Origin of the sequence: Flavobacterium saccharophilum, from assembly GCF_900142735.1 — a bacterium.
GTDB classification, from domain to species: domain Bacteria; phylum Bacteroidota; class Bacteroidia; order Flavobacteriales; family Flavobacteriaceae; genus Flavobacterium; species Flavobacterium saccharophilum.
Window position 1 is genome coordinate 1 of the sequence record NZ_FRBY01000006.1, and the last position, 115,343, is coordinate 115,343.

91 protein-coding genes and 4 tRNA genes (1 of these 95 running past the window's edge) are annotated in these 115,343 nt (G+C 33.8%); 45 read left to right on the forward strand and 50 right to left on the reverse strand.

The window, feature by feature from the left end; genetic code table 11:
• Nucleotides 1–480: 480 nt before the first annotated feature.
• Together BUA98_RS18575 and BUA98_RS18585 are read right to left on the reverse strand one after the other, a co-directional pair.
• Nucleotides 481–945, reverse strand: coding sequence for a hypothetical protein (locus BUA98_RS18575; RefSeq protein WP_139257026.1), 465 nt, complete (start codon nt 943–945; stop codon nt 481–483).
• A 309-nt stretch (nt 946–1,254) separates the two neighbouring features.
• Nucleotides 1,255–2,268 (reverse strand): LLM class flavin-dependent oxidoreductase, encoded by a 1,014-nt coding sequence (locus BUA98_RS18585; RefSeq protein WP_072975021.1) that lies wholly within the window; start codon nt 2,266–2,268, stop codon nt 1,255–1,257.
• 173 nt (nt 2,269–2,441) lie between these two features.
• Between BUA98_RS18585 and BUA98_RS18590 the strand changes: the two genes are divergently transcribed.
• The 4 genes from BUA98_RS18590 (at nt 2,442) to BUA98_RS18605 (ending at nt 7,709) form a co-directional block, all read left to right on the forward strand.
• A complete protein-coding gene (locus tag BUA98_RS18590; protein ID WP_072975023.1) occupies nt 2,442–2,957 on the forward strand; it encodes a DUF2975 domain-containing protein in 516 nt (171 codons plus the stop codon).
• A 2-nt stretch (nt 2,958–2,959) separates the two neighbouring features.
• A complete protein-coding gene (locus BUA98_RS18595) occupies nt 2,960–3,166 on the forward strand; it encodes a helix-turn-helix domain-containing protein (protein WP_072975024.1) in 207 nt (68 codons plus the stop codon).
• A gap of 117 nt (nt 3,167–3,283) precedes the next feature.
• Entirely contained in the window at nt 3,284–4,168 is an 885-nt protein-coding gene (locus BUA98_RS18600) for an ABC transporter ATP-binding protein (RefSeq protein ID WP_072975026.1), read from the forward strand.
• Nucleotides 4,169–4,172: 4 nt separating this feature from the next.
• Entirely contained in the window at nt 4,173–7,709 is a 3,537-nt protein-coding gene (locus BUA98_RS18605; protein WP_072975027.1) for an ABC transporter permease/M1 family aminopeptidase, read from the forward strand.
• 39 nt (nt 7,710–7,748) lie between these two features.
• Here the strand turns inward: BUA98_RS18605 and BUA98_RS18610 are convergent, their stop codons facing one another.
• Complete coding sequence (locus BUA98_RS18610) at nt 7,749–8,984, reverse strand: polysaccharide deacetylase family protein (RefSeq protein ID WP_086065447.1); 1,236 nt, start codon at nt 8,982–8,984, stop codon at nt 7,749–7,751.
• 208 nt (nt 8,985–9,192) lie between these two features.
• Here BUA98_RS18610 and BUA98_RS18615 point away from each other — a divergent pair, with 208 nt between their 5' ends.
• A complete protein-coding gene (locus BUA98_RS18615; protein WP_072975030.1) occupies nt 9,193–9,978 on the forward strand; it encodes an alpha/beta hydrolase in 786 nt (261 codons plus the stop codon).
• On the opposite strand, the gene BUA98_RS18620 is transcribed toward BUA98_RS18615, so the two are convergent.
• Entirely contained in the window at nt 9,975–11,948 is a 1,974-nt protein-coding gene (locus tag BUA98_RS18620; RefSeq protein ID WP_072975032.1) for a sigma 54-interacting response regulator, read from the reverse strand. The two genes, BUA98_RS18615 and BUA98_RS18620, sit on opposite strands and share 4 nt — an antisense overlap.
• A gap of 93 nt (nt 11,949–12,041) precedes the next feature.
• Between BUA98_RS18620 and BUA98_RS18625 the strand changes: the two genes are divergently transcribed.
• From BUA98_RS18625 to BUA98_RS18670, 10 genes are all read left to right on the forward strand, one after another.
• Entirely contained in the window at nt 12,042–14,600 is a 2,559-nt protein-coding gene (locus BUA98_RS18625) for a tetratricopeptide repeat-containing sensor histidine kinase (RefSeq protein ID WP_072975034.1), read from the forward strand.
• Between the two features lie 51 nt (nt 14,601–14,651).
• Complete coding sequence (locus tag BUA98_RS18630; protein ID WP_072975036.1) at nt 14,652–15,995, forward strand: sigma-54-dependent transcriptional regulator; 1,344 nt, start codon at nt 14,652–14,654, stop codon at nt 15,993–15,995.
• Between the two features lie 461 nt (nt 15,996–16,456).
• Complete coding sequence (locus tag BUA98_RS18635) at nt 16,457–16,738, forward strand: DUF7674 family protein (protein ID WP_065448378.1); 282 nt, start codon at nt 16,457–16,459, stop codon at nt 16,736–16,738.
• Between the two features lie 153 nt (nt 16,739–16,891).
• Nucleotides 16,892–16,969, forward strand: a complete 78-nt coding sequence (kdpF, locus tag BUA98_RS18640) for a K(+)-transporting ATPase subunit F (RefSeq protein ID WP_072975519.1) — start codon at nt 16,892–16,894, stop codon at nt 16,967–16,969.
• Between the two features lie 130 nt (nt 16,970–17,099).
• The gene (kdpA, locus tag BUA98_RS18645; RefSeq protein WP_072975037.1) at nt 17,100–18,821 is read left to right on the forward strand and encodes a potassium-transporting ATPase subunit KdpA; all 1,722 of its coding nucleotides are present in this window, start codon (nt 17,100–17,102) and stop codon (nt 18,819–18,821) included.
• Nucleotides 18,822–18,829: 8 nt separating this feature from the next.
• Nucleotides 18,830–20,863: a potassium-transporting ATPase subunit KdpB gene (gene kdpB / locus BUA98_RS18650; protein ID WP_072975039.1), complete on the forward strand. Its 2,034-nt coding sequence runs from the start codon at nt 18,830–18,832 to the stop codon at nt 20,861–20,863.
• A 162-nt stretch (nt 20,864–21,025) separates the two neighbouring features.
• Nucleotides 21,026–21,577 (forward strand): K(+)-transporting ATPase subunit C, encoded by a 552-nt coding sequence (locus BUA98_RS18655; RefSeq protein WP_072975041.1) that lies wholly within the window; start codon nt 21,026–21,028, stop codon nt 21,575–21,577.
• A 420-nt stretch (nt 21,578–21,997) separates the two neighbouring features.
• Nucleotides 21,998–23,074, forward strand: coding sequence for a porin (locus BUA98_RS18660; protein WP_072975043.1), 1,077 nt, complete (start codon nt 21,998–22,000; stop codon nt 23,072–23,074).
• Between the two features lie 275 nt (nt 23,075–23,349).
• Nucleotides 23,350–24,477, forward strand: a complete 1,128-nt coding sequence (locus BUA98_RS18665; RefSeq protein WP_072975045.1) for a histidine kinase — start codon at nt 23,350–23,352, stop codon at nt 24,475–24,477.
• A gap of 240 nt (nt 24,478–24,717) precedes the next feature.
• A complete protein-coding gene (locus BUA98_RS18670; RefSeq protein ID WP_072975046.1) occupies nt 24,718–26,436 on the forward strand; it encodes an ATP-binding protein in 1,719 nt (572 codons plus the stop codon).
• Between the two features lie 284 nt (nt 26,437–26,720).
• On the opposite strand, the gene BUA98_RS18675 is transcribed toward BUA98_RS18670, so the two are convergent.
• Entirely contained in the window at nt 26,721–27,494 is a 774-nt protein-coding gene (locus tag BUA98_RS18675; RefSeq protein WP_072975048.1) for an XRE family transcriptional regulator, read from the reverse strand.
• A gap of 84 nt (nt 27,495–27,578) precedes the next feature.
• Here BUA98_RS18675 and dinB point away from each other — a divergent pair, with 84 nt between their 5' ends.
• From dinB to BUA98_RS18705, 6 genes are all read left to right on the forward strand, one after another.
• The gene (gene dinB / locus BUA98_RS18680) at nt 27,579–28,760 is read left to right on the forward strand and encodes a DNA polymerase IV (RefSeq protein WP_072975050.1); all 1,182 of its coding nucleotides are present in this window, start codon (nt 27,579–27,581) and stop codon (nt 28,758–28,760) included.
• A gap of 2 nt (nt 28,761–28,762) precedes the next feature.
• On the forward strand, nt 28,763–31,822 hold the full coding sequence (locus BUA98_RS18685) for a DNA polymerase III subunit alpha (protein ID WP_072975052.1): 3,060 nt from the start codon (nt 28,763–28,765) through the stop codon (nt 31,820–31,822).
• Nucleotides 31,823–31,873: 51 nt separating this feature from the next.
• A complete protein-coding gene (locus tag BUA98_RS18690) occupies nt 31,874–33,253 on the forward strand; it encodes an exonuclease domain-containing protein (RefSeq protein ID WP_072975521.1) in 1,380 nt (459 codons plus the stop codon).
• Between the two features lie 69 nt (nt 33,254–33,322).
• Nucleotides 33,323–34,099: an exodeoxyribonuclease III gene (gene xth / locus BUA98_RS18695; RefSeq protein ID WP_072975054.1), complete on the forward strand. Its 777-nt coding sequence runs from the start codon at nt 33,323–33,325 to the stop codon at nt 34,097–34,099.
• A gap of 7 nt (nt 34,100–34,106) precedes the next feature.
• Nucleotides 34,107–34,733, forward strand: a complete 627-nt coding sequence (locus BUA98_RS18700; RefSeq protein ID WP_072975522.1) for an alpha-ketoglutarate-dependent dioxygenase AlkB family protein — start codon at nt 34,107–34,109, stop codon at nt 34,731–34,733.
• Between the two features lie 156 nt (nt 34,734–34,889).
• On the forward strand, nt 34,890–35,351 hold the full coding sequence (locus BUA98_RS18705; RefSeq protein ID WP_072975056.1) for a DUF1810 domain-containing protein: 462 nt from the start codon (nt 34,890–34,892) through the stop codon (nt 35,349–35,351).
• A 266-nt stretch (nt 35,352–35,617) separates the two neighbouring features.
• Here the strand turns inward: BUA98_RS18705 and BUA98_RS18710 are convergent, their stop codons facing one another.
• On the reverse strand, nt 35,618–37,036 hold the full coding sequence (locus BUA98_RS18710; RefSeq protein WP_072975524.1) for an APC family permease: 1,419 nt from the start codon (nt 37,034–37,036) through the stop codon (nt 35,618–35,620).
• Nucleotides 37,037–37,578: 542 nt separating this feature from the next.
• Between BUA98_RS18710 and BUA98_RS18715 the strand changes: the two genes are divergently transcribed.
• From BUA98_RS18715 to BUA98_RS18735, 5 genes are all read left to right on the forward strand, one after another.
• Nucleotides 37,579–38,013: a hypothetical protein gene (locus BUA98_RS18715; RefSeq protein WP_072975058.1), complete on the forward strand. Its 435-nt coding sequence runs from the start codon at nt 37,579–37,581 to the stop codon at nt 38,011–38,013.
• Between the two features lie 201 nt (nt 38,014–38,214).
• Nucleotides 38,215–38,553, forward strand: coding sequence for a hypothetical protein (locus BUA98_RS18720; protein ID WP_072975060.1), 339 nt, complete (start codon nt 38,215–38,217; stop codon nt 38,551–38,553).
• Between the two features lie 76 nt (nt 38,554–38,629).
• Entirely contained in the window at nt 38,630–39,160 is a 531-nt protein-coding gene (locus BUA98_RS18725; RefSeq protein WP_072975061.1) for a hypothetical protein, read from the forward strand.
• 607 nt (nt 39,161–39,767) lie between these two features.
• On the forward strand, nt 39,768–41,192 hold the full coding sequence (locus BUA98_RS18730) for a sensor histidine kinase (protein WP_072975063.1): 1,425 nt from the start codon (nt 39,768–39,770) through the stop codon (nt 41,190–41,192).
• Complete coding sequence (locus BUA98_RS18735) at nt 41,182–41,577, forward strand: response regulator (RefSeq protein WP_072975064.1); 396 nt, start codon at nt 41,182–41,184, stop codon at nt 41,575–41,577. Before BUA98_RS18730 ends, BUA98_RS18735 begins: the two co-directional genes overlap by 11 nt.
• Here BUA98_RS18735 and BUA98_RS18740 read toward each other — a convergent pair.
• Nucleotides 41,574–42,716 carry a C40 family peptidase gene (locus BUA98_RS18740; protein WP_072975526.1) on the reverse strand — a complete coding sequence of 381 codons (1,143 nt, stop codon included), beginning with the start codon at nt 42,714–42,716 and terminating at the stop codon, nt 41,574–41,576. The genes BUA98_RS18735 and BUA98_RS18740 overlap by 4 nt on opposite strands.
• Nucleotides 42,717–42,963: 247 nt before the next feature.
• On the opposite strand from BUA98_RS18740, the gene BUA98_RS18745 reads away from it, so the two are divergent.
• Entirely contained in the window at nt 42,964–44,355 is a 1,392-nt protein-coding gene (locus BUA98_RS18745) for a Kelch repeat-containing protein (RefSeq protein ID WP_072975528.1), read from the forward strand.
• A gap of 124 nt (nt 44,356–44,479) precedes the next feature.
• Here the strand turns inward: BUA98_RS18745 and BUA98_RS18750 are convergent, their stop codons facing one another.
• The gene (locus BUA98_RS18750; RefSeq protein ID WP_072975530.1) at nt 44,480–46,744 is read right to left on the reverse strand and encodes an aconitate hydratase; all 2,265 of its coding nucleotides are present in this window, start codon (nt 46,742–46,744) and stop codon (nt 44,480–44,482) included.
• 121 nt (nt 46,745–46,865) lie between these two features.
• On the reverse strand, nt 46,866–49,637 hold the full coding sequence (locus BUA98_RS18755; RefSeq protein WP_072975066.1) for a bifunctional aconitate hydratase 2/2-methylisocitrate dehydratase: 2,772 nt from the start codon (nt 49,635–49,637) through the stop codon (nt 46,866–46,868).
• Between the two features lie 433 nt (nt 49,638–50,070).
• Between BUA98_RS18755 and BUA98_RS18760 the strand changes: the two genes are divergently transcribed.
• Nucleotides 50,071–52,566 carry an XrtN system VIT domain-containing protein gene (locus BUA98_RS18760; RefSeq protein WP_072975068.1) on the forward strand — a complete coding sequence of 832 codons (2,496 nt, stop codon included), beginning with the start codon at nt 50,071–50,073 and terminating at the stop codon, nt 52,564–52,566.
• Entirely contained in the window at nt 52,567–53,796 is a 1,230-nt protein-coding gene (xrtN, locus tag BUA98_RS18765; protein WP_072975069.1) for an exosortase N, read from the forward strand.
• Nucleotides 53,797–53,854: 58 nt separating this feature from the next.
• Here the strand turns inward: xrtN and BUA98_RS18770 are convergent, their stop codons facing one another.
• The gene (locus BUA98_RS18770) at nt 53,855–54,808 is read right to left on the reverse strand and encodes an AAA family ATPase (protein ID WP_072975071.1); all 954 of its coding nucleotides are present in this window, start codon (nt 54,806–54,808) and stop codon (nt 53,855–53,857) included.
• Nucleotides 54,809–54,886: 78 nt separating this feature from the next.
• Entirely contained in the window at nt 54,887–56,317 is a 1,431-nt protein-coding gene (locus BUA98_RS18775; protein WP_072975072.1) for a peptidylprolyl isomerase, read from the reverse strand.
• 492 nt (nt 56,318–56,809) lie between these two features.
• On the opposite strand from BUA98_RS18775, the gene BUA98_RS18780 reads away from it, so the two are divergent.
• Both BUA98_RS18780 and BUA98_RS18785 read left to right on the forward strand, forming a co-directional pair.
• Nucleotides 56,810–58,249 carry an alpha-amylase gene (locus BUA98_RS18780; RefSeq protein ID WP_072975074.1) on the forward strand — a complete coding sequence of 480 codons (1,440 nt, stop codon included), beginning with the start codon at nt 56,810–56,812 and terminating at the stop codon, nt 58,247–58,249.
• Nucleotides 58,250–58,405: 156 nt separating this feature from the next.
• Nucleotides 58,406–59,995: a peptide chain release factor 3 gene (locus tag BUA98_RS18785; RefSeq protein ID WP_056190737.1), complete on the forward strand. Its 1,590-nt coding sequence runs from the start codon at nt 58,406–58,408 to the stop codon at nt 59,993–59,995.
• A gap of 253 nt (nt 59,996–60,248) precedes the next feature.
• On the opposite strand, the gene BUA98_RS18790 is transcribed toward BUA98_RS18785, so the two are convergent.
• The 19 genes from BUA98_RS18790 to BUA98_RS18880 form a co-directional block, all read right to left on the reverse strand.
• Nucleotides 60,249–60,560, reverse strand: a complete 312-nt coding sequence (locus BUA98_RS18790) for a DUF3467 domain-containing protein (protein ID WP_026985797.1) — start codon at nt 60,558–60,560, stop codon at nt 60,249–60,251.
• Nucleotides 60,561–60,570: 10 nt separating this feature from the next.
• Nucleotides 60,571–64,881 carry a DNA-directed RNA polymerase subunit beta' gene (rpoC, locus tag BUA98_RS18795; protein ID WP_072975532.1) on the reverse strand — a complete coding sequence of 1,437 codons (4,311 nt, stop codon included), beginning with the start codon at nt 64,879–64,881 and terminating at the stop codon, nt 60,571–60,573.
• Between the two features lie 302 nt (nt 64,882–65,183).
• The gene (rpoB, locus tag BUA98_RS18800; protein ID WP_056205349.1) at nt 65,184–68,996 is read right to left on the reverse strand and encodes a DNA-directed RNA polymerase subunit beta; all 3,813 of its coding nucleotides are present in this window, start codon (nt 68,994–68,996) and stop codon (nt 65,184–65,186) included.
• Between the two features lie 262 nt (nt 68,997–69,258).
• Nucleotides 69,259–69,630 (reverse strand): 50S ribosomal protein L7/L12, encoded by a 372-nt coding sequence (gene rplL / locus BUA98_RS18805; protein ID WP_007807437.1) that lies wholly within the window; start codon nt 69,628–69,630, stop codon nt 69,259–69,261.
• A gap of 91 nt (nt 69,631–69,721) precedes the next feature.
• Entirely contained in the window at nt 69,722–70,222 is a 501-nt protein-coding gene (gene rplJ, locus BUA98_RS18810; RefSeq protein ID WP_072975075.1) for a 50S ribosomal protein L10, read from the reverse strand.
• Nucleotides 70,223–70,244: 22 nt separating this feature from the next.
• The gene (gene rplA / locus BUA98_RS18815) at nt 70,245–70,934 is read right to left on the reverse strand and encodes a 50S ribosomal protein L1 (protein ID WP_035619180.1); all 690 of its coding nucleotides are present in this window, start codon (nt 70,932–70,934) and stop codon (nt 70,245–70,247) included.
• A gap of 13 nt (nt 70,935–70,947) precedes the next feature.
• Complete coding sequence (gene rplK, locus BUA98_RS18820; RefSeq protein WP_029273445.1) at nt 70,948–71,385, reverse strand: 50S ribosomal protein L11; 438 nt, start codon at nt 71,383–71,385, stop codon at nt 70,948–70,950.
• A 67-nt stretch (nt 71,386–71,452) separates the two neighbouring features.
• A complete protein-coding gene (gene nusG, locus BUA98_RS18825; protein WP_029273444.1) occupies nt 71,453–72,004 on the reverse strand; it encodes a transcription termination/antitermination protein NusG in 552 nt (183 codons plus the stop codon).
• 10 nt (nt 72,005–72,014) lie between these two features.
• Nucleotides 72,015–72,212: a preprotein translocase subunit SecE gene (gene secE, locus BUA98_RS18830; protein WP_008466927.1), complete on the reverse strand. Its 198-nt coding sequence runs from the start codon at nt 72,210–72,212 to the stop codon at nt 72,015–72,017.
• Nucleotides 72,213–72,230: 18 nt separating this feature from the next.
• Nucleotides 72,231–72,301, reverse strand: a tRNA-Trp gene (locus BUA98_RS18835).
• Nucleotides 72,302–72,361: 60 nt separating this feature from the next.
• Entirely contained in the window at nt 72,362–73,549 is a 1,188-nt protein-coding gene (gene tuf, locus BUA98_RS18840; RefSeq protein ID WP_007807448.1) for an elongation factor Tu, read from the reverse strand.
• 55 nt (nt 73,550–73,604) lie between these two features.
• Nucleotides 73,605–73,676, reverse strand: a tRNA-Thr gene (locus BUA98_RS18845).
• A gap of 90 nt (nt 73,677–73,766) precedes the next feature.
• Nucleotides 73,767–73,847 (reverse strand) — tRNA-Tyr (locus tag BUA98_RS18850).
• 54 nt (nt 73,848–73,901) lie between these two features.
• Nucleotides 73,902–73,975, reverse strand: a tRNA-Thr gene (locus BUA98_RS18855).
• A 101-nt stretch (nt 73,976–74,076) separates the two neighbouring features.
• Complete coding sequence (hpf, locus tag BUA98_RS18860) at nt 74,077–74,379, reverse strand: ribosome hibernation-promoting factor, HPF/YfiA family (protein ID WP_068845391.1); 303 nt, start codon at nt 74,377–74,379, stop codon at nt 74,077–74,079.
• Nucleotides 74,380–74,413: 34 nt separating this feature from the next.
• Nucleotides 74,414–75,307 (reverse strand): tyrosine-type recombinase/integrase, encoded by an 894-nt coding sequence (locus BUA98_RS18865; RefSeq protein ID WP_072975077.1) that lies wholly within the window; start codon nt 75,305–75,307, stop codon nt 74,414–74,416.
• Nucleotides 75,308–75,453: 146 nt separating this feature from the next.
• Entirely contained in the window at nt 75,454–75,648 is a 195-nt protein-coding gene (gene rpsU / locus BUA98_RS18870) for a 30S ribosomal protein S21 (protein WP_026985791.1), read from the reverse strand.
• Between the two features lie 201 nt (nt 75,649–75,849).
• Nucleotides 75,850–76,992 carry an acyl-CoA dehydrogenase family protein gene (locus tag BUA98_RS18875; RefSeq protein WP_072975079.1) on the reverse strand — a complete coding sequence of 381 codons (1,143 nt, stop codon included), beginning with the start codon at nt 76,990–76,992 and terminating at the stop codon, nt 75,850–75,852.
• Between the two features lie 16 nt (nt 76,993–77,008).
• Nucleotides 77,009–77,899 carry a ComEA family DNA-binding protein gene (locus BUA98_RS18880; protein ID WP_072975534.1) on the reverse strand — a complete coding sequence of 297 codons (891 nt, stop codon included), beginning with the start codon at nt 77,897–77,899 and terminating at the stop codon, nt 77,009–77,011.
• A gap of 271 nt (nt 77,900–78,170) precedes the next feature.
• Between BUA98_RS18880 and BUA98_RS18885 the strand changes: the two genes are divergently transcribed.
• Complete coding sequence (locus BUA98_RS18885) at nt 78,171–79,622, forward strand: amino acid permease (RefSeq protein ID WP_072975080.1); 1,452 nt, start codon at nt 78,171–78,173, stop codon at nt 79,620–79,622.
• Nucleotides 79,623–79,694: 72 nt separating this feature from the next.
• Here BUA98_RS18885 and BUA98_RS18890 read toward each other — a convergent pair whose 3' ends face one another.
• From BUA98_RS18890 to BUA98_RS18910, 5 genes are all read right to left on the reverse strand, one after another.
• On the reverse strand, nt 79,695–79,922 hold the full coding sequence (locus BUA98_RS18890; RefSeq protein WP_026985787.1) for a PspC family transcriptional regulator: 228 nt from the start codon (nt 79,920–79,922) through the stop codon (nt 79,695–79,697).
• A gap of 68 nt (nt 79,923–79,990) precedes the next feature.
• Entirely contained in the window at nt 79,991–81,262 is a 1,272-nt protein-coding gene (locus BUA98_RS18895) for a DUF2851 family protein (RefSeq protein ID WP_072975082.1), read from the reverse strand.
• Between the two features lie 70 nt (nt 81,263–81,332).
• A complete protein-coding gene (locus BUA98_RS18900) occupies nt 81,333–81,815 on the reverse strand; it encodes a 3'-5' exonuclease (RefSeq protein ID WP_072975083.1) in 483 nt (160 codons plus the stop codon).
• A gap of 85 nt (nt 81,816–81,900) precedes the next feature.
• Nucleotides 81,901–83,262: a pyridoxal-phosphate dependent enzyme gene (locus tag BUA98_RS18905; protein WP_072975085.1), complete on the reverse strand. Its 1,362-nt coding sequence runs from the start codon at nt 83,260–83,262 to the stop codon at nt 81,901–81,903.
• 47 nt (nt 83,263–83,309) lie between these two features.
• On the reverse strand, nt 83,310–85,292 hold the full coding sequence (locus tag BUA98_RS18910) for a putative porin (protein WP_072975087.1): 1,983 nt from the start codon (nt 85,290–85,292) through the stop codon (nt 83,310–83,312).
• A gap of 133 nt (nt 85,293–85,425) precedes the next feature.
• Here BUA98_RS18910 and BUA98_RS18915 point away from each other — a divergent pair, with 133 nt between their 5' ends.
• Entirely contained in the window at nt 85,426–86,094 is a 669-nt protein-coding gene (locus BUA98_RS18915) for a ribonuclease HII (RefSeq protein WP_072975089.1), read from the forward strand.
• A 76-nt stretch (nt 86,095–86,170) separates the two neighbouring features.
• Here the strand turns inward: BUA98_RS18915 and BUA98_RS18920 are convergent, their stop codons facing one another.
• From BUA98_RS18920 to BUA98_RS18935, 4 genes are all read right to left on the reverse strand, one after another.
• Nucleotides 86,171–87,022, reverse strand: coding sequence for a nuclear transport factor 2 family protein (locus BUA98_RS18920; RefSeq protein WP_072975091.1), 852 nt, complete (start codon nt 87,020–87,022; stop codon nt 86,171–86,173).
• Nucleotides 87,023–87,269: 247 nt separating this feature from the next.
• Complete coding sequence (gene lipB, locus BUA98_RS18925; RefSeq protein ID WP_072975092.1) at nt 87,270–87,968, reverse strand: lipoyl(octanoyl) transferase LipB; 699 nt, start codon at nt 87,966–87,968, stop codon at nt 87,270–87,272.
• 5 nt (nt 87,969–87,973) lie between these two features.
• Nucleotides 87,974–88,729 carry a hypothetical protein gene (locus tag BUA98_RS18930; RefSeq protein ID WP_244279230.1) on the reverse strand — a complete coding sequence of 252 codons (756 nt, stop codon included), beginning with the start codon at nt 88,727–88,729 and terminating at the stop codon, nt 87,974–87,976.
• 120 nt (nt 88,730–88,849) lie between these two features.
• A complete protein-coding gene (locus tag BUA98_RS18935; protein WP_072975095.1) occupies nt 88,850–89,575 on the reverse strand; it encodes a hypothetical protein in 726 nt (241 codons plus the stop codon).
• A 308-nt stretch (nt 89,576–89,883) separates the two neighbouring features.
• On the opposite strand from BUA98_RS18935, the gene lysS reads away from it, so the two are divergent.
• The 3 genes from lysS to BUA98_RS18955 all read left to right on the forward strand — a co-directional run bounded on the left by lysS (nt 89,884) and on the right by BUA98_RS18955 (nt 92,212).
• Nucleotides 89,884–91,587, forward strand: a complete 1,704-nt coding sequence (gene lysS / locus BUA98_RS18945; RefSeq protein ID WP_072975098.1) for a lysine--tRNA ligase — start codon at nt 89,884–89,886, stop codon at nt 91,585–91,587.
• A 101-nt stretch (nt 91,588–91,688) separates the two neighbouring features.
• Nucleotides 91,689–91,922 (forward strand): hypothetical protein, encoded by a 234-nt coding sequence (locus BUA98_RS18950; protein WP_072975100.1) that lies wholly within the window; start codon nt 91,689–91,691, stop codon nt 91,920–91,922.
• Nucleotides 91,907–92,212: a type II toxin-antitoxin system RelE/ParE family toxin gene (locus tag BUA98_RS18955; RefSeq protein ID WP_072975101.1), complete on the forward strand. Its 306-nt coding sequence runs from the start codon at nt 91,907–91,909 to the stop codon at nt 92,210–92,212. Before BUA98_RS18950 ends, BUA98_RS18955 begins: the two co-directional genes overlap by 16 nt.
• Before the next feature lie 46 nt (nt 92,213–92,258).
• Here the strand turns inward: BUA98_RS18955 and BUA98_RS18960 are convergent, their stop codons facing one another.
• Nucleotides 92,259–92,861 carry a hypothetical protein gene (locus tag BUA98_RS18960; RefSeq protein ID WP_072975103.1) on the reverse strand — a complete coding sequence of 201 codons (603 nt, stop codon included), beginning with the start codon at nt 92,859–92,861 and terminating at the stop codon, nt 92,259–92,261.
• 30 nt (nt 92,862–92,891) lie between these two features.
• The gene (locus tag BUA98_RS18965) at nt 92,892–93,917 is read right to left on the reverse strand and encodes a 2-hydroxyacid dehydrogenase (RefSeq protein ID WP_072975104.1); all 1,026 of its coding nucleotides are present in this window, start codon (nt 93,915–93,917) and stop codon (nt 92,892–92,894) included.
• A 192-nt stretch (nt 93,918–94,109) separates the two neighbouring features.
• On the opposite strand from BUA98_RS18965, the gene BUA98_RS18970 reads away from it, so the two are divergent.
• Nucleotides 94,110–94,559 carry an SPFH domain-containing protein gene (locus BUA98_RS18970; RefSeq protein WP_072975105.1) on the forward strand — a complete coding sequence of 150 codons (450 nt, stop codon included), beginning with the start codon at nt 94,110–94,112 and terminating at the stop codon, nt 94,557–94,559.
• A gap of 159 nt (nt 94,560–94,718) precedes the next feature.
• Nucleotides 94,719–95,441 carry a hypothetical protein gene (locus BUA98_RS22575; protein ID WP_072975106.1) on the forward strand — a complete coding sequence of 241 codons (723 nt, stop codon included), beginning with the start codon at nt 94,719–94,721 and terminating at the stop codon, nt 95,439–95,441.
• A 50-nt stretch (nt 95,442–95,491) separates the two neighbouring features.
• Here BUA98_RS22575 and BUA98_RS18980 read toward each other — a convergent pair whose 3' ends face one another.
• The 6 genes from BUA98_RS18980 to BUA98_RS19005 all read right to left on the reverse strand — a co-directional run bounded on the left by BUA98_RS18980 (nt 95,492) and on the right by BUA98_RS19005 (nt 101,864).
• Nucleotides 95,492–97,969 carry a zinc-dependent metalloprotease gene (locus tag BUA98_RS18980; RefSeq protein ID WP_072975107.1) on the reverse strand — a complete coding sequence of 826 codons (2,478 nt, stop codon included), beginning with the start codon at nt 97,967–97,969 and terminating at the stop codon, nt 95,492–95,494.
• A 157-nt stretch (nt 97,970–98,126) separates the two neighbouring features.
• Nucleotides 98,127–99,413 carry a glutamate-1-semialdehyde 2,1-aminomutase gene (hemL, locus tag BUA98_RS18985; protein WP_026985772.1) on the reverse strand — a complete coding sequence of 429 codons (1,287 nt, stop codon included), beginning with the start codon at nt 99,411–99,413 and terminating at the stop codon, nt 98,127–98,129.
• 43 nt (nt 99,414–99,456) lie between these two features.
• Entirely contained in the window at nt 99,457–99,708 is a 252-nt protein-coding gene (locus BUA98_RS18990; protein ID WP_072975109.1) for a hypothetical protein, read from the reverse strand.
• Nucleotides 99,709–99,728: 20 nt separating this feature from the next.
• Complete coding sequence (locus BUA98_RS18995) at nt 99,729–100,631, reverse strand: glucosaminidase domain-containing protein (protein WP_072975110.1); 903 nt, start codon at nt 100,629–100,631, stop codon at nt 99,729–99,731.
• A complete protein-coding gene (locus BUA98_RS19000) occupies nt 100,624–101,520 on the reverse strand; it encodes a 1-aminocyclopropane-1-carboxylate deaminase/D-cysteine desulfhydrase (protein WP_244279231.1) in 897 nt (298 codons plus the stop codon). Before BUA98_RS19000 ends, BUA98_RS18995 begins: the two co-directional genes overlap by 8 nt.
• Before the next feature lie 8 nt (nt 101,521–101,528).
• A complete protein-coding gene (locus BUA98_RS19005) occupies nt 101,529–101,864 on the reverse strand; it encodes a hypothetical protein (protein ID WP_072975114.1) in 336 nt (111 codons plus the stop codon).
• 114 nt (nt 101,865–101,978) lie between these two features.
• Here BUA98_RS19005 and BUA98_RS19010 point away from each other — a divergent pair, with 114 nt between their 5' ends.
• From BUA98_RS19010 to BUA98_RS19040, 7 genes are all read left to right on the forward strand, one after another.
• The gene (locus BUA98_RS19010) at nt 101,979–102,164 is read left to right on the forward strand and encodes a C1orf53 family protein (RefSeq protein WP_072975116.1); all 186 of its coding nucleotides are present in this window, start codon (nt 101,979–101,981) and stop codon (nt 102,162–102,164) included.
• A 602-nt stretch (nt 102,165–102,766) separates the two neighbouring features.
• On the forward strand, nt 102,767–104,743 hold the full coding sequence (locus BUA98_RS19015; protein WP_072975118.1) for a urocanate hydratase: 1,977 nt from the start codon (nt 102,767–102,769) through the stop codon (nt 104,741–104,743).
• A gap of 45 nt (nt 104,744–104,788) precedes the next feature.
• Nucleotides 104,789–105,331, forward strand: a complete 543-nt coding sequence (locus BUA98_RS19020; RefSeq protein WP_072975120.1) for a DUF4136 domain-containing protein — start codon at nt 104,789–104,791, stop codon at nt 105,329–105,331.
• Nucleotides 105,332–105,587: 256 nt separating this feature from the next.
• Complete coding sequence (gene ilvA, locus BUA98_RS19025; protein WP_072975536.1) at nt 105,588–106,832, forward strand: threonine ammonia-lyase IlvA; 1,245 nt, start codon at nt 105,588–105,590, stop codon at nt 106,830–106,832.
• A gap of 78 nt (nt 106,833–106,910) precedes the next feature.
• Nucleotides 106,911–107,297, forward strand: coding sequence for a group III truncated hemoglobin (locus BUA98_RS19030; protein ID WP_072975121.1), 387 nt, complete (start codon nt 106,911–106,913; stop codon nt 107,295–107,297).
• Between the two features lie 61 nt (nt 107,298–107,358).
• A complete protein-coding gene (locus BUA98_RS19035; protein WP_072975123.1) occupies nt 107,359–107,799 on the forward strand; it encodes a hypothetical protein in 441 nt (146 codons plus the stop codon).
• Between the two features lie 268 nt (nt 107,800–108,067).
• A complete protein-coding gene (locus tag BUA98_RS19040; protein WP_072975126.1) occupies nt 108,068–109,825 on the forward strand; it encodes an aromatic amino acid hydroxylase in 1,758 nt (585 codons plus the stop codon).
• A gap of 138 nt (nt 109,826–109,963) precedes the next feature.
• On the opposite strand, the gene BUA98_RS19045 is transcribed toward BUA98_RS19040, so the two are convergent.
• The 3 genes from BUA98_RS19045 to BUA98_RS19055 all read right to left on the reverse strand — a co-directional run.
• On the reverse strand, nt 109,964–110,593 hold the full coding sequence (locus tag BUA98_RS19045) for a DUF4230 domain-containing protein (protein WP_072975128.1): 630 nt from the start codon (nt 110,591–110,593) through the stop codon (nt 109,964–109,966).
• 160 nt (nt 110,594–110,753) lie between these two features.
• Nucleotides 110,754–113,072: a translocation and assembly module lipoprotein TamL gene (tamL, locus tag BUA98_RS19050; RefSeq protein WP_072975130.1), complete on the reverse strand. Its 2,319-nt coding sequence runs from the start codon at nt 113,070–113,072 to the stop codon at nt 110,754–110,756.
• A protein-coding gene (locus tag BUA98_RS19055) for a translocation/assembly module TamB domain-containing protein (protein WP_072975132.1) crosses the window boundary here: on the reverse strand, nt 113,056–115,343 show its 3' end. 2,806 nt of this gene lie beyond the right edge of the window; the window shows 2,288 of its 5,094 coding nt (coding positions 2,807–5,094); its start codon lies beyond the right edge, outside the window; the stop codon is at nt 113,056–113,058. The genes tamL and BUA98_RS19055 overlap by 17 nt, the downstream gene beginning before the upstream one ends.

Sequence of the window (115,343 nt, forward strand, 5' to 3'; positions counted from 1 at the left end):
TTCATTTCTTAATCTCTCGATTATCTTACTCTTTATTCTTTTGCTCTAACATCTCTGTTAAAGCGGCTGTCAATTCAATATGTCTACGAACGTATCTTTCAATCTTGTTTCGCTTGTTTCTCAAAGCGGGTGCAAAACTACAACTTCTTTTTTAATTAGCAAGAATTTTTTAAAGTTTTTTTGAAACTTTTTTTTCGTCTCATTTCTTTGTTTTTCTTACCAATCTATCAAGGAACTTTCCGTGTTTTGCGGGGTGCAAATGTAACATCCGTTTTCAAATCTCACAAGCTTTTTGGAATCTTTTTTTGAAAATATTTTTTCAGTTTAAATTCGTGTGCTTGTCAGTATTTCAGTGAACGTCTATCGCTGTTGCGGGTGCAAAAGTACCACCTTTATTTACATTTGCAAGCCTTTTTATTATATAATTTCAATCTTTTTTATAAGTCGCTGGTATGACGGTTTTTATAAGACAAAGTTTTTTTAGCATTTTCTGGGTTTTGACTGGATTTGCCTGTTTTGGGTGGGTTTTGCCACAAAGGCACCAGGACACGAAGTTTTGATTTTTTCCTTTTTATTGGGCTTTACTTGCTTTTGAAAAAGACACAAAGCTGGGTTTTTCTTTGTTTTCAAAGGTTCTCGTAAAGACGCAAAGGCGCAAAGTCTTCTTTTTTCCTCCGGATTTTCTCGCTTTTGGATGGTTTGAATTGTTTTTGGTGATTTTTGCCACAAAGGCACCAGGACACGAAGTTTTGATTTTTCCTTTTTATTGGGCTTTACTTGCTTTTGAAAAAGAAACAAAGCTGGGTTTTTCTTTGTTTTCAAAGGTTCTCGTAAAGACGCAAAGGCGCAAAGTCTTCTTTTTATCTCTTTGAAACGATAATTTTCTTCTGAAAACAGCTCCCCTAGCCCCGATGGGAGGGAAAATCCTTTTGTGGTGGGGTTCACCACAAAAGATTGGAAGGAACAGCGGGATCAGCTCCTTATTAAAAAACAAATTCCAAATCTTGAAATCCAAATTCCAATTGAAATGAGGCTTCCCCTTCGCTCAGCCTCTCACATATATTCTATACTATATATTATAGTAGAATTTCCATATTATGTACAAACAGACCTAACAGGTTTTAGAAACCTGTTAGGAAGGCATGACGCATTTCTACTTATACATATATATGTACAAAAAACAAACCCGACAGTTTTTATTAAACTGTCGGGTCGATCTAAAATGTACCTTATATATAATAGCAGAAAAATGCCTTATATATGGATACTATTTAAACTATCAATAGCCTCTTTGGTAATTTGAATACTTTTTAGCTTTGCCTGATGATCATAGATTGGACTTGTAACCATTAGTTCATCTATTTGAGCGTAGTTAATAAACTTTTTAAGATCGATTTCTAATTGCTCTTTGTTTCCTGTGAAGGTACAAGCTGTCATTTGATTGACATGGAAGCGTTCTTCTTCGCTCATGATATCATCCAATGACGGAACCGGAGGCTGTAGCCCTTTACGATCGTTTCGTATTAGGTTTAAAAACATTTGATACAAACTGGTTGAAAGGAATTCGGCTTCTTCATTTGTGTCTGCAGCAACGATATTGACGCAAGCCATTGTCTTTGGTTTATCTAAAACATCTGAAGTCTGGAAATTTTCGCGATAGAATTCAAATGCCTGTATCATTTGGCGTGGTGCAAAATGTCCGGCAAACGCATACGGCAAACCATAAGCAGCGGCCAAGGCAGCACTTTCCATACTTGAACCTAAAATCCAGATGGGAATATTTTTACCTTCGGCTGGAAAAGCGCGAACTTTTGCTGTCGCATTCTCTACAGAAAAATAATCCTGAAGCTTGGTTACATTTTGAGGAAATCGTTGTGCCTGCTCAAAAAAGTCTTTTCGAATGGCTTCAGCAGTTGGCTGATCTGTTCCCGGAGCTCTTCCTAAACCTAAATCGATTCTGTTTGGATAAAGCGTCTCTAGGGTTCCAAATTGCTCTGCTACTATTAAAGGAGAATGATTCGGTAACATTATACCGCCAGAACCTACACGAATATTTTTAGTATGACCAGCAATATATCCTATTAAAACAACTGTAGCCGTGCTCGCAACATGTGCCATATTGTGATGTTCAGCCAGCCAAAAACGCTTATAACCTAAATTATCGGCTAGCTGTGCTATGTCTTTTGTTTTTTGAAATGTTTCGGTGGCATTGCTATCCTCAGTAATAATAGCGAGTTCTAATATGGAGATTGAAATTGGGTTTTTCATATATATATTTACTTTCTACAAAATTACTTCATTTATACTGATGCCTTTTATTTTGCTATGTTAAGAGAATTATAATATTTTTATCTGTGATAAAAAATACAAAAAATGATAATTAATTATTGTTTTACGATAATTAATTATACATTTGCGATATAATTCTAACTTTCAATTAAATGAAAACCACTCATATCGTTTCTAGAGTTTTATTTTATTTTACCCGTTTTTTGTCTGTTGTATATTTTGGACTGGCAAGCTACTCTCTTCTATCCTTAATTACAGGCTGGAGCCTGACCTTTAAAGACGGTGGAAAATATTTTCAGGTTTGTTATCCGTTTACTACGCATCCAGTAATGCTTGGCGACTATAATCTTCCGTATATACTTTTTGATTTCTTAGCTCCTCTGAGTCTCTATGGACTTTTCTTTTTATTAAGCAGTAATGTTTTTAAGCTTTTTTATCAGCCAAAATTATTCACTCAAAATGGGATCCAGCATTTAAGACGTTTTTATTTATCCAATTTGCTTATACCAAGCATTGTGCTGTTTATTGCTTTCTTCTTTGTGCCGCTAGATAATGAAGTTTCTATTTTTATTGTATTGCACGGAATGCTTGGTGTTTTTGCTTACTTTCTTGCAGCAATTTTTAAACAAGGGCTAAACCTTCAGAACGAACAAGACTTATTTATATAACTATGCCAATAATTGTAAATGTTGATGTGATGCTTGCCAAACGCAAGATGCAAAGTAAAGAATTGGCAGAAAAGCTTGAAATTACCCCTGCTAATTTATCGATACTTAAAACTGGAAAAGCAAAAGGAATCAGATTTGATACTCTGGAAGCCATTTGTAAAATATTGGACTGCCAGCCTGGTGATATTCTAGAGTATGTAAGCGAATAGCGCTCGTTTAAATCTAAATCTTATTGACGTAAAAATCGGCTTTTATAGGCCGAATGGAATTCTATTGCCTATTTTTTTTCAAAATCATCATTATATAATCATCTAAATCAATCAAAAATGAACAGTTTATCAATCAAAAATCTCAGTAAAACTTATGAGAACGGTGTTAAGGCAATTGACAATTTATCTCTTGAAATCGGGAATGGCATGTTTGGCTTGCTGGGTCCAAACGGTGCAGGAAAATCTACTTTGATGCGAACTATTGCTGCTTTGCAGGAACCAACATCTGGAATAATTGAATTTAACGGAATCAATATTCTGGAGAATCCTATGTTTATTCGAGAGAACCTTGGCTATCTCCCACAGGAATTTGGCGTTTTTCCAAAAATTTCCGCCTATCGTCTGCTGGATCACTTAGCCATTCTAAAAGGTATTATCAACAAAAAAGAAAGACACGACCAGATTTTGAATTTATTAAACCAAACCAATTTACTACAGCATAAAGACAAAGCGGTACATTCTTTTTCTGGTGGTATGCGTCAGCGCTTCGGAATTGCTCAGGCTTTGCTTGGAAATCCGAAGATTATTATTGTCGATGAACCAACTGCCGGACTTGATCCTGAAGAAAGAAACCGTTTTAATAACCTTTTAAGTGAAATCGGCGAAAGTATTATTGTGCTTTTATCCACTCATATTGTTGAAGACGTACGTGATTTATGTACCAAAATGGCCATTATCTCTAACGGTAAATTGATTTTAGAAGGAAATCCGAATGATGCAGTCGATTCTTTAAAAGACCAAATTTGGATGAAAGCTATTCATAAAAATGATTTGAAGGATTATAAAAATAACTTCAACATCATTTCATCTCATTTGAACTCTGGAAAACTCAATATTCATGTTTTCTCAGACCAGCGTCCTGATTCTGGTTTCGATTTAATTTCTCCCGATTTAAGCGACGTTTATTTCAACGTTTTATCTCAAAATCAACTTAAAAAATAGTCCTATGTTTTCTAAATTACTTCAATTTGAATGGCATAACAATACCAGAAACTGGACTTTTTATGCTTCTTTTATACTGTATCTGATATTTGGTTTTTTTGTTAGTGCTTTTGCCAATTTCTCTTTTTCTGGTGCTTATAAAAATAGTCCCTTCGTACTGACTTATGCAATAGGCCTGATTTCATTGACTACTATATTTTCGATTACCATACAAGTTGCTCAAAGTTTTTTGAAGGAATACGAAACTAAATTTGATGCCATTATTTTTACAGCTCCAATTTCAAAATTTAATTATTTGGCAAGCAAATTTATCATTGCCTTTGCAATTGCTGCACTTTCCTTTTTGATGTTCATTCTTGGGATGATTTTTGGCCATCAAATGTCATGGCTTTCAAAAGACGAAATTGGTCCTTTTGAACTGATCAACTATTTTTGGCCTTACCTTGTACTTGTTTTACCTAATATTTTTCTATGTCTTTCTATATTAACTGCTCTGGCGTGGACAACGCGAAGCAAACTAATGATCTATGTTGGCGGTTTCTTAATTTACATCTTATATATTGCAGGTTCTCTGTTTTCTAACTCTCCTATTTTTGCAAATGCTTCTCCTTCTTCAGCAGCGCAAATGTCTTTTGCGGCAAAGATAGATCCGTTTGGTTTAGCTGCTTTTTTAGAACAAACAAGGTATTGGACGTCTATCGAAAAGAATAGCACTTTACTTTTATTGACCGGCAATTTTTTAGTCAACCGAATTCTATGGCTGGTTATTTCTTTTCTTTTAGTATTTATTTCTTATAAAGTCTTTTCCTTTAGAAAATCGAAAACCAAAAAAAGCAAATCAAAAAACGTAAAATATGAAAGTATTTCCTTTTCTGCGGAAGCGCCAAAACAAATAGAATTTAGAACTTTCAAGCATAATATAGCTGTTTTAAAAAGCAATATCAAAATGGATATCTTTTTGATTGTAAAAGGAATTCCATTTATCCTGATTCTCCTTTTATTCTCCGGACTCTTATTAATTGAAATTTCAGATGAAATTGATGGCGGAATTCGTTTAGCCGAAAATATAGCCAATACCGCTTTAATGATCAGCACGATTATGGATCGTCTGCCTTTCATTTTACTTCTGATCATTCTTTTTTACAGCAGTGAATTAGTAAACAGGAGCGAGAATTCAAAATTTGATATGCTTGAAAATACGACTCCATATTCACAAATAATGGTTTTGATTGCAAAATTGATTTCACTTTTCTCTATTGCACTAATTATCATTGGCGTTTCTATTGTAATAGGATGCAGTTTTCAAATCATTAATGCAAATGCTCCAATAGAATTTGGGTTGTACTTTTCAATCTTGTACTATCTAGGGCTTCCCATTCTATTGATTTCGATTTTAGTTCTTTTTATTCAAACTCTCATTAAAAACAAATATTTAGGACTTTCAGTTGCAACACTTACGGTTGTTTTAATTAGCTCTGCAATTGGGGATCAATTAGGGATTTCACATCCATTATTGAGATTTGGTGATGCCTTTAAAAGAGATTTTTTTGATTTGAATGGTTTTGGAAAATATACTTTTTCATTTCATATTTCGATTTTATACAATACTGGTTTGGCTTTAATTCTGATAGTATTTACCTCCATTTTATGGAAACGAAATACTTCGGTTTTAAAATCATTTCAGCGAAATTCATTTAATGCAATTCAAAAAGCAATTTTCATTTTAGGAATTCTTCTTTTTATTGGTTTTGGAAGTTATCTTTTTTACAAAACAAATATTGAATATCCCTATATAACCCAAGAAGATCAAAATAATTGGAGCGAACAGTATGAATTAAATTTTAAGAAATATGCTCCTTTAGCACAGCCGACCATCACATCTGTGAAGAGTACAGTAGATTTATTTCCAGAAGAAAATCGTTATGAAGTTTCGGGATCGTATGAATTAATCAATAATTCAGAAAAAGCAATTGATAGTTTACTCCTATATATAGATCGAAATTCGAAACTGACTTCTATTAAAATTCAAAATGCTAAAAAAATAGATGATGTTTCACAATTTAATCATTACTGGTATCGCTTAACAAAGCCTTTGCAACGGCATCAGAAATTAAAAATGAGTTTTTCGTTTCAATCTTCGTGGTCGCCGTTTAAAGGACATACTGCTTTTAATTCTATAATCGAAAATGGTTCTTTTATGAGAATCAGCCGTTATTTTCCAACTTTTGGTTATCAGGTTTCGAATGAAATTGAGAGCAAAAAAGAACGCAAAAAAAGGCATTTACCAGCTCAAACCCCGCTTAAAAAATTAGAAGATAAAACGATAATTCCGAATGTTTTTATTGATTATGATGCTGTTGTTTCAACATCTGAAAATCAAACTGCAATTGGTGTGGGAGATTTAATTGCAAAATGGAAAAAAGGCAATCGCAATTATTTCCATTATAAATCAAATGGAAAAATTCCGTTTCGTTTTGCTTTCGTTTCCGCGGAATATCAAATCAAAAAGACAATTTATAAAGGAATTTCAATAGAAGTTTATTACGACAAAAGACATTCCCGAAATATCGAAAAACTAATAAGCGGTATAAAAAACACCTTAGATTATTGCCAGGTCAATTTTGGAAAATATCCTTATAAAACTATTCGTTATGCCGAAGTCTCCGCTTTCGCCGATGGATTTGCCGCGACTTCTTATCCATCGACGGTTTTTATGAAAGAGAATTTTGGTTTTTACAGCAACCTGAATAATAACAATAAAGAAGATGTTATCAACCAATTAACATCGCACGAATTATCGCACGAATGGTGGGGAAATGCCCAGATTGCTCCGGAACAAAAAGAAGGAAGCTGGATTTTGACTGAAACCCTGGCACAATATACAGAATTGATGTTATATGAAAAAGAACACGGCTTAGAGAAAGCTTTGCAAACCTTAAAAATTCATTTGGATTTATATCTAAGCGCCAGAAGCTACGATCCTGAAACTTCTCTCTATAAAACAAATTATGAAACACCGCATTTGCCGTACGACAAAGGAATGCTTGTTATGCATCAATTACGACTTTTAATTGGAGAAGAAAAAGTGAATCTTGCTTTGAAAAACTTTCTGAATCATTATAAATATCCAAACCAAAGTCCTGATTCTGAAGATTTATTAAAGGAAATTTATGCTGTAACAGATCCTAAACTGCATTGGGAATTAGATGAAATGTTTAAGCAGATTATCACTTATTCTTCAAAAATAGTTTCAGTTGAAAGTCAAAAAAAGAATGGATTTTATGAAGTTTCATTTAAAGTTACTTCCGAAAAATATGCTGAAAATGCAGTTGGAAAACGAAAATTAATTGAAAATGATAAGACAATTGATATTGGTATTTATGATGACAAGGGAAAATTATTTTATTATCCATTTTCACTAAAAAATAATAAAACCGAAGGAAAAATCAAATTCAAAACCAAACCTCAACTAATCGTTGTAGATCCTTATTTAAAAAATATCGACACTTTTATTAAAGACAACGACAAGGAAATTAATTAAAAAAAGGGCTCTAATAATTAGAGCCCTTTTCAATTCTTATTATTTCAAATGAATTGTAATCAATTTATGTTTTGTTTTTCCGTCACTGGAAATTTTAAAATCTGGCGAATTGGATTCGATTTCAAATCTGGAAGAAGTTTCAACTACTAATGAAATATCTTTATAACGAAAGTTTTTCGGAATTTCAGGAAGCTCAATTTTCACAATACCTTCTTTATTATTTTGTTCAAAATTAATTTTAATTCGATCGCGAAGCCAGATATATTCATAAACTTCCTGCCAGGGCGCCATCCAGATTGAATCGTTTCCGTTTGCACCATATTTATTTGCAATCGCTGTCATATAATATTTGAAGTCTGGAAAACGCATACTTAAATTCCACAAATTTGAATTTCCTACTCCATGTGTAAATTCGTTGTACCAAATTGGCCCCGCTAATTTTGCAACTGAATCAAAAGTCGTTAGAAAACGATCCATAGTTTTAAACCCGATTGTATCTTTTGAGCTTTGAATAAAAGTTCGCGCATAGATCATTTTATCTAAATTTACCTTCTTATCAACTTTAATAACTGGTCCGGCACCAACATAAGATGCTACCGAAAAAGAACCATTTGCCAGAGCATCTCGCTCATATTCTAAATGATATCCAGGATCACTTTCTCCGCCAGGCACCACAAAATGCGACATTGTAAATCCTAAATTTTGCTTTATTGAAGTTGTATTCTCTGTCACTTCAGTTAAAAAATTAGTTCCGTGTTTGGTTGCATGATGAAGACCGTGATTTAAAATATCCCAGCCTGCACTGTATAATTCCTTTACTTCTGACCACGAAAGATGGCCGCGATTTGCTGGTAAATCTCCAATTGCTCCTCCATTAATTGCTAAACCTAATTTGAACGGAATTTTATTTCCTAAACCGTCAGAGTAAAAAAGTCCTTTTGAAATTGTTCCGTCTCCACCCTGGTCGTTTTTCCATTCGTTCATCATTGGCGGACTAATTTTTCCTCCATTAAATAGTGGGAAAGCCGTTAAATAAGCGGACCTATAACCATCATCAACTGTAAAACTATACGCTATATGTTTGTTGAATTTTAAATCTGCAGCCTGAATTTTTACTTTCTCTACTGATTTTAGTTTTATTTTGAATGAAATAGTTTTTGTTTTTGAAGAATCTGTTTTGAAATAGGAATTACTTCCAAAACAATAAGATGATGTACTGATTAACAGAACGATCGTGAACAAAAATGCTTTCATTCGTAATTGTGTTATTTTCATTTGAAAGGCCTGATTTAGAGTTTTTAAAGATACAGTTCTTTAGAAAAACTCTGCCTAAAAAATGATATTTCAATAGTTCAAAATTTTATTTAACGATATATAATAATTTTTATCGTACAAAATTCAAACAAATCTTTTATAATCAACACTTTACAAATCAGGCATATGGTTTGCTAATTTTTAGATAGCCAAACTCAAACTATCTATTATGTACCTTTCTAATACAAAAACCATTGTGTTTATTACGGGAGCATTTGTAAGCCATTCTTGTTGGGAAGAATGGATTATATTTTTTGACAGTAAGGGATATAAAACGGTTGCACCACCATGGCCAAATAAAAATGAAGTGCCGGAGATTTTAAGAAAAGAACATCCAAATTCTAAAATTGCTTCTGTGCGTTTATCTACCTTAATAGATTATTATACAGAAATTATAGCAAAACTTCCTGAAAAACCCATTTTGATTGGGCACTCTTATGGAGGATTATTGACTCAATTATTAGTTCAAAGAGAATTAGCTTCAGCTGGAATTTGCATTCATTCAGTACCTCCACAGGGAATATACACTTCTAAATTTTCCTTTTACAAAGCAGTCTGGAAACCTTTGGGATATTTTACTTCCAGAAAAAAAACTTATTTAATGACTTTTAAAGAATGGCAGTTTGCCTTTACAAACGAAATGTCTTTTGAAGAACAAAAAGAATCTTATGAAAAATTAGTTATTCCTGAATCTAAACAAGTCATGCGCGATGCCCTAAGCGATACAGCAAAAATCAACTTTAAAAAAATCCATGTTCCGTTGTTATTTTTGTCTGGTTCAAATGACAATATTATTCCGTCATCTCTCAATTATTCTAATTTTAAAAAATACAAAAACATTCACTCAATTACTTGTTATAAAGAATTCAAAGACAATAATCATTTTGTTTTAGGGCAAATAAATTGGAAAGAAGGAGCCGAATTTATTGCCAATTGGCTGGGAAAAATCAGTTAGTTTAATTCTCTTTTAATTTCTAATTTTTTGATTTTTGAATTTAAAGTAGAAGGATGAATGTCTAAAATTTCGGCTGCACCTCCTGCTCCCGATATTTTTCCATTACATTTTTTAAGGATGTACAAAATATAATCTCTTTCGTTTTCCAAAATTGTTTTTATAGAGAATGATTCACTGGCTTGTTCTGCGTGCATTTTTGAAGTTGTCGAAAGTTCAATTTCTTTGATTGTATTACTGTCAGTCAATAAAATGGCACGCTGTATTACGTGTTCCAATTCTCTAATATTTCCCGGCCAATTGTAATTTATAATCTGCTGTAAAGCAAAATCAGAAAGATTTGGTGCTTTTCGTCCCATTTTCTCGCTGTATACTTTTATAAAATGATTTGCTAAATCCGGGATGTCCTCTTTTCGTTTTTTTAATGACGGGACCATAATTGGAAAAACATGTAAACGGTAATACAAATCCATTCTAAATCTTCCGGCTGCTACTTCTTCTTCAAGATTTTTATTAGTCGCTGCAATAATTCTAACATCAATTTTTAATGGAGATTTTCCGCCAATTCGTTCAATTTCTCTTTCCTGCAAGACGCGTAATAGTTTTACCTGAAGCTCGAGGGGCATCTCTCCTATTTCATCTAAAAAAATTGTTCCGCCATCTGCCAATTCAAACTTACCGATTCGCTTGTCCAATGCGCCTGTAAAAGCACCTCTTTCATGACCAAATAGTAATGATTCGGCCAGGTTTTCTGGAATAGCCCCACAATTAATAATAATTAAAGGCTTGTCTTTTCTTGGTGATAAAGCATGAATACTTTGGGCAATTTTCTCTTTTCCGGTACCACTTTCACCTAAAACCAAAACCGATGTATCTGACGGCGCCACTTTTCTGATATAGTCAAAAACCGTAATCATTTGCGGACTATTACCGATAATACCTTCAAAACCAATCGATTTATCTAAAGGTTTTACTTCTTTAATAATAGCTTCTTTTTGGTCTGTCTCAGAAATTGTTTTTGGATACATTTTAGTAACAAATTGTGCAAATGTATTTTCGAGGTTCGTCAAAAGTTTTAAGGTTTCTGCCGAATAAATATTAAAATTTCTACTATAAAAGTTGAAATAAAATCTTTGTATTGTTGCAATGGAAACTGGAAAAACCAAATATGATTTAATTCCGAAATTATGAGAAATCAGGCTTTTTATAGGTGCTGCCTGAAAGTTATTAATCAACGTTTCTTCACTATATATAACCGGTTCTAAATCTAACTTTGATTTTTTATAGGTTTCATCTAATTCCTTAATAGAAATATCTGCAATTTTTGAGAATTTTTCCGGACTGATGATCTGGTAATCGTCTATATTTCTACGCATGATTCCGAGGTTCGCATAATGCGTTGTATTCGCAAAACCAACTTCAACATAATCAAACGAAATATAATTTTGTATCATTCTTCCGAATGCCAATAATGCATTTTCCCATTTAAGATTTGAATTAAAAATTTCATTCATATCTTTTTGCAATTGCATTTGCTGTATTAATTGCGATTCTAAACTATATTCCTGACGGTAAAAAGCGATTTCGAGAGTAGTTAAAACATCTTGTTCTCTAAAAGGCTTCAAGATAAATCCGTACGGTTGTGTGATTTTCGCCTGATCCAAAATCTTTTTGCTGGAATTAGCTGATATAAATATAAAACCAATATAATTTTCTTTGAGAATTTGGGCCAATTCTATTCCGTTACGATTTCCTTTCAGCATAATATCCAGGAAAACTAAATCCGGTTTTTCGATCTCAATCTGTTCCAAGGCCTGATCAACTGAACGCGCAATTCCGATGACTTCATAATTTGCTTTTTCGAGAATTAACTGCAAATCATGTGCTTCTATAAATTGATCTTCAACGATTAAAATTCGTTTTTTAAATGTGGCTTCAGAGGATTTGAGGTGCTGGTCGAAAACCGTTTCCATAAATGTGGTATTTTTAGTATTATAACAGGCGTAAGATATTGGTATAAAATTAGTTAATTATTGTAATTAAAACAGGAAAAATTCAAAATTTAAATGGAAAAAAATATCTTTTATGTGAATTTTCCTGATATTATTCTAAAGAACCGTACCACTTTATATTTATATTTGTTCATCATAAAAAACATCCAAAAACCTAATTATAAACAAATTATGAAACAAGTTTATGCACTCTGTTTTATCCTTTCAATTGCAGTACAATCTTTAGCACAAACTTCACCTTCTGTTGCCAAATATGACTTAAAGAAAAAAAGGCTTTTGATCCAGGCTTGTTCTATCTATTTATTCAACGCCAATCAAGGTGCCATAGATCCTGACAGCTCTGTAGTTTTAGCCTGTAAAGCATATAAATTGCCCGTTTCATTAGCTTATGACGAAGGTTTTAACGATGGATCATATTTGATTGGAAATGATCTGATTGATAAAGGCAATATCAATTCGGCCAAAAAACTTCTTGCTAAATCTAAAGAGGAAAACCGGATTAAGTTATTGCTTCAGATTACCAATTTTTATCTTTTCAAACCCGGAACGAAACCAGAAGATTTGCAAAATGCATTCTTATATATTAAGGAAGCTGTCGATTTGAGTAAGCAACTTAAAATAAAAAAATGGCAACATCAAAGTTTGTTACTATTAGGTAAATATTATTTTCAGGCTAATAATCAGGTTGAAGGCAAAAAATACTTTGTGCAAGTTATAAGCGAATGCCGAAAAACAAACGACAAACTTGGTCTTGCTGATGCTCTGGATGTGTATGCAACTCTATTACCAAATTTAGATCCGGAGAAAGAAAAAATGCTGCAGGAAGCAGTTTCTCTTTATGCTGGTGTAGGATTAGAAGAAAAAAGAATAGAGTCTTATATGAAAATTACGACTATCTATTTTTGGACCGGAAGAATCAATGAAGCAAAAAAGAGACTGCAGCAAAATTTAGCTGATTTGCGAAAAATTAATTTCACACATCAACAATTCGCAGAAACTACAATAGTTTATATTGACTTGTATCAGCACAATATGAAAAGTGCTATGTATTATGCACTAAAAAGCGTAAAAAGAATGGAGGCCGAAAAAGACTATACTTTTGGGGATATTTTTTATATGCGATTAGGTGATGTTTATAATTTTATAGGCCATAATGAAGAAGCACTAGAACTATATAAAAAAAGCATTGAAATTGGACAGCAAACCTTAGATACCGGTACTTGGTACAAAAGTTTTTATGGTGCTGTTGCTGCTTTATCAATTAAAGGAAAAAATAAAGAGGCTATTGCTTACATAAATTCGCTAACATCAAAATATCCTCCAAAAACTACTTTTGATAAGATGTCTGTGGCTTATATAAAAGCCAATTGTTACGAGGCACTTAAAGATAATGTTCGGGCTGAAAAGTTTTTTAATGAAACAGATTATTATGCCAAACAATTAAATACTCCTGAAACTTTTAGAGAAATTGTCCACCAATATACCATGATGTCTTTATTTTATATTAATATAAATAAAGTTCAGAAAGCTAAATTTTACACAGATAAAATATTTACACTTTTTAAGGTCAATAAAGGGACATATAATTCAGAGGCATTTCAACGTTTATTATACAAAACTGACTCTATTAACGGAAATTACAAAGGTTCATTAGAGCATTTTAAAAATTATAAAAGAATAAGCGATTCAATTATTGGAGTCGATAAAAACAAACAAATTGAAGAATTAAAAATTCAATATGAAACTAAAAATAAAGAACAGAAAATTGCACTTTTAAACGACCAATCGAAACTGCAGGAAAGTGAATTACAAAAATCAAAACTCTTAAATAATTTGGCGATTGGAAGTTTGATTTTGCTTTTATTTACGATTGGTTTGCTTTATAATCGTTATCGTTTAAAACAACGAAATCACGCTAAACTGGAATTAAAAGAAAGAGAAATCAATCAAAAAAACCTCAACCTAAGACATTTATTAGATGAAAAAGAATGGCTATTAAAAGAGATTCATCATCGTGTAAAAAACAATCTTCAGACCGTTATAAGTCTGCTCAATTCGCAATCAGCTTATTTGGATAATGATATGGCTTTGTCGGCTATAAAAAACAGTCAGCACAGAATTCATTCAATGTCATTGATTCATCAAAAATTATATAATTCTGAGAATATTGCGACGATTAATATGCCGAATTACATCAAAGAATTGGTCGAATATTTAAAGGAGTCCTTTTCGCTTGCACAAAGAATTCGTTTTGAAATAAAAGTTGCTCCATTAGAATTGGATGTGGCGCAGGCCGTTCCTCTAGGACTTATTTTGAATGAAGCCATTACGAATTCAATTAAATATGCTTTTCCAAATGATCGAACAGGAATGATTTATGTGACGCTCGAAGCAATAGCAGAAAACCGATATTTATTAACCATTTCAGATAACGGAATTGGAGCTGAAACTGATTTTACAGATACGAAAGCAAACTCATTCGGAATGAGTTTAATAAAGGGTTTAAGCGATGATTTGGAAGCAAAATTTACGATGGAAAATAATAATGGAACGATTTTAAAAATTGAATTTTCGCAAGAATTTCCGATAAATCAAAAAAGACAAATGATTTAAAACCTAAATTTGTACCACGAAAATGAATTTCGCCTTTAGCCTTTCCCTCAAATGACACACAAAATTTTAATTATAGACGACGAAGAAAAACTGAGAAGTCTGCTGGCACGTATTATAAAATCGGAAGGATTTGAAGTTTTTGAAGCTAAAGATTTAAAATCAGGTTTTAAGAAATTAGAACAAACTGAAATTGATGTCGTTCTATGTGATGTAAAATTACCTGACGGAAACGGTGTTGATTTTCTTCAGAATATAAAAAACAGTTTCCCTTTAGTAGAAGTTATTCTATTAACTGCTTTTGGGAATATTCCGGATGGTGTTCAGGCCATGAAAAATGGTGCTTTCGATTATATCGTAAAAGGCGATGATAATGATAAAATTATTCCGCTTCTTTATAAAGCTGTAGAAAAAGTACAGTTACAGAAAAAGGTGCAACAACTCGAAAAACGAATTGGCGATAAATATTCTTTTAATACCATTATTGGAAAATCAAAAGGAATCGAACAAGTTATTGATTTAGCACAAAAAGTTGCCAAAACCGATTCGACTGTTTTATTAACGGGAGAAACCGGAACTGGAAAAGAAGTTTTTGCACAAGCGATACATGAAAACAGTAATCGGGTTGGAAAATCTTTTGTGGCTTTGAACTGCAGTACTTTCAGTAAAGAAATTTTAGAAAGTGAATTGTTTGGTCATAAACAAGGTGCTTTTACCGGAGCTTTAAAAGATAAAAAAGGTTTTATTGAAGAAGCAAACGGCGGAACTTTATTTCTGGATGAAATTGGTGAAATGCCAATCGATCTTCAAGCCAAATTATTACGCGTTTTAGAAACCAGCGAATATATTCCGGTTGGAGACACAACTCCCAAAAAGTCAAATTTCAGATTAATTGCAGCGACAAACCGTGATTTAAAAACAGAAAGTGATGAACACCGTTTTCGTTCTGACTTATATTTTCGATTGAATATTTTCGAAATCAAATTGCCTTCTTTGCGCGAAAGAATTAAAGATGTTTCGGTATTGGCCCATTATTTCGTGAAGCAATTTTCTGAAAAAACAAACAAAAAAACTTTAGATATTGCTGATGATTTTCTACAGAAATTAGAAAATTATTCCTGGCCGGGAAATATTCGGGAACTTAAAAATATTATCGAACGATCAGTTATTTTGAGCAATGGCGATACTTTAACTTCAGATGTCTTGCCTTACGAAATGCAGCATCAGCCTGAAAAAGCAACAAAATCGATGTCGGCTTTTTCTATGCAGAGTATTGAAAAATTGCATATTCAGAAGGTTTTGAATTATACAAAAGGTAATAAAGCCGAGACAGCACGATTGCTTGAAATTGGGATCGCGACGTTGTATAGGAAACTGGAAGAATATAATATTCAATAGTTAAAATAAATTCCAAAAATTAAATTCTAAATTCCAATTTTGAGTTTCGGTTTAAAATTTCAATCGAAAGCTCCATCGGAGCAAAATATTTATAGAAAATGTAATCGGTTTTTAGATCAAAGCTCCAGCGGAGCAAAATGTTTATAGCAAATATAATTAGTTTTGATTGAAGCTCCAGCGGAGCGACATTCTAGCGTTTGTTTCAATCTAAAACATGTCGCCCCAATGCGGCTTTATTATCGAACGTTGTAATTTTCTATAAACATGACGTCCCTCTGGGACTCAAATTCAAAAATCAAATCCTTATCATTTCAATAAAAGCTTATCAAAATGATAGGCTTTTTTTATGCTTAATTTTTGGCACAAAACTACATTCCTTTTATTTACAACACTTTAACCACACCACAACTTTTTCGGAACATATTTTGGCATAAGGAGGAAGAACATAAAAATTCATTCTCATGAAAAATCAAGTAACCTCAATCTACAAACAAGCGGAACGCTTTGCCGAGATAACCAAAAAATCTATTATTTCTGGAAATATAGTACGTGCAAAAAAATGTCTTGCACTTGCTGAGCGCCTATTTATTAGCGGAAGCATTGAAACTAAAAATGCTATTTCTAATGTGTATGTTTTCTCCGTTTCTTCTTTTATGGAAGTACGTCACTGCAACATTTCACATCTTTTTCCACAAACGCTTAAAGCGGAATATATTAAGCAGATTAATGCTTCAGGCGTATAAAAATGTTTAATCGGTTAACTGTTTAATTGGTTAATCGTGAAAAATCTAAAATCTAAAAATAACATTATGATCACTTTTCTTTTACTCGCATTGGCCGTTGTGCTTTTTGCCATTTGTTTTAAATCAGTTGAATTCTTTGAAAAAATCTAAATCATGACTGCACTATTTATTATTTCTATCGCTGTTTTTGGTTATTTGGTTTATGTATTAATCAAACCTGAAAAATTCTAAAAAAATGAAAAAGTCACAGTCAGGAAAAAAGCTACTATTATATGTTTTTGTGGCTTGGACATTAGCCTTTGTAACGCTTATTGCGCTTTTATAAAAGCCCAAATTTTATTTAATTTCTAACAAACAAAATATGAACACAGAGTTATTTGGTGTCATTAGCATTTTTATCATTTCGATAGTTTTAGCCATTCCAATAGGAAAATATATTGCTAAAGTTTATTTAGGAGATAAAACCCTTTTTGACCCGATTTTCAATCCAATTGAAAAATTTATTTTTAAAATTAGTGGTATCAATTCTACTGAAGAGATGAACTGGAAACAACATCTAAAAGCACTTTTGAGTGTAAACATGATTTGGTTCTTTCTTTGCTTTTTTGTCCTATTGTTTCAAGGTTCCTTACCCCTTAACCCGGATAATAATCCATCTATGACGCCTGATTTGGCCTTTAATACGGCTATTTCATTTGTAGTAAACTGTAATTTACAACATTACTCAGGTGAAAGTGGTCTTTCTTATCTTGGACAACTTATGTTAATGTTCCTGCAATTTGTTTCTGCTGGTGTGGGAATGGCCGCCGCAGCAATGATTTTTACTGCAATGAAAGAAAGAACTACAGAAAAACTGGGGAATTTTTATAATTATTTCATCAAAAGTTGTACTCGTATTTTGTTACCACTTTCAGCTATTGTAGCAATTGCGCTATTATTTAGCGGAACTCCTATGACGTTTGAAGGAAAAGATACTATTACCACTTTACAAGGTGATTCAGTACAAGTTTCACGTGGTCCGGCTGCAGCTTTTATTGCTATCAAACATATCGGTACAAACGGTGGTGGATTTTTTGGAGTCAATTCAGCACATCCATTAGAAAATCCAACTTATTTCACAAATGCAGTTGAACTTTGGGCACAATTGATCGTTCCGTTTGCCATGATTTTCGCTTTAGGTTTCTATCTAAAGAAAAAGAAACTAGCTTACGTAATCTTTGGTGTAATGACAGTTGGTTTTTTACTCCTTGTTATTCCTACTATAGCTACAGAGCTTAACGGAAATCCAGCCATAGAAAAAATGGGAATTGCTCAGGCAACCGGAGCTATGGAAGGAAAAGAAGTTCGGTTTGGCCCAGCGATTTCAGGATTCTGGAGTATTGCTACAACCGTAATTTCTACAGGTTCTGTAAACAGTATGCATGATAGTTCGATGCCAATTTCCGGAGCGATGCAATTGCTTGCTATGATGGTAAATGCCTTTTACGGAGGTTGTGGTGTTGGAATCCTGAACTTCTATATTTTCATTATTCTGGCTGTATTTATTTCCGGTTTAATGGTGGGTCGAACTCCTGAATTTTTAGGAAAGAAAATCGAAGCCCGCGAAGTTAAAATTGCTGCTTTTATTGCGATTCTTCATCCTTTATTGATTTTAGCCGGAACAGCAATAGCTTCTTATTTTGCAGCTCATGATACTGCAATGGGTTATTGGTTTAGCGGAAACGCGACAGGCTGGCTAAACAATCCTGGGAACCATGGATTCTCTGAAATGTTATACGAATATACTTCGAGTGCCGCAAACAACGGTTCTGGTTTTGAAGGTTTAGGAGATAATAATCCTTTTTGGAATATCACTACAGGAATTGTATTACTGTTAAGCCGTTTCATTCCGATCATTGGGCCATTGGCAATTGCAGGATTATTAGCGAATAAAAAATACATTCCGGAAAGTGCAGGAACTTTAAAAACGGACACTACGATTTTCGGAATTATGGTTTTCGCCGTAATCGCAATTATTGCTGCTTTATCATTCTTTCCAGCTTTGGCTTTAGGTCCATTGGCAGAATATTTTACATTAAAATAATATAAAAAATGACTAATAATAAATCCAATTCATTGTTTGAAAGTAAGCAGGTTAAAGAAGCCTTATCGCAGTCTTTTGTGAAGCTGAATCCAAAATTGATGATTAAAAATCCGGTAATGTTTACCGTAGAAATAGGAACTGCCATTATGTTTGCTGTTTGTGTTTCCATTTTAATGGGAGCAACTGACCAAGGTAGTTTTACTTATAATTTAATTGTGTTTTTAATATTACTAGCGACACTTTTGTTTGCCAACTTTGCTGAAGCTATTGCTGAAGCCAGAGGAAAAGCACAAGCCGATAGTTTAAGAAAAACACGCGAAGAAACTCCGGCAAGACAAATTTTACCAAACGGAGAAATCAAAAATATCAGTTCGTCTGAATTAAAAAAAGGAGATATTTTCGTTTGTGAATCTGGCGATTTAATTGCTACCGATGGTGAAATTATTGAAGGATTGGCAACCATTGACGAAAGTGCGATTACCGGAGAAAGTGCTCCTGTAATTCGGGAAGCAGGTGGTGATAAATCATCTGTAACCGGCGGGACAAAAGTATTATCTGATAAAATAAAAGTAATCGTAACTTCTGAGCCTGGCGAAAGCTTTTTAGATAAAATGATTGCTTTGGTTGAAGGTGCGAGTCGTCAGAAAACGCCAAACGAAATTGCCTTAACCATTTTATTAGCCGCATTTACCTTAATCTTCGTGATTGTGTGCGTTACGCTAAAACCGTTTGCCGACTATGCAAATGCACCCATCACGATTGCGGCTTTTATTGCTTTGTTTGTATGCTTAATTCCAACGACAATTGGAGGTTTGCTTTCTGCGATTGGGATTGCCGGAATGGACAGAGCATTGCGTGCCAACGTAATTACAAAATCGGGAAAAGCGGTAGAAACTGCTGGAGATATTGACGTATTACTTTTGGATAAAACCGGAACCATCACTATCGGAAACAGAAAAGCAACCAGTTTTTATCCTACAAAAGGAGTTTCAGAAGAAGATTTTATAAAATCTGCTGTGTTAAGTTCATTAGCAGATGACACTCCGGAAGGGAAAAGTATTGTGGAACTGGCAGGAGCCGAAACTGCCAATAAATTATCAATTGAAGGTGCTACTTTAATAAAATTTACCGCAGAAACCAGAACTTCCGGAGTTATTTTAAAAGACGGAACTAATATTAGAAAAGGTGCTCAGGATGCTGCAAAAAATATTGCTGCTCAGGCAGGAAATAGTTTTCCAGAAGATACTGCACAAAAAGTAATCGACATTTCTTCAAACGGAGGAACGCCATTAGTGGTTATTAAAAACAATCAGGTTCAAGGTGTTATCGAATTACAGGATATTATTAAAACCGGAATGAAAGAACGTTTTGACCGATTGAGAAAAATGGGTGTAAAAACGGTAATGGTTACTGGTGATAATCCGCTAACAGCTAAGTTTATTGCCGAAGCTGCCGGAGTCGATGATTTTATTGCCGAAGCGAAACCTGAGGATAAAATGAACTACATCAAAAATGAGCAAAATCTTGGTAAATTGGTTGCCATGATGGGAGACGGAACGAATGATGCTCCTGCTCTTGCGCAAGCAAATGTGGGTGTTGCTATGAACAGTGGTACTCAGGCAGCTAAAGAAGCTGGAAACATGGTCGATCTTGATAATGATCCAACGAAATTAATCGAGATTATCGAAATTGGAAAACAGCTTTTAATGACTCGTGGAACTTTAACTACTTTTTCTATTGCAAATGACGTTGCGAAATATTTTGCTATTGTTCCTGCTCTTTTTATTACTGCGATTCCTGCGCTTCAGGGTTTAAACATTATGCATTTGCATAGTCCGGAAAGTGCGATTTTATCGGCTGTTATTTTTAACGCGATTATCATCCCGATATTGATTCCATTAGCATTGAGAGGTGTTGATTACAAACCAATCGGAGCAAGTGCCATCTTAAAAAGAAATCTTTTGATCTATGGTTTAGGCGGATTGATTGTTCCTTTTATCGGAATTAAATTGATTGATTTACTTGTTGCTTTATTTATGTAAGGTTCTGAGATACTAAGATACTAAGACTCTAAGGTTTTTCTCTTAGAGTCTTAAAATCCAAGAACCATTAAAAAACTAAAATTATAAACATAGACTTTGATTACTAAGCTTCTAAAAAAAACTTAGAACCTTAGCAACTTAGTCTCTTAGAATCTTAAAAAGATGAAAAATATATTTTCACTATTAAAATTGACATTGCTTATCGTAATTCTGTTCGCAGTGATTTATCCTCTTGCAATTTATGGAATTGCACAAATGGCTCCTAATCAAGGAAAAGGAGAAACTCTTTCGGTTAACGGAAAAGTAGTTGGTTACCAAAAAATTGGTCAAAAATTCGATAAGTCGAATTATTTCTGGGGAAGACCTTCGGCTGTTGAATACAACGCTGCAGGAAGTGCCGGAAGCAATAAAGGACCAAGTAACGCCGATTATCTGGCTTTGGTTCAAAAAAGAATTGATACACTTTTACTAGTTCATCCGTACTTGAAAAAATCTGATATTCCATCCGATATGGTTACGGCTTCTGGAAGTGGATTGGATCCGAATATTTCTCCGCAAGGCGCATTGATTCAGGTAAAACGTGTTGCTAAAGAAAGAAAACTGGACGAATCAAAAGTTAAAGCTTTGGTTGAATCTAAAATTAATACGGCTGTTGTTGGTCCTGAAACGGTTAATGTTTTGGAATTGAATGTAGCCCTTGATGCGCTTCGCTAAAACAAGGTTCTGAGTCGCTAAGGTTCTAAGGTTTTTCTCCTAACAGGTTTTAAAAACCTTGTAGGTATGATATCTTATTATAAATTATAATATAGTAACCACACCGTTTGTCATTCCGAGGAACGAGGAATCCCCGCAAGAAACTCCTCAAAGAAACTTTACAATCTGTGTCGAGCCACTTGCGGGGATTCCTCGTTCCTCGCAATGACAAACTAGATAAAAAATTAGAACGAAAAACGTCCTTTTACCCTGAGTGCCCTAGCCCTGATAGAAGCGGTATCCTTTTTAGGCTATTGAAAAGATCTTGTTTACCATAAACGATCTGCCTAAAAAGATATAGCGGATAGCAGGAAACAGCTCCTTAAAAACCTACTAATAAAAATTAAAACGCCTTTTTTACCCCAAATAATAAAAACAAAAATGAAAAAAATAATACTTACTGCTTTAATCGCATTCGGTTTTAGCAATTTACATGCACAAGAAGAATCTAAAAATCCGTTAACGTTTTCAGGATATGTAGACGTTTATTACAGTTATGATTTCGGGAAACCAGACGATCATACACGCCCGGGATTTTTTTACAATTATAACCGAAGCAATGAAGTGAATCTAAATTTAGGTATGGCAAAAGTGAATTATACGAAAGAAAACATTCGCGGAAATTTTGCTTTAATGGCTGGAACTTATGCCCAATACAATATGTCGGCTGAACAGGATTTATTGAAAAATGTATATGAAGCAAATGTTGGTGTAAAGATTTCGCAAAGCCATAATTTGTGGATTGATGCGGGAATTATGCCAGCACATATTGGTTTTGAAAGTGCCATTGGAAAAGATTGCCAAACGCTAACCCGAAGCATTTTGGCGGAGAATTCTCCTTATTATGAAGCTGGAGTAAAAATTGGTTACACCTCTGAATCCGGAGAATGGTACTTGGCCGGAATGTATTTGAATGGCTGGCAGCGTATCCAGAAAGTAGAAGGAAATCATACGCCTGCTTTTGGAACACAAATTACATACAAACCAACGGATAGAGTGGTTTTGAACTGGAGTACATATGTTGGAAATGAACAACCAGATATCGATAAAAAATGGCGTTATTTTAACAACTTTTACGGACAATTTAAAGTAACAGACAAAACAAACATTACGGCTGGTTTTGATGTTGGGTCACAACAAGCTGCTAAAAACAGTAATAAATACGATACTTGGTTTTCGCCTGTTTTGATCCTGCAATACAAACCGACAGATAAAATTCAGTTGGCTGCACGTGGCGAATATTACAGTGACGAAAAAGGTGTTATTATCGCAACTGAAACGCCAAACGGTTTTAAAACTTACGGATTTTCAGCTAACTTTGATTACTTAGTAACTGATAATGTAATGTTTAGAATTGAAGCCAGAAATCTTTCTAGCAAAGATGAAATATTTACAAAAGATAATCTTCCAACGGATACGAATACGTTTGTAACAACATCTTTGGCGATTAGTTTTTAAACATTAAAATTATTTTTTTACCATTAAGATATTAAGAAAGTTAAGCTTTGTCTTAATGAGCTATTTGAGAAAATTAAGCTTGGCCTTTATTAACTTAATATCTTAATGGTTTTAATATTAAACAGTAATTTTTACCATTAAGATATTAAGAAAGTTAAGCATTGCCTTAATGGGCCTTTGCTGAGAAACATTAAGCCTTGACTTTATTAACTTAATATCTTAATGGTTAAATTAAATAAAAACTTTGCGACTTAGTGCCTTCGTGGCAAAACCATATGGAACAGAAAAAAGAAAATAACGCACAGCACTTTCTTGATTTAATTCAGAAATCACGGAAAGGAAAGTTTAAAGTCTACATTGGGATGAGTGCCGGTGTAGGCAAAACTTATCGTATGCTTCAGGAAGCGCATTCGTTGTTGAAGAATGGAATTGATGTAAAAATTGGTTACATCGAAACGCATATGCGAAAGGAAACGCATGAACTTTTAGCTGGTTTGCCTGTGATTCCACGGCGAACCATTTTCTATAAAGGGAAACAGCTGGAAGAACTCGATGTACAGGCGATTATCAACCTAAGACCTGAAGTTGTGATTGTTGATGAATTAGCACACACCAACGTTGAAGGAAGCAAAAACGAAAAACGCTGGCAAGATGTTTTAGAAATTTTAGAAGCGGGAATCAATGTGATTTCGGCAGTGAATATTCAGCATATTGAGAGTCTGAATGAAGATGTAAAACGCATTACCAATATTGATGTTCAGGAGCGAATTCCGGACAATGTTTTGCGTCTGGCTGATGAAGTGGTTAATATCGATTTGACATCGGAAGATTTGATTGCGCGTTTGAAAGAAGGAAAAATTTATACGCCGGATAAAATTCAAACTGCTTTGACGAACTTCTTTAAATCGGAACAAATTCTGCAATTGCGTGAATTAGCTTTAAAGGAAGTGGCGAGTCAGGTGGTTCGAAAAGTCGAAAACGAAGTGCCTCAACTACATGCTTTACGCCACGAGAAACTTTTGGCCTGCATTAGCAGTAATGATAAAACGGCTAAAATTGTGATTAGAAAAGCGGCGCGATTGGCGAGTTATTATAATGGAAGCTGGTATGTTTTGTATGTAGAAACACCAAAAGAAAGCAGTACCAAAATTGCATTAGACAAACAAAGACATTTAATTAATAACTTTAAACTGGCCGTACAATTAGGTGCAGAAGTTATCAAATTAGAAAATAAAAATATTGCCGATGCGATTTTGATTGCGGTTGAAGAAAAACAAATTACAACTGTCTGCATTGGGAAACCGCATTTGAATTTATTTAAAGTAATTTTGTCTACAACGATTTTCAGGCGTTTATTAAATCGCCTGTCATTATCGAATGTGGACCTTGTTATTTTATCGTAGTAAAATTATTTAAACCATATAAGTCATATAAGTTCATTTTAATTAGGACGTTGAATTTTAACCGCAAAGAGCGCTAAGTTTTTACGCAAAGTTCGCTGATTTTTTTTGCTCGCAAAGTCGCAAGGACGCAAAGCTTTTTTAATCTAATCTTTGCGCTCTTTGCGTTAAAAAAAGCAATTCTAATATTTTCTTATATCACTTATATGGTGAAAAAAAAATTAAATGTTTTAAACAAACATCATGAGAATTAAAACCAAATTGAATCTGGGCGTTGGATTGTTATTTTTGATGATCATCATACTTTCGTTAGTGAGTGGCTATTCTGTTTTTTTGATAAAGGCAGACACGGAGAATATTCTGAAAGCGAATTATAACACGCTGGAATATTCGCGAAATATGATTTTGTCTTTGGATGAAATTAAAGAAAGTCCTGATAGTAAAATTCATGTTTTCAAGGAATATCTTGAGAAACAAACGCAAAATGTAACCGAACCCGGTGAAAAAGAAGCGACGGCTAAACTTGAAAATGATTTTTCGTTTTTAGAAAAAAATAGCACCGATGAAAAAATAAAAGCGCAAATCAGACAAGACATTTTTGCCATTATGAAACTGAATCTGGATGCTATAAAACAGAAAAGTGACATTGCCAAACATACTGCTGAAAATGCTAATTTATGGATCGCTATTGTGGGAAGTTTATGCTTTTTGATTGCTTTTAACTTATTGGTTAATCTACCGAATAATATTGCAAACCCTATTAAGGAACTAACGCAAAGTATCAGGGAAATTGCCAATAAAAACTATTCGGAGCGTGTGCATTTTACCAGCCACAGTGAATATGGTGATTTGGCAAAATCATTCAATACGATGGCGCAGAAACTTCAGGAATACAACGACAGTAATTTATATAAATTATTCTTTGAGAAAAAGCGACTCGAAACGCTTATCAATAATATGAACGATCCTATTATTGGTTTGGATAATGAAGGTATTGTTTTATTTATGAATGATGAAGCACTGAAGATTATCGGAATGAAATTAGAAGATGTTATCGGAAAATCGGCTTATAATTTGGCTTTGTCGAATGATTTAATTCGGTCTTTGATTGTAAAAGAAGAAACTGATTCTCCTAAAAAACAACCACTTAAAATTTATGCACACGGAAAGGAAAGTTATTTCGAAAAAGAAATTCTAAATATTACTATAATTCCAACGGGAGAAGAAAAAGAAATTAATATTGGTGATGTTATTATTCTGCGAAATATTACGCTTTTTAAAGAACTTGATTTTGCTAAAACCAATTTTATTGCCACCGTTTCACACGAATTAAAAACCCCAATTGCGTCTATAAAACTAAGTCTTCAATTACTTGAAAACACAAAAACCGGCGACATGAACGACGATCAGAAACAATTGGTCGAAAGTATTAAAGATGACAGTCAGCGTTTACTAAAAATCACAGGCGAACTGCTGAATTTGTCACAATTGGAAACCGGAAATATTCAGTTGAATATCGAAAAAAGCAATCCACACGAAATTGTAAATTATGCTGTGGAAGCCGTAAAAGTTCAGGCCGATCAAAAGCAAATTAAATTAATAATTAATGCTGATGAAAACCTCGAAGACGTAAAAGCCGATAGCGAAAAAACAGGCTGGGTTTTGATTAATTATTTGTCGAATGCCATTCGATATTCTTCAGAAAAGAGTACGATTGTCATTCAATTAAAAAAAGAAAACAATCAAATCGTATTTCAGGTTATCGACACCGGAAAAGGAATTGACGCCAGATATAAAGACAAAGTTTTCGATAAATATTTCCAGGTTCCCGGCAGCCAAAAATCAGGAACCGGATTAGGTTTGGCAATCAGCAAAGAATTTATTGAAGCGCAAAATGGAAATGTTGGCGTAGAAAGTAATTTAGGATTGGGAAGTACATTCTGGTTTTCATTAAAAGTTTAAAAAGAGCCATAGGCTCAAATTATATTGTAGGGCTGGACTTCAGTCCAGTTGAGACAAAGTATGGAATATTTGGGATGAAAATTTTCAAAAAAAGCTCCAGCGGAGCGTAATATTTATAAATAATTAATGATTTCCCTATACAAAGCTCCAGCGGAGCGACATTCATCGTGATAATAAACATGTCACCCCGATGGAGTTTATTAAAATGTGATAATAATTTTCTATAAACATATCGTCCCGCTGGGACTCACTTTATATTGCAATTGAAATTTGAAATTGAAAAATTACGTATTCGAAGTATTATTCTTAATCTCCATCACTTCCCTTTTAACTTCCAAAAGCAAATCTTTCATACTTTGCGATTCTGTCTGTTCATGACGTCTATCGCTTCGCCCTATGTTGCATTCGTATTCCCAGATTTCTAAAATATCTGAGGCTTTCACTTCATAATTCGGATAAAAACGATTGTCTGATTCCAGAACCAAAGCATTCTTTTTGTTCTTATTGAGACGTTTATAGACCATACCTTCATTTTTGGTAATCAGGATATAAGTTTTACCATCCATAACCTCGCCCAGCCTTTCGACATAACGCCCAATAATAATCGAACCGTCTTCGTGAGGTGGCATTGAATCACCTTCTACAGGAAAACCTCTGTGTTTGCCTGGCCCTAAAAATGGAAGCGAAACCTGCTGTAAACTTTCAATATATTCGGGATCGGCATAGCCGTTTAAGTAGCCTGCTTTTGCTTTTTGGCTTACAATTTCGATGAAATTTTCTCCGAATTTATCAACTTGTATGGGCAAAATGAGTCGGTTTCCTTCTAATTTTATCAAATTTTCCACATCTATTTTGCGGATATCGACAGACAGTATCAAATCAATACTCATATGAAAATATAAAGCGATCTGCTTTAAAATATCATACGGCGCTTCTGAAGTTCCATCTTCGTACTTAACGTATCTTCCTCGTGTTATTTTAAGGTTTCCAGCTAATTTCTCTTGTGATATTTTATGCTTAACCCTTAGTGCTCTAATGTTATCTGAAAATAAGGACATAATTAATTTGTTATAATTTGGAACACCAAATATACAAAAAATTGTTATTATCTGTATTAATTTTGTTGTACAAAAACAAAGGAAATGGCAAGGGCAATTGTACACATGGATTTGGATACCTTTTTTGTATCCTGCGAAAGGCTAACAAACTCAGAATTAAGAGGCAAACCTCTAATTATTGGTGGTGGTGATCGCGGTGTTGTGGCCTCTTGTTCGTATGAAGCACGTTACTTTGGAGTGCGTTCAGCTATGCCTATTCATATGGCGATGAAACTTTGTCCGCAAGCCAAAGTTATAAAAGGCGATATGGAATTATATTCGAAATTATCGCATGATGTTACGCAGGTCATTCAAGAAAAAGCACCGATTATGGAAAAAGCCAGCATCGATGAATTTTATCTTGATATTACCGGAATGGATAAATTTCACGGAAGTTATAAATGGACGAATGAACTCGCACAATCTGTTATTAAAGAAACCGGATTACCAATTAGTTTTTCATTATCCATCAATAAAACCGTTTCTAAAATTGCTACCGGCGAAGGCAAACCCGTTGGAAATTTACAAATTCCGGAAAACGAGGTACAAGGTTTTTTGAATCCGTTATCGATTCAAAAAATTCCTATGGTTGGAGCGGTCACTTTTCAGCTTTTATCCCGAATTGGCGTCCGTAAAATTCAAACCTTATCTGAAATGCCGCCTGAAGTTTTACAGCAGATGATTGGCAAAAACGGTTTGGATATTTGGAAAAAAGCCAACGGAATCGATAATACACCTGTTGAACCTTATACCGAAAGAAAATCAATTTCGACTGAACATACTTTTTCTCAGGATACTATTGATATTGCAAAACTCAAAAGAGTGCTTATCGGAATGGTCGAAAAACTGGCTTTCCAATTGCGGTCTGAGCAATGGCTGACCTCAACTATTACGGTTAAAATACGCTACGCCAATTTTGATACCGAAACCAAACAATGCAAAATCGCCTACACTTCAGCAGATCATATTCTGACCAAAAATGTAATGGAACTTTTCGAAAAAGTCTACCAACGCCGAATGCGATTGCGCCTGATTGGTATTCGCTTTAGCGGATTGGTTCGCGGTACCTATCAAATTGATCTTTTTGAAGATACTGAAGAAATGTTATCGCTTTATGAAGCTATGGATAAAATGAAAAGCCGTTATGGTTTTGATGCCGTAATGCGCTGTGCCGGAGCCATTTTTAAACCTAATAATAAAGATGAAATTTTAAAACGTAAAAAATAATCATGTACCTCAACTGTCATTCATACCATTCATTACGCTACGGCACCATTCCGCTTACGGAATTGGTTAAAGATGCTGTTTTGCATGGCGTAAAAGCTATGGCATTGACTGATATTAATACCGTTACCGGAATTTATGATTTTATAAGAGAATGCTATAAAGTCGAAATCAAACCTCTGGTTGGAATGGAATTTCGCTGTAATCATCAATTTAGATATATTGGTTTGGCAAAAAATGCTGAAGGTTTAGGGGAAATGAATCGGTTTTTAACGGATCACAATTTTAGCGGAGAAGCTTTGCCTTTAATTGCTCCTCAATTTGAATCGGTTTTTGTGATTTATACTTTAGAAAATGCTCCGAAAACGCTTCGTGAAAATGAATTTATCGGTATTCGGACAGATGAAGTTTCAAAGCTTTTTACATCGGAACATAAAAATCAAATTTCTAAAATGGTTGTGCTTCAACCGGTAACTTTTAGAAATAAAAAAGAATTCAACCTGCATAAAATTCTGCGTGCGATTGATACCAATATTATTTTATCAAAATTGACAGAAGCTGATTATTGCAGAACTTCTGAAAAAATGTTGCCTCTGGAATCGCTTTTGCCTTTCTATGAAAAATACCCTGAAATTATTGCCAACACACAGAAAATTATTGATTCCTGTTATTTTCAGTTTGATTTTTCAATTAAAAGAAATAAAAAATTCTTTACCGGAAGTCGTGAGAGTGATCTCGAAAAATTAACAGAATTGGCCGAAAAAGGTTTTGAATGGCGTTATGGAAAAGAAAACAAAATTGCTCGAAAACGTGTAGAAAAAGAATTAAAAGTTATTGACGAATTACAATTCAGCGGTTATTTTTTAATCACTTGGGATATTGTCCGATACAGCAACAGTCAGGGATTTATGCACATTGGGCGGGGAAGCGGAGCCAACAGCATTATTGCTTATTGTCTCGGAATTACCGATATATGTCCAATCGAACTCGATCTGTATTTTGAACGTTTTTTAAATTTAAATAGAAAAAGCCCACCCGATTTTGACATTGACTGGAGCTGGAAAGAACGCAATACCATTTTAGAATATATTTTCGAAACTTATGGTCGTGAGCACGTTGCTTTTTGTGGAACCAATGTCGAATTCAAATACCGTTCTATTTTTAGAGAAGTCGGAAAAGTTTTTGGCCTTCCGAAAGAAGAATTGGATATGCTGGCCAAAAATCCGATGGAATTACACCAGACTAATTCTATTGTAAAATTGGTTCAGGAATATGGCATGATGATGGGTAAATACCCTAATCAACGAAGTATGCACGCTTGTGGGATTATCATTTCTGAAGATCCCATTACGAATTACACACCACTTGAAATGCCCCCAAAAGGTTTTCCAATCGTGCTTTTTGACATGCATATTGCCGAAGAAATTGGTTTTGATAAATTTGATATTCTGAGTCAGCGTGGAATTGGGCATATCGATGACAGCGTAAAACTGATCGAAAAAAATAGAGGAATTAAAGTAGACATTCGCAATACTTCTATTTCTAAAGATGAAGCAGTATGCAATGTTCATTTGGCACAAGGCAAAACGATTGGCTGTTTTTATATTGAAAGCCCGGCGATGCGCGGTTTATTACGCCGATTGAATTGTGATAATTATAAAGTTTTAGTGGCAGCGTCTTCAATCATTCGGCCTGGAGTTGCTCAATCCGGCATGATGAAAGAATACATTTTCCGTCATAATTATCCGGACCAATTCGAGTATTTTCATGAGGTTTTCAAAGAACATCTTGGCGAAACGTATGGCATTATGGTCTATCAGGAAGATGTCATTAAAATCGCCCAACATTACGGAGGTGTTCCTGCTGCTGATGGTGATATCTTGCGCCGTGCCATGTCAGGAAAAGGGCGTTCTCTAGAAGCTTTACAAAAAGTAAAAGATAATTTCTTTGCGTCTTGTGCCAGAAAAGGACATCCTGAAGCACTAAGTCAGGAAATTTATCGTCAGATTGAATCGTTTGCCGGATTTTCGTTTTGTAAAGCCCACTCGGCTTCTTATGCGGTGGAAAGTTATCAGAGTTTGTATCTCAAAATTAATTATCCTGTAGAATTTATGGTCGCGGTCATTAACAATCAGGGCGGATTTTATCGTACTGAGGTTTATGTACACGAAGCGCGAATGTCTGGCGGAATAATTCTCAATCCGTGTGTGAATAAAAGCGAATATCAAACTACGGTTTATGGAAATGATATTTATTTAGGGTTTATGCATTTGCAGGGTTTAGAATCGAAAACCGCGAATTTGATTGAATCAGATCGGGAGAAAAATGGCGACTTTCTTTCTTTGGAAGATTTCATCAACCGAATTCCGATTGGGATTGAAAGCATTAAAATTTTAATTTTTATTGATGCTTTTCGATTTACAGGAAAAACTAAAAATCAGCTCTTAGTGATTGCAAGTTTGCTTTTAAACAACTTCAAACCTGAAAACAGAAGTTTGATGTTGTTGCAGGAACCGGTAAAGGAATACAAACTTCCAACGCTGGAACGTTCTTTATTTGAAGATGCTTTTGATGAAATTGAGTTGTTGAGTTTTCCTGTCTCCTGTACTGTTTTTGACTTGCTTCAGACTAAATTCCGTGGTACTATTATGGCTAAAGATTTAGTAATCCATCATAAAAAACAAGTTCGGATGCTGGCGTATTTAATCTCCAGAAAACAAGTTCCGACCAAAAAAGGAAATATGTATTTCGGCACCTGGATCGATCACGAAGGTACTTATTTTGATACTGCACATTTTCCGGATTGTCTGGCCCAATATCCTTTTCAGGGAGGTGGATGTTATTTGCTTTTGGGAAATGTAGAAGTTGATTATCATTTTCCGACAATCACCATTATCAAAATGGCGAAAATGCCTTTTATTCCGGATCCGCGGTATATGGATGCCAAAGATCAGTTTAAAACACAGCGTCAAATTAAGGAAGATGTGAGTTCAACGCATCGAGAACCTTATCCGCAGGGACATGAAATCAATTTACCAAGACACCGAATGAAATTTCAAAAATAACCAACGATGATTTTACAAGAACAAAAAGAGGTTTTGCGTTATAGTAAAGAGATGAAAAAGCAGGAATATGCCATAGTAGATATCGAAACCACGGGTGGAAACGCCAGTGGCAGCCGCATTACTGAAATTGCAATCATTATTCATGATGGCGAAAATGTAATCGACCGCTTCGAAACGCTTGTTAATCCTGAAAAAGAAATTCCGCTTTCTATTTTTGGTTTAACCGGTATTAATAATGCAATGGTCGCCAATGCACCAATCTTCGATGCTATTTCAGAGAAAGTATTGGAAATGCTGACCGACCGTATTTTTGTTGCTCATAATGTCAACTTCGACTATTCTTTTGTACGTCATCAATTGGAACAGGCTGGATTTAAATGGACTGCAAGAAAACTGTGTACTGTTCGCGCAGCACGAAAAATCAAACCTGGGCTGTCATCCTACAGTTTGGGAAAACTTTGCTATTCGCTTGACATTCCTTTAGAAAATCAACACCGGGCTGGCGGAGATGCAGATGCGACCGCAATATTATTTTCCCGATTACTCGAATGGGACGCTGAAGGCGAGATCGCAAAAATGGTCAAGATGACTTCTCAAGATCAGCGTTTACCTCCCAATTTACCTCCTGAAGATTTTAATAATTTACCCGAAAAACCAGGTGTGTATTATTTTTATAATCAGCAGAAAAAGGTAATATATGTTGGAAAAGCCATCAACTTAAAAAAACGGGTAGCTTCTCATTTTAGCGGTCATAAAATCAATCCGCAAAGACAGCATTTTTTAAGAGATATTCACGGAATTTCCTTTGAAGTCTGTGCGAACGAATTAATGGCGCTTTTATTAGAATGCACCGAAATTAAACAGCTTTGGCCAACATACAACAGAGCATTAAAGCGTTTTGAAGCTAAATTCGGTATTTATCAATATGAAGCAAGAAACGGATATAAATATCTGGCCGTTGGAAAACTAACCAAATTTCAGACTTGTATTCATGAATTTAATAGTTTGTATAACGCTATAGATTTGCTGAGAAGTCTGGCGGAGCAGTTTGAAATTGATCAAAGATTCTGCAAATATTCCAGACCCGAAGAAGGAGAGTTTTTTCAAAATAATGAAGTGAAAAGTCTGCCGGATGTTTTGCTTCACAACGAGCAAGTCGACAATGCCATTGATTTTCTATTAAGCAACAGGCCCACTTTTGCCATTATAGATAAAGGAAGATCAAAAGAAGAACGCAGTTGTATCTGGGTTGAAAATGGTCATTTTTATGGTATGGGTTACATTCCATCAGATGTGGCGATTACTGATCCATCAGAAGTAAAAAATTATGTCACGCAGTACAAAAGCAATCAATACATGGTACAGTTAATTTTCGCTTACGCAGAAAAATATCCAGGTAAAGTCTTCTTTAACAAGCAGTTTCTGAAATAAGAATTTATAATCAATTTAATTAAATGCTTAATAATCAGTAAATTTAATATCCAACTAATTAAAGATACCATGAAAATAGCAACATATAATGTAAACGGAGTCAACGGAAGACTAAATGTATTACTGCGCTGGCTTGAAGAAGCTGCACCTGATATTGTTTGTCTGCAGGAATTGAAAGCGCCACAGGATAATTTTCCGCTAAAAGCGATTAATGACGCAGGCTACAACGCTATTTGGCACGGACAAAAACAATGGAATGGTGTTGCTATTCTGGCCCGAAATATGGAAATTGAAGAAGTAACGCGCATTCTTCCCGGCGATGAAGAAGATGTTCAGAGCCGCTATATTGAAGCTTTGATAAACGGAATCGTGATCGCCTGTCTTTATTTACCCAACGGAAACCCCGCGCCGGGACCTAAGTTAGAATATAAGTTAAAATGGTTTGATCGCCTGGCGGAACGTGCAGAAACACTATTGAGTTTAAATACTCCTGTAATATTAGTTGGAGATTTTAATGTCATGCCAACAGAATTAGATGTTTATAAACCTGAAAAATGGGTTAAAGATGCTCTTTTCTTACCTGAAGTTCGAAAAGCTTTTGCAGCTATTCTTTCACAAGGATGGACAGATGCAATTAGAAAATTATATCCTGATGAGAAAATTTACACCTTTTGGGATTATTTTAGAAATGCTTATGAGAGAGATGCAGGTTTGAGAATTGATCATTTTTTGCTGAGTTCAGAGATAGCAACGAAATTACGCTCCGGCGGAGTTGATCGTCATGTTCGAGGCTGGGAAAAGACGAGCGATCATGCACCTGTATGGATTGAAATTGACAAAAAATAAATGGAAAATGACATTATTTAACGACACCGAATTATTTGCAACTGGTTTGGCAGGAAAAAAAGTGTTTGATATTCCTGATTCTGAATTGATTTTGATTGATAATTTCTTCACAAAAGAAGAATCTGATCGTTTTTATGAAAGATTGCTTCGCAAGACCAAATGGAGAGAATATGAAATGGAAATTTACGATAAAGTTTATACCGTTCCCCGAATGATTTCCTGGTATGAAGACAAAGATAATCCCGGAGCAGACCCGAACGGGCCTGACTGGAATTACGAATTGCTTACGATTAGAGGCCGTGTAGAAAAAGAAACACAACTTGATTTTAATAGTGTGCTCCTTAATTTATACCGAGATGGAAATGACGGAGTAGGCTGGCACAGTGACAAAGAGCACAACACGGGGCCAAACCCTGTTATTGCTTCGGTGACTTTTGGAGAAACCAGAATGTTCAGACTTCGTCACAAATTCAGCAAAGAGATTCCGCAGGTTGAAATTCCGTTGCACCATGGTTCTTTTTTGCTGATGTCTGGCACAACAAATAGTTTTTGGCAGCATCAGGTTCCTAAAACGGCGCGCGATGTTTTGCCCAGAATTAATTTAACTTTTAGGCAAACACATCGAAGTTTATGATTTATAAAGGTCTGAAAATGACGTTATTTTCTATTTCATAACCATAAGGAAAATTCTTCCACAAAAAGTTAAATTACTCATTGCGTGAACCTTTTATTAGGCAGACCTTATCTTTTTTAGTATTTTTGCAACCCTTTTTTAATATTTAATACCATAATGGCTTACTCAAACAATGATTTATCGCGTTTTTTAGATGCGCAAAACAAACTTTATCTTACTGCTCTTTCTGAAATCAAAAAAGGAAAAAAAGAAACACACTGGATGTGGTTCATTTTTCCTCAGATTAAAGGATTAGGTAGCAGTGATACAGCGAATCTTTATGCTATTAATGATCTAAAAGAAGCAACTGAATTTTTAGCACATCCTATTTTAGGGAAACATCTTATTGAAATTTCTGAACTGTTTTTGACTTTCAAAAGAAAATCAGCTGATGGGATTTTAGGAGATTTAGACGCTCGTAAATTGCGTTCTTCAATGACACTTTTTTCTTTAGCAGAAAATACAAATCCTGTATTTCAGGAAATATTAGATGCCTTTTTCTCTGGAGAAACTGATCCTCTTACTTTGAATATTATTAATTCAACTATAAAATCTTCTGTAGAAACTGAAATGGTGTAGTAGCCAAATTGTTTCCTGGATTATTTAAATCAAATGACACTGTTAGAAATAAGCAGTGTCTTTTTTTGTTACTCTATTTTTGCCACGAAGACGCAAAGACACAAAGTTTATTTCCTTGGCGACTTTGCGTCTTTGCGAGATTATTTTCTCACGCAGATTGAGCAGATTTTATAAAAAAAGCGCCTTGTTACTAACAAGACGCTTTCTATATTTATTTTCAAAGTTGATTTAACTTGAAACTTTTCAAACTTGAAACCTGAAACAACTTAGTTTTCCTTTGGTTTGGTCAAGTAATAAACTGGTATTCCTGTTAGCATAATTAACACTCCCCAACCACAGGTTGAGAATTTAGTTAATAACAACGAAATACAAATTGCTGTAGCTGTAATGATATACAACATTGGCAAAAATGGATATCCAAAAGCTTTATAGGGTCTTTCGGCATCTGGCATTTTTTTACGTAAGATGAATATTCCGTAAATTGTCAGAATGTAAAAAATCAATACAATGATGATTACGAAGTCTAATAAATCTCCGTATTTTCCAGTCAAACATAAAGCCGAAGCCCAAATACATTGTGCCCATAAAGCCCATTCAGGAACACTAGATTCATTTAATACAGCCGCTTTCTTAAAGAACAAACCATCTTTTGCCATTGTATAATATACTCTGGCTCCTGCCATAATTAATCCGTTGTTGCAGGCAAAAGTCGAAATCATGATCATAACCGCTATAATCAGTGTTCCGATATTTCCAAAAATATATTGCGAAGCTACAACCGCTACTCTATCTGATTTTGCCGTTGCAATTTCGTCAAGCGGAATTACAGCCAAATACATCAAATTAGTCAAAACATAAATTATCGTTACAATAAAAGTTCCTAAAAACAAACTGAAACCAACATTACGTTTTGGATTTTTAATCTCTCCCGCAATAAAAGTGACTCCGTTCCAGGCATCACTTGAAAATAAGGATCCCACCATCGCAGCAGAAATTCCGGTGATCAAAGCTGTTCCGCTTATTGGTAACCATGACCCACTTTCAGCATTATATGAACGTGTTGTCCAAGCATCCGCCCAATTGGCATCCCATATTGAAGCTTTTGCAGCAAGCGTTAATCCGAAGACAATTAAACCCAGTAATGATAAAATTTTGATAATCGTTAAAACGGTTTGCAGAATTTTTCCGTTTTTTACCCCACGACTGTTAATGTAAGTCAATAAAATAATAGTAAAAATGGATACTAATTGCGCTGCATTGAGTTTGAAAGAACCTAATTCAAATAATATATTTTCGTCGCTTAACGGTTCATAAAGATAGGCGGCAAATTTTGAGAAAGCCACTCCAACGGCAGCTATTGTTCCGGTTTGAATTACGGCAAAAAAGCTCCAGCCGTACAAAAAGGCAATCAGTTTATTGTAAGCTTCTTTTAGGTAAACGTATTGTCCCCCTGCTTTTGGAAACATGGCACTTAACTCGCCGTAACTTACGGCAGCAATAATGGTAATTAATCCAGAGATTAGCCAAATTAGTGTCAGCCATCCTGCTGATCCTACTTGTCTGGCGATATCGGCGCTTACAATAAAAATCCCGGAGCCAATCATAGATCCCACGACAAGCATGGTTCCGTCTAGTAATCCGAGTTCTCTTTTAAAATGTTCTTGGTCTTGTTCGTTTTCTTGCATTTTTTTGGTTTTGGGTTGGTTAAAGATATACTTTTTTTGGAAATCTTGTAATTTCAAATTCCAAATTTTGAAAATTCCAAATTCCAGTTAAAAATAAGAGCCTTTAATATAATAATTTGGGCATGTCCCTCCGGGTCGTCCCGATAGCTATCGGGATTCGGCTATATTCCCGATTAACAAAAACTACGGCTAAAAAGCCTTGTTTTTCAAAATCGGGAGATAACGCATGCGGGGCTCAGTTTCATAAGAAGATATTATTTAAAAATTCAAAAAGGATATTTCATACTTTAGTTGGAATAATTCGAAAATAAAATCAAATTATGGAAGAAATAATCAATAAAATTGCTCAAGATAAATTAGATTTTAAAATCGGTGTTCAACAATTATTACCATATAATCTTGATGAACTTTTTGTGACTCTGGCATGAAATTTATTAAAAAAAAGAAACGGTCTCAAGACCTCAACTCATTTATTTCCAAAATAGTAGAGCTAGAAACGCAACCAATTCAAAAAAAATTCATCTTATAATAAAGCAAAGATTATGAGAAAGTTTATTACCATCTTAATTACTGCAATTACTTTTATTTCCTGTGGTGCCGAAAGTGAAAATAAAGCTCAAAATTCCGATTTTGTTGGGAAATGGAAATGGACCGGAACTCATGGAGGTTTTGCCGATCATTTACACGAAACGCCAGCCTCGACCGAAACTACTCTTCAATTGAATTTAATGAAAAATTACACTTTTACTATACTTAAAGATGCGAAAGAAGTGATGATTGGAAAATATGAACTTACCATGATAAAATCAATTTATACCGGAGAGATGGAAAAATATATAACATGTGCTATGAGTAATAACCCCGACGGCAGATATTTTGTAACAAATGGTATCATTAAAATTTATGACGAAAATAAACTTTCGATTGATGATAATAACTACGATGGTATCGGTAGCGAATTCGAAAGAATAGAATAAAAACAAAACCTAGCTAACTTAAGAAACTGCAGTTTAGAAAATTGCAGTTTTTTTATGCTTAAAAATTACTTAGCAATGGGTTAAACGAACTTGAAGTACAATTTTTTAACAGTTTACGTCTTTCCGTAACATTATACAATTTCAACTATTTATATTTGAAATCAAAACTATAAAACTTAACCAACCAAAACTAACCACTTTATGGAAACCACCAATTTAGAATCGCCGGATGTGGCAAATCATCATTATAATTATGTTACAAATTTACTTTTAAACGAAAATAAATCAGCTTATGAAGCTAAAAAGCAACTTGTCGCACAAGGACTAAGCGATGAGATTGCTGAATTGATAGTAGAACACGTCGAAATTGAAATACAAGAAGCAAAACACGAAAAAGCCAGAAAAGATATGATTTACGGTGCATTGTGGTTTTGTGGTGGCATCATTTTAACCATGGCTGACATTGGCTTTATTTTTTGGGGAGCCATTTTATTCGGTGGAATTCAATTTTTTAAAGGAGTGATTAATTCCAATTCGTAGAAAAGGCGAGACCTGGAGAATTTAATCAAAACAAAACATTTAGAAAAATAGGCAATAAACATAAAACCTAATAATTATGATAGTTTGGTCAGGCAGAGGATTCCTCTCTCTTTTAATTTTATTTATTACCATTTTTCTCTTCATCCCAATTTTACCTGAAAACTATATAACCCAAAGTTTTGTTATTCCACTTTATATTGCAGCGGTTTTTAGTTTCTTTTTTGGAATTAAATGGAATAAAACCTTAAGAGTTTTTATTGATAAAGAAACCGGGAAGGAAATCAATTTCAAAAGTAATCATGGCTTGTTTTGGATTAATATGGAATACTGGGGAATTATATTTTCTGTACTAGCCCTACTAATGCTGACTCAAAGTTTAGACAAACAAGGAACTGAATTTTATCTTAACCTCTTTTTGATTATAATTGGGATTGCTTTTCTAGTATATTTTACTACTACCCTTTTTAAAATCAAAAACTCAAAAATTTCGAGTTTTCAATTTCAAAAAACGACAACAGAAGCTGAGCCGAAACCAAGTTTTGTAAAACAAGAAATTAGTACGAACAAATTCGAAAACGAAGATCCTACTCAGTATCTACCAAAATAATCAAGCTATATTATAGTTAAACAACGTTACTTTTCTGCTTCCCATAATAACCAAAAATAAAGTGGATTAATTGTGAACCTTTCCTAGTTCATCAATAACAAAATATAGGATCTTTCCGCACCTTAATTTGTGCCTGAAATCTTATATTTAGGTACAAAAAACTATCTCTTCATCTCCATAGCAATTAGGTCTTTGTTTCACATTCATCGGCTTTCAATCACAAGAAATACTTAAACAAAACAAGACCTTTTAGGATGTCTCATTTTAACTAAACAAGATTTACACAAACTTCAAGGGAATTTATTTTTGAGTTCAGAGGATTAAAAACTAAATTAAAATATCGACCAAATACCTTATTATCAGTTAATTGAAACATTAATAATAAGTCATAAAAGAAAATTCTCACTATTTTAATCTATATCATTTTTTTTTACTAAATTTGAAAGAGATGTTAAAAGTCTTCAAAACTCAGATATTTCATTAACAATTGTTTATTTTTTTTTCAAAAGAAATCATCTAACCCCAAACGATTATTTCAACGTAAAAAAAAATAAGATGTTCATAAAGGCTCCAGGAAATCAAATTATTAACCAACAAATACAAAACTATGCTTAAGTTCCCTTTTTTTAAGAAATTACGCTTTGCGAATGTTTTCATTCTGTTACTGATTGTATTTGCGTCCTGTGCTCTATTAATATGTATCAATTACTTCACTATCAAAACCCTGTCCGCAAACAGAGCCTACATAAATGGCGAATCACACTATTCCAAGGGACAAAAAGATGCTTCGCGTCATCTGATTACCTATCTGTACACCAAAGATCAAAATCAATGGAAATTATACCTAGAAGAGTTAAAAGTTCCACAAGGTGATGGACTTGCAAGAATTACACTTTTAAAAGCAGGTGATAATGAAGTAGCTCGACAAGCCTTACTTACAGGGCGAAATAAAGAAGAAGATCTAGATGATGTCATATGGCTATTCGACAACTTTAAGAATGTTTCATTCCTTGCAAAAGCAATAAAAGAATGGGAACAAGGTGATAAACTGATTTCAGAATTATTTATTATTGGCCAGCAAATTAACGCCAAAATAGAGAGAAACATGTTAACCCTTGCTGATCAACAAAAATATCTTCAGATAATTAGTAGTATTAGCGACAAACTTACCATTAACGAACGTAACTTCTCTAACACCTTAGGAGAAGGAACTCGAAAAATAAAAAGTTTACTTATAATAACAAACATTTTTTTTATCCTAATGATTGTCTGTAGCGTTTGCTTGTATTACTCTATAATGGTAAAACGTCTTATCGTTTCTAAAAAAGAAATCGAAGTTAAAAATCAAAACTTAATGATTGTTAATCATGAACTTGATCGATTTGTTTACAGCGCATCGCATGACCTTCGCTCCCCTATTACATCATTAAAAGGACTTATAGAAATAACACAATTGGAAGATGATCCAAATCAAATTAAAAAATACCTAAATTTAATGGATCAAAGTCTTGCCAAGCAAGATCGCTTTATTAATGATATTATTGATTATTCTAAAAATAAACGATACGAAGTCGTTATGGAACCTGTAAGCCTAATGGAGATATTTGACGAGTCAATTTCTCAGCTGATGCATATAGAAAATGCCAACCGAATTAAGTTTACTAAAGAATTGCTAATAGATAAAATCCAAAGTGATAATTTACGTTTAAAAATCATCATTTCTAATTTAATCTCAAATGCCATTAAATACGCAGACAGTAATAAGCAAGAAATGAATGTCTCCATTAAAACCTATTTCATAGATGGTTTTCATAAAATTGAAGTAGCTGACAACGGAATTGGAATTAATGATGAGTACAAAGACAATATTTTCAAAATGTACTTTGGCACCAATAAAAACAAAGGATCCGGTTTAGGCCTTTATATAGTCAAAGAGGCGGTAGAAAATATCAAAGGAAATATTTCAGTAAGCTCACAAAGCAATATTGGAAGTAAATTCATAGTAACAATTCCATACGCCTATGCCAGTTAAAAATGTATTTTTATTAATTGAAGACAATCTTATAGATCAGCTTGTCATTAAACAATTACTAAAGAAGGTACTTTGTATAGAAGAGGTGCATATAACCAATAATGGCAAAGAAGGTATTGAGTGGCTTCTTGCTAACAAAAAACTTTATCCATCGATTATTATTATTCTCGATGTACAAATGCCTGTTATGAATGGTTTTGAATTTTTGAATGCGTATGCTAAACTAGATAGCGAACTAAAAAAAGACAATCAAATTTATGTACTTTCCTCAACATTAGATCCCGAGGAAATTAAAGAAATCAGCGAAAGTATTTATGTGACTGATTTTTTAGGCAAACCTTTCCCAATTGAAGAATTCAGAAATAAAATTCATCTGAACGCTTAAAACTTTTCTAAAACACGGTTTACCTGCGAAAAAGTCCTTTCGTAATATGGCTCTTTAGTCGAAGAGATTATAACACCTCCATGAGTAGAAGAGTGAACAAATTTAATTTCTCCATCAGCTACCTCAATTACCATCCCGACATGGTTAATTTGTCGCCTTCCGTTAGTTCTAAAGAAGATAAGATCCCCTTTTTGAGCTTCGTCTGAATTAACCTTTACACCAATTCGGGACTGTTCGATAGAACTTCTTGGCAGTTTAATATCAAAATTACTAAAAGTAGAAATCATTAAACCCGAGCAATCAAAACCTGCCTTTGTAGTTCCGCCAGAACGGTATCTAACACCAATATTTTCAATGGCATTTACAACTAGTTGATTAATTAAATCTGAATGATTACTTACTCTTATAATTGTAGAAGAATCCTTTTTAATTTCTGAATTTTCAGCAATTTGCATATTTTGATTCTGAACCGATATAGAATCTTTTAAAGTTGGATTTACTGGCTGCATTAATGCCTGAGCCGCAGCAGCCTTTTCTTTGGAAGTACGAATTTTTAAAACATACCCAACTGGTAATTTACCTTTTATAAATGGATTTTGCTTTTCTAATTCTGCAACTGTCAATCCGTATTTTTTAGCAATTGCATATTTTGTTTCTTTGGGCTGAACTTCAACTACCACCTCAACATCTGTTACAATATTAAGATCGTCAATTGGTTTTTCTGAAACCGCTATTGATTTTGATGGTATATTAATTTGCTGTCCAATTTTCAGTCCTTCCGTTTCTAATGAGGGATTTGCTTTTTTCAAATCATCAACTGAGACATTGTACTTTTTCGATATTCCCCAAAGTGTTTCTTTAGGCTGAATTTCATGTGTACCCGGAGTACTATTTGAAACCGTTTCAGTTGGTTTCATTTCAGAGGCCTGATTGATATTGGGAATTAATAAGATTGAATTTAATTTTAAAACTTTGGGAGCATTTGGGTTTGCCTCTGCAATATCTTTAGCTTTTACTCCGTATTTTTTAGCAATTACAGTAAGATTTTCTCCTTTTGAAATTTTGTGTTTAATATATTTCTCCTGAGAAAAAGCACCAACACTAACAAAAAACAATACAAATATTAATCTAAAAACCATTTCATTCAATTTAATCCTTCGTAATCTTAAGTTCAATCTCTCTATTTCAAACTTAAAAAAACGAATTGTGTTTTGGGGGAAAGCGAATTTAACTTTTTTAAGCACAAAAAGCACATTTTTTAACAACTTATTTTATTGAAATTAACAAACACCCTCTAAAAATTGCTTCTCTTTTTTCAAAAACATGCTTTTTTATACGAAAAATTGTATCTTTATGATCCATAAACAAATCTTAATCCTAACTATTGTGAAAAAATTAATCCTATCACTCGTGTTACTGCCTTTACTTTCAATTGCACAAAATATTAAAGGCACCGTTGTTTCTGAAAAAACAAACCTTCCAGTAGACGATGTAAATGTTTCAACATTCAATTTTACTACGACAACGTTAACAAATGAAAATGGAGAGTTTAACTTCAAATTACCTTCAAATTTTAAAGAAAATGACCTTATAGAGTTTTCTCATATCGGATTTACAACTTTAAAAATTAATCTTGAAGATTTAAAAAAATTAAAATTTAAAGTTTCTCTTCCAGAGAAAATGGAAAATTTATCGGAGTTGACAATTAGTGCTAATTACGGATTAAAATTAAAATCAAAACTTGCTTTTAATACATTGACCCCTTTAAAAAAACCAATTGCCTCTTTTGGATCTTGCATAAAAGATGGCAAAATTTATATTGTAGGAGGTAATGAAAGTTACGAAACTGATGCTCTAGAAGCTATAAAAGCAAAAAACATCAACTCTGACGATCCTCGGTTTTTAGAAAAATACTTTTTTGAAATTGCATATCAAAGTTCATCAATTTCCTATCAACCCGATTTATTAATTTACGATATAGCAAAAGATTCCTGGACAACTTCTGAAATCAAATTCAAAAGAAGAGCTTTTAACAACCTTAATTATTATGACAATAAGCTTTATGTTTTAGGCGGAAAAAGAATTTCTAAGACTGGAAAATATCAGTATCTGGAAAATGAAATTGAAGTATTTGATCTGACTAAACAAAATATCAAAATTGACAAAACCTATCCGCATCAGGCTTCAAATGCAACTTCTTTTTCTTACAATGACAATATTATTGTCTTAGGAGGCTCTATAAAATCAACAGAAAATGGGCAAAAAGAGTTTACAAACAAGGCGCATCTTTACAACATAACGTCTGGTTATTGGTATGAGCTGGCAGATATGCCAATTGCAAAAGAAACCGCGGGGACAATAATTGATAATAAAATTTATTTAATTGGAGGAAACAATGGCAAGGCTTTAGCAAACATCGAAAGCTTTGATTTAACAACTGAAAAATGGGAAACCGAAGGAGAATTGTTTTCTGATTTTGACAACACAGCTGTAACATCCAATAACGGTATCATCTATTTCTTTGGTGACAGAAAAATGTGTGTTTATGACACAAAGTCAAAACTGCTTAAAGAATATTTAATTGAGCTAAGTGTTAAAGCTTCTGCAATGCACTTTTTTGACAATAAATTATATATTGCAGGAGGAAACGCATTTATAAATTACGCGAGTTTATCTACTGCAAATGTATACAGTATAAGTATTGATGAATTTGAAAGTACAAAACCAAATAGAATCAAAGTTTTATCGCAAGGATTAAGTTTAGCTAAAAGTAACTAAGTAATTGACATACTTAAATTCTAACTTCAAATAAATATATTCATTTGAATTAATTATCTGGACTCATAAAAACAAAAACGCTCTGTTTTCACAGAGCGTTTTTAGTATAATTAAATCTTAAAGATTAAGCTTTTCCAGCAGCAATTAAGTTTAATGCAGAACCTGCAACAAACCAGCCAATTTGACCTGCGTTGTAAGTGTGGTTCGCCAGGATAATATCCTTAGTACCATCTGCGTGAAGAAACTCTAATGTTAATGGTTTTCCTGGAGCGAACTCCGTTAAATCAGTAAAATTAATAGTGTCATTCTCCTGAATTTTATCATAATCTGCCTCGTTAGCGAAAGTCAATCCTAAAAGACCTTGTTTTTTAAGGTTAGTTTCGTGGATACGAGCAAAAGATTTCACTAATACTGCTTTAACTCCTAAGAAACGAGGTTCCATAGCAGCATGCTCACGAGAAGAACCTTCTCCATAATTGTGATCTCCCACAACGATAGAAGGAACTCCAGCCGCTTTATAAGCACGAGCTACAGCAGGAACTGCATCATAGTCTCCGGTTAATTGATTTTTAACCGAATTTGTTTTTTGGTTGAATGCATTTACAGCACCAATCAACATATTGTTAGAAATATTATCTAAGTGTCCACGGAAACGCAACCATGGCCCAGCCATAGAAATATGGTCTGTAGTACATTTTCCGAATGCTTTGATTAATAATTTTGCACCAGTAATGTTTTTACCATCCCAAGCGTCAAAAGGAGCTAATAATTGCAAACGGTCCGATGTCGGACTCACAACAACCTGAACTCCTGATCCATCTTCAGCAGGAACCTGAAAACCTGGATCTTTAACATCAAATCCTCTTGGAGGCAATTCATCTCCGGTTGGAGCTTCAAGCCTTACTTCTTCTCCATCTTCGTTGATTAAAGTATCCGTTAACGGATTAAAGCCTAAATCACCAGCAATAGCCATAGCAGTCACCAATTCCGGAGAACCAACAAAAGCTAAAGTATTTGGATTACCATCTGCACGTTTTGAGAAGTTACGGTTAAAAGAGTGAACAATGGTATTTCTTTCTTCTTTCTCTGCCCCAGCTCTGTCCCACATACCAATACATGGTCCGCAGGCATTAGCAAAAACAGTAGCGCCAATTTTCTCAAAAGTATCTATAAATCCATCTCTTTCAATAGTATAACGAACTACTTCAGAGCCTGGAGTAATAGTGAATTGAGATTTAGTTTTTAAATTTTTAGCACTTACTTGTCTTGCCAAAGAAGCTGCACGAGAAATATCTTCGTAAGAAGAGTTTGTACAAGAACCAATTAAGCCAACCTGAATTTGTAATGGCCAGTTATTTTTGATTGCTTCTTCTTTCATTTTAGAAATTGGAGTAGCCAAATCTGGAGTAAATGGTCCGTTTAAGTGTGGTTCTAATTCAGACAGATTGATTTCGATAACCTGATCAAAATATTTTTCAGGATTAGCATAAACTTCAGCATCCCCGGTTAAGTAAGAAGCTATTTTATCTGCAGCATCTGCAACATCAGCTCTGTTTGTAGAACGTAAGTAACGGCTCATAGAATCATCATAACCAAAAGTTGAAGTTGTAGCTCCAATTTCAGCGCCCATGTTACAAATAGTACCTTTTCCTGTACAAGACATAGAAGTTGCACCTTCACCAAAATACTCAACAATAGCACCTGTACCACCTTTTACAGTAAGTATACCGGCAACTTTAAGGATAACATCTTTAGGAGCAGTCCATCCTGATAATTTACCAGTTAATTTTACTCCAATTAATTTCGGGAATTTAAGTTCCCAAGCCATACCAGACATAACGTCTACAGCATCAGCTCCACCAACACCAATTGCTACCATTCCTAAACCACCTGCATTTACAGTATGAGAATCGGTACCAATCATCATTCCACCTGGAAAAGCATAATTTTCAAGTACTACCTGGTGAATAATTCCTGCTCCTGGCTTCCAGAAACCAATTCCGTATTTATTAGAAACTGACGATAAGAAATCGAAAACTTCGTTACTTTGTGTTTTTGCTCTGGCCAAATCGGTTGCAGCATCTACTTTTGCCTGAATCAGGTGATCACAGTGCACTGTTGTAGGAACTGCTACTTTAGGCTTTCCAGCGTGCATAAATTGCAGTAATGCCATTTGAGCAGTTGCATCCTGACATGCTACACGATCTGGTGCAAAATCAACATAATCAACTCCTCTTCCAAACGCCTTCGTCGGATTTCCATCCCAAAGGTGATTGTACAAAATTTTCTCCGTTAAGGTAAGTGGACGACCTACAATCTCGCGTGCTTTGTCAACACGACCAGGCATGTTCTCATACACTTTTTTAATCATTTCAATATCAAAAGCCATAAGTATAATTGTTTTTGTTTTTTTTATTTTGAACATGACAAGATACAAAAAATAGAGTAGCCATAAAAGAAAAAGCCCGAGAATAACTCGGGCTTTTGCATATAATTAACTAATCTGATGATTACATAACTAATAATTTATGAGAAGGTGCAAATCTGGTCAAATTGATACCATCTACTGCAGCAGTATATTCATCTAAAGTAGGAGTTCTACCAAGGATTGTAGACAATACTACAACCGGTGTAGAAGAAAGCAATGACTCTCCTTTTTTACCTTCAGTATCCTCAACAACTCTTCCCTGGAAAAGACGCGTTGAAGTTGCCATTACAGTATCTCCTTTTGCAGCTTTTTCCTGATTACCCATACAAAGATTACATCCTGGACGCTCTAAATACAACATTTTCTCATACTCTGTACGTGCAGCACCTTTAGGAGCGTTATCATCAAATTCGAAACCTGAGTATTTTTGTAAAACTTCCCAGTCTCCTTCAGCTTTAAGCTCATCTACGATGTTATAGGTTGGAGGTGCAACAACAAGTGGCGCTTTAAACTCAACCTTCCCGTGTAGATTTTCTATATTTTTAAGCATCTGAGCAAGGATTTTCATATCTCCTTTATGAACCATGCAAGAACCAATAAATCCAAGATCTACTTTTTTATCTCCTCCATAAAAAGATAAAGGCCTGATAGTATCGTGAGTATATCTTTTAGAAACATCAACATTATTTACATCCGGATCAGCAATCATTGGTTCGATGATTTGATCAAGATCAACAACAACTTCAGCATAATACTTAGCATTTGCATCTGGTGTTAAAGCTGGTTTCTCTGCCGATTTAATCTCCGAAATTCTCTTATCTGCTTTATTAATTAATCCCTGAAGAACTTGTTTATGATTGTCCATTCCTTTGTCAATCATGATCTGAATTCTTCCTTTTGCAATCTCTAATGATTCAATCAAAGTATCATCTTCAGAAATACAAATAGAGGCTTTTGCTTTCATTTCTGCAGTCCAGTCTGTAAAAGTAAAGGCCTGGTCAGCAGTAAGAGTTCCTAGATGAACCTCGATAATTCTACCCTGGAATACGTTTTCACCACCAAACTTTTTAAGCATTTGTGATTGAGTAGCATGAACCACATCACGGAAATCCATATACCCTTTCATTTCTCCAACAAAAGTCACTTTTACTGATTCTGGGATTGGCATTGAAGCTTCTCCAGTAGCCAATGCAAGAGCAACAGTTCCTGAGTCTGCACCAAAAGCAACACCTTTAGACATTCTTGTATGAGAGTCTCCACCAATAATGATAGCCCACTCGTCTATTGTAATATCATTAAGAACTTTATGAATTACGTCAGTCATTGAATGATAAACGCCTTTCGGGTCACGAGCTGTGATTAATCCGAAATCGTTCATGAATTTCATCAATTTTGGAATATTTGCCTGAGCTTTTTTATCCCAAACTGAAGCTGTATGACAACCTGATTGATAAGCACCGTCAACGATTGGCGAAATAACTGTAGCAGCCATAGATTCTAATTCCTGAGCTGTCATAAGACCAGTCGTATCTTGCGAACCTACAATATTTACTTCTACGCGAACGTCAGATCCAGCGTGCAATACTTTACCTGGAGCAATTCCGACAGCATTTTTGTTGAAGATTTTCTCTACTGCAGTAAGACCTTGCCCTTCAATAGAAATCTCTTTTGATGGAGCAAATACTAGAGGAGCTTCTACATCTAAAACTTTCGCCGCTAATGTCTGAAGTTTTTTACCGAATACAATTGCGTATGATCCGCCAGCTTTAATGAATTCCATTTTTTGAGGCGTAAATGCCTTAGAAATGTCAATTAATTCTTTATCGCCGTTATAAAGTTTCTTCGTTTTTGTGTTTATTGTAAGTACAGTTCCGGTAGCTACAGAATAGGCTTCTTCCAGAATTGGCTCATTATTCTCATTACGAATAACATTACCTTCTGCATCTACTTTTTTAACCCAGTTTTTAAGATCCAAACCAATACCACCTGTAACATCTACAGTTGTTAAGAAAATTGGTGAAATACCATTTGTTCCTGCAACAATTGGAGCAATATTGATAAATGGAACATATGGACTTGCTTGCTTACCTGTCCAAAGTGCCACGTTGTTAACACCTGACATTCTTGATGAACCTACACCCATCGTACCTTTCTCAGCAATCAACATAACACTAGCGTCAGGATGTTTTGCTTGTAATGCCTGAATTTCCTCTTGTGCCTGAGGAGTGATCATACATTTACCATGAAGTTCACGGTCAGAACGCGAGTGAGCCTGATTACCCGGAGATAGTAAATCTGTAGAAATATCACCTTCTCCAGCGATAAAAGTGACTACTTTAATTTCTTCAACTACTTCTGGTAATGCAGTAAAAAATTCTGCTTTGGCATAACTTTCAAGGATTTCTCTTGCGATTGCGTTATCATTTTTAAACGCTTCTTTTAGACGATCTGTATCTGCCTCATAAAGGTAAACTTGTGTCTTAAGAACATTTGCTGCTTCTTTTGCAATAGCAGTATTATTACCAAGCGCTAGGTCTAGCAATACTTCAATAGAAGGTCCACCTTTCATGTGTGATAATAACTCAAAAGCAAAAGCAGGTGTTATTTCTTTAACCTCGAATTGACCAAGAATAATTTCTTTTAAAAATTTAGCTTTCAGACCAGCAGCACTAGTAGTTCCTGGTACAACATTATAAATAAAGAAGTTAAGAGAATCTTCTCTGTACTCATTATTCAAATCTTTAATTTGCTCGATGATATCACTTAATAATTCTGCACCATCGATTGGCTTTGGGTGAAGCCCTTGTGTTTTTCTTTCTCCAATTTCTTGGATGTAATCCTTATAAATGTTCATAATGGAGGTATTTTCTAGGTATTTTTATTTTTTTGTTCGCAAATTTAGCTATTAAAGCCGAGAATTAAAAAAAATATAATAGAAGTCGACTTTTTAAAAATTATTATTGTTAAAAAACGATTTTGACCGCCTGTTTTTGTCAAAATATCAATTTTATATTAAAATAATGAATTATTGGTATTTTAAAATCTTTTCTTTAACAAAGTCGAAATTTGTTGTTACAAACGAAGTGAGATTTTACCTCGTTTTTCGCTAAGAATCTTTCTAAATAAGAATTTATAACGTTATAGTTGTGTTTTTTCCTTCTTTTTAAACATAATCCGGAAGCAATTGATTCTCTAAAAAAAGCTTTCAAAAAAAATGAAACAAAAATCTTGTAATTCAAAATTTCTATTAACTTTGTAATTCAAAGTACTTTTAAATAAATATAACTATGAGATACAAAATAGAAGTTTTAGATTCTTATACTCAAAAACCAGGAGTATTAATTAGCTTAGTTGTCACACTTTTCAGCGCCCTTTTACTTGTCAGTTCTCTGGTAAGTCGAGAATTTCATTTTTATAATTCTGAGTCTATCGCTGTGCCGAGTTTAATATTTGAATTTGTTTACGGAACCGTACTTTCTTTTTTAATTTTAAGAAATAAAGAAACCTACATTCATCTTACTTCCTTTTTAATATTGAATTGGTTTATTGGTTGTTTTTGCCTTAATACTTTAATTCCAATTTTCCAGGATTTGCCTATTTGGGTATATGTAGCAACTTTTACTTTCTGTATTTCTAATTTCTTTATTTACAGAAACTCAGACGAAAGCGCAAATACTCCTTATTACTTTTTCCTTAATGGACTTTCTTTCACCATAATACTATACTTCGCACTATATCTTATTCCGGCTATGCCTTATTCCTTTATTGGAATTATTGCATTAGGATTAGGGTTTTATGGTTTGGTTCCCGCTTTGGTTATCATCATTCATACATTAACTGTTCTTCGATATTTAACACGAAATCGCATTTATTTCATTTCCTTCGGCGCCGGATTTTCAATTATCATAGTCAGTTTAATGGTCTTCACAATAGGATTAAATATTGAAAGCAATAAAATAGCAAAAACCGCAATGGTCAAATCCTTTAGCAATGATGATGATTTACCTAATTATATTGCCGTTTCACAAAATCTAAAACCTAATTTTTTTAATGAAATACTATTAAAGAAGAATATTGTTTATACAGGACCTGATAATTTCTTTTCATTTGACAATTTTAATTCCTTTAGCAATCAACAATTCAACGAAAGAAAAACGCACAATCCTTTTATTAGTATTGCCTATTTATTTTGTAAAGATCTTGGTCTGAGCAATGATGATAAAATAAATATCCTGAAATCTAATTTTGACAAAAGATTAGAAACTGAGGAACAATTATGGAGCGGTGAAAATCTCTTTACCAAAAGCATTAAAGAAGATGTAAAAATTTATTCTGATTCTCGGTTAGCTTATACTGAAATCACAATGAATATTGCTGCCGCAGAAAATTCAAGACGAGATCAGGAAGCTATTTATTCTTTTCAATTACCTGAAGGATCCGTTGCTACTTCACTTTCTCTTTGGGTAAACGGAATTGAGAGAAAAGGTATTTTAACAACTAAAGAAAAAGCGAAAAAAGCCTACAATCAGATTGTTGGGGTAGAATACCGTGATCCATCATTGATGCAATGGAAAGAAGGAAACAAAGTTGTGGTAAGAGTTTTTCCGATAAACAATAAAACTCCAAGAACTTTTAAATGTGGTTTTACAACTCCACTAAAAGTTGAAGATAACCTAATGAACTATCAGAGCCTTTCTATAAAAGGTCCGAATATTTCAAATGCTGAAACAATTTCAAGAATCCAGATAGTTGGAAATACAAAAATTGAAACCAGCAAAGACTTCGAACTCAAAAATGGATTTTATATAAATCAATCAAAAGGACTGGACGATTGGCACGCAAATATGCCTTTAAACAAAATTCGTTCTAATTCGTTTGCCTGGAAAAACAAGGTTTATGAAGTTAAAGACATTGAGAAAACCGTTATTCCTTTTATTCCTTCTGAAATTATTCTCGATTTAAACACCAATTGGACTATCAAGCAAATCGAGTCTTTTGTAAATCTTGATAAAAAAAATATGTACGTTTTTATTAATGGCCAAAAAACAGCAATCAATAAAGAGAATTTCAAAGCCGTTCAGCTAGACTTTGAAGACTTTCACTACTCCCTATTACCACTTTATAAATTAGCAAAAAACAGTTTGATCATTACAAAATCAGGAACATTTTCAGCCAATTTTGAAGATTTGGAGAACTCAAATTACTTAAAAAAAATTAAAACAGAAACCAAAGAAAGAAACATCAAGGTTATTAACATTTCCGCTAATATAAACCCATTTTGGCAGACTGTTAAAGAGCAAAAATATGTAGATTACTTTCAGACGAGTTTAAAAAACAGCTTAAAAATGATTGAGCAACATCAATTCATTTTGTTTAAATCGGCAAAAAACACAGTAAATATTGAACCTGCACAAATTTCTATTCAGGAAAACATAAAAGATAGTATTTTAAAAAGTAATGGCACCAATCATATTTACAGAATGTATGCATTTGGAAAAGTCCTGGAAGAACATGTGGAAATTCAAGGAGACACTTTGGCTAATAATCAATATGTTGAATTAGCAAAAGACGCTAATATCGTTACTCCAGTTTCTTCCTTAATTGTACTGGAAACGGATGAAGATTATAAAAAGAATGGTATTGAGAAAAATGTAAATACATTAGGAAATGCTTCGATAAACAATGACGGTTCGGTTCCGGAACCACATGAATGGCTTTTAATTATCATAGGAAGTATAACACTTTACTTCTATTATAGAAAAAATAAAAAACAGACTATTTAAATGAATCATCTATTGAAGTACCTAAAAGCAATCGGCATCTTTATCGTTTTCTGTCTTTTAATTATAAATTATAAGATTGTATTGACAGGACTTGACAGCAATTTGTTCGGAATTATATTTTCAATAGCACTATTTTTTATTGGGGGAAGAAAAACGACCTTAAATCTAAACTTCCCTCTTTTTACAATGATTTTTATATTAGAATTTATCAGCTACCGTCTGCATACCAAATCCGTACATTTTTTGGCTTTAGCTTTATTTGTCTGTCTTATATATTATAACATAACTCAAAAGTTTTCTTTTATTGCATTCATCTGTATTCTGTTATTTTCTTCGCTCTTTAATACCTTTTTCGATTATATGACAACGGAAATAAAACAATCTCTTTGTTATTATGTGTATGTAACATTAAAGATTTTTATTCCGATCAATAAAATAGAAGGTGTCAACTTTTATATCAATAATTCCAAAATAACGGTCGACACAGCCTGCATGGGACTATCAATGTTTAAAACAGGATTGTTGTCTGGTGCACTTTTACTGACTTTGGAAGAAAAAAAACATCAAAAGTATTTCAACATTATACAAATTTTTCGTTTTTGCTGCCTTTTGATTGTGCTGAATATTATTTCAAATTATTTTAGGATCATCACTTTGATCTTATTTAATTGCACTGAAGAAAACGTCTTGCATCATACTATTGGATTACTCTGTTTTGTATTTTATCAAATAATACCAATGCTTTTTTTGATCCGATTCTTTAAACCGAAAAAAGAAAACATCAAGATAAAGAAGAATCTTTATCCGATTTTCTTCATTATAATTCCAGCAATACTGGTATTCACAACAAGTTTTGAAATTAAAAAAGAACAGCATTACAATTTGCTTGAAAATCTGAATCCAGAATATCAAAATAAAAAGGGAGTTTGGGTAAATACAGAGGTTTTTAAGATTTCGACTCCTCAAAAACTGATTTACATTAAGACGCCCAATCACAATCCCTTAGTTTGCTGGACGGGAGCTGGATATAAAATAATCGAATCAAAAGAAATAAAAAAAGGAAATGAAAAAATCTGGCTTGTTAAAATGGAGAAAAATCAAATTCAATATTTCTCTTATTGGTGGTATGAATGTAACAATAAAAAGTACACTTCACTTATCGAAGTTCTTTTGATCAAATTATTTGATAATAAACCTGTTCGCCTGGTAAATGAAACTAGTAAAGTTTAGCAATGAAAAAAGCCTGACGAATTTAGATTTGTCAGGCTTTTTTTGTTTTTATATTTTTCTACAACAACTTCTGAATAATGATATCTTCTGTTATTCCTTCAGCGTCAGCTTTATAATTTTTAATAATCCTATGACGTAAAATTCCAGTTGCAACAGCTTTTACATCTTCAATATCCGGAGAAAATTTACCATGGAAAGCGGCGTGTGCTTTTGCTGCTAAAATCAAATTTTGAGAAGCTCTTGGTCCAGCGCCCCAGTCTAAATAGTTTTTTACAAAGTCATTAGATAATTTATTGTCTGGACGAGTTTTGCTTACCAAAGTCACTGCATATTCAATAACATTATCAGCAACAGGAATTCTGCGAATCAAATGCTGAAAATCGATAATTTCCTGTGCAGTAAATAATGGATTTATCGTTGTCTTAGCATCAGATGTTGTACGCTTAACCACTTGTACTTCTTCTTCAAAAGTTGGATATTCTAATTTTATGGCAAACATAAAACGGTCTAATTGTGCTTCCGGTAACGGATAGGTTCCTTCCTGCTCAATTGGGTTTTGAGTTGCTAATACAAAATAAGGCAAATCTAATTTATAGTTTTGACCAGCAATAGTTACCGAACGCTCCTGCATGGCTTCAAGTAAAGCGGCTTGTGTTTTTGGTGGTGTTCTGTTAATCTCATCAGCCAAAATAATATTAGAGAAAATAGGCCCTTTGATGAATTTAAACTGTCTGTTTTCATCCAAAATCTCACTTCCTAAAATATCCGAAGGCATTAAATCCGGCGTAAACTGAATTCTTTTAAAATCTAATCCTAAAGCCTGTGATAACGTATTTATCATTAACGTTTTTGCCAATCCAGGAACACCAATTAAAAGAGCATGTCCTCCTGAAAATATACACAGTAAAATTTGATCTACAACTGCATCCTGGCCTACAATGATTTTTGCTATTTCTGATTTTAATTCGTTTCTCTTTTGAACTAAATTATGAATTGCTGCTACGTCAGACATTTAAGTATGTTTTTAAATTGAAAAAGAGTTAGCTCTATGAATTCATAAAACTAACTCTTTTTATTTATTTAATAAAAATTATTTTTTCAACCAATTGTTTGCAAAAGCACAATCTCTGTACTCTCCAATAATTTTAATGTAAGTATCTTTAATCTTAGTATCGAACCATTTTCCAATTGCTTCAATCTGTTTTTCTTTCAATGCCAAATCTTTAATTTTCGTATAATCTTTAGCATAATCAGCAACGTGTTCGTCAATTCTATTGGTAACAGTAATTAATTTATACGTTTTTTTACCTTTTTCATCTGTATTTAAAAGTGGCTGAGAAACCTCAGTGTCTTTTAAATTTGAAACCTGACTGTATAATGTTGGATCCATTTTAGTCAACTCAAAACGTGTATCTTGTGTATTAGGATTTATCAGGATACCTCCATTTGCTCTTGTTTCTTTCTCATCAGACTCAGTTCTTGCAGCATCTGCAAAAGAAATTTCATTACCTACTATCTTATTCCTGATATTCGTAATTCTTTCTTTTGCTTCTTTTAAAGCATCTTCAGTCACCGTTGGCGAAATTAAAATATGGCGTAATTCAACTTCCTGTCCTTTAATTTTATCCACCATTATAATATGATACCCATAGATAGTTTTAAAAGGCTCTGAAATTTCACCTTCCTGCAAACTAAATGCAACATCCTTGAACTCTTTTAAGAAAGGTGTTTTTCTTGTCATTTTATAATAACCTCCATTTGACGAAGATCCAGGATCCTGCGAATATAAAACCGCTTTTGTTGCAAAACTAGATCCTTCTAGAACATCTTTTCTAATAGCATTCAATCTGTCGATTACTTTTTGTTCATCTTCTTTTGATACTTTTGGCTCTACAACGATCTGTGCTACTTCCATCTCAGCTCCAAAAGTTGGTAAATCTTCTTTTGGTATTTTTTTAAAGAAATTACGAACCTCCTCTGGCGTAATCGATACACCATCAACAATTTTATCTCGCATCTCTGAAGATAATTTTTGTTCTTTCAAAATATCTGCGAAATAGGTTTTAAATTCTTCTACTGAACTTTTTTTGTAATATTCAACTACTTTGTTAATATCACCAACTTGTTTCACCATATAGTTCAGACGCTCATCCATCATTCCTCTTACTTCTGCGTCACTAACTATAATACTATCCTGAATTGCCTGGTGCGCATATAGCTTATCTTCCAAAAGTTTACCTAGCATCTGGCATCTAGTAATATCTTTTACATTTCCTCCCTGAGCAGCAATTTCTAAAAATCCTTTATCAATATCTGAATCTAAAACAATATAATCTCCAACAGTAGCAATAATACCGTCAACTTTTAGTTTCTGTCCAGAAGGAACTTCAACTGGTTTTTGAGCCACAACATCTGGAATGATTTCCTGAGCTGATACAACTGAGTTGAAAAAAAGTAAAAAACACATTGTCAACGCTAGTTTGTAATCAATTGTTTTTAGCTGTAATTTTTTTAATAACATTATTTTAAATTTAATTTGAATGTAAAGATCTTGCCTTCGTACTTCGTTTTTAAACTAAGAATCACTAAATAATTAAGATCTAGTTCTTTTTAACTTATAACGAACAAAAATAACAATTCAATCACATAATACAACTATCAGCCATACTATTAACAAAAAATTATATGGTCCGCATTTCAATTTCACAAATAGGACCGGTTTCTCAATGATTATTCATTAAAAAGAGGACTAAACCTCATTCTTGTATTTTTTCAGAAATCACTTTATCGAGAATACAAATAACTCAAATACAAGTAAATAAAAAAAAAGTTTTAAACACTACAACGTTTTCGTTGTATAACTATTTTTTTGTAAAAACAAACCGAATTAAAAAACACATACTTTAGATGGGTAATTAATAATTTTATGGTGTTAAAATTACGAAATATCATTTTTAATCACCTCAAAACAAATAATTACAAACTTTATTAACCTTTTAACCAAATCTAAATTATGAAAAACCACAATGCAAAAATCTATTTGATGACGGCAATCACGGCCTTTTTTTGTTCGTGTTCGCCAAATGAAACAAATGAAGTAGACTCAAAAGCTCAAAGTCAACAATTTGAAATTATTAATGTCACACATCATGATGGAAAGCCTTTTAGTACCGGGGCGAAATCATCCTCAACTGGAAAATACGTTGACAATCCGGGTGGTGGGGTTATGATGCAAGCCTTTTATTGGGACGTACCTGCCGGAGGAACCTGGTGGAATACCGTTAATGGTAAAGTAACGGCCTGGTCGAATGCCGGAATTGGTTCAATTTGGCTTCCACCAGCTTCAAAAGCCCAAAACGGTCCTTTTTCAATGGGATATGATCCAACTGATTATTTTGACTTTGGAGATTACAATCAAAACGGAACTACAGAAACCCGATTTGGCTCTAAAACAGAATTGGTAAGTTTAATAACAAAAGCGCATACTGAAAACATGAAAGTATATGCAGACATTGTAATTAATCACAATAGCGGAGGACAATCAGAAGCTAATCCTTTTACCGGAACCAACACCTGGACTAATTTTAATGGAGTTGCTTCTGGAAAATTTAAACGTACTTATGTCAATTTTTATAAAAATAGTTATGGAAATAATGACGAAGGCTCTTTTGGAGGTTTTCCGGATTTATGCCACGCAGATCCTTATGTACAAGACTGGCTATGGAAAAGAGCTGATGGAGTTGGTAAATATTACAAAAACACCATGAAATTTGATGGCTGGAGATTTGACTACGTAAAAGGTTTTGCTCCTTGGGTGGTTTATGATTGGAACGCAAACGTGGGTGGTTTTTCTGTTGGTGAACTATGGGATTCTAATGTAGACATATTAAATAACTGGGCTAATAGTGCTAACAGTTCTGTATTTGATTTTGCTTGTTATTACAAAATGAATGATGCTTTTGACGGAAATAATTTAGCTCTTTTGAACGATGATATGATGTGGAAAAGAAATCCATACAAAGCGGTAACATTTGTCTCAAATCATGATACTGATGAGATTTCAAATAAACTACTAGCCTACTCCTACATTTTAACGCATGAGGGGTATCCAACAATCTTCTACAGAGATTATGAGGAATGGCTCGATAAAAATAAACTAAATAATCTTATTTGGATTCACAACAACAAAGCCACTGGAAACACTTCTATTTTATATTCAGATAATGATGAATATGTAGCACGAAGAAATGGTTATAATGGAAATCCAGGATTGGTAGTTTATATTAACAACTCAACGGTTTGGCAAGAAAGATGGATTCAGACAAATTGGGCAAATACCCAAATCAAAGATTTTACAGGAAATTCAACTTGGTACCCAACTACTCAAGCAGATAAATGGGTAAAAATTCAATGTCCGCCAAAAGGATATTCGGTTTGGTCTATTAATCAATAATTCTCCAAAACAACAATTTAAAGACTGTTCTAAAAAAACAGTCTTTTTTTTGCTTAAAAGATTCTGTTTATAAAGTAATGTCTTCTAAATTATAGAAGTGAATATTTTTATTAAGCCGTAATTAATAGTACTTTTGCAAACCTATTTATACAAAATATGAGCTTTTTAAAAGAAATACAACGCAGAAGAACATTCGGTATTATATCGCATCCCGATGCCGGTAAAACAACTTTAACTGAAAAATTATTGTTGTTTGGAGGTGCAATTCAGGAAGCTGGTGCAGTAAAAAATAATAAAATCAAAAAAGGAGCAACGAGTGATTTCATGGAAATCGAACGCCAAAGAGGTATTTCGGTTTCTACATCCGTACTTGCTTTTAATTATAAAGACAAAAAAATCAATATTCTTGATACACCTGGACACAAGGATTTTGCCGAAGACACATTTAGAACTTTAACTGCCGTAGACAGTGTTATTGTTGTTATTGATGTTGCAAAAGGGGTTGAGGAACAAACTGAAAAACTAGTTGCAGTTTGTAGAATGAGAAATATTCCGATGATTGTTTTCATCAATAAATTAGACCGTGAAGGAAAAGATGCTTTTGACTTAATGGATGAAGTGGAACAGAAATTAGGTTTAACAGTTACTCCTTTGAGTTTCCCGATCGGGATGGGTTATGACTTTCAGGGAATTTACAATTTATGGGAACAAAATATTAATCTTTTTAGCGGTGACAGCCGTAAAAATATCGAAGAAACTATTGCTTTCTCAGATGTTCAAAACCCTGAATTAGAAAAAATAATTGGTCAAAAACCTGCTGATAAACTTCGTGAAGAATTAGAATTAATTGATGAAGTTTATCCAAAATTTGAACGTCAGGATTATTTAGACGGAAAAATTCAGCCTGTCTTTTTTGGTTCAGCTTTAAATAATTTTGGAGTTCGCGAATTATTAGATTGTTTTGTAACTATCGCTCCTTCTCCAAGACCAAAAGATTCTGAAACTCGTTTAGTTGATCCAAAAGAAGAAAAAATGACCGGCTTTGTATTTAAAATCCATGCTAATATGGATCCTAAACACCGAGATCGTTTAGCTTTTATAAAAATCGTTTCTGGTACTTTTGAAAGAAATAAACCTTACTACCATGTTCGTCAGAAGAAAAATTTGAAATTCTCTAGTCCAAATGCATTCTTTGCTGAGAAAAAAGAGATTGTAGATATTTCATATCCTGGTGACATCGTTGGTTTGCATGATACAGGAAACTTTAAAATTGGAGATACTTTAACAGAAGGAGAAATAATGAGTTTCAAAGGAATTCCAAGTTTTTCTCCAGAACATTTTAGGTACATCAACAATGCTGATCCAATGAAGGCCAAGCAATTGGACAAAGGAGTAGATCAGTTGATGGATGAAGGTGTTGCTCAGTTATTTACATTAGAAATGAACAATCGTAAAGTTATCGGAACTGTTGGAGCTCTTCAATATGAGGTAATTCAATATCGTTTAGAACATGAATACGGAGCAAAATGTACTTATGAAAACTTCCCGGTTCATAAAGCTTGTTGGGTTAAACCCGATGATGCAAAAAATGACGAGTTTAAAGAATTTAAACGAATCAAACAAAAATTCTTAGCACACGATAAATACGGTCAATTAGTTTTCTTAGCCGATTCTGATTTCACAATTCAAATGACTCAAAGTAAATATCCAAGTGTAAAATTATTTTTTACTTCTGAATTTGACTAAATTCTTCATTTTGAAAAAACATCATAAAAAAAGCGCTAATTATATAATTAGCGCTTTTTTTTAATTTGAATTAAACCAACCTTACTAAGTCATTATATTCCAAAAAATAAATCTTTCTATTAGGAACGCCTAATTTAGAATAATGTCGCACAAGAAGGAAATTTAGTCGATGAAAGTAAAATTAAATCGGTTAAACTGCATTTAATTTTAGATTTCGAGCAAAAAAAAGCCCCATTACTGGGGCTTTTCTAATTTATGCTTGTCCTGCCGGACCAAAATTAAGCGGAATTGGTGCTTGTTCAGTGTCTTTAATTTCGCCATGAGCGACTTCAAAACGATGAATATTTTCACCTATTGCCTTCAATAATCTTTTAGCATGTTGTGGTGTCAAAACAATTCTTGACTTTACCTTGGCTTTAGGAATACCTGGCATAATGCTCACAAAATCTAAAACAAACTCTGATGATGAGTGGTTGATGATTGCTAGATTAGAATAAATTCCTTCTGCAATTGTTTCATCCAACTCAATATTAATTTGCTCTTGTTGTTGTTTCGGATTACTCATAGTTTCCTAGTTAATAAATATATTCTTCTTTATTTGCCATCATTTCATTGTAATCGTCTTTAGATCCTACGATAGTATTATCGTACTCTCTCATACCAGTTCCCGCAGGAATTCTGTGTCCAACAATTACATTTTCTTTTAATCCTTCTAAATCATCTACTTTACCAGCTACAGCAGCTTCGTTAAGTACTTTTGTTGTTTCCTGGAAAGAAGCAGCAGAGATGAATGATTTAGTTTGTAGCGAAGCTCTTGTAATACCTTGTAAAACTGGCGTTGCAGTTGCGGTAATTACATCTCTTGCTACAACAAGGTTTTTATCATTTCGTTTAAGCAATGAGTTTTCATCACGTAAGTCACGAGGTGTAATAATCTGACCTGGTTTCAATACAGCAGAATCTCCAGCGTCTTCAACCACTTTCATACCATATAATTTATCGTTTTGAACGATGAAATCTTTAGTGTGAATCAATTGATCTTCTAGGAATAATGTATCTCCTGGATCTTGAACTCTTACTTTACGCATCATTTGACGAATAACTACCTCAAAGTGCTTGTCATTAATTTTTACCCCTTGTAGACGGTATACCTCTTGAATTTCATTTACCAAGTACTGTTGAACAGCAGCTGGACCTTGAATTCTTAAGATGTCATCTGGTGTAATTGCACCGTCAGACAATGGCACTCCTGCTCTTACGAAGTCATTTTCCTGTACTAAAATTTGGCTTGAAAGTTTAACTAAATACTTTTTAATCTCACCAAATTTAGATTCGATAACAATTTCACGGTTACCTCTTTTGATTTTTCCAAAAGAAACAACACCGTCAATTTCAGAAACAACTGCTGGGTTTGAAGGGTTACGAGCCTCAAGCAACTCAGTAATTCTTGGTAAACCTCCCGTGATATCGCCTGCTTTAGAAGAACGACGTGGGATTTTTACTAATACTTTACCTGCTTTAATTTTCTCACCGTTCTCAACCATAAGGTGTGCTCCTACTGGTAAGTTATACGAACGAATCAATTCACCTTCTTTACCGTAAACCAATAAAGTTGGAATTAATTTTTTATTTCTAGCTTCAGAAATTACTTTTTCCTGGAATCCTGTTTGCTCATCGATTTCAACCATGAACGATTGTCCTTGCTCTAAATCCTCGTAAGCAATTTTACCAGTAAATTCAGAAACAATTACACCATTATATGGATCCCACTTACAGATCACAGATCCTTTAGTAACTGATTCACCATCCTTAACAAAAATACTAGATCCGTAAGGAATATTGTGTGTGTTTAAAACGATTCCAGTTTTCTCGTCAACCAATTTCAATTCAGTTGAACGTGATACTACGATATCAACCGCATTACCTTCACTATCCTCACCTTTAACAGTTTTTAAATCTTCAATCTCAAGTCTACCGTTGAATCTTGTAACAATACTAGATTCTTCAGAAATACCTCCAGCAACCCCTCCAACGTGGAAAGTACGAAGTGTCAACTGTGTACCTGGCTCACCAATAGACTGAGCAGCAATAACTCCGACAGCTTCACCTCTTTGTGTCATTTTACCAGTAGCTAAGTTTCTACCGTAACATTTAGCACAAATACCTTTTAAAGCTTCACAAGTTAATGGAGATCTAACTTCTACTTTTTCAATTGGAGAAGCTTCGATAGTTCTCATAATTGCTTCAGTAATTTGTTGACCAGATTGAACCATTACTTCATTAGTAAGTGGATTTATAACATCTTGCAATGCAACACGTCCTAAAATTCTTTCTCCTAATGATTCAACGATTTCCTCATTTTTCTTCAAAGCAGAAACTTCAACACCTCTTAGAGTTCCACAATCCTCGATGTTAACAATAACATCTTGCGAAACGTCATGAAGTCTTCTTGTCAAGTATCCAGCATCGGCAGTTTTAAGAGCCGTATCCGCAAGTCCTTTACGAGCACCGTGAGTAGAAATGAAGTACTCAAGGATCGAAAGACCTTCCTTAAAGTTAGAAAGAATCGGGTTTTCAATAATCTCACCACCACCAGCAGTAGATTTTTTAGGCTTAGCCATCAAACCACGCATACCAGTTAACTGACGAATCTGTTCCTTAGAACCCCTCGCCCCAGAGTCAAGCATCATATATACAGAGTTGAAACCTTGTTGGTCTTCTCTAATATTTTTCATTGCTAATTCTGTCAACTGAGCATTTGCTGAAGTCCATACGTCAATAACTTGGTTGTAACGTTCGTTATTAGTAATAAGACCCATGTTATAATTTACAGAAATACCTTCAACTTGCTCTCTGGCATCTGCAATTAATTTTGTTTTTTGTTCTGGAATTCTAATATCACCAAGAGAGAATGATAAACCTCCTCTAAATGCGAATTTATAACCCATATCTTTCATATTATCCAAGAAAGCTGCCGTTGTAGGTACATCAGTCACACTTAAAATGTGTCCGATAATATCTCTAAGGTTTTTCTTAGTCAATACATCATTGATATATCCAGCTGCTTCAGGGACTACTTCATTAAATAATACACGTCCTGCAGTTGTTTGAATAATTTTGAACACTAATTCTCCAGCCTCATTAAAATCTTTTGCTCTAATTTTCACACGAGCATTCAATTCTAATCTTCCTTCGTTTAATGCGATGTTTACTTCTTCAGCAGAATAGAAAGTTAAGTCTTGACCTAAAATTATATGTTCTGGTGTAGAGATACGTTCTTTGGTCATATAATATAGACCCAAGACCATATCCTGAGAAGGTACAGTAATTGGAGCACCGTTTGCAGGGTTAAGAATATTGTGAGAAGCCAACATTAATAATTGTGCCTCTAAAATAGCCTCTGGTCCTAATGGCAAGTGAACTGCCATCTGATCCCCATCAAAATCGGCGTTGAAAGCCGTACATACTAATGGGTGCAATTGGATCGCTTTTCCTTCAATTAATTTTGGTTGGAAAGCTTGAATACCAAGTCTGTGTAACGTAGGAGCACGGTTAAGCAATACAGGGTGTCCTTTAATTACATTTTCAAGGATATCCCAAACTACAGGCTCTTTTTTGTCTATAATTTTCTTAGCAGATTTTACTGTTTTAACGATACCTCTTTCAATCAATTTACGGATAACGAAAGGCTTGTATAATTCAGATGCCATATCTTTTGGCAATCCACATTCGAATAATTTTAATTCAGGACCAACAACAATTACCGAACGAGCAGAATAATCCACACGTTTTCCAAGTAAGTTTTGACGGAAACGTCCTTGCTTACCTTTTAAGGAATCAGATAATGATTTTAATGGTCTGTTAGATTCTGTTTTAACAGCAGAAGCTTTACGAGTGTTATCAAATAATGAATCTACAGATTCTTGTAACATACGTTTTTCGTTTCTTAAGATAACTTCTGGAGCTTTAATCTCCATTAATCTTTTCAAACGGTTATTACGGATGATTACACGACGATATAAGTCATTTAAATCTGAAGTTGCAAAACGACCTCCATCAAGTGGCACAAGCGGACGTAATTCTGGTGGAATAACAGGAACAACTTTCATAATCATCCATTCAGGACGATTTTCGCGGTTTAAGTTAGACTCACGGAAAGACTCAACAACTTGTAATCTTTTTAAAGCTTCAGTTTTACGTTGTTTAGATGTCTCGTTGTTAGCGCTGTGTCTTAATTCATAAGATAAAGCGTCTAAGTCAATACGAGCTAATAAATCCATAATACACTCTGCTCCCATTTTGGCAACAAATTTATTAGGATCCATATCATCTAAATATTGGTTTTCTTGCGGAAGAGTATCTAAAATATTTAAATATTCTTCTTCAGTTAAGAAATCTAATCTTTGTAATGATTCTCCATCTGCATTTTTAGCAATACCAGCTTGAATTACTACGTATCTTTCGTAGTAAATGATCATATCTAATTTCTTAGATGGAAGACCAAGGATATAACCAATTTTGTTTGGAAGAGAACGGAAATACCAAATGTGAGCAATTGGCACAACAAGGTTGATGTGTCCTACTCTATCACGACGTACTTTTTTCTCAGTAACTTCAACACCACAACGGTCACAGATAATACCTTTGTAACGAATTCTTTTATATTTACCACAAGCACATTCAAAATCCTTAACAGGTCCGAAGATTCTTTCGCAGAAAAGTCCGTCACGCTCTGGTTTGTGAGTTCTGTAGTTGATTGTTTCTGGTTTCAACACCTCTCCTCTTGATTCTTTCAAGATAGATTCTGGTGAAGCTAATCCAATCGAGATTTTATTAAATCTTTTAACTGGATTTTTATCCTTATTATTGTTTCTGTTATTCATCATAGTTTTTACTATTGATTTATTTGCAATTAAAAAATTGATTCTTGTTGTTAGTCTAAAGTCAAATGTCATAAAGTTTTAAAGTCAGGAATGACTTTAGACTTTGGACTTTTAAACTTTCGACTTAACCACTACCTCGGGTTACTTCTCTAAACTTCAATACTTATTATTTTGAAGTGCTAATTATAAAACTTTCAAGGTTTATATAAAAAATCGGAACGGGTTACGGGTATAAATCCTAAAAACTTCTATAAATGAGTAATCAGCCCCGATAAAAATCGGGACTGAAAACTTCCTAATACTTATTATTCTTCTAAACGAATGTCAAGTCCAAGACCTTTCAATTCATGCATCAATACATTGAATGATTCAGGTAATCCTGGTTCTGGCATAGATTCACCCTTAACGATAGCCTCGTAAGTTTTAGCTCTACCAATAACGTCATCCGATTTAACTGTCAAGATTTCACGTAGTGTACTTGATGCTCCATAAGCCTCAAGTGCCCAAACCTCCATCTCTCCAAAACGCTGACCTCCAAATTGAGCTTTACCTCCAAGTGGCTGTTGAGTGATCAACGAGTATGGTCCGATAGAACGTGCGTGCATCTTATCATCAACCATGTGTCCTAATTTAAGCATGTAAATTACACCCACAGTCGCTGCTTGATGGAAACGCTCTCCAGTACCACCATCATAAAGATGTGTATGTCCGAAACGTGGTACTCCAGCTTCATCAGTTAATTCATTAATTTGATCTAAAGAAGCACCGTCAAAAATTGGAGTAGCAAATTTTCTACCCAAGTTCATACCAGCCCATCCAAGAACAGTCTCATAAATCTGACCAATGTTCATACGTGAAGGTACCCCAAGTGGATTCAATACGATATCTACCGGTGTTCCGTCTTCAAGGAAAGGCATATCTTCATGACGAACGATTCTTGCAACAATACCTTTGTTACCGTGACGTCCTGCCATTTTATCCCCTACTTTCAGTTTACGTTTTTTAGCGATATAAATTTTCGCCAATTTCAAGATTCCAGATGGTAATTCATCTCCAACTGTAATAGTGAATTTTTCTCTTCTTAAAGATCCTTGTAAGTCGTTCAGCTTAATTTTATAGTTATGGATTAAATCATTAACCATTTTATTAGTAGCATCATCAGCAACCCATTGACCTTTGCTTAAGTGAGCAAAATCTTCTACTGCGTAAAGCATTTTTTGAGTATATTTTTTACCTTTTGGTAAAACTTCTTCACCCAAATCATTCATTACACCTTGAGATGTTTTTCCGTTAACGATCAGGAATAATTTTTCAACTAATCTGTCTTTTAATTCAACAAATTTAGTTTCAAACTCCATTTCTAAAGCACCTAAAGCATCTTTATCCTGAGTACGTTTACGTTTATCTTTTACGGCTCTTGCAAATAATTTTTTGTCAAGAACTACACCATGTAAAGATGGAGAAGCTTTTAATGAAGCATCTTTTACGTCACCTGCTTTATCCCCGAAGATTGCACGAAGCAATTTCTCTTCCGGAGTAGGATCTGATTCTCCTTTTGGTGTAATTTTTCCAATCAAAATGTCGCCAGGTTTAACCTCTGCTCCAATTCTGATCATACCGTTTTCATCTAAATCTTTAGTAGCTTCTTCTGAAACGTTAGGAATATCGTTTGTTAACTCTTCATTTCCTAACTTAGTATCTCTAACCTCTAATGAATAATCATCAACGTGGATAGAAGTAAAAATATCATCACGAACTACTTTCTCAGAAATTACAATCGCATCCTCGAAGTTATATCCTTTCCATGGCATGAACGCAACTTTTAAGTTTCTACCTAAAGCTAATTCACCATTTTGAGTAGCATATCCTTCTGATAATACTTGTCCAAGAACAACTCTGTCACCTTTTCTTACGATTGGTTTCAAGTTGATACTTGTACCTTGATTGGTTTTTCTAAATTTAATTAAGTTGTATGTTTTTTCATCAGCATCAAAACTTACCATTCTTTCATCTTCAGTACGGTCGTATTTGATAGTAATGATGTTAGCATCAACATATTCTACAGTTCCATCTCCTTCAGCATTAATCAATACTCTAGAATCTGAAGCTACCTGACGCTCTAAACCTGTACCAACAATCGGAGCTTCAGGACGGATCAAAGGAACTGCCTGACGCATCATGTTAGATCCCATCAACGCACGGTTCGCATCATCATGCTCCAAGAAAGGAATTAATGAAGCCGAAATCGATGCAATCTGGTTAGGAGCAACGTCTGTATAATGTACTGCTGATGGCTCAACAACCGGGAAGTCACCTTCCTCACGAGCAATAACATTGCTAGCTGTAATTTTACCTGAAGCATCCATTTCAATGTTTGCCTGAGCAATCATTTTTCCTTCTTCTTCTTCAGCACTTAAGTAAATTGGAGTACTTTCTAAATCAACTACACCATTAGTTACTTTACGGTATGGAGTTTCAATGAAACCCATTCCGTTTACTTTTGCATAAACACCAAGAGATGAAATCAAACCAATGTTTGGTCCCTCTGGAGTTTCAATCGGACATAAACGACCATAGTGAGTATAGTGAACGTCACGAACCTCAAAACCAGCTCTCTCTCTAGAAAGTCCACCTGGTCCAAGTGCAGATAATCTTCTCTTGTGTGTAATCTCAGCTAATGGATTCGTTTGATCCATAAATTGAGATAACTGGTTAGTACCAAAGAAAGAGTTGATAACTGATGATAATGTTTTAGCATTAATCAAATCAATTGGTGTAAACACCTCGTTATCTCTAACGTTCATTCTCTCACGAATAGTTCTCGCCATACGAGCTAAACCAACACCGAATTGTTGAGACAATTGTTCTCCAACTGTTCTTACACGACGGTTTGATAAGTGATCAATATCATCAATCTCTGCTTTAGAGTTAATTAATTCGATCAAATATTTTACAATGGTGATGATATCTTCTTTGGTAAGCACTTGCTTTTCCATTGGGATATCTAAACCAAGTTTTTTGTTCATTCTATAACGACCAACTTCACCTAAGTTATAACGTTGATCAGAGAAGAACAATTTATCTATAATACCACGAGCAGTTTCTTCATCAGGCGGTTCTGCATTACGCAATTGTCTGTAGATATGCTCAACAGCTTCTTTTTCAGAGTTTGTTGGATCTTTTTGTAACGTGTTGTGGATAATAGCATAATCTGCCTGGTTATTATCCTCTTTGTGTAACAAAATAGATTTAACGTTAGAATCGATGATTTCTTCAACATTATCTTTGTCGATAATAGTATCTCTATCAAGGATAATTTCGTTACGTTCGATAGAAACTACTTCACCAGTATCCTCATCAACGAAATCCTCATGCCATGTGTTCAATACACGTGCAGCAAGTCTTCTTCCAATGTATTTTTTAATACCAGTTTTAGAAACTTTAATTTCTTCAGCTAAGTCGAAAATTTCAAGGATATCCTTATCTCTTTCAAACCCAATTGCACGGAATAAAGTTGTAACCGGTAATTTTTTCTTTCTATCGATATAAGCGTACATTACGCTATTGATATCTGTAGAAAATTCTATCCAAGAACCTTTAAAAGGAATTACTCTGGCAGAATAAAGTTTTGTACCATTTGCATGGAATGATTGACCAAAGAAAACCCCAGGAGAACGGTGTAGTTGAGATACTACTACACGCTCAGCACCATTGATAACAAAAGTACCGCTTGGAGTCATATAAGGTATTGTTCCAAGATAAACATCTTGTACAATAGTTTCAAAATCTTCGTGTTCTGGATCTGTACAGTATAGTTTTAACCTGGCTTTTAAAGGCACACTATAAGTAAGACCTCTCTCTATACATTCTTGAATTGTATAACGTGGTGGATCAACAAAATAATCTAGGAACTCCAATACAAAGTTGTTTCTTGTATCTGTGATTGGAAAGTTTTCCATGAAGGTGTTGTATAACCCTTCGTTGCCTCTTTCGTCAGATTTCGTTTCTAATTGAAAGAAATCTTTAAAAGATTTAACCTGAACATCTAGGAAATCCGGATAGTCAGGGATATTTTTTGTAGAGGCAAAATTCAATCTTTCAGTCTGATTTGTTATCATCAATGGACAAAATTTTGATTAAAAAAAAGTAATTTTTTGTGTAAACACACACTGTTTAATCTATACTTTCTTATTATAATCAATACATCTTTAAAATAAACCAGTAAAGTCAGTTTAATTTTTTTCTTCGTATTGATCAAAAACTTTTTCGTATTTTAAACTATTTGATAATAAAACTTGATCTATTTTATTATACGAAAAATGGTTTAGGCCATTGAGTGTTAACTCAAGACCTAAACCTAGTTCTTAAAACCGAGTAAACTTATTTAAGTTCAACTACAGCTCCAGCTTCTTCTAATGATTTTTTAAGACCTTCAGCCTCTTCTTTAGAAACACCTTCTTTAACGTTACTTGGAGCACCGTCAACTACATCTTTAGCTTCTTTCAAACCTAAACCTGTAAGTTCTTTCACTAATTTCACAACTGCTAATTTAGAAGCTCCAGCCTCTTTTAATACAACTGTAAATTCAGTTTGTGCTTCTTCAGCAGCACCTTCTCCACCACCAGCAGCAACTACTACAGCTGCAGCAGCAGGCTCGATACCATACTCGTCTTTTAATATTGTTGCTAATTCGTTAACTTCTTTAACTGTTAAGTTAACTAATTGTTCTGCGAATTGTTTCAAATCTGCCATTTTTTCTATCGTTTAAAATGATTTGTAAAATATAATTTATTTATTGTGCGCTAATTAAGCAGCAAGGAAATAATATTCCCCGCATGTGTTATTATGCTTCTGTCTCTTCGCTGTTTGCGAATTGATTTTGTAAAGCAGAGATAACTCTTTGAGCTGGTGATTGCAATAATCCAATAAGTTCTCCAAGAAGCTCTTCTTTAGATTTAATAGTTGCTAATGCATCTAATTGATTATCACCAATATAAACTTCAGAATTGATGTATGCTCCTTTTAAAACTGGTTTATCAGATTTCTTACGGAAATCTTTGATAATTTTTCCAGGTGCATTAGCTACATCAGAAATGAAAATAGCACTGTTACCAGTCAATACTGTAGGTAAATCACCATAATCATTAGCAGAAGCTTCCATTGCTTTTGCAAGCAAAGTGTTCTTTACAACTTCTAATTTGATACCAGCTTTAAAACAAGCTCTACGTAAGTTTGAAGTTGTTTCTGCGTTTAATCCAGAAATATCAGATACATAAATGATATTTGTACCAGCTAACTGCGCAGTTAAATTTTCAATCGCGATTGATTTTTCTTCTCTAGTCATACTAAAAATTTTTAACTACCAATTATACTGCTTTTGGATCCAATGCAATTGCAGGACTCATAGTGCTTGTAAGGTGAATACCTTTAATGTAGGTACCTTTAGCAGCAGTTGGCTTAAGTTTTATTAATGTTTGAATAATTTCGTGTGCGTTGTCAACAATCTGCTCAGCTCCAAAAGAAACTTTACCAATTCCTGCGTGAACGATACCAGTTTTATCAACTTTAAAGTCAATTTTACCAGCTTTAACCTCTTGAACAGCTTTTGCAACATCCATAGTTACAGTACCTGTTTTAGGGTTTGGCATTAAACCTCTAGGTCCTAAAATACGACCTAATGGACCTAATTTACCCATAACAGCTGGCATAGTGATAATTACATCAACATCAGTCCAACCATCTTTAATTTTTTGTAAATAGTCATCAAGACCTACATAGTCTGCACCAGCTTCTTTAGCTTCCGCTTCTTTATCTGGAGTAACTAATGCTAATACTTTAACATCTTTACCTGTTCCGTGAGGTAATGTAACCACACCTCTAACCATTTGATTCGCTTTTCTTGGATCTACACCCAAACGCACTGCGATATCAACAGACTCATCAAATTTTGCAGAAGCAACTACTTTTAATAATGCCGCAGCATCTTTAAGAGAATATAGTTTGTTCTTTTCAATTTTTGAAGCAGCCTCTTTTTGCTTTTTTGTTAATTTTGCCATGTCTTTTTCTTAATTAAAAAGGAGCTTCTCCTGATACAGTTATACCCATAGATCTAGCTGTTCCAGCAACCATACTCATTGCAGCCTCAATAGTGAATGCATTTAAGTCAGGCATTTTGTCATCAGCAATTGCTCTAATTTGTTCCCAAGTAACACTAGCTACTTTTTTACGATTAGGCTCACCAGAACCAGATTTTAGCTTTGCAGCTTCCATTAACTGAACCGCTGCTGGAGGAGTCTTAACGACAAAATCAAATGATTTGTCTTTATACACAGTGATTTGCACTGGGCATATTTTGCCAGGTTTATCCTGAGTTCTAGCATTAAATTGCTTACAGAACTCCATGATGTTTACCCCAGCAGCTCCTAAAGCAGGTCCAACCGGTGGCGACGGGTTCGCAGCACCTCCCTTAACTTGTAGTTTAACTACCTTACTAATTTCTTTAGCCATTTTTAAAAAATTTAACATCACAATCAATGGAAGCGATTGCAATGGTTATTATATATGTAACAAAAAATTATACTTTTTCAACTTGCATAAAACTCAATTCTAATGGAGTTTTTCTTCCGAAAATCTTAACCATAACTTCAAGTTTACGCTTTTCTTCATTGATTTTTTCAACCGTTCCGTTAAATCCGTTAAAAGGACCATCGATCACTTTTACAGTTTCACCTAAGTTGAATGGAATAGCACGAGTATCTGTATTAACAGCTAACTCATCTACTTTACCTAACATACGATTTACTTCAGACAATCTTAAAGGAACAGGTTCTCCTCCTTTAATCTCTCCCAAGAAACCAATTACACTTGTAATAGACTTGATAATATGAGGTATCTCACCAACTAAATTGGCTTCGATCATAACATATCCAGGGAAATAAACTTTATCCTTAGACATTTTTTTTCCTTCTTTTACAGTAACTACTTTTTCTGTAGGCACTAAAACTTGGGAAACATAATCACCCATACCTAGTCTGGCAATCTCAGTTTCGATGTAAGCTTTGACTTTATTCTCTTGTCCACTTACAGCTCTAACTACGTACCATTTTTTCACATTATTATCTGCCATCACAAAAAAATTATCCTTTTAACCAGTTAAAAAATCCAGCCAAAGCTTTTGCAAAAAATTCGTCTACTCCCCATGTTGCCAAAGCAAATAGAATCGAAAATACAGCCACAACAATTGTCAATTTTTGAACCTCAGCCCAAGCTGGCCAAGTAACATTTGACTTTAACTCTTCGAAAGCCTCTGATAAATAATTAGTAACTTTTGTCATTTGATATATTTTATATTGCACGGGCGGAGGGATTCGAACCCCCATCAACGGTTTTGGAGACCGCTATTCTACCCTTGAACTACGCCCGTAATTAAAAGCCAGTGATTTCGGTTAAGAAAATCAACTGGCTTTTTATAATATTTATAGGATTATCCTACGATTTCAGTAACCTGACCTGCACCTACAGTTCTACCACCTTCACGGATAGCGAAACGTAAACCTACGCTCATAGCGATTGGGCTTAATAAAGATACATTGATAGTTAAGTTATCTCCTGGCATTACCATCTCTACTCCTTCTGGCAAAGTAATAACTCCTGTTACGTCAGTTGTACGTACGTAGAACTGTGGACGGTAGTTATTATGGAATGGAGTATGACGTCCACCTTCTTCTTTTTTCAAGATATAAACCTCAGCTTTGAAAGTAGCGTGTGGTTTTACTGATCCTGGCTTAATGATAACCATTCCTCTTTTGATAGATTCTTTATCAATACCTCTCAACAATAAACCTACGTTATCTCCAGCTTCACCTCTATCAAGGATTTTACGGAACATCTCAACTCCTGTAATAGTAGAAGTTAATTTATCAGCTCCCATACCAATGATCTCAACTGGATCTCCTGTATTAGCAATACCTGTTTCGATACGACCTGTAGCAACAGTTCCACGACCAGTAATTGTAAATACATCTTCAACCGGCATCAAGAATGGCTTAGCAACGTCACGCACTGGCTCTTCGATCCAAGCATCAACAGCTTCCATTAATTCAATGATTTTTGGTACCCAAGCAGGATCATTATTCAATCCTCCTAAAGCAGAACCTTGAACAACAGGACCATTATCTCCATCATATTCGTAGAAAGATAATAAATCTCTAATTTCCATTTCAACAAGCTCTAACAATTCAGCATCATCAACCATATCCACTTTGTTCATGAAAACAACGATTCTTGGAATACCAACCTGACGACCTAAAAGGATGTGCTCACGAGTTTGTGGCATTGGACCATCTGTAGCAGCAACTACTAAGATAGCTCCGTCCATTTGAGCAGCACCAGTAACCATGTTCTTTACGTAATCCGCGTGACCTGGACAGTCAACGTGAGCGTAGTGACGGTTAGCTGTTTCATACTCTACGTGTGATGTATTAATAGTAATACCTCTTTCTTTCTCCTCTGGAGCGTTATCGATTTGATCAAACGATTTTGCTTGACAGTAACCTGCATCAGACAATACTTTTGTAATTGCAGCAGTTAATGTAGTTTTTCCGTGATCCACGTGTCCAATTGTACCTATGTTTAAGTGCGGTTTGGAACGATTAAAATTCTCCTTTGCCATTTTACTTAATTTTTAATCTTAGTTATATATTAATTTTCAATTTCCTACTTACTTGAGCCAACTACGGGAATTGAACCCGTGACCTCTTCCTTACCAAGGAAGCACTCTACCCCTGAGCTAAGTCGGCAGAGAGTTCTGATTTTAGATTTTTGAATTTAGATTTCAGATTTTACAAATCCAAAACCTACAATCCGAAATCTTAACTTCTTTTTTTTTGTGGGGAGAGCAGGATTCGAACCTGCGAAGTTCACACAGCAGATTTACAGTCTGCCCTCGTTGGCCGCTTGAGTATCTCCCCTTTATTTTATCAATAATTGCATGAACAATTTCAAATCGCATTTGAAATATTTAGAGCCGGCGGAGGGACTCGAACCCACGACCTGCTGATTACAAATCAGCTGCTCTAGCCAACTGAGCTACGCTGGCAATATCAATAAAAAAGTCCGCTATTTCTAACGGACTGCAAATGTAGCTATTTTATCTTTGTATCAAAACATTTTTTGAAAAAAATTTTCAATTATGTTCAATTATATATGTGCTCTTATTTTTTCTTTCCTTTTTACTAGTAAACGCTCTAAAGATTCTGCCGAAAGTTCAATTGCCTCTTCAAATGTCTTACACTGCTTTTTAACCAAAAAATCATCTCCCGGAACATTAATCTTTATCTCAACAGCTTTATTCTCCTTATCACTTGTTCTTTCCACTTTTAAAAAAACATCAGCCGAGACAACTCGATCGTAATACTTTTCCAATTTATCCATTCTCTCTTGAATAAAATCCACCAACTTTCGGTCAACAGTAAAGTTAACTGCATGAACATCTACCTTCATAATATTAATTTTATGGTTAAACATTTCAGAAGTATTATCTATTCCTAGGATGAGCATCCCCATACACCTTTTTAAGCTCCGCTAAACTATTATGAGTATAAACTTGCGTAGATGCCAAACTCGAATGTCCTAATAACTCCTTAACTGAATTTAAATCTGCCCCATTATTTAGCAAATGAGTCGCAAATGTATGCCGAAGCACATGTGGACTTTTTTTTACCTTTTCAGAGACTCTACTAAAGTAAGAATTTATTAATCGATACACAAAAGATTCACTTAATTTTAATCCTTTTTTTGAAATAAAAAAATAATCCGCATCAGTAATATTTTCAACTGAATCGCGCTCATCAATATATAGCTTAAGCTGATCCGCAATAATTGGCAAAAGAGGAATAATTCGCTCTTTATTACGCTTACCCAAAACCTTTATCACATTCGAAGTCAAATCCACATTATAAATCATCAAATGGATTAATTCCGCACGTCTCATTCCGGTTGTATAAAACATATCCACAATGAGCTTGTCACGGACTTCTTCAAAACCAACGGGAATATCTATCTGACCCATCAAATCAGAAAGCTCTTTTTCAGAAAATGGAATTTGAATAATTTTCGGAGTCTTTAAAGCCTTATGCTTCAACATTGGACTCACATCTATTTGTTTCGTTTTTAAAAGAAACTTATAAAAAGCTTTCAACGAAGCCATTTTTCTATTTATAGAGACATTAGAAATATTCTGATCTACCAAAGAAACAATCCAACTCCTAATTTGACTGTAATTTACCTTCCCAATATTTTCCTGCTCAAAATTCTCCTTATTATAAACTTCAAAAAAAACAATATCATTCAAATAAGCATCAACCGTATGTGGTGAATATTTTTTCTCCAACTGTAGATAATCACGAAATGCATCTCTATTCGACTTCATTATATTAATTTTTATCACTTCACCCCAAACACAACAAACACCCTACCTATATATATTATTGTATACTATCTCAAAATTAAGCATAAAAAAACCGTTAGTATCAAAATATTGATAACTAACGGTAATTATTTTTGAAAAGCCAAATACTAACTTTCTAAACCATCTCTCATGTTTTGAATGTAAGCAGCTTTTTGAATTTGAGCTCTTTTGATAACAGAAGGCTTAATAAAAGCAGTACGCGCTCTTAATTGACGAACAGTTCCTGTTTTATCAAATTTTCTTTTATAGCGCTTTAATGCTCTATCGATATTTTCTCCGTCTTTAATTGGTATAATTAACATAATATAGACACCTCCTCTCGTTAAGGCTGCAAAAGTATATATTAATTTTGAATTACGAGTTACAAATTGTGAATTATTTTTAAAAGAAAAAAGAATATTGAAGAAAGAGAATAGATTTTAGCGCAAACTCTTTACTCTTTACTCTTTACTCTTTACTCTTTACTCTTTACTCTTTACTCTTTACTCTTTACTCTTTACTCTTTACTCTTTCAACAAATTTCTCGATATAACCAATTTTTGAATCTCAGTTGTTCCTTCTCCAATCGTACATAATTTAGAATCTCTGTAAAATTTCTCTACAGGAAAATCCTTAGTGTAGCCATAACCACCATGAATCTGCACCGCCTCGTTAGCTATTCTTACACAAGCTTCTGATGCATACATCTTAGCCATCGCTCCAAGTGTTGTTACAGGTTTATGCTGTTGTTTCAAAAAAGCTGCTTTGTGAAGCAACAATTCTGAAGCTTCTATCTCAGTAGCCATATCAGCTAATTTAAATGAAATTCCCTGAAAACTACTAATTGGCTGCCCAAACTGATATCTTTCTTTAGAATACTTCAAAGCTGCTTCATATGCACCCTTAGCAATTCCTAACGACAAAGCACCTATTGAAATTCGACCACCGTCTAATATTTTCATTGCCTGAACAAATCCCTGACCAACTTCTCCTAATCTATTTGCATCAGGCACGCGGCAATTGTCAAAAACTAACTCAGCAGTTTCACTCGCACGCATTCCTAATTTGTTTTCTTTTTTTCCTGAAGTAAATCCCGCCATTCCTTTTTCAAAGACAAACGCAGTCATTCCTTTTGAATCTCCTTTTTCTCCAGTACGCACAATCACCACTGCAATATCACCTGAAATCGCATGCGTAATAAAGTTCTTCGCTCCGTTTACAATCCAGGAATCTCCATCTTTAACCGCAGTAGTATTCATCCCTCCAGCATCAGAACCAGTATTATGTTCTGTTAAACCCCAGGCTCCAATATATTCAGCCGTCGCTAATTTAGGCAACCATTTTTTCTTTTGTTCTTCGTTACCAAAAGTCAAAATATGATTTGTGCATAATGAATTATGAGCTGCAACTGACAAACCAATTGAAGGATCAACTTTTGAAATTTCTTCTACAACAGTAATATATTCATGATATCCTAAACCAGATCCGCCATACTCTTCAGGCACTAAAACACCCATGAAACCCATTTCTCCCAGCTTTTTAAAAAGTGGGACAGGAAAAATTTGTGCTTCATCCCATTCCATTATATTAGGTCTGATGTTCTTTTCGGCAAAATCTTTAATAGACTGTGCAATCATTGACTGTGTTTCGTTATAATTAAAATTCATTGTTGGCTATTTTTTTTTAGAACTCCAAATATAAACTAATTATTTTTGCTTTTTCAACAGGAAAACCTTTAATTTTTGATAAATCCTCAATATTTTTGAAATTTCCATTCATACTTCTATATATTACTATTTGTTTAGCCAATGCATATCGGAAATAAGAAAACTGAGATAATTCTTTTAAAGTCGCATCATTTATTGCTATTTTTTTAAAACTTGAAGGAACTATTACTTTGAAATGAGAATTCAATTCGGCTACAACTTCAGGCGAAAGTCCCCAGATATCATTCATTTGTTCCATAGAAACAAAACACCCTAATATTTCTTTTTGTTTTAATATACGTAAAGACAGTGCATCGCCTATACCATATATTTTAACCAAATCCTCCTGAGTTGCCTCATTTATATCTAAAATTACAATCTTTTCTTTTTTAAAATCGGCTTTCTTACTAAATTCTTTTTTCTCTGTTTTGAAATTATTCTCTTTTTGAATCCAGTCAGGAAACTTAAATAAAGGGGAAATAATTTTTAATAAAGAATCAGAAATTTTAGTGACTTGTTGAAACTCCTCTGCAGAGTTCACAAATTTATTTCCTTCCCGAAAAGCTAAAAGGCGGTCAATTTCCTGAGTAGACATTCCGAGTTTATATCCTTTATAATCTGTAATGAAATTTGGATTAAAAAGATAGACTTTTGGTTTCTCGTTATATTTAACAAGTTTAAGAGAATCAATTTTCGTCTGTAAAGACATCCATTGCTCTTTTTCCAGGGAGGTTTTTTCAGGCAAATTAAAATCAGCATAAAAATAAACCAATTGTAGTATTACAATAATAGCAAAAAGTAAAAAAATTCCTGTACGTTGCTCTCTTGTAAATTTAAAATAAATTGCGAGCGTTTTAAAATTAGCCATCAAATTAAAATTTTCAATCGTTTTAAAAGGGTAAATTAAATAATAAAATATCAATTTATTAGGAAAAATAGTAAAAAAATATTTCTTTGTCAAATTATTCAATCCGCATTAACACTCTAATTAAATTGATGAATTTCAGTACTTAACAGCTGTAAACTGCCTATTTTGCATATTTTTTTGATATTTTATAACTTAAAACAATATAATTGTTTTTATTTTTTATAAAAAACGATACATTTGGAGCTTAATAACAATAAACCAATATAATAGTATGTCAATTTGGAAAACTAAACCTCTTTCGGTATTGCTCGGTGAAGCATCCGAATCTGAAAAAGGACTAAAAAGAACCTTATCTTCACGTTCGCTTGTTGCACTTGGAGTTGGAGCAATTATTGGAGCGGGACTATTTTCGCTAACAGGAATTGCAGCTGCTGACCACGCAGGTCCGGCGGTAACAATTTCTTTTATTTTAGCAGCTGTAGGTTGCGCATTTGCCGGACTTTGTTATGCTGAATTTGCATCAATGATTCCGGTTGCGGGTAGTGCATACACTTACTCTTATGCTACGATGGGTGAATTTATGGCTTGGATTATCGGTTGGGATTTAGTTTTAGAATATGCTTTGGGTGCCGCTACAGTTGGTGTGAGTTGGTCCCGGTATTTACTTGAACTTCTTGCAAAATATGATATTCATCTCCCACCTGATTTAATTTGTTCACCATGGGAAACTTTAACACTTAGTAACGGAACTGTAATAAATGGCGGAATTGTAAACTTACCAGCAATATTCATTGTTTCTTTACTTTCATTATTATTGATAAAAGGAACAAAAGAATCGGCATCGTTAAACAATTTCTTAGTTGTTATAAAAGTAGCTGTGGTTATTATCTTTATTGTATTAGGATGGAAATTTATTGATCCAACAAACTATACGCCTTACATTCCTGAAAACACTGGTGTTTTTGGTCAATTTGGCTGGTCTGGAATTGCTGCTGGAGCTGGTACTGTATTTTTTGCTTTTATTGGTTTTGATGCTGTTTCTACTGCTGCACAAGAAGCTAAAAATCCACAAAAAGGAATGCCAATTGGTATTTTAGGATCATTGATAATCTGTACACTTTTATATGTATTGTTCTCTCACGTAATGACGGGACTTGTACCTTATTATAAATTTGCAGGAGATGCAAAACCTGCTGCAACTGCTTTTGCTGTAACAGGATACGACTTTTTACAAACAGGTTTAATTGTAGCTATTTTGGCTGGTTATACTTCTGTAATGTTAGTAATGCTTATGGGACAAAGCCGTGTTTTCTACACAATGAGTAAAGATGGTTTATTACCTCCTTTCTTTAGCGAAATTCACGCTAAATTCCGAACTCCATGGAAAACTAATCTTTTCTTTTTAGTATTCGTAAGTTTATTTGCCGGACTTGTTCCTGTAAGTGATTTAGGACACATGGTAAGTATCGGAACATTATTAGCTTTTGTTTTAGTTTGTATTGGTGTAATGGTTATGCGTAAAAAAATGCCAGATGCTCCAAGAGCTTTTAGAACTCCATGGGTTCCTTTTGTACCGGTTGCAGGTATTGTAATCTGTTTAGCGTTGATGTATTCGCTACCAAATGAAAGCTGGGCAAGACTTGTTGTTTGGATGGCATTAGGTATAGTGATATACTTTGTTTACGGTAAGAAAAACAGTAAATTAAACAATCCGGATAAATAATATTCCAGATTAATACATAAAAAAAGGATCATATTAAATTATGATCCTTTTTTTTATGCTTCAAAATTACTTTTATAAATCAAATACTGAAGTTCGCTTTGCTCTAATTAAATCCTTTAGGCGAATCCAGAATGCTAATGTTAAATAGATTCCGAAACCTAAACCGGCTGTTACAAACGAAATGTAAATAAAAAACAATCGCACACTTGTAACCCGCATTCCGAGTTTATCAGCTAATCGCGATGAAACATGAAATCCATATTTTTCAAAGAAAAACTTAAGTTTTAAAATTGCTGACATTTCTATTTTTAGATTTTAGATTTTAAACAAAAGTACAAAATTATCTAATTGACGCATTTTCTAATTATCTAATTACTTTTAAGTAATTCTACTCCAATTGCACAACGCAAACAGGCTTTATTATTGCAATATTCATTTTTGAGTTCAAGTAAAGTTTGAGTTTCAAATGCATTTTTTGAAAGAATTCCGAAACTCTCAAACTTATCAATTATGGCATTTTTTTCAGAAGAAACTTCATTCATAAATGCAATAAGATCTTCAACATTAGATTCTCCAACTCTACTTACATAGGCAAATTGCAAAGGAATAATGGTGTTTACTATCAACAAATCGATAAAAGATCTGGATAAAGGCTTTCGCTTCTGTGAGCTTTCTTTATCAAACTGATAATGATTTTCCCAATACAAACTTGTTGTAACGTTTAAGAGCTCGTAAACATCCTTAACGGACTTAAGTATAATTACTTTAGAAAATAAATTCTGATGTTTACTGTATAAACTTCCTAATTGTGAAAGCCGTATGGTTGGAAAATTATCTGGGCGATGCTTAAAAAATTGTAGTGGGTCTGTATAAACTTTATCTAATTGATATTTATGCAAAAGATAAAAATACCTAATTTTCAAATCATTGAAATATAAATCTTCCTTTTCAGAATCTAGTAAGCCTGAAGTTCCAAAAAGCAATGCTTCAAGATTTTCGATTTCGAAGCTTTCTTTTCGGATAATAGAAAAGGGAATTGATTTCGCTATTTGCAAAAATGTATTTCCATTTGTGTTCAAGCCAAAATTCTTCGCAAACAAAGAAAATAAAACCGACTCCCAGTCACCATTTGTTTCTTCTAATAAATCATAAATAAACTTTGATTTTCTTTCCAGTCGATCAAAGAATAATCTTTCCTGCCAATTTTTAAAAACAAATTTATCAATTTGAGCAATTTCCTTTTCACAGGAAATCCAGGATTTTGGAGACAATAAAGAATGATAATTATTTAATACTTCTGATGAAATATAATCTTTTAAAACCAAAACGGGAATTTCAGTATTATTTTTTCTAAAGATCTCTGTATCATGTTCCCAAACAACATGCAAAATCACATTCTCGTAAGCCGGATCTTTTTCATGATGATGCACATACCAATCGGATGATTTTAAATGGATTTCGACATTACCTGCCCATTTCTGAGTTCCAATTTTAATCTGGGCATTAAAAAAATCAGGACCTGAAATTTCTAAATAATCTCCTGCTTTAATAATTACAATTGGATCATTTTGAGTTGTTCTTAAATTCAGCGTTTCGAACTTCTTGAATTTCCAGAGATAGTGAAGAAAGTCTTCTCTCATTTTTAAGTTTATGTTTAAATTACAAAAACTTAAAAATAATTAAAAATAAGTATTTTCTTACTTAAAAAATTTACTTTAACATATATAGTTTCGCGCATGCACGAGCATCAGATAAAGCTTCATGATGATTTAACTCAATTTTCATTTCGCGACAACAATCACTTAGTTTGGTCGGCTTCAATCCTTTTGCTTTGTAAATTTTAACCGTACATTCCCAACGTTGTGCAATATTTAAGTCTTCATATTGCAAACCGTAGAGCGCCATTGATTTCATTAACACATTTCGATCAAAACTTTCATTGTGTGCTACAACGATCCTATTTTTTAATCTTCTTTCTATTTCGGGAAATACCTGAGAAAATGATTTTGCGTTGATAGTATCACGAGGATAAATACCGTGAACCTGAATCGTAAACGGATTATATAGGTTATTTGGGGGCTTAATTAAAGAAACAAACTCGTCAACAATAATTCCGTTTTCAACAGTAACTATTCCAACAGAACAAGGATGATAGCCTGTAGCGGTTTCAAAATCTATGGCAGTAAAATTCATTTTTAAAATATTTCAGCTAAAAAAATCCATAAATCAAAGTCTTAAAACTCTAATTTATGGATTTATAATGTTTTTAAAATTGTTCTTATTTTATAGAACCAATAATATCATATTTTGTAATAATATGATGTTTTCCATTTCCTAAATCTACCAAAACAGCGTCGTTTTCTTTGGTAAACAATTTAGAAACTTCTTCAATTGTCGTTCCTAATTTTACAATAGGAAAAGGTTTTCCCATTACTTCCTTAATTGGTTTTTCTGCAACATTTTTATCTGCAACATAACTTCTAAACAAATCTGTTTCGTCTACAGAGCCAACAAATCCATTAATATCAACTACTGGAATTTGAGAGATTTTATACTTACGCATACGCTCGATAGCGTGAGACACTAATTCTTCTGTACGAACAACAATCAATTCTTTATCGATATGATCTTTAATTACATCTTCCGCTTTCGTTACGTTTTCTTCTAAAAATCCACGTTCACGCATCCAGTCATCATTAAACATTTTACCAACGTAACGGCTTCCTGAATCGTGAAAAAGAACAACAACAACATCTTCAGGTTTAAAATGTTCTTTAAGCTGTAAAAGCCCTTTAATACATGCACCTGCAGAGTTTCCAACAAAAATTGCTTCTTCCATGGCAATTTTTCTTGTATAAACGGCGGCATCTTTATCAGTTACTTTTGTAAAACCATCGATTAAAGAAAAGTCAACATTTTTTGGTAAAATATCTTCCCCAATTCCTTCTGTAATATAAGAGTAAATTTCGTTTTCATCAAAAATTCCGGTTTCATGGTATTTTTTAAACACAGAACCATAGGTATCAATTCCCCAAATTTTAATATTCGGGTTTTTCTCTTTTAAGTATTTTCCAACTCCTGAAATAGTTCCTCCTGTTCCAACTCCAACAACAAAATGCGTAATTTTTCCATCCGTCTGCTTCCAGATTTCCGGACCAGTTTGCTCATAATGCGCCAACGAATTGGATAAATTATCATACTGATTTACGTACCATGAATTTGGTGTTTCTTCAGCTAAACGCTTTGAAACTGAATAATAAGAACGTGGATCCGTCGGCTCAACATCAGTAGGACAAACTACAACTTTGGCACCAACAGCACGTAAAATATCCATTTTTTCTTTTGACTGCTTGTCTGATATAACACAAATCAATTTATAACCTTTGATAATGGCTACCAGTGCCAATCCCATTCCGGTGTTTCCGGAAGTTCCTTCGATAATAGTTCCACCCGGTTTTAATCTGCCGTCTGCCTCTGCGTCTTCAATCATTTTAACGGCCATTCTGTCTTTTACAGAATTTCCAGGATTAAAAGTTTCGACTTTTGCCAACACTAACGCATCGATTTCAGCAACAATTTTGTTGAGTTTTACTAAAGGTGTATTACCAATTGTTTCTAAAATATTTTTTGAAAAGTCCATTTTATGTTTATTTAATATGTGGTTCTAAAAATCTAAATAGCCCTAATTTATTGGAAGAAATTCCAGACTAACCCAAATCGGATAACAAAATCACGATAAGGATTATTAGGTGCCGAATAATAATCGCTTTTTGAAAATAAAGCATTAATATGTTCTGCCTTTAAGTAAAATCGGGTTTGACGAATTCTGGCGTTTACAAAAAGATCGAATAATGGATAACCTCCGATTTTTTTCGCATCCTGAACAAAAAATTCACCTATAACTGGATTATAATCATTTCCGTAATATTTTGTAAAATAATTAAATACAACTCCAGTCTGCATATATAATGCCTTTTTGAAAAAGTAGCTAGAATAGTAAAGTGTATTTCTTGTTACAAAATCAGGAACATTTAAAATCAAATCTGACTGATCTACTTTTTGATATAAAAGTGTATTATCAAAACCGAACGGTCCAAATTTAAATTCTTTACTAGCTTTTATAGATAAATAATTAATTGCATTTCCATATTGTGCCGGCTTTATAATTTGAGTATATGCTAAAGCTTCTGCCGGACTGGAATCATCTTTAAAGTACAAGTGATCCTTTAAAACAGAGTACTGAACTTCAGCATTTAACCAAGGTGTATAAACATTAGCACTAAGCTGGTTGATTTTTTCATTCTTAAAACTGTTAGACCAATTGTATTCAACATAACTGCTTTGATACAAATTATAGTTATTATTTGGCAACTTATTTAAATTTCTATATCTGAAATCGAATTGAATTTTCTCATTTAAATCATATCTCAATTTTGCATCCAAATCAGAAAGAGACTGGTTTGTAATTGATCTGGTATATAAAAAGCGGCCATTCCATTTATTCTTCTGATATTCATATTGTCCTCCAACATTATTAATCTGCAGAAATAAATTATCAGGAACAACTGAACCATCATTATACACTATAATTCTCTCGTATTTATAATTTGATCTGTAATCGTCGACAAAAAAATTGAATTTCCCAAGAAGTGAATTTTCATAGGCAAGCCCAACTTTATTGTATAATTTTTCAAAACGAGTCTCATCGTTTATATTACCACTAGCATATGATTCCCCAAAACGTTGAACCTGTACACTAGGCCCAACTGTTGGCGTTACAGTCGAAAGAAGTGTTGGTTGTAAGTATTGAAAATATTTATATTCGTAATTAAATTGATGCGTTAAATACAAATTATTATTTGCATCTTTTGGATTTATTCTGAATGCATGATCAAAGAAGAAACGTCTTCCTTTTAATAATGATTCAGCATCTGTCAAAAATACCTGCAATCGCTGACGGTTTTTAAAATCAGGATCCTCACTTTCAAAATTGTCTGTATTTGTAATTCCGCCATTTTCTTCATTTGTAATGTCCTGAAATGTAAAATGAGCGTTTAAAACATATCTTTTATTTGTTGTAAAATAACTTGTTGTAAATCGAAAATTCCCTGCACTAACTAACTGATTTATATAATCACCCTCAGAACGTAATCCTCTGTAAGCTGCAGAAAAATTAAGATTCTTTGAAGTATTTAGTGTAATAAATGAATCTAAGTTTTGCCCTTTGTTTATAGTGGTGTTAAAAAATATTTCGGTTAAAGGAGTTGCAACTGAATAATATCGAATATCACTAACTTCCATATAGTCAAAGTGTTTTCCTTTGAAACCAATTTCGGGATACGGAGAATAATCAGTTAAACCATATTGTATTGTATTGTATGTTTGTCCAATGTTAGAAAATGGCAAAAGTCCAAAATTATCTTTCCTTAAATAATTTTGCTTGTAAGCGCTTTTTAATGTTAGCGACGTATCGGCAATTATTGTATCGTGCTCTAGTGTATAAATCTGGTATTGCTCTATCTTTGCAATTAGAGACTTTTTCTTTTTCACTGTATCCGTTATACTAGAATATTTTGTATTCATATCTAAACTGTTCTTTGAACTAGTTTTTTCCTGAGAAAACAATAACGTGGGTACAATTAATAGATATAGAAAAAAGAGTATTCTCATTTGATAGCTTTATATGTAATTATTTTAGCAAAATTTATCAAGCAAAGGTAAAAGATAAAAACGTATAAAAAAACAAATCATTGTCATTGAGAAGTTTTCATTTCAATTATATTTGTCTTTAAAATTAAGTAAAATGCTAGAAAAAAACTATTCGGGTTTTATTTTAGAAACCGGAACTGACGAAGCCGGCCGTGGATGTCTGGCTGGGCCCGTGACTGCCGCTGCAGTAATTTTACCTGCCGATTTTGAAAATACCATTTTAAACGACAGTAAACAATTATCTGAGAAAGATCGGTTTCTTTTAAAACCAATCATAGAACAATACGCTGTTTGCTATTCAGTCACGCATTTATTTCCTGATGAAATTGATGAAATAAATATTCTAAATGCTTCTATGAAAGGCATGCAGGAATGTATTTTAAAATTAAAACAAAAACCTGATTTCATTATTGTGGATGGAAATCGCGCATTGAATGCAAAATTAGGTTTAAAAAACACCTTTGGAAAACAATTTTCTGTTGAAGAAATCGAACATTTAAAATCAATTCCGAATCAGAGTATTATAAAAGGAGATGGGAAATTCTTAAGTATTGCTGCGGCATCGATATTAGCGAAAACATATCGTGACGAATATATGGAGAAAATTCATCATGAATTTCCTATGTACAACTGGAAACAGAACAAAGGCTATCCAACCAAAGAACATCGCGAAGCGATTCGAATACATGGTACTACAAAATATCACAGAATGAGTTTTAGACTTTTACCCGATCAATTGGAATTGGATTTTTTTGAACTATAAAAAAGGCTTATCAAAATTGATAAGCCTTTTTGTTTCGAATAATTTGCATACTGAAAGTCGTTAACTTCCAATAATTTTATTTTTTGCTTTTTAAGAATTCTGCAAACTGCTTCGTATCAAAATAAAAAGGTCTAATTGCTGTAATTTTTCCGTTTTTAACATCAAAATGTTCTGAAATTGGTACCGACATCGTTTTACCTGATTTTTTTGCCTTGCATTTTATAGTGAAATAAATAATCACTTCATTTTTAGAAGCATCGCTAAAGTAAACAGGTTCTTTTTCTATTTCCAAATCAAAAAACTCAGCTGATTTGGTATACATTTTGGTCCATTCATTAAAACCAACATAAGTTCCTCCATAAGGTAAACCTTCTGCCTGATTGTAAATTGCGCCTTCTTCAATTATCGCCGCCATCGCAGTAAAATCTCTGGTTTTAAATAGAGATTCATAATATTTGGCTACAACTTTATAATTATCCGCTTCAAGATTTTGTAGAATTTCAGACTCTGACAAAGTAACTTCCTGATCCCAAAAACCAATAATTTTACTCACCTGACCTTTTCCATTTAATCTTGCAAAATCACGGCCGGCCATTATTAATTTATTTTTTGAATCCAGAATTTTCCAATCCCAGGTTACATAATTGTCTTTAACCACTTTTGAACCTGAGGTTAAAATAGCGTCTGGGAATTTTTTATAAAACTCGTTTATGACATTGTTTAAGGCAACAGAACCTTTTATTGATGCAGATGGATCTTCAAAAGTACTGTCGTCTAGCCAAATTGTTTTTATTAATTTTAATCGTGCATCGCTATTGCGCTCTTGCCAAACTTTTTCATAAACTGCAATGGGATTTAATTTATCTTTCTTTTGAGCAAAAACATTGTTTAAGATAAAAAGGAAACAAATAAAGTAGATTTTTCTCATAAGCTGTTAAATTAGATTTGGTAAAGGTTTTATTAAAAGTATACGAGCAAATTACGCATAAAAACAGTACAAAATTGCTGAGCCTCATAATTTACCAACAATTCAAAATCTTACTTCTTTATAAATGATCTTTACATTTTCAATAATTTTACCAAATAAAAATGAAAAAAAGCTGAAGAAAACGACAATTATTAATTGTTGTTTTCTTCAGCTTTTACAATTTATAGTTTATTCAGGAAGCTTTTTTTTACACAAATTCAGCTTCAAATAATTGAGTTAAATGTTTTATGATTTTAGCTTTTACTTCATCTTCATCTACTTTTTCAACGCCAAGTTCTACTTGTAGTGATGTAACGCCTTTTCCGCGAATTCCACACGGAATAATGTTATCAAAATAGCCTAAATCGACGTTTACATTTAAAGCAAATCCGTGCATGGTTACCCAACGTGAGGCACGAACACCCAGCGCACATATTTTACGTGCAAACGGAGTTCCAACATCCAGCCACACTCCTGTTTCGCCTTCGCTCCTGCCGCATTTTAAACCGTATTCTTCTAAAGTCAGAATAATTGATTCTTCCAGAAACCGCAAATATTTATGAATATCGGTAAAGAAATTCTCTAAATCTAAAATTGGATAACCAACAATTTGTCCTGGTCCGTGATAGGTAATGTCGCCGCCCCGATTGATTTTATAAAAAGTTGCTCCTTTGGCTTCGAGCTGTTTTTCGTTTAATAACAGGTTTTCAAGATCGCCACTTTTTCCTAATGTATAAACGTGTGGATGTTCTACAAAAAGCAAATAATTTGGCGTTTGTAACTCGAGTTCTTCTCTTCTGTTTTTGATTTTTAAGTCGACTATGTCTTTAAAAAGTTCTTCCTGATATTCCCAGGTCGATTTATAATCTTTACTTCCTAAATCCTGAAGTTGAATTTTTTTATTCATTTTAATTATTTTTCAAACTCAACATCAAAGTTAAGTTTGTCAGGATTCTCCATATAATCCGTGAAAGGGTATTGAATTGTAATTGTTTTTCTATCCTCGCTAAACAATGCATTTGGGTTCGAAACCTTTTTTACACGTTTAGGAAAATGATATTTAATAACATAGTTAGACGAAGCAAACATCATTTTTGACATATCTGCTGTTGAATCAGCAGGTTTCTCTGCAAGTTTCTGCTTGTCTATGATTGCTTTACGCGTAAATTTCTTTCCGTCATACGTATAACTTAGCTTGCTTTTATTGTCTCCCAAACCTGCAAACGGTGTTGCCGGAGCAGTTCCGCCTTCCAGTTTTTGAAGCGTACTCATTGATTGCAATATATCTTGTAATTCGCTTACACTTTTAAAATCGGTAGCAATGTTCATTAAGAATTGTTTTTGCTCTCCATTCATTTTTATATTGAAAACAAAATTTTCTAATTTTTTAATTTCTTTCTGAGCTTCCGGAGATAATTTTGAAATACTATCTTGTTTTTCAGCAATTAATTGTTTGAAGGTAAAAGTAGAATCGATATTTTTTTTAGCATCGGCTCCCATTTGATTTCCTAGTTGATCGCCTGCCATTTCCATCAAAGCCGAACCGTCAATGTCTACAGAGAATTTTCCGCTTCCGTTATCATTAACATACATATTTTCAGTAAAAGTACAGCTTGTAAGTGTTGCCACTAAAAAAGAAAAACTAAGTAATTTATATAATTTCATCATGGTTAATTTTTTATCAAAGATACGAATCCTATTTTGTTTTTAAAGATTCTGAGATTCTAAGGTTCTAAGGTTCTTAGTTTTTATTTTAGTAACTTCTAATCTCTTTTTAATATTATTTTTTTAGTTGCTTTGTTCCAAAACAACTTCTAAATTCGTTATTTCAGGATTTTGTAAACAATCGGAAAGTTGAAATTCTAATGTTAGTGATTTTTTATCGGGACTGAGAATGGCTTTTTCATTTGAAACTGATTTTATTTTTCCCGGAAAATGATATTTTAAGGTGTAGGATTGTACTAATTTATATTTGGCATACGCTTTTTTTCTTTCTTCAAGCATTTTTTTATTCTTATCAAACTCTTGCTGATCAACAATAACTAAATTCCTTTTAAAAGTAAATCCGTCGAAGGTATATTTTATTTTAAAAAATTCTTTTGAAACCGGATAATTCTCTTTTAAAGAATTTGCTAAACTAAGACTTTCATAGACATTCGGTAATTCTTCTATTTTTTTAAAGTCGGAAGAAATTACATTAAAATTTTCCATTTGAATTGGATCTAGCTTTACATGCATTTTAACATTAGCGTGTTCCTGAAACAGTTCCTGGTCCGATTTATTAAATTTCACAAACGTTTCCTTATACTTTGTGATGTAGTCCTGAAAAACAAATAGTGTGTCTATAAATTTTTCTGAGCTTGAAAGAGGGCGTCCTAATTGCATATAACTGTTTTCGTCTCGCAATTGAAAAACCTCAATACTTCCGCTTCCGTCCGGATTGATCTTTATGGTTTCGGTAATTTGGCAGCTTGTGGCTAAAAGTAAGAGTAGAAAGGCTTTTATGATTTTCATTTTTCGAAAGGTTCTGAGATTCTGAGTTGCTAAGATACTGAGGTTTTTCTTTAATTTCTTACAGAAATTATATTTTGTCGGTTTGTTTTATCATTCCAACTCAAACGTCTTTTGAAAACCAAAACTTCTAGTCTAGCCCCGATAGCAGCGGTATCCTTTTTTGCTTTTTCTGCAAAAAAGATACAAGTGAATAGCGGGACTGAAGGTGATTGAAATACGATAATTTTCTGCTTCAAAAAATCTAAAACCTTCATTCTGAAATCTACATTCTTTTCTTTATCTTTGCACACTTAAAAAAAGAGCACAAAATGGCATTATCAGAACAAGAAATCATTAGAAGAGAAAAACTTCAAAACTTACGCAACTTAGGAATCAATCCTTATCCGGCTAATCTTTTTCCAGTAAATCATACTTCAAAGCAAGTGAAGGAGTCGTTTGAAGAAGGTAAGAAGGTGATCGTTGCGGGACGTTTGATGAGTGTTCGTGATCAGGGAAAAGCTTGTTTTGCAGAATTGCAGGATAGCGAAGGGCGTTTGCAATTGTACGTAAATCGCGATGTTTTGTGCGAAGGTGATGATAAAACATTATACAATACGGTTTTTAAAAAATTAACCGATTTAGGAGATTTTATTGGTATTGAAGGAGAATTGTTTACTACGAAAGTGGGTGCACAATGTATTCGTGTTGACGGATTTACTTTTTTAAGTAAAACACTTCGTCCACTTCCCTTGCCAAAAACAGATGAAGAAGGAAATGTTCACGATGCATTTAATGATCCTGAATTGCGTTACAGAATGCGTTATGTAGATCTAACAGTGAATCAACACGTTAAAGAAACTTTTATTAAACGTACAAAGTTGTTTAGCGCTATGCGTGGTTATTTTAACGATGCAGGATATCTTGAGGTTGAAACTCCGGTTTTACAGCCTATTCCGGGTGGTGCTGCGGCGCGTCCGTTTACCACGCACCATAATTCGCTTGATATTCCGCTTTACATGCGTATTGCAAACGAATTGTATTTGAAAAGATTAATTGTTGGTGGTTTTGAAGGTGTTTATGAGTTCTCTAAAAACTTTAGAAATGAAGGAATGGACAGAACGCATAATCCTGAATTTACCGCTATGGAAATATATGTAGCCTACAAAGACTACAACTGGATGATGGAATTTGCTGAAGGTTTGCTTGAGCATTGTGCGATTGCTGTAAACGGAACTAGCGAAGTTACTTTTGGCGAGCATAAAATCAATTTTAAAGCGCCTTACGCACGTGTTACAATGACAGATTCTATCAAACATTTTACTGGTTTTGACATTTCTGGAAAAAGCGAAGACGAATTGTTTGAAGCTGCAAGAGGAATGGGAATCGACGTTGATAAAACAATGGGTAAAGGAAAATTGATTGATGAGATTTTTGGAGCAAAATGCGAAGGAAATTATATTCAGCCAACTTTCATTACGGATTATCCGAAAGAAATGTCACCTTTATGTAAAGAACACCGCGATAATCCTGAACTTACAGAGCGTTTTGAATTGATGGTTTGTGGTAAAGAAATCGCAAATGCTTATTCTGAGTTAAATGACCCGATTGACCAGCGTGAGCGTTTTGAAGACCAAATGCGTTTGTCTGAAAAAGGTGATGATGAAGCTAACGGAATTATCGATGAGGATTTCTTAAGAGCTTTGGAATACGGTATGCCTCCAACATCTGGAATGGGAATTGGTATGGATCGTTTGATTATGTATTTAACAAATAATGCATCGATTCAGGAAGTTTTATTGTTCCCGCAAATGCGTCCGGAGAAAAAACAAGCTCAGATTGAATTGTCTGATGAAGAAAAATTTATCGTAGATTTATTGAAAGGAAATGAAAATAAAATGGATCTTCAGCAATTAAAAATTACTGCTAACTTAAGCGGTAAAAAATGGGATGCGTCAATGAAAAATTTATCTAAACACGGTTTGACGAAGGTTGCTGTGGAAGGTGAGTTTAAGTTTGTGGAATTGGTGGAGTAGATTTTAATCTTATTTTATTATAATATAGCCCGACAGGTTTTAAAACTTGTCGGGCTTTTTATTAAATTTACATAACTTTGATTATTTAAAATCGCATTACTATGGGAACTTTAGAAATAAAACTAGAAATATTTGACAAGTTAAAGAATATTGAAGATATAAGCTTACTTGAAAAAATTAGAAATCTCTTGAAAAATGCAGATAGTTCTGAAGTTTATCAATTTGAACAATATGAATTGGATATGCTGAAAGAAAGTGAGGAAGATATTAAATATGGCAGAGTTATTTCTCAGGAAGATTTAGACAAAGAAGATTTAGAATGGCTTTCAAAATAATCTGGACCAATACTGCTGTTTTACAAAGAAGAAAAATATTAAATTACTGGAAGAAAAGAAATAAATCTGCAACTTATTCAAAAAAGTTAATTGTTGAAATCATGGAAAGGGTTCATTTTTTATCTCTCAATCCTGAAATTTATATTAAAACAAGTTTTCCTGATATTCGAACTTCTACACTAGGTCATTATAATATCTTTTACAGAATAACTAACAATGAACTAATTGTTTTAGCATTTTGGGACAACCGTAGAAACCCCAAAATACTGTATAAAATATTAAATAAATAATCAATGCAAACCCGACAAAATTAAAAATCTGTCGGGTTTTTTATTTCTAAAACGAATACTTCTCCAATTTCTTAGCATTTATATCCAAAACAACAGGCGAATCTTTAGGGATATCTCCTTTCCATTTTTCCTGAACGGATGGATTCGAAGGATATTTTCCGTTTTTCATTTTTAGAAAATGCAAAGCATTGCCGCTTTTAAAAATTAAATCTTTAAAATTTTCTGAGGAAGTTGTTCCTATAAAAATCGGAAAATCAGTTACGGTAAATGAGTTGATTACACTTCCGTCATTATTTAAAATATATCCCGAACAGCCTCCACTTCCGCAAAAGTACGAATTGGAGAAACCTACAAAATATTCATTTTTCTTATCGTTATTTAAATCGTAAGCTTCATAATAAAAGTATCGATCGTCTTTTGTCATCGCCGGCAAATCTTTCTTTAATAAAACTGTAAGCTGTTTTCTTATTAGTTCAACCGTTTTATCATCTTTGGCCGGAACGTCACTCAAATTGGCAGTACCTCCCAATGTTTTTGATAAGGTATCCTGAGCAATGGTTTTAATTATATTTTTTGATGCTGGCTTTTCTTTGTTTTGACAAGAAACCATCCCCAGAACTATAAATGCAACTAAAATTTTCGTTTTCATAATTTCTATTTTTAAATTCTCAAATCTATTTTAAACCAATAAAGCCGCATTATTTTCAATATCATTTTGAGTTACTAATGCTTTGATATTATTAAAAGTAATCAAAGCAATTTGCGTTAAAGCTTCGTTGGTAAAGAAAGCCTGATGGGCCGTAACCAAAACATTTGGAAAACTCATTAAACGCTGAATCGCATCATCCTGAATAATATCTGCAGATAAATCCCTGAAAAACAGTTTTTCTTCCTGTTCATAAACGTCAATTCCTAAATAACCAATTTTACCTTCTTTCAAACCTTCAATAACGCAGGCTGTTTCAATTAATCCGCCACGGCTGGTGTTGATGATCATGACGCTGTCTTTCATTTCATCGATAGACTTGCTATTGATTATATGTTTGGTTTGTTGGTTTAGTGGACAATGCAACGAAATAATATCGCTTGATTTAAAAATAGTTTCTAAGGAAACAAACTCCACTCCGTCTTTTTCCATTTCAGTATTCGTTACAATATCATAAGCGAGAACTTTACAGCCAAAACCCAGGGCAATTTTAGCAAAAGCTTTTCCGATATTTCCGGTTCCGATAATTCCGATTGTTTTTCCAAATAAATCAAAACCTAATAAGCCGTTTAGAGAAAAATTTTGTTCACGAACTCTATTATAAGCTTTATGCGTTTTTCTGTTTAAAGTCAAAATCATAGCCATGGCATGTTCTGCAACAGCCTGAGGAGAATATGCCGGAACGCGACAAACTTTTAAATTGTACTTTTTGGCTGCTTCTAAATCAACATTATTAAAACCGGCACAGCGTAAAGCAATAATTTTCACCTTCTTTTCTGCCAACTGTTTAATGACGGCTTCATTGACAATATCATTCACAAAAACACAAACTATTGATGCATCTTCGATTAAAATTACCGTTTGCGGATTCAATTGTGTTTCAAAGAAATCCAGCTCAAAACCAAAATCTGCATTGTATTTATTAAAAAAAGTTTTGTCGTAAGGCTGGGTTGAAAAAAAGGCAATTTTATTATTGTTTGATGATGATTCTAAATTCATAATAACTTCTTATAGGTTTGTAATTCATTAATACCTTAAAAATACGCAATTAATTCTATACTTATTATCTGATACCAATCGTTTTAAATAATTAATTTTCAATTTGTTAAATAAAATACAATTCTTTACTTCAGATTAAACCTAATGAATTTGACAAAGTCTAACTGATATAACAATTAAAAAACTTACCTCATGAAAAAATTATTTATCGCAGCTTTGTTATTCGTTGGAGTAGCAAGTTTTGCACAAGACACTGATAATGCAACTCAGGATCATAAAGAGCACAGGGAAAGAATGACTCCTGAACAACGCAATGAGAAGCAGTTGAAAAAACTAACTTCAGAATTAACCTTAGATGCCAATCAACAAGCGCAGGTAAAACAATTATTAGCAGACAGAAGTGCAAAAGCTGAAAAATTCCGAGAAGCCCGTGAAGCGAACAAAGACAGCAACGTAAAACCAACAGCAGCAGAAAAAGAAGCCTTTAAAAAAGAAATGATGGCTGAAAAAGACGCTAACGATGCTAAAATGAAAGCGATTTTGAATGCTGACCAATATACAAAATGGAAAACTATTCAGGCAGAGAACAAAGACAAGGCTAGAGAAAAAATGAAGGAATACAAAAAAGAAAACAATATGTAATGTTTACAAAAAGAGGCTTTTAAGCCTCTTTTTTATTTTTGAAAATAATTTGTATTTTAATTAATACTTTCTGTTAAATAAAAGACAAATCCGACAATTCGATTAAACTTAATAAACGCATTGAAGTCTAATTGTTATAAACCTTTTTAAAAACGAATTATGAAAAAATTATTTATCGCAGCTTTATTATTCGTTGGAATAGTGAGTTTTGCACAAGACGTCAATCAGAAACCGGCACATCATCAAAAAGAAAATTTAACTCCGGAACAACGTAATGAAAAACAGTTACAAAAATTGACTTCTGAATTGAGTTTGGATAAAAAACAACAAGAACAAGTAAAACAGCTTTTAGCAGAAAGAAGTGCCAAAGCGGAAAAATTTAAAGCATCTAGAAAAGATATTAAAACAAAACCTACTGATGCAGAAAAAGAAGCTTTTAAAAAACAAATGGAAACTGAAAAAGCAGCTAACGATGCTAAAATGAAATCCATTTTAAATGCTGATCAATACACTAAATGGACTGCACTAAAAAAAGATCATAGAAGAAAACATGATCACAAAAGTTCACAGGAACGCGATCAGGCACATTTGCAAAAATTGACAACAGATCTAAGTTTAAATGCTGATCAGCAAAAACAAGTTGCTGCACTTTTATCTGAAAGAAGTACTAAAATGGAAATGCTTAAAAAGAATAGAAAAGATTCTACTGCAAAACCAACTGATGCTGAAAAAGCTGCCATGAAAAAACAAATGAAAGAAGATCACAAAGCAACAGATGCAAAAATGAAATCAATTTTGAATGCTGACCAATATAAAAAATGGACTGCGATTCAAAAAGAGCATAAAGACAAAATGAAAGATCACAGAAAAGAGAAAATGTAATTGAGATCAAAAAAAAGAGGCTTTTAAAGCCTCTTTTTTATTTCTACAATCTATTTAATTGGATTTAATATTAAATCAATTCGTTTGATACAATCTTCATAATGGTATTTTGTTTCTGTATTTACACCCAAAACTTTTGCCGCTGTAAGCGATTTTTTCAGAACATTTAATTCTCCGCGCACTAAAGCTCTTAAATCAGATTGAGAAACATTATAATATATTATTGATCTGTCTGTTGGCTTAATTTCTTCTGTCATTAAAAAAGCCATTCTATCGATATAAGCTCTTTGCAGATTTCGACGATAAATAGTCACATTTACAGCAGTATTCGTCTCTTTCCAGATTCCTTTTCTTGTGTCTTTAAACAAATCCAGTGCTTTGTAAGTATCAGCACCCAAAATTTCATTATCCATCAACCTTCCAATACGACCTAAACTCAATAGATTATTCAAATGCCTAACCTGTACATTTCTGAACGTTTCTGTATAACCAGCAAAATTGGTGTTTTTTAATGTATTGACATTGACAATCCAGGTTGGAGATGCAAAAGCATTTGCCTGTAACCAATTCATCGCTTCAATTTGTTTTGCTTTCGGAACGACTTCATAAACATTTCCTGCCTGATTTGGGTTTTTAATGTTTTCATAAACACCTCCAACATTGGTTACAACATGACCTACGTATCTGCTCCAAACGTCTAATAATTCTTTATATAATTCGTCTAGATCTCCGTAATCATTAGTTACATTGCTCGTCCATTCGCTTAAATGATTAGCAACGTATTCTAAATTTTTCATACCATATGTACTGGCTTTCATCGAATTATTTCCAATATCTTCTGTTTGAGAAGAAGGATCAAAAGCACTACTTTGTTTTCCGAACTTGTAAATCGGATTTCCAGATTTATCTAAAATCCATTTGTCTAAAGTTGCTTTTTCATCCTGAGAAGATTTAGCGTTCGGAATTACTCTGTATCCCCAATTCAAAGCATAATGATCGTAGGCTCCCATTTTACGAATAAAACGAATATTTTGATCTCCTGGCTGTGCAATATAATTGTAACGTGCATAATCCATTATACTGGCTGCAATTCCATTTTCTTGTGTAAAAGTTCCGTTTCTATAACTTTCACAGTCATAAGAAGAACTGGCTCCCATATTATGAGGAAAACCTAATGCGTGCCCCACTTCGTGAGCAATCACCATGCGCATCATCTCTCCCATTTCTTCATCGCTGGTTTGCAAAGTTCTTGCTTTTGGATTTGCGGCTCCGGTTTCTAATAAATAACGATTTCTATACGAACGTAAATGGTTGTGATACCAAATAACATCACTTTCAATAATTTCTCCCGTTCTTGGATCTGAAACGCTTGGACCAACTGCATTTCGAGTTGTACTTGCCACATAACGAATCACTGAATAGCGTACATCCTCCGGACTAAAATCAGGATCTTCTTCTTTAGTTGGAGCGTCTTTTGCTATAATGGCATTTTTAAATCCGGCTGTTTCAAAAGGTTTTTGCCATTCTTCGATTCCCTGTTTGATATATTTTCTCAATTTTTCAGGAGTAGCAGGATCTAAATAATAAACAATTGGTTTGATTGGTTCAACCAATTCTCCTCTGGCATAAGCTTCAGGATCTTTCGGTTCTAATCTCCAACGGCGGATGTATGTTTTAAGATCCGATTTTAATTCATTACTTCCATAATCGTATTGACTAACCGTAAACCAGCCTACACGAGGATCTGCTAATCTTGGTTTCATTGGCACTTCTGGCAATAATACCATCGATTGGTTCATCTGAATGCTGATAGATTCACTTTCCTCTAACATTGATGGTTTTGAAGCATTATAAGTCATATCCTGAATCACTTCAATATTCATAGGAAAACTTTTAATTTTATTGATAAAACTTCTCGTATCATCCAATCCTTTTACTTTATATGTTTCACGCATTTCTGCGGATATTCCGCTAATTGCCTTAACATCTGTGCTGTAAAATTTCGTTACGTCAATTACCGTATTTGCCGAATCCTTGCTAAAAGCTACAATATCAAAAGCAAATAATGTTGGTTCATAATTGTTTGATTTAACCGAAAGGCTAATCGGTAACGTATCGTTTGCAACTGCATTATATGATTTTGATTTGATGAGAATTTTATCCTGAAAACGCTGCCAAACAATTAATTGTTCGTTTGTTTCTGAACCAGCGTTGACATAACCTCCGCCTAAATTAGATGGCAGTTTAGACAATCTGCTTACTAACAGCATGTCTTTGTTTAAATATTTATTTGGAATTTCGAAGTAATACTTTTTATCCACTTTATGAACAGTAAAAAGTCCGTCATCAGAAATAGCATCTTTCGTAATTACTTTGCTGTATTCTTTAATAGCTGACTCCGGTTTTTTTTCTGCTGGAGGAGTTGCAGCCTCCTCTTTCTTGGATTTTTTCTTTTTAGACTGGGCAAATTGGTTAGTAGGAAATAGCATTAAAACTGCTATAGTAGATAAAATGAAAAATTTCTTCATTTATTTTTGGTTTAATGGTTATTTGTTAAACAAAAATAATTTTTGATTACAATAATCCAAGAAAACAGTCACTTATTAACTTTTTATTAACTACTAAAAAAGGGCTCAACTTTTTAAAAAGTTAAGCCCTTAATTTAAATATTTTCTGATTTAAAAACTAAAATGTTTTTGATACTTTGTCAATCGCATTAATTGTAAAATCTAAATCTTCATAAGTCAATGCATCTGTAATAAACCAGGTTTCATAAGCAGATGGTGCAATGTAAACACCTTCATTCAACAATCCGTGAAAGAACTTTTTAAACGTTTCATTATCTCCTTTTGCCGCAGTTTGAAAATCGACAACCGGATTTTCATCAAAGTGAACAGAAATCATAGAACCTACTCTATTGATCGTAAAAACAACATTATTTGCTTTTAATACTTTATCAATTCCTGCTTCTAAATAAGCTGTTTTTTCTTCTAAACGAGTAAAAATAGCACGATCATTATCTAAAGATTGTAGCATTGCTAATCCCGCAGCCATTGCTAACGGATTCCCAGATAATGTTCCTGCCTGATAAACTGGTCCAAGCGGTGCCAAATAATTCATGATTTCAGCACGTGCAGCAAAAGCTCCCACCGGCAAACCTCCACCAATTACTTTTCCGAAAGTTACAATATCAGCATTGATATTATATAATTCCTGAACGCCTCCGCGAGCTAAACGGAAACCTGTCATTACCTCATCAAAAATCAATAAAATTCCGTTTGCTGTACACAAATCTCTTAATCCTTGCAAAAATCCTTTTTGAGGTGGAATACAGCCCATATTTCCGGCAACCGGTTCAATAATAATGGCTGCAATTTCGTTTTTATTGGCTTCGATTAAAGTTTTTACATTCTCTAAATCATTGTATTTTGCCAATAAAGTATCTTTTGCTGTTCCTTCGGTAACGCCAGGACTATTTGGTGAACCAAAAGTTACGGCTCCACTTCCTGCCTGAATCAAAAAGGAATCAGAATGTCCATGATAACAACCTGCAAATTTGATGATTTTATCTCTTTTTGTAAATCCACGAGCCAAACGAATCGCGCTCATACAAGCTTCTGTACCTGAATTTACAAATCTGATTTTATCGATATTCGGAACCATAGAAACAGCCAAAGCAGCAATTTGTGTTTCCAATTCTGTTGGCATTCCAAATGAAGTTCCCAATTTAGCTTTTTCGATTACTGCATCAACAACGGGTTGATATGCATGACCCAAAACCATTGGTCCCCATGAATTGATATAATCAATTAATTTATTCCCGTCTTCATCATACAAATAAGCACCTTTGGCACTTTTTACAAAAATTGGAGTTCCTCCTACTGCTTTAAACGCTCTAACTGGTGAATTTACTCCTCCTGGAATTACTTTTTCTGCTTCAGCAAAAAGCTGACTACTTCTTTTATAGATCATTATTTTTAGATTATTAGATCTTTAGACTTCTTAGATTTTTAGATTACAAACTAAGACCGCGATCTTTTATATATTCATTAAAGTATTTTTGTTCTATTTGATTTTCTTTGGAAAGATTCTCTATTTTATTATCCGACATTCCTAAAGGAGAATAAAATATCCATTTCCAAGTTGGACGATGTTTTATAAAAAAATGCCTTTCTCCAAATTCATCATGTATGTAAATTCCGCAAAAAAGTCTAACTGTGAAAACAATGGCAAAAATAAAAATTCCAATCGAGATTATCTTCTTCATTAATAATTGATAATTGACAATTATTTCACTTTCAATTTCTGTCCAATCGAAAGTGCATTATCTGAAAGATTATTTTTCTGTTTTAAGTCATCAACCATAACGTTGAATTTCTTCGAAATAGAATATAGCGTATCTCCTTTTTGAACTTCGTATAAATTCGGATCATTTGAGTTCATATTTATCTTTGGATCCGAAGCCACATCATACGATGGTTTTCTTGTTGGAGCCGATTTATTAATTGCAACATACGTTTTTCCCGTAATCTCACAATCATATTGATGCAGATTATAACGCTCAATATAACTGATTAATTTATCAGGATATTTAGGATCTGTGGCATAACCGCAGGCTCTTAACCCTTTTGCCCACGCTTTATAATCGTCTTTTTCGTAAGTGAATAAAGAGGCATATCTGTTTTTTCCGACTAGAAATAAAGCATGATCGCGATATGATTCTGAAGCTTCCCTATATTTTCTGAAACATTCCTGAGCAGAATCATCGTCATGACGAACACTTTCTCCCAGCCAGTCTTTATGACATTTTATTCCGAAATGATTATTGGCTTCAACAGCTAAATCACCTTTTCCTGCACCAGATTCCAATATTCCTTGCGCCAAAATAATGCTGGCAGGAATACCATATTTCTGCATGTTTCCCATTGCAATATCTTTGTACTGCAAAACATAATCGTTGATTGAAGTGCTGGTAACGGTAGTTCTTGAAGTCGACTGAATAACTTCTGTCGTATTATTTGTAGAAGGGTAATTTTTGCCAATTGGCTTAACAGGAGTTTGTTTTTTAGCTGCCACTGTCCGGGGCCTCTGAACTGCTGCCTGTTTTTTAGTCGTTGCTATGGCCGGTTTGCTGGATGAACAGCTTGCCAGAACTGCAACTATAAAGAACAATAGGATCTTTTTAATCATTGTTTTTGAGTATTGGTAATTTTTTCTGCTTCAATTTGATATTCATTCCATCAATTCCCTGTAATCCGCCGGTGTGAATGAGTAAAATTTTTGAATTAGCAGGAAAATAATTTTTGTGGATTAAATCTATAACGCCAAAAAACATCTTTCCTGTATAAATTGGATCTAAGGGCACTTTGTTCTCTTCTAAAAACGCATTAATAAATTCAATTAATTCTAAATTTATCTTGCCATAACCTCCAAAATGATAGTCAGAAATTAAATTCCAGTTATCTTTTTTTGCAAAAATACGAATTTCATCGTTTAAAAAGTCACCTTTTAGTACCGGAAACCCTAAAATTTTCTGATTTGGCAATGCACTATTAATTAAACCAGAAATCGTGCCACCGGTTCCGACCGCACAACAAACGTAATTAAAAACAGCATCTTCATCGGTCAAAATCTCTTCACAGCCTTTTACAGCAAGTTCATTTGTTCCGCCTTCGGGCACTAAATAAAAGTCGCCAAATTGCTCTTTTAACTTTTCTAAAAAATAACTTTCAGATTTATTTCGATAGTCTTCCCTCGAAACAAATTCAAATTTCATTCCGTTTTCCTGAGCGAATTTTAACGTTGGGTTTTCATCGATTTTATCAAAAAGTTCGTCGCCCCGAATAATTCCGATTGTTTTAAAACCCTGCTCTTTTCCTGCGTAGGCGACTGCTGCAATATGATTGGAAAAAGCACCTCCAAAAGTCAATATTGTTTCTTTATTTTCTGCTTTCGCCTGAAGTAAATTGTATTTTAGTTTTCTGAATTTATTCCCGGAAACAAACGGATGAATCAAGTCTTCGCGTTTTATTGCCACAGAAATATTATTTGGAAAATTGATATGAATTTGTTGGTTCAAAATCGGTTTTATTTTAAAGTAATGTATTTTAAAAACTGGAAAAAAGATCGGTTTTTGAGATAATTTCGATCCGCTTCATTTGTGTACGCTTCTCTTTCAAAACTAATATTTCTGTAAGCCAAATCCTTGTTTTTGTATTGCATCAGCCGAATGAAATATTCCAAAAAATACCAGATAAAAAAAGGCAGAATCAGCATTTCTAATTGCTGTCTTAAATGTATTTTTTCATGATTGACAAAAGTTCCGTTTGTTTTATCAAAACCATATTTAACCACAACAAACGGAAATACAGCCATTCCGCGATATCCTTTCGGAATTAAATATTTAGCAACAATCAGAAACATTGGCTGTAAAATTTATAAATTTGTAGCTATAAAAATGTTCTATTTCATTAAAATAACAATCAAATAATTATTTTTGATTTTTTAAAGAAACAAAACACTACCCAAAGCAGATTTATGAAAGAGCAAAGTAATGAAAATAAATTAATCGAAGGCGAAGATTTTTACTATACGCCGGAAGGTTATAAATGCTTTACTGAAAAACACCATTTAAAACGTGGTTATTGCTGTAAAAGCGGCTGCCGCCATTGTCCGTATGGGTTTGATAAAGGAACTGGTCAAATAAGAAAAAAAACTAATTAGAAAATGTGTCAATTTGATAATTAGATAATTTCTTAAATAAGCAATTTGATAATTCAAAAAATCTGAAATCAACAATCTTAACTCTAAAATTATAAATGGATATTCGCTCACGAAAATTTAGGATTAAAATCCACAAATCCTATCACAGGTCGGATATTCGTTATCCCTAGCTTTTTAATTAGATAATATGTCAATTAGAAAATGAGATAATTATTTCGGATCAAATTTACATTGATTTACATTTCGCTCCGATGGAGCTTTTACAACGGGATATATTATATTTTCTATAAACATAACGCCTTTCCAAGGCTGATAAAAACTCCAGAGGAGTGCTATGTTTATAGAACTTCAAAAACGTTCTGAATTGAGCTCCAGCGGAGCGACATAATTTAAACATACAATAATTATGGCGTTTTTTCAATGCTAACAAAACTCCGTAGGAGTGCAATGTTTATAGCAGAATATTTATAGAAATAAATTTATCGATCACAATTTTAGCTCCATAGGAGCGACATAATTTAAACATACAATAATTTTTAGATGTTGAATTTTACGTTTTACAAAAATCTAAAATCAACAATCTAAAATCTAAAATAAAAAAAATGACTTTCAAAGAACAAATACAACAAGGAATTCCATCGATATTACCTCCAAAAAAAGAGTACGATTTAGCGATTAATCACGCGCCAAAACGAAAAGAAATTCTTTCGGCTGAAGAAAAAAAACTGGCTTTAAAAAATGCATTGCGTTATTTTAAGTCTCAACATCATGCCGAATTAATTCAGGAGTTTTCAGAAGAATTAGAAAAATACGGTCGTATTTATATGTATCGTTTACGTCCGGATTACAGAATGTACGCGCGACCAATTGATGAATATCCAGGAAAATCATTGCAGGCAAAAGCAATTATGCATATGATTCAGAATAATCTGGATTATGCCGTGGCGCAACATCCTCATGAATTGATTACGTATGGCGGAAACGGAGCTGTTTTTCAGAACTGGGCACAATATTTATTGACAATGCAATATTTGTCTGAAATGACAGACGAGCAAACTTTGACGATGTATTCAGGACATCCGATGGGATTATTTCCTTCGCATTCAGAAGCACCAAGAGTTGTGGTTACGAACGGAATGGTGATTCCGAATTATTCAAAACCGGATGATTGGGAAAAAATGAATGCCTTAGGCGTTTCACAATACGGACAAATGACCGCAGGAAGTTATATGTATATTGGACCACAAGGAATTGTACACGGAACTACGATTACAGTTTTGAATGGTTTCAGAAAAATAAAATTAAATCCTGAAGGGAATTTATTTGTGACTTCCGGATTGGGCGGAATGTCAGGTGCTCAGCCAAAAGCAGGAAATATTGCAGGCTGTATTACGGTCTGCGCCGAAGTAAATCCGAAGATTACCAAAATCCGTCATGAACAAGGCTGGATTAATGAAATTGTAACTTCGACAGAAGAATTGGTTCAGCGAGTCAATTCGGCGAAAGCCAATAAAGAAGTAGTTTCGATTGCTTATTTAGGAAATGTGGTTGATGTTTGGGAGTGTTTCGATAAAGAAAACATCAAAATTGATTTAGGTTCAGATCAGACTTCCCTTCATAATCCTTGGGCGGGTGGTTATTATCCGGTTGGAATTTCATTTGAAGAAGCCAATGAAATGATGGCCAATAATCCTGAATTATTCAAAGAAAAAGTACAGGAATCGTTACGCAGACAAGCGAAAGCAATAAACAAACATACTGCAAAAGGAACTTACTTTTTTGATTACGGAAATGCGTTTTTATTAGAAGCTTCCCGCGCCGGTGCTGATGTAATGGCCGAAAATAATATCGATTTCAAATATCCAAGTTACGTTCAGGATATTATGGGACCAATGTGTTTTGATTACGGTTTCGGACCTTTCCGATGGGTTTGTACTTCAGGAAAACCGGAAGATTTACAAAAAACAGATACTATCGCAAGTCAGGTTTTAGAAGAAATGGCAAAAACAGCTCCAAATGAAATTCAGCAACAAATGCAGGATAACATCAAATGGATCAAAGGCGCACAGGAAAATAAATTGGTTGTAGGTTCTCAAGCCAGAATTCTCTATGCCGATGCTGAAGGACGTATTAAAATTGCCGAAGCCTTTAACCAGGCGATTGCCAGAGGTGAAATTGGAACCGTTGTTTTAGGACGTGATCATCATGACGTTTCCGGAACTGATTCTCCTTACAGAGAGACTTCAAACATCTACGACGGATCTCGTTTTACAGCTGATATGGCGATTCAAAATGTGATTGGTGACAGCTTTAGAGGCGCAACCTGGGTATCTATTCATAATGGTGGTGGAGTTGGCTGGGGAGAGGTTATAAATGGTGGCTTTGGTATGGTTCTTGATGGTTCTAAAGAAGCTTCAAAACGTTTAGCCTCAATGCTTTTTTGGGATGTTAACAACGGAATTTCAAGAAGAAGCTGGGCTCGAAATGACGAAGCAATTTTTGCCATAAAAAGAGCAATGGAAGTTCAGCCGTTACTAAAAGTAACTTTACCTAATATAGTTGATGAAACGCTATTCTAGTTAAAAGTTATTTATCAGAATTGAGAACAATAAATTTTTATAAATATGAAAACATTCAAATTAGTACCCGTTTTTCTGCTTTTAATACTAGCCTCTTGTAGCTCAGTCAGTGTTTATTCTGATTATGATAAAAACGTAGATTTTGCACCTTATAAAACCTATGCTTTCTTTAAGCCCGGAATTGATAAAGTCGAAATTTCTGATTTGGATAAAAGAAGAATTCTACATGCCATAGATACCGAAATGCAAGCCAAAGGTTTTACGAAAAGCGAAAATCCTGATTTATTAGTAAATATTTTTACTAAATCAAGAGAACAAGTTAGCGTAAATCAATTTAGCGCCGGATGGGGCTACGGTTGGGGCTGGGGATGGAATCCTTATATGATGTACGGAGGACAAACTACAGTTTCAACTTCTACAGAAGGAACTTTATTCATCGATTTGATTGATGCAAAAAGGAAAGAAATGATCTGGCAAGGTGAAGGGGTGGCAACCTTAACTAAAAACGTCGATAAAAAAGATGCAAAAGTCGCTGAGATCGTAAACAAAGTTTTAGCACAATATCCGCCAGTTAAAAAAAATAATTAATACATTTGCGATTCAATTATCTGAAATGAAAAACTTAAATAACATTATTATCTCTATTAGTATTATTGCTATTCAGCAGTAATGGTGAGGTATTATATAAATAAGTAAACAAAATACAATTTATTAAACCTCCCAAACCGGGAGGTTTTTTTATTAAATAGCCACGAATTACACAAATTTACACGAATTATTTTTCGTTCCAAATTGTAAAAATTAGTGCTAATTCGTGCAATTCGTGGCTAAAAAAACAAAACTGATGAATCTATTTAACGAAGTACTTGCTGCCAAAAAACAGCTTGAAAATGTAGTTGCTGCTACTCCACTGACACAAAATTTAAATCTTTCAGAAGAATTTAAATCGACTATTTTATTAAAAAGAGAAGATTTGCAAATTGTCCGGTCGTATAAAATTAGAGGAGCATATAACAAAATTTCTTCGTTGAATGAAACTGAAAAAGCCGTTGGAATTGTTTGTGCAAGCGCTGGAAACCATGCTCAGGGTGTCGCATATTCCTGCCATCTTCTACAGATACAAGGCAAAATTTATATGCCAAAAACGACTCCAAAACAAAAAGTAAAACAAGTACAATTATTCGGAAAATCATTCGTTGAAATTGTGCTTACCGGAGATACTTTTGATGATGCTTACGCTTCAGCAACTGCAGATGCTATTCAAAATCATAAAATATTTATTCATCCATTTGATGATGAAAAAGTGATTGCAGGACAAGGAACTGTTGGATTAGAAATTCTGGACAGTTATAAAGAACCAATCGATTATGTTTTTGTTCCAATTGGTGGCGGCGGATTGGCTTCTGGTTTATCCGAAGTTTTTAAGCATTTAAGTCCAAATACGAAAATCATTGGTGTTGAGCCAAAAGGCGCCCCTTCAATGAAAACTTCTATTGCCGAAAATAAAAATACCGCTTTGGCAACTATAGATAAATTTGTTGACGGCGCTGCTGTAAAACAAGTTGGTGATATGACTTTTGATATCTGCCGAAATAATTTAGAAGATATTGTTCTGGTTCCCGAAGGAAAAGTATGTACTACGATTTTACGTTTGTACAACGAAGAAGCAATGGTTGTAGAACCAGCCGGAGCCCTGACTATTGCCGCTTTGGATTTTTACAAAGATAAAATTAAAGGAAAAACCGTTGTTTGTGTGGTCAGCGGAAGTAATAATGATATTGAAAGAACGGCCGAAATAAAAGAACGTTCTTTATTATATGAAGGTTTGATGCATTATTTTATGATTCAGTTTCCACAACGTCCGGGAGCTTTAAAAGAATTCGTAAATAACATTTTAGGACCGGATGATGACATTACTTATTTCCAATTTCACAAAAAAAACAATCGAGAAGTGGGCTCTGTTGTGGTTGGTTTAGAATTGAAAAATAAAAAAGACATTATGAATATCAAGTTGAACATGACCAAAAATGGTTTTGAGTTTCAATATTTAAATGATAATCAGGATTTGTTTACACAATTAATTGGCTAAAAATCTTGTCCCCTGACAAATATCAGCGAATAGAAAAAGTTATAGTGTAATTTTGTATTTTATTTTAGATCTAAAAACATGGCAACTCTTAAAGATATTTCAAACATAGAAGACATACAATTAATGGTCAACACTTTTTATGACAAGGTTAGGCAAGATGATCTTCTTGGTCCAATTTTTAATGATAAACTGCAGGACCGCTGGCCAATGCATTTACAAAAAATGTATGGCTTTTGGCAAACTATTTTATTTGATGTCCGTGCTTATTCCGGAACTCCGTTTCCGCCATACAAACAATTACCAGTAGATAAAACTCATTTTGACCGTTGGGTTTATCTTTTTAACTCTTCAATTGACGGACTTTTTGCGGGACCAATTACGGAAGAAGCAAAAATGAGAGCTGAAAACATGGCCTATATGTTCAATCATAAAATTGATTATTTCAGAAATTTAGAGAATCAATAAAATTAAATTCAAATGACATTTCTAAATAACTAAATTTGGCCGAATCAATTTTTAATAAAACATGAAAAAAGCATTACTATCTCTTCTATTTTTTCTTATTGCCATTATTTCTTCCAATGCTCAAGCCTCTAAAAGCAATTTATACAAAGGCACAATTGACGGAAAAATAGCTGTTACTTTTTTTATTAAAACAGAAGAAAACCCCTGCACAGCTGATTTAATGTACACTTCTATGTATCGATATGACAAATCCGGTAGTTGGATTCAATTGAACATTACTCAGAATACCAAAAACGAGAATCAGTTTGCATTAGTAGAACATGGCTTTACTGGCGTTATGATTTTGAAAAAAGACGAAACTAATTTTAGTGGTTTATGGATAAGTTCTGACAGCAAAAAACAATTGAAAGTAGAACTGAAAGAAGCCAAAATGACTAAAAAAGAAACAGAATCTTACGAAGCTAAAATGGAAAAAGTTAATTATGAAAATAACGATTGCTAGAAAATTGTTACTTCTTTAATTTAAAAACAACTTTTGAAAACGAATCCCCTAGCCCCGATGGGAGGGAAAATCCTTTTGTGCCGGGGTTCGGCACAAAAGATTTGGAAGGACAGCGGGAAATAGCTCCTAAAAACCATATACTTCTCAAGACAAAATTTCTATTAAAACCTCAATAAAAAACTCTTTCGAACAAAAAAATTGTGATGAATAGCAAAAATTAGCGCCTTAAATTCGTAATTTTACATTCTTAATCTACAACGTTTTCGAAATGAATCCAAATATTGAGACAAACCCGTTATTAGAGCGATTGCCGAAACATTTAAAGCAATTTATTAAGCCACAGGATTATAGCGATTATACGCCAATTAATCAGGCGGTTTGGCGTTACGTGATGCGCAAAAACGTAGATTATTTATCAAAAGTGGCTCATCATTCGTATTTGGATGGTTTGAAGAAAACGGGAATCGAAGTAGATTCTATTCCGAGTATGTACGGAATGAACCGAATTCTGACTGAAATTGGCTGGGCTGCGGTTGCCGTTGATGGTTTTATTCCGCCCAATGCTTTTATGGAATTCCAGGCTTATAACGTTTTGGTTATTGCTTCAGACATTAGACAATTAGAACATATTGAATATACACCTGCACCAGACATTATTCACGAAGGTGCCGGCCACGCTCCTATTATTGCGAATCCTGAATATGCTGAATATTTGAGACGTTTTGGCGAAATTGGCTGCAAGGCGATTTCATCTCATAAAGATTATCAGATGTACGAAGCGATTCGTTTGCTTTCGATTTTAAAAGAAGCGGAAGATACGCCACAGGAAAAAATTGACGAAGCAGAAAAAGCCGTTGCTGATTTGCAAAACAATATGGGTGAATTATCTGAAATGGCCCAAATTCGTAATTTACATTGGTGGACAGTAGAATACGGTTTAATTGGAACTGTTGAAGACCCTAAAATTTACGGTGCCGGATTACTTTCTTCTATTGGAGAAAGCGCCTGGTGTATGACCGATAACGTAAAGAAAATCCCTTATGATATTTCCGCTGCGAATCAAAATTTTGATATTACACAGTTGCAACCTCAGCTTTATGTGACGCCAACTTTTTCTTATTTGAGTTTGATTTTAGAAGAATTTGCGAATAAAATGGCATTGAGAACCGGAGGTCTTTCCGGAATTCAAAAACTAATTCATTCCAATGCTTTAGGTACAATTGAATTAAGTACTGGTTTACAGATTTCAGGTGTTTTTACGAATGTTTTGGAAGAAGAAGGAAAACCGGTTTACATTCAGACTACAGGAAAAACAGCTTTATCCTATCGTGAAAAAGAATTAGTGGGTCACGGAACTTTGACACATCCACACGGATTTGGTAGTCCGATTGGGAAACTAAAAGGCTTCAATTTAGCGATTGAAGACATGAGTCCTAAGGATTTACAAGCTTATAGTATTGTTGAAAATGAAACTGTAAAACTGGAATTTGAAGGCAATATTATTGTTGAAGGAGAAATTATTACAGGTTCCAGAAACTTACACGGAGAAATTATTTTAATTAGTTTCAGAAATTGTACCGTAACACATGGCGAAACGATTTTGTTTCAACCTGACTGGGGAAATTACGATATGGCAATTGGTAAAAAAGTTGTTTCTGCTTTTTCCGGTCCAGCCGATGTGAATAGTTTTGATCTGATTAATATTGTTCCGACTTCTCAAACTATTAAAGCAAAACATACAGACGAACGCGATGATTTAGAGGTTCTTTATCAAACGGTTCGTTCTATAAGAGAAAATAAAGATTCGAAATCTGAACTAAAATCTGTTTTTGAAAAATTAAAAAATAATCATTCTAATGACTGGTTGCTTTCTGTTGAAATTGCAGAGCTTTTGAAAGATTCTGATGAAAAGCAATTATTGCAAGAAGTATTGGTTTATTTGGATCAATTGAAAGGAAAACGACCTGAAGTGGCACATTTGATTGCTGGCGGACTGGATTTAATTTTCGATAAAGAAGCAGTATAACGATTTGCCACGAAGGCACTAAGACACCAAGATTTTTAAATTTGTTTCACGCAGATTTGGCAGATTGAGCAGATTTGAAATCATTTTAATCTTTTAATCTGTGGCAAAAAAACTTTGTGTCTTAGTGCCTTCGTGGCATTATAATTTCAAATCCTGATTAAAATCTTTATCAGATTCAATCGTTTTACCATCGTATTGCAGTTTCCAACCCATTGAATTCGTCAAAATCAAAATCTTTGATAATTCACTAATTAATCTGTTTTGAGCGTTTGTTTTCAGGGATGAGTTTTCAATTTTCTTTGCCAGATTTGCTTTTACCGATTTATTGATTTTATTATAATCCTCTCCTGTAAACGGATTCAATTGACTTTGCTCAACATCATAAAACTTAATATCCGGGTTGATGGTAATTTCTTCTTTTGGGATATTTAAAATCGTAATGGTTTTATTTTTTTCGTCAATGTCGTATTTCATTTTATGCAAATCGTAAGCAACTGTAACATTTGCATTTACGACAACTAGAGCTTTCTTTTCAAAAGAAACCATATCGAGAAAATATTTCTGCTGATTTTTATACGTAATCACTTCAGAGAAATGCCCTTCGGTAACAACCAATTTACCGACATTTAGAATTTGCTGTTGAATTAAATTGGTATTGTATTCAATATCCTTATCATCCTCTTTTTTAAATTGGCAAAATTTAAAAGCCAAAATGATTAAGAATACGACTGAACCTAAAACTAAAATTCTTTTGAGTGTATTTTGCATTACTTTAATTTATTAGACCAATTTACTTCTTTTTTGTGAAAAGAGGACGCAAAAAATTAGCCACGAATTCACGAATTTAATTTTTGTGGAATTTGATTTTAAGTTATCCATTTTGCATCAAATAAAATTCGTGAATTCGTGGCTAATTTTTATAAATTTTCTAGAAAGGATATCCAATTGCAATATTCAAAATCAGGTTTTCTTTTCGCCATGGGCCGCTTCCAAAATCTATATCTTTAATTACCCATCTTTCGCCATCTGGCAGATAAGGTTTTCTTAGCGGAAATGCCAAATCGGTTCTTAAAATAAAGAAAGAGACATCGAAGCGTAAACCAACTCCGGCACCAACAGCAATTTCTTTCATAAAATCTTTAGATATTTCACCTCCTGGCTTATTTGGATCTTTATTCATCAGCCAAATATTTCCGGCATCGATAAATGCCGCACCTTTTACAATACTAAAAAGTTTTGCTCTGTATTCTGTACTGAATTCCAATTTCAAATCTCCCGATTGATCTGGGAGATAATCGTTATCAGTTGTAGTATTAAGATAACTTCCCGGCCCTAGTGATCGCGCTCTAAAAGCTCGAATACTATTGGTTCCTCCTACTACAAACTGCTTCGATGTCGGCAACACACCTGAATTTCCGTACGGAATTCCGACACCAAGAATGACTCTGCTAGCCAACTGACTTTCTTTTCCAAGTTTTAAATAATGCCTAAAGTCTCCTCTAAATTTTGCATATTGGCTAAAAGGAACATCAAATATCTTGATCGTATCATTCTTTTTGACATTTGCTCCGGTAATTAAACCCGTAACATTTCCTGCCAAATCAGCTTCTCCACTAAAATAAAACGTATTCTTTTTACGCTTTTGCATTGTATTGGTGTAAGTATACGTATACGTTGGTCCAAAAATCAATTGTTTTTCAATTACTTTCTTCAATGATTCATCCTCTTCAGCGTCAGCTAAATATTCTGCTGTCACATGATTTGGACTCACATATGTAATATCCATCAAATTAAATTGATGCTCTTTTCGAACATTCTCTTTCCATAAATAACCGTATGACGCTTTAAATGAATTCAAAGCATATAATTGTGTTCTGTTTTGATATTCATATCTCACTGTTGCTTTAGTTCTTGGCACGTATTCGCTCGAACCTTCCACATGAAAAAACGGAACAATAAATCTCGGCCAGGTTAAACTGGTTTCTGTTCCCACTTTATAAATATTTTTACCATTATTGGTTCCGGAAAGCTGAAAATCGGCCCCGCCAAAAACAGAAACGGTTAGTAATTCGGCACCACGAAATAAATTTCTGTTGTTCCAATTTACATTAAGTTCTGTACCTGTATAACTGGCCGAATTCGTTTTCCCTAAAACCTCAACACGAATGAATTTCTTTGGCAATAACGTTAAATAATAATACGAATCTAAAGTCTTAGGCAAACTATCCGAAGGTTTGAATTCATTTTTTACAAAACTAAAAGTTCCGAGATTGACAAATCTGTTCAATGTTAAATTATGGTCTTTTCTGTTGTACAAATCTCCTTTTTTAAAGTAAATCGCGCGATCAAAAACTCTTGGTTTAAAAGTATTGGCTGTATCAATAATCGTAAAATCTTTATACTGAACTACATCTTCCGGCTTGTATTTCAAACTATCTTTTGAAATAGAAAAGTTTGGGTACACAATAATTTTATTAATCTTATAGGCCGTAAGCGCTTTGGGTGGCGCATCTGCTTTGATTACCAGTCTGACTTTTACTTCATGATCCCCTTTTGTGCTGTCAACCTGTGCTAAAATATAATCAGGATTAAAGTAATAATATCCTTTTTCTTTAAGTCGTGCGTCTATTCTTTCTCTTTCTGCTTTAATGACATCTAAATCATAGGGTTTGCCTACTTTCAGTAAACTTCTTCGACTTGATCTTCCAATTATTCTTGACATGGCTAACGAATCATCTGGAAAAGTCACACTTTTAATGATATACTGTTGTTTAGGCGTTACTGTATATTCTGCTGTAGCTCTTTTATTTTTAGCTGTTGAATCGGCACTGACACGTGTTTTAAAATAGCCTCGGTTTTCGGTAAAATTTCGTAAAACGGATGCATTATAATCCAAATCTACTTTACTAAAAAGCACTGGCGGTTCGCCCACTTTTGTGCGCAACCAATAGCGAAATCCTTTTTGCTTTTTTGGTTCTCCGGCAATATTATAAAACCATAATTTAGGACGCAATCCCAAAAATCCTTTGTTTGGTTTAGGACGCAACAATCCTTCCATCTCTTTCTCCAGTGCTTTCCTTTCCTTCTTTTTAATAACAGAATCTTTTACTGTCACAGAACCGCCTGTATACAATAATTCGCCTTCCGGCAGATATTTTGTATTACTGCATCCAAAAACAAAAAATAAGGACAGCGCAATAAAATATCTGATATATTCCGTTTTCTTATTGCTATGTTTTTTGCTCATCTCCTTCTAATTGATTTTCGTCTTTTTCTTTATCCTCTTTCTCTTTCAGCTTTTTCTTCTCTTTACGCAGCTTCTCTTCTCGAATCATTTCTTTTTCTGCCAAAGTGCGATGAAAAAGCTCGCGGAATTTGTTATAACTCATCGTAATTATAAAAGCCACTCCGGTTTCAATAACCTGACCTTCTACCGCAACCTGATATTCGTTTTTTCGATAAGCGCGAAGCATGTAACGGCCGTCTTTTGTTAATTGGTAATCGAGTGCCACGTCGCCGGCAATATTGGTACTTTCTTCATTGGCGCGTTCCTGGCCTTCAACGGCAAAACTGCTTCCAACAGTAATTTTCAAACGATCATCTAACAATTTTTTAGAAATTCCGACATTTAAATCTGTTCTGTCTTCTCTGGTTCCTGAAGTATAATCGTCTGTGGATTCTAAATCGAATTCTAACTGAACTCCTGTTATTAATTCTCCTGCTAAATCATTCAATTGTTGAGACAGAATTTTACTAACACTTTGTCTGGCCAATGATTCGGCGCTTGTTCCACCGCTTTCGCTCGCAAACGGATTTTCGCCAATAAATCTGTTCAATAATAAAAGGGCAAAAACCTGTTTGTTCAATTCGGCTGGCTCTTGTCGCAATTGCTCTAATTTTTGTTGTGTGGTTTCTACAATCGTAGATGATACATCATAATTTCCATCTGGCAGGACAATATCAAAAGTGATTTCAGGCTTCATTAATTCGCCATTCATTTTTAATAAAGTCTGAAATGGTATTTTTTGTTTATAAGTGTTTTTAGTGGTTTGAGATTCACTTCCTAACTGATTTCCAAGTAAATCGATTGGCGCTGCTTCTACTTTGTAAATCGCCGTAATATTGACATTTGCCGCAGTCGGCTCACCATTCCATATAATATAACTTCCTTTTTGAATATTGAATTTTCTGCGGATCATATTGAAATTCATTTCATACGCTCCATCCGAGAATTCATATTTACCTGTTAAAGTTGTTTTCCCTGACGGATCAATTCCGCCTGTTAATTCCGCTTCGCCTTTTAGGTTCAGATAATCTCCATTTCCTTTATCAATTACCAGCGTAAGATCAGCTTCTTTATCTATGGAGATCGCAACATTAACGTCCATTCCAAGCAACTCAGATTGGTCTAGTTTTTCTTTCATCTCAGCCGTTTGCCTCAGGTATACATTATCTTCGTCAACAAATTCAACTATTCCCTCTCTGTCAGCAATCGAAGGGTCTGATTGTGGTAAAACAACCGAAAATTTAGTTTCATCTTTGATTTTAATATTTCCGCCAACAATAGGATTTTCAAGTGTTCCTTTGATATTTAGTTTGGTATCTAAAATTAAATCTCCGTAAAACAAATCGTTGTCTTTTTCTTTAGAATGAATTGCTCTAAAATCATCTGCGACAACGGTCAGGCCGAAATCAAAATTGGTATAATCCGCCGATTTAATGGTTCCGTTTATTGTCAGTTCGTTATCATTTTCATCATGAAAAGTAAAACTATCAAACGTAATTATATCATTTTGAAGCGTGATTTTCTCTTGTTTTGTTTTAAAAAACGAATCAAATTTTGTTACTCTAAAACCAGTATCATTAAAATTCAATTCCCCATTCACTTTGGGAGCGCTAGCATTTCCTGTAATTTTGAAATTTCCAGATAAATAGCCGGTTCCTTCTTTAATATTATCCATACTGAAACCCTGAATACTTTTAATATTCAGTTTATTCAGATCCAGATTAAAGTCCAAATTTCCATCAGCAATGGCGTATGTTCCAGTTAAGTTTACGTCATTATCTTCTCCTGTCAGTGTGACATTGGCGTTCAATATATTATTGGTTTTATTATCCACTTTAACCGCAATATCGCCAACCGGCTCTCCTTTAAAAGCAAAATCATCAATTTTTATGTCTGATGTAAAAGTTGGTTTTGTCATTACATTTTCGGCAACAGCATTTCCATTGATCAAACCTTGCATTAACAGTTTATCTTTTTTAACCATATTCATAATGGTCTCAATTTTAAAGTTTACAAAATCAACTTGTAAAGGTGCATTGTCCTGTGTTCCCTGCGATTGAATTTTAAGTTCGTTTCCTGAATTTGCTAAAAAGAATTTATTGATATAAAGTCTTTTTCCGCCAAATTCAACAGCATTTTCAGGATCGATATTCCATTTGTCATAATTTAGGACAAAGTTTTCAGCGTCAATTTTGAAGATGTTTTTAGAATCTTCGGCTTTAAAAACGCCGG

What these genes read in the sequence shown, in the direction of transcription:
- hemL (WP_026985772.1), bottom strand. Translation starts at nt 99,413, where the DNA reads ATGATCTATAAAAGAAGTAGTCAGCTTTTTGCTGAAGCAGAAAAAGTA.
- BUA98_RS18780 (WP_072975074.1), top strand. Translation starts at nt 56,810, where the DNA reads ATGAAAAACCACAATGCAAAAATCTATTTGATGACGGCAATCACGGCC.
- BUA98_RS18915 (WP_072975089.1), top strand. Translation starts at nt 85,426, where the DNA reads ATGCTAGAAAAAAACTATTCGGGTTTTATTTTAGAAACCGGAACTGAC.
- BUA98_RS18585 (WP_072975021.1), bottom strand. Translation starts at nt 2,268, where the DNA reads ATGAAAAACCCAATTTCAATCTCCATATTAGAACTCGCTATTATTACT.
- BUA98_RS18590 (WP_072975023.1), top strand. Translation starts at nt 2,442, where the DNA reads ATGAAAACCACTCATATCGTTTCTAGAGTTTTATTTTATTTTACCCGT.
- BUA98_RS18775 (WP_072975072.1), bottom strand. Translation starts at nt 56,317, where the DNA reads ATGTTATTAAAAAAATTACAGCTAAAAACAATTGATTACAAACTAGCG.
- hpf (WP_068845391.1), bottom strand. Translation starts at nt 74,379, where the DNA reads ATGAAGGTAGATGTTCATGCAGTTAACTTTACTGTTGACCGAAAGTTG.
- BUA98_RS18720 (WP_072975060.1), top strand. Translation starts at nt 38,215, where the DNA reads ATGGAAACCACCAATTTAGAATCGCCGGATGTGGCAAATCATCATTAT.
- xrtN (WP_072975069.1), top strand. Translation starts at nt 52,567, where the DNA reads ATGAATCATCTATTGAAGTACCTAAAAGCAATCGGCATCTTTATCGTT.
- BUA98_RS18735 (WP_072975064.1), top strand. Translation starts at nt 41,182, where the DNA reads ATGCCAGTTAAAAATGTATTTTTATTAATTGAAGACAATCTTATAGAT.
- BUA98_RS18615 (WP_072975030.1), top strand. Translation starts at nt 9,193, where the DNA reads ATGTACCTTTCTAATACAAAAACCATTGTGTTTATTACGGGAGCATTT.
- BUA98_RS18770 (WP_072975071.1), bottom strand. Translation starts at nt 54,808, where the DNA reads ATGTCTGACGTAGCAGCAATTCATAATTTAGTTCAAAAGAGAAACGAA.
- ilvA (WP_072975536.1), top strand. Translation starts at nt 105,588, where the DNA reads ATGAATCTATTTAACGAAGTACTTGCTGCCAAAAAACAGCTTGAAAAT.
- BUA98_RS18660 (WP_072975043.1), top strand. Translation starts at nt 21,998, where the DNA reads ATGAAAAAAATAATACTTACTGCTTTAATCGCATTCGGTTTTAGCAAT.
- BUA98_RS18880 (WP_072975534.1), bottom strand. Translation starts at nt 77,899, where the DNA reads ATGGCTAATTTTAAAACGCTCGCAATTTATTTTAAATTTACAAGAGAG.
- BUA98_RS18865 (WP_072975077.1), bottom strand. Translation starts at nt 75,307, where the DNA reads ATGAAGTCGAATAGAGATGCATTTCGTGATTATCTACAGTTGGAGAAA.
- BUA98_RS18990 (WP_072975109.1), bottom strand. Translation starts at nt 99,708, where the DNA reads ATGAAGAAGATAATCTCGATTGGAATTTTTATTTTTGCCATTGTTTTC.
- BUA98_RS18655 (WP_072975041.1), top strand. Translation starts at nt 21,026, where the DNA reads ATGAAAAATATATTTTCACTATTAAAATTGACATTGCTTATCGTAATT.
- lipB (WP_072975092.1), bottom strand. Translation starts at nt 87,968, where the DNA reads ATGAATAAAAAAATTCAACTTCAGGATTTAGGAAGTAAAGATTATAAA.
- secE (WP_008466927.1), bottom strand. Translation starts at nt 72,212, where the DNA reads ATGACAAAAGTTACTAATTATTTATCAGAGGCTTTCGAAGAGTTAAAG.
- BUA98_RS19015 (WP_072975118.1), top strand. Translation starts at nt 102,767, where the DNA reads ATGACTTTCAAAGAACAAATACAACAAGGAATTCCATCGATATTACCT.
- BUA98_RS18955 (WP_072975101.1), top strand. Translation starts at nt 91,907, where the DNA reads ATGGCTTTCAAAATAATCTGGACCAATACTGCTGTTTTACAAAGAAGA.
- BUA98_RS18750 (WP_072975530.1), bottom strand. Translation starts at nt 46,744, where the DNA reads ATGGCTTTTGATATTGAAATGATTAAAAAAGTGTATGAGAACATGCCT.
- rpoB (WP_056205349.1), bottom strand. Translation starts at nt 68,996, where the DNA reads ATGATAACAAATCAGACTGAAAGATTGAATTTTGCCTCTACAAAAAAT.
- nusG (WP_029273444.1), bottom strand. Translation starts at nt 72,004, where the DNA reads ATGGCAGATAATAATGTGAAAAAATGGTACGTAGTTAGAGCTGTAAGT.
- BUA98_RS18920 (WP_072975091.1), bottom strand. Translation starts at nt 87,022, where the DNA reads ATGAGAAAAATCTACTTTATTTGTTTCCTTTTTATCTTAAACAATGTT.
- BUA98_RS18875 (WP_072975079.1), bottom strand. Translation starts at nt 76,992, where the DNA reads ATGAATTTTAATTATAACGAAACACAGTCAATGATTGCACAGTCTATT.
- BUA98_RS19030 (WP_072975121.1), top strand. Translation starts at nt 106,911, where the DNA reads ATGGCAACTCTTAAAGATATTTCAAACATAGAAGACATACAATTAATG.
- BUA98_RS18725 (WP_072975061.1), top strand. Translation starts at nt 38,630, where the DNA reads ATGATAGTTTGGTCAGGCAGAGGATTCCTCTCTCTTTTAATTTTATTT.
- BUA98_RS18790 (WP_026985797.1), bottom strand. Translation starts at nt 60,560, where the DNA reads ATGAGTAATCCGAAACAACAACAAGAGCAAATTAATATTGAGTTGGAT.
- rpoC (WP_072975532.1), bottom strand. Translation starts at nt 64,881, where the DNA reads ATGATGAATAACAGAAACAATAATAAGGATAAAAATCCAGTTAAAAGA.
- BUA98_RS18665 (WP_072975045.1), top strand. Translation starts at nt 23,350, where the DNA reads ATGGAACAGAAAAAAGAAAATAACGCACAGCACTTTCTTGATTTAATT.
- BUA98_RS18610 (WP_086065447.1), bottom strand. Translation starts at nt 8,984, where the DNA reads ATGAAAATAACACAATTACGAATGAAAGCATTTTTGTTCACGATCGTT.
- BUA98_RS18705 (WP_072975056.1), top strand. Translation starts at nt 34,890, where the DNA reads ATGGCTTACTCAAACAATGATTTATCGCGTTTTTTAGATGCGCAAAAC.
- BUA98_RS18995 (WP_072975110.1), bottom strand. Translation starts at nt 100,631, where the DNA reads ATGATTAAAAAGATCCTATTGTTCTTTATAGTTGCAGTTCTGGCAAGC.
- BUA98_RS18600 (WP_072975026.1), top strand. Translation starts at nt 3,284, where the DNA reads ATGAACAGTTTATCAATCAAAAATCTCAGTAAAACTTATGAGAACGGT.
- BUA98_RS18605 (WP_072975027.1), top strand. Translation starts at nt 4,173, where the DNA reads ATGTTTTCTAAATTACTTCAATTTGAATGGCATAACAATACCAGAAAC.
- BUA98_RS18905 (WP_072975085.1), bottom strand. Translation starts at nt 83,262, where the DNA reads ATGGACTTTTCAAAAAATATTTTAGAAACAATTGGTAATACACCTTTA.
- BUA98_RS19020 (WP_072975120.1), top strand. Translation starts at nt 104,789, where the DNA reads ATGAAAACATTCAAATTAGTACCCGTTTTTCTGCTTTTAATACTAGCC.
- BUA98_RS19035 (WP_072975123.1), top strand. Translation starts at nt 107,359, where the DNA reads ATGAAAAAAGCATTACTATCTCTTCTATTTTTTCTTATTGCCATTATT.
- BUA98_RS18740 (WP_072975526.1), bottom strand. Translation starts at nt 42,716, where the DNA reads ATGGTTTTTAGATTAATATTTGTATTGTTTTTTGTTAGTGTTGGTGCT.
- BUA98_RS18930 (WP_244279230.1), bottom strand. Translation starts at nt 88,729, where the DNA reads ATGATGAAATTATATAAATTACTTAGTTTTTCTTTTTTAGTGGCAACA.
- BUA98_RS19005 (WP_072975114.1), bottom strand. Translation starts at nt 101,864, where the DNA reads ATGTTTCTGATTGTTGCTAAATATTTAATTCCGAAAGGATATCGCGGA.
- BUA98_RS18785 (WP_056190737.1), top strand. Translation starts at nt 58,406, where the DNA reads ATGAGCTTTTTAAAAGAAATACAACGCAGAAGAACATTCGGTATTATA.
- BUA98_RS18935 (WP_072975095.1), bottom strand. Translation starts at nt 89,575, where the DNA reads ATGAAAATCATAAAAGCCTTTCTACTCTTACTTTTAGCCACAAGCTGC.
- BUA98_RS18755 (WP_072975066.1), bottom strand. Translation starts at nt 49,637, where the DNA reads ATGAACATTTATAAGGATTACATCCAAGAAATTGGAGAAAGAAAAACA.
- BUA98_RS18895 (WP_072975082.1), bottom strand. Translation starts at nt 81,262, where the DNA reads ATGAGAGAAGACTTTCTTCACTATCTCTGGAAATTCAAGAAGTTCGAA.
- BUA98_RS18620 (WP_072975032.1), bottom strand. Translation starts at nt 11,948, where the DNA reads ATGGAAACGGTTTTCGACCAGCACCTCAAATCCTCTGAAGCCACATTT.
- BUA98_RS18595 (WP_072975024.1), top strand. Translation starts at nt 2,960, where the DNA reads ATGCCAATAATTGTAAATGTTGATGTGATGCTTGCCAAACGCAAGATG.
- BUA98_RS18630 (WP_072975036.1), top strand. Translation starts at nt 14,652, where the DNA reads ATGACACACAAAATTTTAATTATAGACGACGAAGAAAAACTGAGAAGT.
- BUA98_RS18760 (WP_072975068.1), top strand. Translation starts at nt 50,071, where the DNA reads ATGAGATACAAAATAGAAGTTTTAGATTCTTATACTCAAAAACCAGGA.
- BUA98_RS19010 (WP_072975116.1), top strand. Translation starts at nt 101,979, where the DNA reads ATGAAAGAGCAAAGTAATGAAAATAAATTAATCGAAGGCGAAGATTTT.
- rplL (WP_007807437.1), bottom strand. Translation starts at nt 69,630, where the DNA reads ATGGCAGATTTGAAACAATTCGCAGAACAATTAGTTAACTTAACAGTT.
- BUA98_RS19045 (WP_072975128.1), bottom strand. Translation starts at nt 110,593, where the DNA reads ATGCAAAATACACTCAAAAGAATTTTAGTTTTAGGTTCAGTCGTATTC.
- BUA98_RS18670 (WP_072975046.1), top strand. Translation starts at nt 24,718, where the DNA reads ATGAGAATTAAAACCAAATTGAATCTGGGCGTTGGATTGTTATTTTTG.
- BUA98_RS18970 (WP_072975105.1), top strand. Translation starts at nt 94,110, where the DNA reads ATGAAAAAATTATTTATCGCAGCTTTGTTATTCGTTGGAGTAGCAAGT.
- tuf (WP_007807448.1), bottom strand. Translation starts at nt 73,549, where the DNA reads ATGGCAAAGGAGAATTTTAATCGTTCCAAACCGCACTTAAACATAGGT.
- BUA98_RS18625 (WP_072975034.1), top strand. Translation starts at nt 12,042, where the DNA reads ATGGAAAAAAATATCTTTTATGTGAATTTTCCTGATATTATTCTAAAG.
- rplK (WP_029273445.1), bottom strand. Translation starts at nt 71,385, where the DNA reads ATGGCTAAAGAAATTAGTAAGGTAGTTAAACTACAAGTTAAGGGAGGT.
- BUA98_RS18980 (WP_072975107.1), bottom strand. Translation starts at nt 97,969, where the DNA reads ATGAAGAAATTTTTCATTTTATCTACTATAGCAGTTTTAATGCTATTT.
- lysS (WP_072975098.1), top strand. Translation starts at nt 89,884, where the DNA reads ATGGCATTATCAGAACAAGAAATCATTAGAAGAGAAAAACTTCAAAAC.
- tamL (WP_072975130.1), bottom strand. Translation starts at nt 113,072, where the DNA reads ATGAGCAAAAAACATAGCAATAAGAAAACGGAATATATCAGATATTTT.
- BUA98_RS19040 (WP_072975126.1), top strand. Translation starts at nt 108,068, where the DNA reads ATGAATCCAAATATTGAGACAAACCCGTTATTAGAGCGATTGCCGAAA.
- BUA98_RS18675 (WP_072975048.1), bottom strand. Translation starts at nt 27,494, where the DNA reads ATGTCCTTATTTTCAGATAACATTAGAGCACTAAGGGTTAAGCATAAA.
- BUA98_RS22575 (WP_072975106.1), top strand. Translation starts at nt 94,719, where the DNA reads ATGAAAAAATTATTTATCGCAGCTTTATTATTCGTTGGAATAGTGAGT.
- rplA (WP_035619180.1), bottom strand. Translation starts at nt 70,934, where the DNA reads ATGGCAAAATTAACAAAAAAGCAAAAAGAGGCTGCTTCAAAAATTGAA.
- BUA98_RS18885 (WP_072975080.1), top strand. Translation starts at nt 78,171, where the DNA reads ATGTCAATTTGGAAAACTAAACCTCTTTCGGTATTGCTCGGTGAAGCA.
- xth (WP_072975054.1), top strand. Translation starts at nt 33,323, where the DNA reads ATGAAAATAGCAACATATAATGTAAACGGAGTCAACGGAAGACTAAAT.
- BUA98_RS18910 (WP_072975087.1), bottom strand. Translation starts at nt 85,292, where the DNA reads ATGAGAATACTCTTTTTTCTATATCTATTAATTGTACCCACGTTATTG.
- kdpF (WP_072975519.1), top strand. Translation starts at nt 16,892, where the DNA reads ATGACTGCACTATTTATTATTTCTATCGCTGTTTTTGGTTATTTGGTT.
- BUA98_RS18685 (WP_072975052.1), top strand. Translation starts at nt 28,763, where the DNA reads ATGTACCTCAACTGTCATTCATACCATTCATTACGCTACGGCACCATT.
- kdpA (WP_072975037.1), top strand. Translation starts at nt 17,100, where the DNA reads ATGAACACAGAGTTATTTGGTGTCATTAGCATTTTTATCATTTCGATA.
- BUA98_RS18960 (WP_072975103.1), bottom strand. Translation starts at nt 92,861, where the DNA reads ATGAAAACGAAAATTTTAGTTGCATTTATAGTTCTGGGGATGGTTTCT.
- BUA98_RS18730 (WP_072975063.1), top strand. Translation starts at nt 39,768, where the DNA reads ATGCTTAAGTTCCCTTTTTTTAAGAAATTACGCTTTGCGAATGTTTTC.
- rplJ (WP_072975075.1), bottom strand. Translation starts at nt 70,222, where the DNA reads ATGACTAGAGAAGAAAAATCAATCGCGATTGAAAATTTAACTGCGCAG.
- BUA98_RS18710 (WP_072975524.1), bottom strand. Translation starts at nt 37,036, where the DNA reads ATGCAAGAAAACGAACAAGACCAAGAACATTTTAAAAGAGAACTCGGA.
- BUA98_RS18700 (WP_072975522.1), top strand. Translation starts at nt 34,107, where the DNA reads ATGACATTATTTAACGACACCGAATTATTTGCAACTGGTTTGGCAGGA.
- rpsU (WP_026985791.1), bottom strand. Translation starts at nt 75,648, where the DNA reads ATGTTAATTATACCAATTAAAGACGGAGAAAATATCGATAGAGCATTA.
- BUA98_RS18950 (WP_072975100.1), top strand. Translation starts at nt 91,689, where the DNA reads ATGGGAACTTTAGAAATAAAACTAGAAATATTTGACAAGTTAAAGAAT.
- BUA98_RS18635 (WP_065448378.1), top strand. Translation starts at nt 16,457, where the DNA reads ATGAAAAATCAAGTAACCTCAATCTACAAACAAGCGGAACGCTTTGCC.
- BUA98_RS18715 (WP_072975058.1), top strand. Translation starts at nt 37,579, where the DNA reads ATGAGAAAGTTTATTACCATCTTAATTACTGCAATTACTTTTATTTCC.
- BUA98_RS18690 (WP_072975521.1), top strand. Translation starts at nt 31,874, where the DNA reads ATGAAAAAGCAGGAATATGCCATAGTAGATATCGAAACCACGGGTGGA.
- BUA98_RS18890 (WP_026985787.1), bottom strand. Translation starts at nt 79,922, where the DNA reads ATGTCAGCAATTTTAAAACTTAAGTTTTTCTTTGAAAAATATGGATTT.
- BUA98_RS18900 (WP_072975083.1), bottom strand. Translation starts at nt 81,815, where the DNA reads ATGAATTTTACTGCCATAGATTTTGAAACCGCTACAGGCTATCATCCT.
- BUA98_RS18965 (WP_072975104.1), bottom strand. Translation starts at nt 93,917, where the DNA reads ATGAATTTAGAATCATCATCAAACAATAATAAAATTGCCTTTTTTTCA.
- dinB (WP_072975050.1), top strand. Translation starts at nt 27,579, where the DNA reads ATGGCAAGGGCAATTGTACACATGGATTTGGATACCTTTTTTGTATCC.
- kdpB (WP_072975039.1), top strand. Translation starts at nt 18,830, where the DNA reads ATGACTAATAATAAATCCAATTCATTGTTTGAAAGTAAGCAGGTTAAA.